We start from the raw sequence: 114447 nt of genomic DNA, 5'->3' as shown, positions 1-114447 counted from the left end.
TGAACCCCGCCGCAGTAGCCGACTCGATGAACTTCGCACGCTGATCACGCAGCGTCGCAATGTACTTGTCCGCAGCATCCTTCGAGGACATCGTGGACGAATCCACCTGGAACTGCGCCTTAGCGGCCTCCTGCGCCTTACCGGCCACATCGGACAGCATCGACGCGTTCGCGGAACCCGACTCTGTGCTCTGATCGAGCGACAGCTTGAAACCGTCGAGAGTCTTGTGTGACTCTTCGTACGCTTCCTTCTGCCGCTCAACCTCATCGGAGATACCGGCAAGGCCAGCCTGGTAGTCGGCGTTCGACGACACCGCGTCCTGGTTCGCGCCGTTGACCTGGTTGAACGACTCAAGCAGCTTGTTCAGCTGATCGGTAAGCGGCTCAACCTTGTCCTGCTCTTCCAGGTACGCATCGCCGGTTTCCCTCGCGACCGTCGCGGAGTCCTCCTGCGCCAGCTTGAGCAGGTTGTGCATGGTGTCCGACTTGCCCAAAGCGGTCGCCTGCTCGGTTAGAGCCTTCTTGTGCGCAGGCATCGCGTTCAGCAGAGTCTCGAGCTGACCCTTGGAACCCTCAGTCTCCGCAGCGAGCAGAGAGAACGCATGCTGCGCAGTGGGGAGGTCCGTGGCCGCCAGCACACCAAGCTGCTCACCGACATCCTTGATCGCGTCCGTGGCTCCGAAGTAGTCGGAGTTGAACCGAGCCAGAACGTTCTTGTTGCGCTCGTCGATGTTGTCGAGCACGGCCGGCAGATCCTTCAGCTGACCGGCGACGTCGGCCGTCCAGTACTTAAAGCCCTTGCCCTGAGCAGCCGTCTCAAAGACATCCGATGCGTCCTTGGCTGTGACGAGGCTGTTGGTGAGCTCGTCCGAGCTGGCCTGCAGCGACTCGATGTACTTGCTCAGCAGGTCCACGCCGACCGTTGCTGCGGCCAGAGCGACACCCCACGGTCCAGTCAGGAACGTCGCTACTGCCTTCATGGCGGCACCCGAACGCGTGACGGCCCCACGGACGGACTCGACACCTTTCGAAACGGCCGGGATCGACGAGCCCTGCAGTGTGTCGAGCGCCAACTTGAACTCGGCGACTTTTGGAATCGCCAGCAGGAAACCACCCGCAGCAAGCGCAGCAGCGCCGGCAATCGCTGTCAAGGTCAGCGCCGTGGACTGGACGATCGGCGGAGCATCAGAGAACGCATCCACCATGCTCGTGACCAGCTGCACCAGAGGGCGCAGTGTTCCATCGGCAGCGGCACCTGACTTGATCGCAGCGGTATCGAACGCACCGCCCAGCTTCTCGAGGTCGCCAGCCAGGTTGTCCTGCATGATCGCAGCAGTCTCAGCGGCGTACCCGGAGTCGTTGACCTTGTCGATCCACCCCTGCACACCCGACTGGCCCTGCTCGAACAGGACCGACGCAGCACGCACAGCATCCGCGCCGAAGATCGTCTTAAGGGCAGCGTTCTGCTGCTCAGCGGACATGCCCTTCAGCGCGTCCTGCAGCACACCCGCGTACTGCGCAAGGCCGATGAAGTTGCCCTGCGAGTCGTACGCGCTGATGCCAAGCTGGTCCATCAGATCAGCGGCCTGCTTCGAGTTCGGGGTCAACGCCTGCAGCATCGACTTGAACGACGTGCCCGCGTCGGAACCAGTCAGACCGGCAGACGCGAACGCCGCCAACCCGCCGGTCGTTTCCTCGAGCGATAGGCCCGTCTGATTCGCGACCAGGCCAGCCTGGTTCAGAGCTTCACCAAGATCGTGGACAGACCCCTGCGCCTTGCCCGCACCAGCCGCGAGCAGGTCGGCCACATGCGGCACCTCGCCGCCCTTGAGGCCGAACTGCGTCATCGCCGTAGCGGCAGTCTCAGCAGCCTCCCCGACGCCCAGAGCGCCGGCAGCAGCAAGATCCAGAGAACCCTTCAGCCCACCATTGAGAACATCAGTAGTCGCGACACCGGCCTTCGCCAGTTCCTCGATCGCCTCGCCAGCCTCAGTCGCAGAGAACGCAGTAGCGCCACCCGCGTCGATAGCCGCATCACGGAGCAGGTTCATGTTCTCGGCGGTCTCATGCGTCGCCGCCTGCACCGCCGACATCTGCTTGTCGAACTCGGTGTACTTCGCGACCGCGATACCCACCGCAGCGACAGCGACCGCACTGAAAGCCGTCAGCCCCGGCCGACCTGCTCCATCGCCTGGTTCTGCTGCTCAAACTTCTGCTTCGCGCCCTCAGCGGACTTCGACACGTTGCGGTTCGCAGATTCCGCTTGCGCGAACCCCTGCACGTAACCCGCGACCTGAGCCGTCAGCGTTACGCTTGTGACCCTTTCGATCATTCCTTCGTCTCCAACCGGAGAATCAAGGCGCACGAAAGAAACCCGCCGGGGACCCGAGCGCGCCGAGACTTCTCATCTCGTTCACGCCCGGGTGGTTTCCGGCGGGCTTACTTACGGGTCAATTCTACCGTGGAATGGCATGAATCAGGGGTGTTTGGAACACACAAAAGCCCCCTCATATCAGCGACCGATATAAGGGGGCTTTTGGTAGATCAGCGAATCAGTGGAGCGGAATCAGGACTCGGGAATGGCGCACCAACGGGGATGCACCCCTGCATGCCCCCGTGATGAGAACCGTCACCTACACGGCAATCGCCCCGCCCTGATGACCGAAGAAATGGGGCTTTGTCGCTCGCTGGACAGGATTTGCTATCCGGCGGTTATTTGTACTCGCACAAGGGAGGCACCCCACCGCCGGCCACAAGGCCTTTGATTATTCCTTCGAGTCGTCGTTGCTCTTGGGCGCTTCGTACCAAATGCTGCCTGGCCGCATCTTCCACCACGCCAGGTCTTCCTCAACCTTTTTCAATGCGGCAAGGCGAGCGGTCTCCGCCCACGAGGCTCGCAGTTTCCTCAGCCTCCGAGGAAGAGCCTGCTCGGAGGCTAGCACCACAGGGACTCTCCGAGCTGACGCACGCGACCACTGTGCCGGTTTGTCAGCAGTTCGACGCCACCAATTCCCCCAAGCGTCCTGAATAAAGGCCGAGGATCGAATGCGCTCGTAGCCGACAAGAGTTGATACCGATTGAGCGACAACTCTATCCCCGGGGCCAATTTCACGAGATGGCAGTAAGGCACCGCTTACGTTACGTACGTAGAAGAACCGTCGCCTCCATCTCACACGGTGACCAATTCGCGCTTCTTTGAGAGGGTAGGCCGAGGCGTTACTTATCTCGTACTCAAACGCCTCGTTTTCTTGCTTCTCCGCCTCGAGCCGCCTGGACCACACGAACACTTTGTCGACGTGATCACGACGATCCCGCTGACGCTGACGGCGCGCAGATCGCCACGTGAAGAATAGTGCGACAAGGCTGATTGCGACTCCCGCGCCCTGAAACACTGGGGCGTAGGCCTTGAGGTCATCCAAGTCGATCACGATGCGAGGCTAGCGGAGGGTGGCCCGACTCCTACGGGCTGCACACCTGGTTCGTGTGGCAGCGCTCGCTGCTGCAGCCGGACGGTGGCTGCTTCGATCACGCGCGCCGCTCCGGCGTCGGCTGAGGCGTACGTCACGGGCTACCTGAACGATGAGAGCGGCCGATAGGTGCCGGTGTGGATGAGCAGGCGTGTGCGACGTTCGCGCAGATCTTTCCGGTGCTGCTCGTAGCAGCCGTTCTTGAAGTCAGCAGGGTGCATCGCAAGCTGAGGCGGCGGCGGTGGTTCATGCCCGTGATCGTGATGATGCCCATGGGCTGGAGCGTGTGGGGCATGGGCATCTGCATGGTCGGCATGCTCGAGGGAGGTGTGCCTGTCTGGCTTGCTCGGCTTGTCCTCTTCCTTGCCCTCGGCGCGATGATCGTGGTGGTCTTGCAGCTTCTGATGATTGGAGTGACCCAGGAAGTGAATGACGAGGAAGACGAAGAAAAGGAGCGAAAGCGGCTCCCCGTACGGTTCACTTTCAAGCAACGGCTGAGGACACTACTCACGGGTCACCCCGGCAGTTGAACGAGGCGTCACTCGACTTCGCGACCTTGCCACGCCGGCAATTTTCGAGTGGGGAGAGAAGCGCGCCCGCCCCGGAGGGGCACTGAATGGGGCACCCGGGGGGTCAGGTGCCAGGGGTCTGCGGGTGAAAATCTTGTCGCGAATATGCGTGATCCCGCCCCGGTGGTCCGGGTGAAGGCAGGCTGAGGCCTAACCTCCACCCGGACGTGGCGTCACTCGGCTGCGTCGGCCATCTGTTTGATGGCGCTGTCCGAGTACGCGCGGATCTCTGCCGGCTTGTCCGCTTCGAACACCCAGTCGTTCATCGCGTTCTGCGCCTGGTCGGGTGCGTCATCGTCACCTCGCATGAGCTGCCAGAGCTCGACACCCTTCTGTCCGAGGGCGTCGTTGTCCGGCTCGTTGAGGTATCGGTTCACGATGTCGGAGTTCGCGCTGCGGTAGGCGTGGCCGAGGATCGCCTTGGTGAGGATGGTGTCGCCGGTGAGTCGTGCGTTGTCGTACAGCTGCTGCATCTCACGGTCGTTCTTGCTGTCTGCTGCTCGGCTTACCCGGTCGAGTGCGTCGCGGTAAGAAACCGTGTCGCTGGTCGGCGCAGTGGTGGGCAGCCCGAACAGCTGCTTCTCGAGGTCAGCCTGCCGGCTCGTGAGCTGGTCGTTGCGCTGCTGCTTGAGCTGTTTGAGCTGCCTCGTGGTTGAGCTGTGCAGCTTGGAGAGCTTGGTCCGCTTTCCTTCCGTGGTGAGTCGGGCGTCGTTCTGGATCGCATCGACCTGGGACAGGTACTGCGTCTTGATCTGGTGAGCCTGCTCGTGCTGCTTGGTCTTGGGCAGTGGCATGGTGTGGGAGAGGCCTCTGCGGTTCAGGCCGGCGACATTGCGTTCCTCCAGAGGAGGCTGCAGGTCCGCCGTCAGGTGCAGCGTGCTGGCGGACAGGAGGTTCGAAGATCGCCGCCGAAATATGGCTCGGAACGAGACGTGTACGTGCCGGACGAACTCACCGCGGCTCTCTCCTGGCACATGTCCGAAGTGGGAGTCCGAGGAGATGAGCGGTGGCTGTTCGTCGGGTCAGGCGGCAATCCTCCGCGCGGGAACACCATCTACTACTGGTGGGCGAAGACCATCGCTGCCGCGGGCGTTGAGCCCTTCAAACTTCACGACTGCCGCCACTTCTTCGCGTCTGGCCTGATCGCCGCCGGCTGCGACGTAGTGACCGTTCAGCGCGCCTTGGGGCATCACTCCGCCACCGTCACGCTGAACACCTACGCGCACTTATGGCCGGACGCGGAGGACCGGACTCGTGCGGCAACCGCAGACCTCATGCGCCAGGTTTCCGCGACGAATGCGGCACTGGTGCGGCACGAAGTGGCCGATACGGTCTAGATCCGCGCGGATCCAGGCAGATCAGTTGTTGAAGCGGAACTCCACCACGTCGCCGTCCTGCATGACGTAGTCCTTGCCCTCGATGCGGGCCTTGCCGGCAGCGCGGGCCTCGGCGATCGAGCCGGTCGCGACCAGGTCGTCGAACGAGATGACCTCGGCCTTGATGAAGCCCTTCTCGAAGTCGGTGTGGATGACGCCGGCAGCCTGGGGAGCCTTCCACCCCTTGCCGATCGTCCACGCACGGGCTTCCTTCGGACCGGCCGTCAGGTAGGTCTGCAGCCCGAGGGTGTCGAACCCGATGCGGGCGAGCTGGTCGAGGCCCGACTCGGTCTGACCGGTCGACTCGAGCAGTTCGGCGGCGTCGGCAGGGTCGAGGTCGATGAGCTCCGACTCGACCTGGGCGTCGAGGAAGACAGCCTGGGCGGGGGCCACCAGCGCGGCCAGCTCGGCCTTGCGGGACTCGTCGGTCAGGATCGCCTCGTCGACGTTGAAGACGAAGATGAAGGGCTTCGCGCTGAGCAGCCCGAGCTCGGCGATCGGGGACAGGTCGATCTTCGTGGCGGAGAGCAGGGTGCCCTGCTCGAGCGCGGCACGGGCCTCGCGAGCGGTCTCGAGCACGACCGGCTCGGCCTGCTTGAGCTTGAGCATCTTCTCGTAGCGCGGGAGCGCCTTGTCGATGGTCTCCATGTCGGCGAGGATCAGCTCGGTGTTGATGACCTCGAGGTCGTCCTTCGGGGAGACCTTGTTCGCGACGTGCACGACGTCGTCGTCGGTGAAGCCACGGACGACCTGCGCGATGGCGTCGGCCTCGCGGATGTTGGCGAGGAACTTGTTGCCCAGGCCTTCGCCCTCGCTCGCGCCCTTGACGATGCCCGCGATGTCGACGAACGACACCGGCGCCGGCACGGTCTTCTCCGAGTGGAAGAGCTCGGCGAGCTGGTCGAGCCGCGAGTCGGGCAGGTTCACCACCCCGACGTTCGGCTCGATCGTCGCGAACGGGTAGTTCGCGGCGAGGACCTGGTTCTTGGTCAGGGCGTTGAACAGGGTCGACTTGCCGACGTTCGGGAGACCGACGATTCCGATGGTGAGAGCCACGGAAGAAGAGCCTACCGGCGGCGGCCTGTCGGAGCCGACCCGGGCCTCCAGTCCGTTCGTCAGGCCAGCAGACGTGACCCAGCCATACGGGGCCGCAGGGCCGTGATGCGGCGCTCGACGACGTCGAAGACGTCGGCCTGCAGCCGCTGCGAGAGCCGCCAGTCGCCAGGCACCTGCAGCGAGTGGTCGGCACGGTCGACGGTCTGGAGGCGCGCAGCAGTCCCGGAGACCCGCTCGGGCCGCCACGCGGTGTCGTCTCCACCCCGGATCGCCTCGAGCGCGTCGGCGGCGGCTTCGTTGCCTGTGCGGCGAGGGGATCCACACGCAACGCCGACGGGAACGGACGGCGATGTCGGAACCCCGTGCGACGATCGGGACCGTGCCGTTGAACTTCACCGCGATCGACTTCGAGACCGCCAACAGCTCGCCCGCCAGCGCCTGCTCCGTCGGGCTGGTGAAGGTCCGCGCCGGCCGGGTCGTCGATCGGGCGTCGTGGTTCATCCGCCCGCCGTTCGGGCACGACGCGTTCCTCGAGTGGAACACCCGCATCCACGGCATCGTCGCCGAGGACGTCGCGCGCGCCAAGACGTGGGAGCAGCAGTACCCCGACCTGGTGGCCTTCGCCGAGGGCGACGTCCTGGTGGCGCACAACGCCCGCTTCGACATGGGCGTCATCGCCGGTGGGTGCTCCGCGACGGGGATCGACCTGGCCGAGCACCACTCGCTGTGCTCCCTGGCGGTCGCCCGCAAGACCTACACGCTCGACTCCTACCGCCTGCCGGTCGCCGCGATGGCCGCCGGGTTCGAGGGGTTCCAGCACCACGACGCCGCTGCCGACGCCGAGGCCTGCGCTGCGATCGTGGTGCACGCCGCCGGGCACCACGGTGTCGAGACGGTCGAGGCACTCGGCGCGGTCACCCGGGTGACGATCGCCCCGGTCCGTGCTCGTGCCGAGAAGCCGAAGGCCGCGAACCAGCCGCGGCTGTCGAACCGACCGATGGTCTTCGCCGACTGACGGGGTTCGCCGACTGGCGCAACGCCCGTTGCGCTCGGCCGGGGTGCCACATCCCCGGTGGTATTGTCACGACAATGCCGTCGGCACCGTCGCCGGCATCTCCGCACGTGTGAAGGACCGCGATGACCAACGAAGGCCAGCTGCCGTCCGACCTGTTCATGGACCTGGACCGGTCGGGTCCCATGCCCCTCTACTTCCAGGTTGCCTCGCGCATCGAGGAGTCGATCCGCTCCGGCGCGATGCCGCCAGGGGCCCGGCTCGAGAACGAGATCGCCCTCGGTGAGCGTCTTGGCCTGTCGCGGCCGACGATCCGTCGCGCGATCCAGGACCTCGTCGACAAGGGTCTGCTGGTGCGCCGCCGCGGCATCGGGACCCAGGTCGTGCACGGCCCGGTCACGCGCAAGGTCGAGCTGACCAGCCTGTACGACGACCTGGCCCAGGGTGCGCAGGCTCCGGCGACGAAGCTGCTGCAGCGCGACGACGTCCCCGCTCCCGACGACGTGGCCGCAGCGCTGAGCGTCGAGCCGGGCACGATCGTCGCGCACATCCGACGGGTGCGGTTCGCCGAGGACGTCCCGATGGCGATCCTCGAGAACTACCTGCCGCCGGAGTTCCTCGACCTGACGGACGATGACCTGCAGGCGCACGGGCTGTACCAGCTGCTCCGCGGCCGGGGCGTCACGATGCGGGTGGCCAAGCAGCGGATCGGCGCCCGGGCGGTCACCGACGAAGAGGCCGGTCTGCTCGAGATCGAGGACGGCGACCCGGTGCTCACGATGAGCCGGACCGCGTACGACGCCTCGGGCCGGGCGGTCGAGTACGGCGTGCACTGCTACCGCCCCGACCGGTACTCGTTCGAGGTCACGCTCGTCGACAAGTAGGTCGCTCGTCGAGCGATCACGACTCGCCGTCGGCAGTGCGCCGAGTGGTCACGAACTGTCGCCCGGACGCCCGGCAACCGACACTTCGTGACCACTCGACGGAACTGAGCGGGGTGTCGTGACCGCGCCGCCCCCGCCCCGCCCCGCACGGCCTCAACCGAGCGCGGGCACCCCGAGCTCGCCCGTCACGTACTGGGCCCGTCCGAAGCCGAACGACCAGTCCTGCGGCCCGTTCTCGACGTAGCCGATGAAGACGTCCTCCGACGCGACACCGATCGCCGCGAGGGCGTCGTGGATCGCCCGGTACAGTGACGCCTTTGCCTCGTCGGTCCGTCCGCGCTGCGTGAACACCTGGATCATCACGACACCCTCGGTGCGCTCGAACCCCAGACCGGCGTCCTCGGCGATGATCTGCTGCGCCGGGTGCTCGGTGATCACCTGGAACCGGTCTCGCACCGGGATCCCGTACACGTCGACGATGGCCTGGTGGATGGCGTCGGCGATGCCACGGACGGCCTCGGGCGTGCGGCCGGTGGTGAGGTCGATTCGGACGAGCGGCATGGTGCCTCCTGGTTGCTCGGACTTTGTCCTTACATACTAACAAAGGAGCGGCACCGCGTGTCTAGATCCTGGGTGTCGGCGCCCCGTACGTCAGCGGCCCGTCGACCAGGGCGACATCGTGCCACGCACCGTCGACCAGCGAGGCCTCCGCCGCCTCGACGATCGACGCGGCAGCGAGCCCGTCCGCGACCGACGGCGCCAGCTGCTCCCCGCGCCGGACACTCGCGATGAACTGCGCCGCCTCGATCGTCTTCAGGTCGTCGTAGCCCATCGCCGTGCCGGCGCCGGGCTGGAACCGACCGAAGTCGCCGTCACCGGGAGCGACGTAGTGGGTGGCGTACCCGTCGACCTCTTGTCCGTCGAGGTACACCTCGAGCTCGTTGAGGCGCTGGAAGTCCCACCGGACCGAACCGCGGGTGCCGTAGATCTCGAGCGTGTACTCGGCGTGCGGCCCGCGCATCACCCGACTCGAGTCCATCGTGCCGACCGCACCGTCCTCGAACCGGAACAGCAGCGCGGCGTAGTCCTCGTTCTCGACGGCGCCCAGTTCACCGGTCGCCGCCGCACTGCGGTCGACGATGCCGGCAGCAGGCCGGGGCCGCGACTCGATGAACGTCTCCGCGAGCGCACTGACCGAAGCGATCCGACCGACCACGTACTGCGCCAGGTCGAGCCCGTGCGACAGCAGGTCGCCGAGCACGCCCGATCCTGCGCGCTCACGCTCGAAGCGCCAGGTCAGCGGGGCCGCCGGGTCGGACGAGTAGTCGGCGAGCAACGATCCGCGCACGTTCGTGATCCGGCCGAGCCGCCCGCTGCGGACGAGTTCACGGGCACGCTCGATCGCCGGGGCGTGCCGGTAGTTGAACCCGACGCTCGTGATGACGCCCGCCTGTTGCACCGCCTGGTGGATGGCGCGGGAGTCGCTGGCGTACCGCCCCATCGGCTTCTCGATCCAGAACGGCTTGCCCGCCTCGGCCGCGGCGACGGCCATCTCGCGGTGCAGGAAGTTCGGCGAACAGATCGACACGACGTCGACGGCCGGGTCGGCGAGGACCTCCTGGTAGTCGGCGACGGCACGTTCGTACCCGAGCCGCGTCACCGCCTGGTCGCGCGCCGCCTCGACCGGGTCGGCCGCGACGACGAGCCGCGGCTGGACGCCGAGCTCTGGGAAGTGGTCCGGCAACGCCCGGTAGGCGCGCGAGTGCAACCGCCCCATCCAGCCGACCGAGATCAGCCCGACGCCGATGCTGTCCATGGAGAACTCCTTCGTTCAAGTGACGCGCGTTGGAGCGCGACAACGAACCTAGCCGATGCTGCGGACTTTGTCAGCACATGCCGCAACTGCCTGGAGGCCCGGTGCCGGTCTCAGGGACCGGCACCGGGCCTCCAGGCTGGTGCGGCAGCGCCCGGGGCGCGACCCCGCGGTTCCGACCGTGGATCGCGCTGCGCAGCTGGTCACGTCTCAGTTCGTGGGGACGATGATGTCGCGGACCAGGGCATCGAGCTTCGCGTCGGCGTCCAGGAACTGCCGGAGCGTCGTCACGGTCGCACCGAAGCGGTCGAACTCGTCGATCGTCATGCCGTCCACGTCGTAGCCGCGGGCGAACTCCGGCGTCGCCGCCCGGAGCGCCTCGATGACGTGCACGGGGACCTCGTCGTCGATGGCGTGCGGACGGAACGGGAACGCGTTGTCGTTGATGTCCTTCGTCCACTGGAACGGTGGCGACACCACCAGATCGCCGCCCTGGAACTCCGACCACTGCAGTGCGTTGCGGAACGCGGCGACCAGCACGCGCGAGCGGAACCCACGCTCCTGGAAGACGCGGTAGGCGTTCTTCACCGCCGCGACTCCGGCCCACTCGAGGATGCCCGGGTCCACCATCACGTGGTCACGCTTGACGACGGTCTTCAGCCAGTCGTCGAAGCGGCCGGCCATCAGGGTGACGACGTGGCCGAACTCCTGCTCCGGCTTGCCCTCGGCAGCACGACGGTCGAGGGCACGCTCGATGGCCTCACCCACGGCGACGACCTGCGGCACGGTGAAGGACACCGTGGCGTTGATCGAGACCCCGCGGTAGGCGGCTTCCTCGATCGCGGCGATGCCGACCTTCGTGGCGGGGATCTTCACGATGATGTTCGGCGCGAGCTGCGAGAACCGCACGGCCTGCTCGACGAGCGCGTCCTGGTCGCGGTGGAACCGGGGATCGGTCTGCATCGACAGTCGACCGTTGCGGCCGCCGGACGCCTCGAACGCGGGCAGCAGCTGCGCCGCGGCGGCGATGGAGAGCTCCTCGACAGCCTTCCAGCCGATCCAGGACTCCCCCGCCGTCGGGTGCTCGGCAGCGATCGCACGGATGCGGGGGACCCAGGTCTCCGGGTCCTGCTGGATGCAGGTGTACGCGATCACCGGGTTGCAGGTCGCCCCGACGGCACCGTACTCGCGGATGGCGGTCGACAGCTCCCGCGGGTCGGCGGAGTCGTTCCACAGGGCGGTCGGGGTCTGTTCCGCGGCCTGCAGGGTGACGGGACGGGAGTCGGCGTCGGTGGACGCCTGCGTCTCGAGGGTGGTGGTCATCGGTGGAGTCCCTTCGTGATCGTGTCGAGCTGGAACCGCGACACCGCGTCGGCGTTCTCGTCCTCGGCGAAGACGCTCGAGACCGCGACGGTGTCCGCGCGCGCCGAGAAACCGACCCGGTCGAGTGCCGCCCAGAAAGCGTCGAAGTCGACGTCCGCCTGGCCGACCGGCAGGTGCTGGTGCACGCGGACCGGGTTGCCGGGCGGGTTCGTGATGTAGCGCAGGCCGTGCGAGCGACGGTGGTCGTACGCGTCGGCGACGTGGACCAGCTGCAGCGAGTCACCGGCGGCGTCGATGATCTCGTCCATGTTGCCGCCGTAGTGGAACGTGTGGCAGGCGACGTACACGAAGCCGACGTGCTTCGAGTTCAGGCCGCGGATCACCCGGAGCGCCTCGAGCCCGTCCTCGACGAAGTCGTCGGGGTGCGGGTCGATGAGCACCCGGATGCCGGCGTCCTCGATGATCGGCAGCAGTTCCTCCATCGACCGGTAGAACTGGTCCTCGGACTCCTCGGCGCGCTCGGGGCGGCCGGAGAACTCCGTGTTGATGGTGTCCACGCCGAGGCGCTTCGTGATCTCGATGACCCGCTTCCACTTCCGCACCGCAGCCTGTCGGGCGTCCTCGTCCGGACCCGACCAGCGCAGCACCGGCAGCACGCTCGCCACCTGGACCCCGGCGTCGCGGCAGGCCGAGGCGAACGCGTCGACCAGGTCGTCGTCGGCCTTGGGGTGCCGGTAGAAGGGGATGAAGTCCTTGTGCGGGGTGAGCTGCAGGTACTCGTACCCGAGCTCCGCGACCTTGCGCGGGAACTCGAGCAGCGACAGGTCGTGGTGGAACGGGGTGGGGTCGAGCGCGATCTTCGGCATCGATCAGGCCCCGGCGAGCGCGGCGGTGTCGCTCGTCGCGTCGCTGGTCTCGTCGTAGAACGCCGGCTTCGTGACCGCGTACTCCACCACTTCGTGCGCGCCGGACTGCTGGGCCCGGACCGCGACCTCGGCGACGACGGAGGCGGTGTAGCCGTCCCAGGCGCTCGGCCCGTCGATGCCGCCGGTCCGGGCCGCGTCGACCCAGCGCTGGACCTCTTCGTCGTAGGCGGCACCGAAGCGCTCCTTGAAGGACGGCGTGACGCCCTGCGAGGTCGCTCCGGCTGCGACGAGCGAGAGCGACGTGTCGCGGCCGATGTACGCGACACCGGACTCGAACACGGCGTCGGTGGTGACCTGGTAGCCGAACTGGGCGTTGACGTTGATCTCGACGATCGCCATCGTGCCGGACTCGGTGGTGAACAGGACGAACTGCGGCTCGGGCAGGTCGGCCGGCGCGAGGGAGTTCTTGCGCGGCTTCTTCACCTCGACGCTCGTGATGGCTTCGCCGGTCAGGAACGGGATGATGTCGATCTCGTGGATCACCGAGTCGTGGATGAGCATCGACTCGCTGAAGTTCGGCGGCGTCGTCGGGTTGCGGTGCGCGTGGTGCAGGGCGAGCAGGGCACCGTTCGCCCCCGACTCGCGCAGGGCCTTGAGCTCCTGGTACCCGGCGTCGAACCGGCGCATGAAGCCGACCTGGATGACGGGCCGGGCGGCGTGCTGCTGCTCGAGCTCGACGATGCGCAGCGAGTCCTCGGCGCTGGTCGTCAGCGGCTTCTCGCACAGGACGGTGAGGCCGCGCTCGAGCGCGGTCACCAGGATCGGCTCGTGCAGGAAACCCGGCGTCGCGATGATGACGGCGTCGATCTCGGTCTGCTCGAGCGCCTCGTCGAAGGACGCGGCGGTGATCGCACCGGGCGCCAGGGCGGCTGCCGCAGCGGCACGGGCCTGGTCGGGCTCGACGACGGCGACGACGTCGGCGTTCGAGATCTTGGCGGTGATGCGGCGGACGTGGTCGGCGCCCATCATGCCGGCGCCGACGACGGCGACGCGGAGGTTCTGCGTGGTGGTCATGGTGGTGTTCTCCTGGTGGTTGTTGACGCTGCGTGGACGGCGCGTCAGGAGGCGCGGGCGGCCGAGGTCGAGCCGAAGATGTGCTGGAAGGTGCGTTCGGCGATCGGGCCGGGGGCGTCGACGGAGCAGCCGTACATGTCCTGCTCGACGATGCCGAAGACGTCCGGGTTGATCGCGGCGACGGCCTCGATGATCGGGGCGAGCTCGGGGGTGCCGTGCGGCGGCTCGGTCATGATGCCCTGCGACACCGCGGTCGCGAACGGCACGTCGTTCTTGAGCACGTCGAACAGCAGGTCGGTGTCGACCTGCTTCAGGTGCAGGTAGCCGATGCGCTCCGGGTGGGCGGCGATGAGCTTGAGGTTGTCGCCGCCGTAGTAGGCGAAGTGGCCGGTGTCGAGGCAGAGGTTCGTGTACTCGGGGTTCGTGACCTCGAGGAACCGGACGGTCTCCTTGTAGGTGCCGACGTGGCTGTCCGCGTGGGTGTGGAACTGCTGGTGGACGCCGTACTCCTCGAGCAGCGCCTTGCCGAGCTGGTCGTGTCCCTTGCCGAGACGCTCCCACTGCTCGTCGGTGAGCGTGCGCGCCTCGAGCACCTCTTCGGTGGCGTCCGAGCGCCACAGGTCGGGGATCGTCACGAGGTGCTCGGCACCGAGCTTCGCGGCCAGGCCGGCGACGGCGACGGCCTGGTCCCACGCACGCTGGAACTGGTCCTCGCCCTTGTGGAACCCGGTGAAGACCGTGCCCGCTGACAGCTTGAGCCCGCGGGACTCGAGCTCGTCGGACAGCTGGGACGGGTCGGTCGGCAGGTACCCGTACGGGCCGAGCTCGATCCACTCGTACCCGGCAGCGGAGGCCTCGTCGAGGAAGCGCTGCCACGGCACCTGCTTCGGGTCGTCCGGGAACCAGACGCCCCACGAGTCAGGTGCGGTGCCGATGCGGATCGAGGCGGGCGCCGCGTCGGTGGCGGGGCTGCCGATGGGGGTGGCGGTGTCGGTCATGACGTCGCTGTCGCTTTCTGTCTCGTGAACGGTTCAGCCGAGCAGCGGACGCTGCGTGGCGACCTGCTGCTCGTACTCGGCGCGGGCGGCCTGGGTGCTGGGGAGGGTGGAGGTCTGCGCGACCGGCACGTCCCACCAGCCGTCGCCCTCGGGGGCGTAGACCAGCGGGTCGGAGTTGATGTGCACCAGGGTGGTGTGGTCGTTCGCCTTCGCCTGACGCAGCGCGGCCTTCAGGTCCTCGATGCTGTCCGGACCGGGCTGCACCTCGATGACGTCGACGCCGTACGAGCGGGCGTTGGCGGCGAGGTCGACGGGCAGGGGCTCGCCGTTCTCGAACGACTCGGTCTCGTCGAGGTAGCGGTACTTCGTGCCGAAGCGCTCGGAGCCGACGGTCTCGGACAGGTGCCCGATCGACGCGTACCCGTGGTTCTGGATGAGCACGACGATGATCTTGATGCCCTCGGCCACGGCGGTGACGAGCTCGGTGTGCAGCATGAGGTAGCTGCCGTCACCGACCATCACGATCGCGTCGCGGTCCGGCGCCCCGCGCCGGACCCCGATGCCGCCGGCGATCTCGTAGCCCATGCACGAGAACGCGTACTCGACGTGGTACCCGAGCTCGTCGCGCACCCGCCAGAGCTTGTGCAGGTCGCCGGGCAGCGAGCCCGCCGCCTGGATCACGACGTCGCGCGGGTCGGAGACCGACTGCACGGCGCCGATGATCTCGGGCTGGCCGGGCAGGTCCGCGCCGGACGGCGCGAACGCGCCGTCGACGGCGGCGTCCCACGCCGCCTTCAGCGAGGCGATCTCGGAGGCGTAGCCGGGCTCGACGACGTACGCCGTGTCCGACGTGAGCGACTCGGTCAGGGCGACCAGGGCCTCCCGGGCGTCCGCGATCAGCGGCAGCTGCGATCCGTGCTTGTAGGCGTCGAACGCGGCCACGTTGACGTTGACGAACGTGACGTCGGGGTTCTGGAACGCCGTGCGCGACGCCGTGGTGAAGTCGCTGTAGCGGGTGCCGATCCCGATGACGACGTCGGCCTGGGCGGCGATCGCGTTGGCGGCGGCGGTGCCGGTCGCGCCGATCCCGCCGAGGTACTGCGGGTGGTCCCAGACCAGGGACCCGCCGCCGGCCTGCGACGTGCCGACCGGGATCCCCGTGGCCTCGACGAAGGCACGGAGCTCGTCGGCGGCGTCGGAGTACAGGACCCCGCCGCCGGCCACGATGACCGGACGCCGGCCGGCACGGATCGCGGCCACGGCACGCTCGAGCGGGCCACGCTCGGGCAGCGGACGGCGGATGTGCCACTCACGCGGCTGCAGGAACGCGACGGGCACGTCGAACTCCTCGGCCTGGACGTCCTCGGGCAGGGCGATCGTCACCGCACCGGTCTCGGCCGGGTCGGTCAGGACCCGCATCGCGGCGAGCGCGATCGAGAACAGCTGCTCCGGACGCTCCACGCGGTCGAAGTAGCGCGACAGCGGACGGAAGGCGTCGGTGACCTGCAACGACGTGTCGTGCGGCAACTCGATCTGCTGGAGCACCGGGTCGGTGGTGCGCGTGGCGAAGGTGTCCGACGGCAGGAGCAGTGCCGGCAACCGGTTCGTCGTGGCGAGTGCTGCGGCGGTCAGCATGTTGGCGGCACCCGGGCCCACAGACGCGGTCGACGCGAACGTCGCACGGCGGCGGTGCATGCGGGCGAAGCCGACGGCCTCGTGCACCATCGCCTGCTCGTTGCGGGCCTGGTGGTACGGCAGCAACCCGGGCTGCTCGACGTGGAGCTGCTTGATCGCCTGACCGACCCCGGCGACGTTGCCGTGCCCGAAGATGCCGAAGATCCCCGGGATGGTGCGTTCGCGGACGTCACCGTCGACGGTCCACTGGTTGGCCAGGAACTCGACGAGTGCCTGTCCGACGGTCATCCGACGCGTCGCGCCGGCCTGGCGCGTGGTGGTGGTCACGCGTCCTCCTTCTGGTAGGGCAGGCGCGGGTCGAGCTGCTCGCTCTCCCACGCCCGGCGGACCCAGCCGTGGGCCGGGTCGTCGGTGATGTTCCAGACGCGCTCCGGGTCGGGCCCGGCCATCACGTTCAGGTAGTACATGTCGTAGCCGGGAGCGGCGACAGCGGGACCGTGCCAGCCGTACGGCACCAGGGCGACGTCACCGGTGCGGACCTGCCGGAACTCGTCGATGGCGCGGTCGTCCGAGGCGTAGGTGCGGTGCAGGGCGAACGGGTCTGCGGCCTCGGGCGCGATCGACTCGAGCCCGCGGGACACCGCTGCCTCGTAGTAGTAGATCTCTTCCAGGTTGGACTCCGACCCGGGCACGTTCGTGTCGTGCTTGTGCGGCGGGTACGACGACCAGTTGCCGGCCGGCGTGATCACTTCACACACGATGAACTTGACGGCGTCGAGCGCGGCCGGGGTGCCGAAGTTGTGCACCTGGCGGCTCGACTGCCCGGCGCCGCGGAGCTCCACCGGCACGTCCGGCCGGGCCACGTACGTGGTCGGCTTGACGATGTCCGTGGGGGCTTCCGCGACGGCGAACCGACCGTCGCCGGTGATGGTGGCCGCGGAACCGGAGCCCAGGTACAGGACGTCGGTGGGACCGTCGAAGACGCTCCCCCGCCCCTGCAGGTCCTGCTCGCCGTCACCGGCGGCGCCCGAGTGGGTCACGTGGAACGACCCGGCGAGCGGCACGATGATGCGCTCCACGGCGTCGGCCGGGAGGCGCAGCTCGCCCCCGTCGGCCACCGCGCCGGTCCGGAGCCCGGTGTGCGCCCACCCCTCGATGCGTCCGTCGACGACGTCGGTCCAGCCCGCTTCGGGCCGGGAGCCCGCCGGGATGAACCACTGGTCGTGCTGGTGCTGTTCGTTCGCCATGCTGCGGCTCAGTCGTTCGACGGGAAGCCGAGGTTGATGCCGCCGTGCGACGGGTCGAGCCACCGGCTCGTGATCGCCTTCTGGCGGGTGAAGAAGCTCACGCCGTCGGCCCCGTACGCCTTGTGGTCACCGAACAGCGAGTTCTTCCAGCCACCGAACGAGTAGTAGGCGACGGGCACCGGGATCGGGACGTTGATGCCAATCATGCCGACCTGCACGTCGCGCTGGAACCGTCGGGCCGCGCCGCCGTCGTTCGTGAAGATGGCGGTGCCGTTGCCGTACGCGCCGGAGTTGATGAGCTCGAGGCCCTCTTCGTAGGTGGCGACGCGCACGACGCTCAGCACCGGACCGAAGATCTCCTCGGTGTAGACGCGGCTGGTGGTGGGCACCTGGTCGATCAGCGTCGGGCCCAGCCAGAAGCCGTTCTCGTCGCCGTCGGGTCGGACGGTGCGGCCGTCCACCACAACCACCGCACCGTCCTGCTCTGCGACCTCGATGTACGAGGCGACCTTGTCACGGTGCTGCTTCGTGACGAGCGGGCCCATGTCGCACCCGCGACGACCGTCGCCGATGCGCACGGTGGCCGCGCGGTCCTTGATCTTCTGGATGAGCTCGTCGGCCACCGGCTCGACGGCGACGACGACCGAGATCGCCATGCAGCGTTCACCGGCCGAACCGAAGCCCGCGTTGATCGCGTTGTCGGCGACCAGGTCGAGGTCGGCGTCGGGCAGGACGAGCATGTGGTTCTTCGCGCCGCCGAGGGCCTGCACGCGCTTGCCGTGCTTCGTGCCGGTCTCGTAGACGTACTGCGCGATGGGCGTGGAGCCGACGAACGAGATCGACTCGACGTCGTCGCTGGTGAGCAGACCGTCGACGGACAGCTTGTCGCCGTTGAGCACGTTGAAGACGCCGTCGGGCAGCCCGGCCTCCTTGAACTTCTCGGCGAGCCAGATGGCGGCCGACGGGTCCTTCTCGCTCGGCTTCAGCACGACGGTGTTGCCAGCGGCGATCGCGATCGGCAGGAACCAGAGCGGCACCATCGCGGGGAAGTTGAAGGGGCTGATGATGCCCACGACGCCGAGCGGCTGGCGGATCGAGTAGACGTCGATGCCGGTCGAGACCTGGTCGGAGAACTCGCCCTTCATCAGGCTCGGGATGTTGGTGGCGAGCTCCACGACCTCTTGCCCACGGGCGATCTCCCCCATGGCGTCGTCGATGACCTTGCCGTGCTCGCTCGTGATGATCTCGGCCAGCTCGGCCTTGTCGCGGTTCAGGATCTCGCGGAACGAGAACAGGATCGCCTGGCGCTTGGCCAGCGACAGGTTGCTCCAGCCGGGGAACGCCGCCTTGGCGCTGTCGATGGCCGCCTGGATCTCGGACTCGTCGGCCAGCGCGACCTGCTTGGTCGCGACGCCCAGCGCCGGGTCGTACACCGGTGCCGTCCGCCCCGACGAGGACGGGACGCGAGCCCCGTCGATCCAGTGCCCGACGGTGGTGGTGGTCGTGTCGGTGAGCGTCATGCGTTGGTTCCTTCCGAGATGGACGAGTCCATGGTGGTGGCGCCCGCGAGCCGAGCGGCTGGGTCGTGGGCATCTGTGGAGAACCCGGCCCGGGCCTCCTGGCTGTGGACGAGACCGGCGGCGACGTCCACGGCGGCGGCGACGTCGCCGTCCGAGGGGTAGAGCAGGGTGCGTCCGACGACCAGGCCACGGACGCCGGGCAGGGCCAGGGCGTCAGCCCACTTGGCGTACGTCTCCAGCGGGCGCGAAGCCGGGTCGCCGCCGAGCAGCAGCGTCGGCAGCGTCGTCGCGGCCATCACGCGCTCCATGTCGTCGACGACGGGGATCTTGAGCCAGCTGTAGGCGCTGGACTCGCCGAGGCCGGCAGCGATCGCCATCGAGGTGATCACGGCATCGGCCGACAGGTCGTTGACGACCCGGCCGTCCCGCCACTCGGACATGAACGGCTCGAGCATGATCGGCAGCTGGAGTGCCGCGGCCTCGCTGACGGCGCGGGCCGTGGCCTCGAGCGTCGGAGCGGTGCCCGAGTCCTCCAGCGCGATGCGCACCAGGAGCTTGGCGAAGTCGAGCCCGGAGTCCTTGATCGCCTGCGCCGAGTACGCCGTGTACCGGTCGTCCATCTCGAACGTCGCGCCGCGGAGTCCGCCGCGGTTCATCGAGCCGACGACGACCTTGCCGTCGAGGGCGCCGAGCAGTGCGAGGTCCTCGAGGATGTCGGGGGTGCCGAGCACGCCGTCGACCCCAGGACGACCGAGGGCCGTGACGAGCCGCTCGAGCAGGTCGTAGCGGTCCGCCATCGCGGACTCGTCGTCGCGCACCGCCAGCGCACCGCGGGCGGGGTGGTCGGCGGCGACGATGAAGAGCTTGCCGTCGTCGGCGAGCAGGGAGCGCTTGCGGCGGGCATCGAGCGTGGCACGCACCAGGTCCGGCTGCCCGGCACGGATGTCGCGGAGGCGCTGGAAGTCAGCGGGGCTGAGCTCAGGCATGGGTCTTCTCCTCGGTGTGCGTCTCACCCGTGTGGTTCGTGCCCTCGGCCGGGTTGTCGGTCAGGAACTGCTCGATCTCGTCGCTCGTCGGCATCGCCGTCGAGCACTCGAACCGCGTCGCGACGATCGCGCCGGCTGCGTTGCAGAACGCCAAGATCCGTTCGAGGCTCCAGCCCTGCAGCAGGCCGTGGGTCAGCGCGCCGCCGAAACCGTCGCCCGAGCCGAGCCCGTTCACGACGTCGATGTGGTGCGGACGGAACTCGACGAACTCGTCGCGGGTCTTCGCGAGCACGCCCTTCGGTCCCTGCTTGACGATCGCGATCTCGACACCGCGGTCGAGCAGGGCGTCGGCGGCACGGACCGGGTCGGTCTCGCCGACCGCGACCTCGCACTCCTCGCGGTTGCCGACGGCGACGGTGGCGTGCTCGAGGGCGATCGCGACCTCGCGCGTCGCGGCCTCGGGGCTCGACCAGAACATCGACCGGTAGTCCAGGTCCAAGACGGTGTGGGTCTTCGTGCTGTTCTGCGCGGCGGACCGGGCTTCGTACGCCACGTGGTGCGCCTGTCGGCTCGGCTCCTCGCTGAGGCCGGTCACCGTGGTCCAGAAGATCTTCGCGCGCTCGATCTCGTGCAGCGGCAGGGACTTCGCCGTGATCATCAGGTCCGGCGCCTTCGGGGCCCGGTAGAAGTAGAGCGGGAAGTCGTCGGGCGGGAAGATCTCGCAGAAGGCGACGGGGGTGTTCAGCCCCTCCACCGTCTCGACGAAGGCGTTCGCGACGCCGAACTCGGGCAACGTGCGGGCGATGTACCGGCCGAAGGGGTCGTTGCCCGTCCGGGTGATGACCGCGGCGTCCGCGCCGTGGCGAGCAGCGGCGATGGCGACGTTCGTGGCGCTGCCGCCGACGGACTTCGAGAAGGTCGAGACGTCCTCGAGCGGGCCGGTCTGCTGCGGGTAGATGTCGACGCTGACGCGTCCCATCGTGATCACGTCGTAGGCGTGGGGAGCTTGGTTCGTCATGCGACGCGGTGGACCTTCCGTGCGGCTTCATCGGCGGACGATCACGACTGTACACCTTGTTTGCCCTAATGTCATGACATGGATTCCACTGTCCGCCACGCTGGTCCCGTGGCGGCAGTCAGGCCGGGTCTGCGAGGCGCGTCGGTGTGCCGGGAGGCGCGGTGTCGGTGGGTTCTGCCAGGGTCGCGACATGCAGATCCTCGCCCTGGTCATCGGTCTCGTGATCGGCATCGCCGTCGGTGCGGTCGTCGCCTGGTCGCTCGCCCGCTCGCGCGCGGGCATCGACGCCGCGTCGGCCCGCGCGACGGCCGAGGCGCTCCGCGGCCAGCTCGAGGCGGCCCGACGCGACGCCGAGGAACGCCTCGATGCCCAGGACACGCAGTACCGCCGCCAGGTCGACTCGCTCGAACGGCGCTCCGCCGAACTCGAGCACCTGGTGCAGCGCATGCACGGCGTCGACGCGGCACGGAACCAGAACGAGTCCAAGGTGCTCTCCGCGCTCAGCCCCGTGGCACAGACGCTCGACGTGATGCGCACGAAGATCGCCGAGCTCGAGCAGTCGCGGAGCGAGCAGTACGGCGCACTGTCGGCGCAGCTCCGGTCGGCCGCCGAGTCGGAAGAGCGCCTGCGCGCCACCGCCGACACCCTGGCCAGCGCCCTGTCGTCGAACAGCACGCGCGGCGTCTGGGGCGAGACGCAGCTGCGCAACGTGGTCGAGGCCGCCGGGCTGCTCGAACGCGTCGACTTCGACGTGCAGTCCTCCGTCACCACCGCCGTCGGCTCCGCCCGCCCGGACATGGTCGTGCACCTGCCCGGCGGCAAGACCATCGCCGTCGACGCCAAGGTGCCGTTCAGCGCCTACCTGCAGGCCGCCGAGATCCCGGCGACCGCCACCGGTGCCGAGGCAGCCCGACGCGACCAGCTCATCGCCCAGCACGTCAAGGCGCTCCGAGCCCACGTCGACGCCCTTGCCGCACGGGAGTACTGGACCGGCTACGACGCCTCCCCCGAGCTCACCGTCGCCTTCATCCCGTCCGAGTCGCTCATCTCGAGCGCCCTCGCCGCCGACCCCGGCCTGCTCGACCACGCCTTCCGCAAGCGCATCGCACTCGCTTCGCCCGTGACCCTGTGGTCCGTGCTCAAGACCGTGGCGTTCTCATGGCAGCAGGACGTCGTCTCGCAAGAGGCGCACGAGCTCTTCAAGGTGTCCCGCGAGCTCTACGGCCGGCTGTCCACGATGGCCGGGCACGTCGACAAGCTCGGCCGCTCGATCCGCGGTTCGGTCGTCGACTACAACCGCTTCGTCGGGTCCCTCGAGCGCCAGGTGCTGCCGAGCGCCCGTCGGCTGTCGCTGCTCGACGAGTCGAAGGTCATCGCGGACCCGTCCTCGATCGAGGACGAGCCGCGGCTGCTCACGGCGCCGGAGCTCGTCGGCGCCGGCGACGAGGACTGAGCTGCTCGCTACGATCGATCGTCATGGGGGGAAGCACTGCAGAACCCTCCCGGCGACCGTGAGTTCCCGGTCCGTCCACGCTGGCGGCACCGGGCGATGGTCGCCAAGGCGCGGAAGCAGACGGGGCGACGACGGGACCGCGCCGCAGCGTGGATCATCATGGCGACCGCGATCGTGGCGTTCTTCGTCGTGCTCCTGATCTCGATCCTCGCCCCGTACGACGTCCGGCAGCACTTCGGGTACGGCATCCAGGCGGTGTGGCGCTGCTTCCTGATCGCCGTCGTCGTGTGGTTCGTGCTGACCTTCATCACCTCGCTCCGTGACGTCGGGCTGCCGGTGCGGGAACAGCGGCGGTACCGGGAGCGCACCGGCGCCCGCGAGCTGCCCGTCCGCCGACTGCAGCAGCTGGCCCTCGCCTCGTTCGGCGACTTCCACGACGGATGGTGGCCGGCGTCGCTCGCCCCGTACGGTTCGCGGGTGGAGCTCGGCGGCGAGTACCTGCAGGACACCACGTCGTCGCCCTTCGTGACCATCCCCCTGCCCCCGCTGACGTTCCTGCGCCGCGAACTCGACGGGACCTACAAGATCGCCAGCGGGCGGGACGCACAGGCCTTCGCCGTCGACCTGCTCGGTCCGAAGAGCGTGTCGTGGCAGTTCCTCGCGCTGAGCCGATCCGCCGAGGGTGAGACCCGGCTCACCCGGCTGTCCTCACTGCTCGGCACCGACCCGTGGGCAGGGTCGAGCCTGCTCGAACGCCGAGCGGACCGCCCGCCGAAGCTGCTCTGGTCGATGGACGTCAAGAACGCGGTCACCGCCGTCAGAGGTGCGTACGCCGCCGGGCTCCTGAACGAGGACGATGCCTGGTCGTCGATCGACCTGGTCTCCGATGTCGCCTTCACCCTGTTCGACTCGTGGGACGACTACTTCGACAACCTGCGGGCCGCGTACGCCCTGGTCTACGACGAGCTCAAGACGGTGCAGGAGTTCGATGCTGGGCGGCGTGAGCTCTTCGCCTCGAACTGGCCGATCACGCGGCTGCCGTGGCCGGCGTCGCCGGGGGTGCTGCTGCCCCGGACCGTCAGCGACCCGCTGTGGGCGGACGAGGACGACGCGTCGGTCTCCTGACCACGACAGGATCACCCTCGGGGCGACGGCTCATGCGTCGGAGTACCCGGGGAGCGCGCGGACGGCCTCGGCGTTGCGGTCCCACTCCGTTGCGATCCGCCTGCGGAGCACTTCGACGTCGATCACCTTGAACCACCTTCGTACGTGTAGCGACCAGGAGCCTTCGCAGCGACAGGGCGCTGCTCGACCGCCAGTTGACCGCCTTCACCGAGAGTCTCGCTGGGAGGAGTGCACGCGATTGCCCCGTCGACACTCGTTCGTCTCGTTGCCTCGCCTGGGCTGCCCGACCAAAGATCTGTCGAACTTCACAAGAGATCCGCCGGGAGGAAGGGCGACACAACGTCATCGAGGTGCGCATCGATGGCACTGGCCACCGCAGGCAGTTCCATCGCCCAGTACCCGATGAAGCCTTGACCGTACGAGTCACCGGGTCTGACCCGTTCCAGGGACCCCATCCAGCTCATCGACTTCATACGCGTTGGCCAGTCCGTTAGATAGGTCTGGATCGTGCGGTCCGCTTCTTCGGGCCGTTGAAGAACCGCCAGCAGAGGCCGCGCAACCCTGGGCGTCGAAGCCGCAGGGGATCCGCTGGGAAGGGCCAGCCGGTGTGCAGAAGCAAGAGCCGAGAACAACGGATCCGCGCCCTGCCTGATCACGGACTCGACTATCGTCCGCGCGCTGTCGTCCCGACCACAGCCCGTCGTGATCCCGAGAAGTTGCAAGATGCTGATGTAGTACTCGTTCCCGTCGCTGAGGCGGGGCGAAGGACCGGCATGGGAGAGCGCGGAAGTGACCCAAGCACGGTACGAGGCCGCGACGGACTCGGCTACATCGCCGATCTCATCGACGCTGACACCTGCGGAGTACTGCACGACCAGATGCTTGAGGCCCATGTGCCATTCGCCGCGCAACGCCCTCAGTCGCTTCTCCGCATCCGTTGCTCGGTGCACCGCTGCCCTGCGCCCCTCCCAGTTGGTTGAGGTGACTTGGATGGCACTCCGCCAGTAGCGACCGTTGAACTCACTCGCTCGTTGGCGCAGCCCAGCATTCCGTCGGAACAGCGGCATCAGGATCGGGAGGTTTCCGCCGAGATGTACTGCGCGGGAACGAACAAGGCCAGGGTCACCCGGTCGTGCCCCTCCGAGAACTCCACGCCCTCCAGGCGGGCGTGAGCTGCATCGATTCGCAACAGGACGGGAGCGGTGGACTTGCGCCGCCCAGCCTGCATAGCCAGCTCGCGATCGGTCGTCAGATGCGCGTACTGGCGCCCCATCGGCAAGAGCCCGTCGCGCAGGATCGACTCAGCCGCAGCGGGGGAAGTTGCATGCCAGAGCACCGGCTGCGGAACGATCGCCGGCTTCACGATGCGCTCGTCCGTCGAGTGCCCGTACTGAGCACGGATCCGGTCGCTTTCGACGACGAAGCGCTGCTTGTCGGACTCGGCGACCACGCGGCGCAGATCTTCCAACGATGCCTGAATGCCCGACCGATCCAAAGCGTCGGCAAGATCTGCGAGCGGGGCGCTCCCGTCAGCGCCGAGTTCCAGCCCGTACGCACCCGGTTCGTGCCGCAACGCGCGCGACATCGCCTTGCTGATCGACGTGTCCCTACGAGGCATGTCTCAGTCCTCTTCCTGCTCCGCGAGCCACGCTGCTCCATGCTCCTCCATCTCCTCCCACCAGACGTCGAAGGACGTCCACTGCCCCCGGTACTCCGTCCCAGGTGAAGCAAACGTATGGATGATCAGCACGGGAGGGTCGCCCGAATGGTCGCCACCGTCAAAGCAGAACACATCGTCTGTGTCCTGGTGCTTTGCGAAGGGTACGAGGGAACGGGTCGGATACTGCTTCGCGACGATTTCAGCCCAAAAGTACAAGTCGTCTTCATACTTAACAAGCCACGACCATGGTTCGACCGCCGGCAGATAATCAGCGGCGACCAGGTGCAGGAAGCGATTCGGGAAGAGGAAGAACTCTGGCTGGATCAGCCGGATAACGACCAGGCGTTCGTCGACGGTGAGGTGACGAAGAGCTCTCATCCTGCACCCCCTTGCGAGACGGAATGTGTCGTCGTAGTTGTAGGGTTCGCCGGTAAGTCGGTCGGTCTTGTTTGCAGGAGACGGACTTCTGCGAGAACCGAACGGCCCCGGGTTCCACGATGGCCGCCCAGTACACCTTCGAATCACTCATGGCCCCTCCCAGAGGTCCCCGTTCGGGCAGCCGGGCGGCTCATCCGTCCTGCTGGCCGTCGACGAGGTCGACTGGATAGTACGGCGACGACCGCAACACGGAGTCGTCGAGCCCGCGAGCCACGACGAGCCCAGCCGCCCCCCAAGCCCAGTACCCGAAGTACGTTTCAAAGCTATCCCCCTGCACTGCCTTCAGCGCTGGGGCCCACCAAATGAACGAGATGTTCTTCTGCCAGGCTTGCACGTACCTGTTCAGCGCAGAAATGGCGCGATCCGGCGTCCCGGTCGCGGCCGTATCGAGGTTCTGGAACGGCCGCTTGTGCCACACGGTGTCCCGCACCGGTTCGACCCCCAACAGCGTCCCGAGCACTGGGTCAGCGCCTCCAGCAGCAGCAACGATCTCGATCAACCGATCCGTCAACGCCGAATTGACGCCGATGCACCGCGCTACCGACGCCAACCACAGTGCGTAGTAGTACGGCGGCTTGTCGTTGAACGTCAGCGCTTCTAGCGGGAAGCCACCGTCGGACACGGCAGCGTAGCGGTTCCAGTTCTCCCAGATAGTGACGACCGACTCGAGATCATCCGCGAGGAGTGACGTCGGAAAGCCCGCCGAGTACCGCGCGCCCAGCAGAAAGAGCGCGTTGTCGAAGTTCGCGGTCGTTCGAATAATCCCAGCTCGCACGTCGTCGGCCCGGAACACATGACTGAACGGGCGGAACCCCTCGACGCCGCGCGTCAAGACTTCTATCGCATCGGTCCAGTAGGCCGCACTCACTCGGCTGTCGCGTGGAGTCATGTCTTTTAGCGTAGACGTGCCGCCGCATCGAGCAGTTGCGGCAGGCACGAGCCGTCCGGACTGATCTTGATGACTGCGCGCTCGAGCGTCTCATCCGCTCGAGCCGGAACTGGCTTCACCGAGACCGACTGATGACCCGCTGGCCCCGTTCCTCTATTTGCGATTCAACCGATGTGTTTGTTTGAAGAGTGAAACAGGCACTGCCGTCTTTTGGTACAACAAAGGGGCCATTTCCAGCTAGGCTAAACAACGGGTTTTGTGTCTCGTAATACTCTCGGCTGTTGTAAAGAACGATCCACCAATCGTCGGTCTCGATCCATCCCCTATCCCAAATAAGGTCTTCGTCAGCGCGCACTTCCTTCGCAAATTCATCCTGAGCATCTTTGAGAGTTCGCATGCACCATCACCGTGTCTTGAGTAGGAAGAGTTGATCGAAGTTCTCCAACTTGGCAAACGTTCCTGACTGTCCGTCGAGGAACACAACACCATTCCGATCGTGAACAACGTTGAACACGTGGCCGACTGGATTGGTACCCGCCCTGGTCCCGAATACAACGCCACGAGCCCCCTCACCAGCGGACTCGAGCCTAGCGACGATCGAATCGTACGACCGCACCGGTTGGAAGTCTCGGATGGACTTGCCGAAGTGCTCAGCGACGTCGGCGACGCTCGCGCCTCGCGTGAAGACGGGCATTGCCGAGACAGCTTTCCCATCGAGCACATGCTCCGTCGCGATGACACACCTCGTGCAGTTCATGCTGAACCCGTCCACACCCCGGGCGAGCCGCTCCGCGTTGACCATCTTCAGTGGTCCGTACTCCCGCTCGAAGACTGAGCGGAGAACTTGCGGGTCTGCGGAGTCAGCATGAATCGCCCGACGGAGACCGCGAGGAACGCTGGTTGCGAGGTCGCGGACCATCGGCACACCGGCATTCAGAGAACGGACTGCCCTGGTGCCGGACGTGACATCCCCGGCCGCGGTCAGCATCCCCGTGAACTTTGCCGTGCGGGCTCCTGCCGACAAGGCACCAGCGGCCGGCACGCAATCAACGAGTGCGAACGCGAGGTCCCACCCGTCGGCTTCGCCCTTGCTCATCTTGTACAACGTGTCCGCCAACACCACGAGCGCGATCGCCGCGATGACCAACGTCCACGGCCCCGGGATGATCATCGCGATGATCCCACCCACCGCCACGACGACCTTCGCCACCGACACGATGGTCTCCCACGCCTCGGACCCGAAGATCTTGTCCCACGTGGACTGCTTCCCGAGGCCCTCGTCAGCAGCTTCACCGATCTTCGTCGCGGTCCGCTGCTCCGCGTCCTGCCAGTCACCCTTCGCATCCGCCACGAGCCGCTTCGCCGCATCGATCCGCGACTGCGCCGCCGAGATGTCCCCCTGCGCCGACGACACCGACCCCTGCGCGACGGAAGCGTTGTCGGACGCTGCCCGCAACTGCGCCGGCGAGGGAACATCCACCCCGTCCGGCACGTCGGAACCGGCCGGGTACTTGTCCGCGACCTTCGACAGGTCCTTCGACGCCGACTGGTAGTGCGACAGGTTCGACTGCGCATCTGCCAACCGGTCCTGCGCCGCGGCGAGGTCCCCGGTGGCGTCCTTCGCGTCCGCCAACGCACCGTCAGCCCGGTACTGGGTGTCATCGACCGTGTCAGCCCACCCCGACAACGCCGTCGCGGCGAGTTCGTACGAATCGACGAGCTTGGTCAGGTCCGACGGGGTGTCCTCGATCGCGTCGACGAACACGTCCGCGGCTTCACCCTCCCAGTCGGTCAGCCACCCGGAGCCCTTCACAGACTTCAGTCGGGTCGAGGCGTCATCGGCTGCGTCGGAGATGCGCTGGTACTCCCGCGCCATCATCCGCAACGTCGACGGATCACCCTTGACCGGATCATCACCCTGATCGACAACGTCCCACCCCGACGGTCGTCCCATCATTCCTCCCCAGGTCCGGTCTCTCGCGCCGTTGTCCACAAGCGCGCGAGTGTGACCATATCAGGGGGCAGCGACGGGGACGAGTGCCACCGACCGGGGTCGAGTGGTCAGAGGGCCGCGCGGACCGACTCGAGATCCGGGAACCCACGGAGCCGGTAGCGCGTCGGCCGGACCTCGAGTTCCTCGATCAACCCGGACGCCAGCTCCCGCAGCCGACCGAACGGCACGGGCTGTGTCTGCCCGTCGAGGGTCACGAGCACGATCGTGTCGACCGCGGCGACGACGGTCTCGACGTCCTCGGTCCACGACGAGTACGAGAAGGCCGGGTCGTCCTCAGCGAGTCGGGCGACCGAGACCGCACCGACGTGGACGTCCTCGCCCCGCCGGTCGAACGACTCCTGCAGGGCGTCCTGCTGCAGGTTCGCGGCGGTCGCCGTCCAGAGCGCGCGGATCGTCCGGAGCTCGCCGTCGAGCGACGGGTGCTCGAACCGGACCCACCCGTCACCGCGCAGCACCATGGGCGGTCCGCTCAGGACCTCGCCCTCGTCGTCGGCCAGGATCTGCTGGGCGACACCGGCCGCGACCTGGAGCCCGTCCTCGTCCTGGTCGCCGGTGACGATGAACGTCGTCGGCGCGACCGGGAAGACCACTGCGCTGCCGCGGAACTCGATGCCCTGGAACGCCTGCGGTGCGAGTACGAGCACCACGGCGAGGTCGGGGTCCTGGATGACGATCGTGCCCGGCTGGATCACCGCCACGTCGCCTCCGGCCTGCTCCTGCGCGGCGGCGACGGCTGCACGCAGGACGTCGTCGTCCGCCCAGCCCATCTCGGCGAGCGCCGGCGCGGTGAGGATCGCACCGTCCTCCTCCGCCAGGATCACGCCGAGGTCGGGCGCCACCGGCACGACGTGCGGCAGCCGGTCGGCCGTGCCGTCCGCCTCCGCGTGCAGCGTGCGGATGCCCGCGGTGTCCAGTCCGACGATCCGTGCCGTTGTCGCAGTCATGCGTCGAGCCTACGCAAGGGCTCGTACAACGGGGCGCCGCCGGAAGACCGGCGACGCCCCGAAGCGGCGGACGATCGTCCGGCCTAGAACCACTTCTCCGCACGGTGGTCCGCCTGGATGCGGCGGATCGTGTTCGAGCGCGAGCGGAGCACGAGCGAGTCGGTGTGGATGACGCCGCGCGAACGACGCACGCCGTCGACCAGGACGCCGTCGGTGACGCCGGTGGCGACGAAGAACGTGTTGTCACCCGTGACCAGGTCGTCCTGGTCGAGGACCTTGTCCAGGTCGTGGCCGGCGGCGATGGCGCGCTCGCGCTCCTCGTCGTCCTTCGGCTGGAGCTTGCCGAGGATCACGCCGCCGAGCGCCTTGATCGCGCACGCCGTGATGATGCCCTCGGGGGTGCCGCCGACACCGACGCACATGTCGATCGTCGAGCCGGGCAGTGCGGCGGCGATGCCGCCGGCGACGTCACCGTCGAGCAGCAGTCGCGTGCCGGCACCGGTCGCACGGATGGCGCGGATCAGTTCGTCGTGGCGCGGGCGGTCGAGCACGGCGACGACCATGTCCTCGAGGTCCTTGCCCTTGGCCTTCGCCAGCGCGCGGATGTTGTCGCCGATCGGCTTCTCGAGGTCCAGGACACCGCGCCCCTCGGGGCCGGCGGCGATCTTGTCCATGTAGAAGACGGCGGAGGGGTCGTACATCGAGCCGCGGTCCGAGACGGCCATCACGGAGATGGCGTTCTGGCGACCGGCGGCGGTGAGCGAGGTGCCGTCGATCGGGTCGACCGCGATGTCGCAGGCCGGGCCGTGACCGTTGCCGACGTGCTCGCCGTTGTAGAGCATCGGGGCGTTGTCCTTCTCGCCCTCGCCGATGACGACGACGCCGTCGAAGTTCACCGTGCCGAGGAACTTGCGCATCGCGTCGACCGCGGCGCCGTCGGCGAGGTTCTTCTCGCCACGCCCCACCCACGGCTGCGCACGGATCGCGGCGGCCTCCGTCGCACGCACGAGCTCGAGCGCGAGGTTGCGGTCGGGCTGGAGGAATAGGGAGCCGGTCTCAGTCGTGGGAGTCACGAGCCGAGCCTACCGACCGGCGGCCGACCCACGGTCCGGACACCGGGTCCGTGCACGCATGTGCACGCCGGACGTGAGCCGACCGCGTAACCCGGACCGCGCCTCCAGTCCGGCTGACTACGATCGGCGGGGACATCACCGAAGTCGAAGGAGATCCACGTGCCCATCGCAACGCCGGAACAGTACGCCGAGATGATCGAACGCGCGAAGGCGGGCAAGTTCGCGTACCCCGCGGTCAACGTCTCCTCCTCGCAGACCATCAACGCGGTCCTCCAGGGCCTGCAGGAAGCCGGTTCCGACGGCATCCTCCAGGTCACGACGGGCGGTGCCGACTACTTCGCCGGCCACACCATCAAGAACCGCGCAGCGGGTGCCCTCGCGATGGCGAAGTTCGCCCACGAGGTCGCGAAGAACTACGACATCACGGTCGCGCTCCACACCGACCACTGCCCGAAGGACGCCCTCGACGGCTTCGTCCTGCCGCTCATCGCCGCGAGCGAGGAAGAGGTCCGGCAGGGACGCAACCCGATCTTCCAGTCGCACATGTGGGACGGTTCGGCCGTGCCGCTCGACGAGAACATCGAGATCGCGAAGACGATGATCGAGAAGACGCGGAACATCAACGCGATCCTCGAGGTCGAGATCGGGGTGGTCGGCGGCGAAGAGGACGGCGTCCAGCACGAGGGCACGAACGACGCGCTCTACACCACACCGAACGACGTCGAGAAGGTCGTCGACGCGCTCGGCCTCGGCGACAAGGGCCGCTGGATCGCGGCGCTCACCTTCGGCAACGTGCACGGCGTCTACAAGCCGGGCAACGTCAAGCTCCGTCCCGAGCTCCTCGGCGAGATCCAGGCGTCCGTCGCGGCGAAGCACGGCACCGGCGAGAACCCCCTCGATCTCGTCTTCCACGGCGGCTCCGGATCGACCGACGACGAGATCCACGAGGCCGTCCGCAACGGTGTCATCAAGATGAACATCGACACGGACACGCAGTACGCGTTCACCCGCTCGATCGCGGACTCGATGTTCCGCAACTACGAGGGCGTGCTGAAGATCGACGGCGAGGTCGGCAACAAGAAGCAGTACGACCCCCGCGCCTGGGGCAAGGTCGCCGAGACCGCCATGGCGGCTCGCGTCGTCGAGGCCGCGAAGGTCCTCGGCTCGGCCGGTCACGCCAAGGGCTGAGCAGGTCCGTCCCGTCCGACCCGTCGCGAGACGCCGTCGTGTCCGCGAAACACCGCGGATTCCGGCGGCGTCTCGCGTTTCCGGGGGCGTCCTGCGATGACGTCGGCGTCTCGACGGACGGCCTGGAGGCACGGCTCGCCTCCGCCACGCTCGTCACGTGCCACGATGGTCGGGTGACCGTCGACGCCATCGCCTCCGAGTTCGCCCAGTTCGTCACCGAGTCGCCGACCGCGTTCCACGCGGCTGCGGCGACCCGTGACCGTCTCGTCGCTGCCGGGTTCACCGAGCTGTCCGAGCTCGACGCCTGGCCGACCGAACCCGGTGCGTACGTGGTGGTCCGCGACGGCGCCGTCATCGCGTGGCGTCTGCCCGACGGTGCCGGACCGACGAACCCGTTCCGGATCCTCGGCGCCCACACCGACTCCCCCGGCTTCCGCATCAAGCCGAACCCCGGCGTCCGCACCGGGGGCTGGGAGCAGCTGGGCGTGGAGGTCTACGGCGGCGCACTCCTGTCCACCTGGTTCGACCGCGACCTCCGGATCGCCGGCCGGGTCGTCGACGCCGACGGCAGCGTGCGGCTCGTCAGCACCGATGCCGTCGCCCGGATCCCCAACCTGGCGATCCACCTGGACCGTGGGGTGAACGACGGCAAGGAGATCGACCGCCAGCGCCACACCCTGCCGATCGTCGGGGTCGACGGCGACGCCGGTGGGACCTCTGTCGTGGAGTGGCTGCTCGCCCGGCTCGGCGAGGGTGCCGTGTCGTGGGACCTGTTCCTCGCGGACACCCAGGCGCCGGCCCGGATCGGCATCGAGCGGGAGTTCCTGGCGTCCGGCCGGATGGACAACCTGACGAGCGTGCACGCCGGACTCCGGGGCATCGTCGACGCTCCCACCGACGGTGACCACATCCCGGTGTTCGCGGCGTTCGACCACGAGGAGATCGGGTCGTCGACGCCGTCCGGTGCCGGGGGTCCGTTCCTCGAGGACGTTCTCGGCCGTGTGCAGGAGGGCCTCGGCGCCACCCGCTCCGAAGCTGCCCGGGCGTTCCGTGCATCGTGGCTGCTGTCGAGCGACGCCGGGCACCTGGTGCACCCGAACCAGCCGGAGAAGCACGACCCGACGAACCGTCCGCGTCCCGGAGCCGGTCCGCTGCTGAAGATCAGCGCGAACCAGCGCTACATGACCGAGGCGAAGGGCGAAGCCGTCTGGGCCGCCGCGTGCGAGACCGCCGGTGTGCCGTGGCAGCCGTTCGTCAACGTGAACACGATCCCCGGCGGCTCGACGATCGGCCCGATCGCGGCGACCCGACTCGGGATCCCGACGATCGACATCGGCGTCGGGCTGCTGTCGATGCACTCGATCCGGGAGCTCGTGCACGTCGACGACCTGGCCGCCCTGCACGGCGCGGTCGCGGCCTTCCTGGCCGGCTGACCTCCGGGCGGCGGCGTCGGCGGGCCGGGGTGGTCGCGGCTTCCCGCGCTCGTGTCGCCGAGGGGTCACGAAGTGTCGGTTGCGCTGATGCCGGACGACACTTTCTGACCACTCGACGGCGGGCCCGCGGCGTGTTGCGACCGCTCGGCAGGGGCGACTGGGTGTGTCGGCGAGGCTGACGACGATCGCCGGAAGGGCACCGGCACCGCGACTGGCCGACGGACCGGCTGCCGAGTGGTCACGACTCCCCACGCGCGCAAGGCCGAGTGGTCACGAAGTGTCGGTCGTGACGGCGCCGGACGACACTTTGCGACCACTCGACGGCGGGAACGCGGCACGTTGCGACCACTCGACGGCCGAGGGCGGGCGCGGCGAGCAGCCCGGCGGTCAGGCGGTCATGCGGTCAGGCGGTCAGGCGGTCAGGCGCCGGACTGTCGCAGCATGAAGTCGACGAAGGCCTGGTCCTGCAGGACCACGACGACGAACGCGATCGTGCTGATGGCCGTGGCGACGACCGCGCCGACCAGCGGCACCCAGAACGTCCGCTTCCGTGCCCGGAGCCGGCGGATGGACCACCAGGCGACCAGGGCGAAGACGACCACGTTGGTGATCGCGGCGATGACGGCAGCCGTGCTCAGGGCACTCGGGTCGTTCAGCCCCGTGTACTGGGTCTCGAGGGTGCGCCGCACGGTGGAGGCGACGTCACCGACCGACAGGGACTGCACCACGGAGACGAGTCCGAATGCCAGGAGCCCGACGGTGAGCACGAAATCGGTCGGCGTGCGGCCGAACCGGCTCCGTGGCATCGTCCGCTGCACCCCGGCAGGGGCCGCACCGGAGCGAGCGTCCGGACGAGCGTGGTCGGTGCGGACGCTGTCGCGCGGAGCAGCGTCGCGCCCGCCGACGGCCTTGGCCTGGTCCTGTCGCTCGCGGTCCTGCCGCTCCTGCCGCTCCTGCTCGACGAGGACCGGGTTCACCCAGCCTTCGGGCGCGTACTCGCCGTAGCCCGGGGCGGGACGGCCATGGGGCCGACCGTTCGCGGGACCGGCAGGCGACGTCGGGGACGTTCCCCGGGCCTCCTGGCCGGAACCGACGCCGGCGTCGCCGTGGTCCGCCGGGTGGCGGCGCGGCACCGAGGACCAGCCGTCCGCGCCGCTCATGCCCGACGCCCGCCGAGCGCGCGCGTCGGGTTGCCCGAGGCGTCGGTGCGGAGTTCCTTGGGGAGCGAGAACATCAGGTCTTCGTGTGCGGTGACGACTTCTTCGACGGCGGCGTAGCCGGCGTCGGCGAGCTGTTCGAGCACCTCGGCCACGAGTTCTTCCGGCACGGACGCACCGCTCGTCACGCCGACCGTCTCGACGCCGTCGAGCCACGCCTGCTGGATCTCTTCCGCGTAGTCGACGCGGTGGGCGGCGCGGGCACCGTGCTCGAGCGCGACCTCGACCAGGCGGACGCTGTTCGACGAGTTCGCCGAGCCGACCACGATCACCAGATCGGCACCGGGCGCGACCTTCTTGATCGCGACCTGGCGGTTCTGCGTGGCGTAGCAGATGTCGTCCGACGGGGGGTCCTGGATGGCCGGGAACTTCTCGCGCAGCAGCCGCACGGTCTCCATCGTCTCGTCGACGCTGAGCGTGGTCTGCGACAGCCAGACGAGGTTGTCCGGGTCCGGCACCGAGAGCGCCGTGACGTCGGCGGGGCCGCTCACCAGGATCGTGCGGTCCGGGGCGTGTCCCATGGTGCCCTCGACCTCTTCGTGGCCGGCGTGCCCGATCAGGATGATGGTGCGCTCGGCCTTGGCGAACCGGGTGGCTTCGCGGTGGACCTTGGTGACCAGGGGGCAGGTGGCGTCGATGGCGTGCAGGTCGCGGTCTGCGGCACCCGCGACGACGGCCGGCGACACACCGTGCGCGCTGAAGACCACGTGCGAGCCGCGGGGGACCTCGGCGACGTCGTCGACGAAGACGGCGCCGCGCTGCTCGAGCGTCGAGACCACGTGCACGTTGTGGACGATCTGCTTGCGGACGTAGACGGGCTCGCCGTACTGCTCCAACGCCTTCTCGACGGCGACGACCGCGCGGTCGACCCCGGCGCAGTAGCCACGGGGCGCGGCGAGCAGCACCTTCTTGGGGCCGGCGACCGGCTCGTCACGCAGTCGGCCCCGTGCCGCGTGCACACGCGGTGGGGCGAGCGGGACCGTGTGGCCGTTGGTGATCGTCACGTCCCCGATGATAGGTGAGCGGCACGCACGCGACCTGGGCGCGTGCGGTGCCTGTGGACAACACGACGTCCGTCCCCTGTCACCGGTCTCGGGCACGATGGACGTCCCAGCAGGACGAGGAGCGACATGGCGATCGAACAGGGCCCGCCGACGGCCGACAACCCGTGGCCGGTGGCGCTCCTCGGCGCGAAGCTCCGCGACTGGATCGACCGGCTCGGCACCGCCTGGGTCGAGGGCGAGATCACGCAGTGGAACGTCGCCGGCGGCAACGTGTACGGCAAGCTCAAGGACGTCGAGGTCGACGCCACCGTGTCGTTCTCCATCTGGTCGAGTGTGCGCTCCCGGGTGCCGGCCGACATCAAGCAGGGCGACCGGGTGGTCGCGGCGCTCAAGCCGAACTACTGGGTCAAGGGCGGCTCGCTGACCATGCAGGTCGTCGAGATGAAGCACGTCGGGCTCGGTGACCTGCTCGAACGCCTCGAGCGCCTCCGTCGCACCCTCGCCGAGGAAGGCCTGTTCGACCCGGCTCGCAAGCAGCGTCTGCCGTTCCTGCCGCACCGCATCGGCCTGGTCACCGGCAAGGACTCCGACGCCGAGAAGGACGTCAAGCGGAACGCGCAGCTGCGGTGGCCCCAGGTGGAGTTCCGCACCGTGCACACCGCGGTGCAGGGCGAACGGACCGTCGCCGAGGTCACCGCGGCGATCCTCGAGCTCGACGCCGACCCCGAGGTCGACGTCATCATCATCGCCCGTGGCGGCGGCGACTTCCAGAACCTGCTCGGCTTCAGCGACGAAGGACTCGTCCGTGCGGCGGCGGCGGCGTCGACCCCGATCGTCTCGGCGATCGGGCACGAGGCCGACCGCCCGATCCTCGACGAGGTCGCCGACCTGCGCGCCTCCACCCCCACGGACGCCGCCAAGCGGGTCGTGCCCGACGTCGCCGAGGAGCTCGCCAACGTGCGGGCAGCCCGCGCCCGGCTCGGGCTGCGGCTCTCGCACACGCTGTCGGTCGAGGCCGACCGGCTCGCCGCGCTGCGGTCGCGGCCGGCCCTGGCGTCGACCGCGTGGCTCGTCGACACCCGTGCGGAAGAGGTCGCGCGCGACCTGTCCCGCGCCCGCGAGCTGCTCGACCGCCGGCTCGAGCGCGGACACTCCGAGGTCGGGCACCTGACCGCTCGCCTCCGGGCGCTCTCGCCGCGCGACACCCTGCGCCGCGGGTACGCCATCGTGCAGCGGGCCGACGGGGGTGTCGTCCGGGGCACCGACGACCTGTCCGGAGCGACGCCGGTGCACGTCACGCTCGGTGCCGGCACGGCCACGGGCACGCTCGAACCGGACGGCCCCGGCCCGGACGGCTCCTGAGCACGACGGGTGTTCTCCACAGCCTGGGTCCGGGCGGCGGATCGTCGGTGGACGCTCGGTAGGATCGTCCCGTGCCATCCCAGCAGGAACCCGAGCAGACCGACGTCCAGTCGCTGAGCTACGAAGCGGCCCGCGACGAACTCGTGCGCGTCGTGAGCGAGCTCGAACAGGGCTCCGCGACCCTCGAACGTTCACTGGCGCTGTGGGAGCGGGGCGAAGCCCTCGCCGCCCGGTGCGAAGAGTGGCTCGTCGGTGCCCGCGCGCGACTCGACGCGGCCCGTGCCGCCAGCGATGCCCAGGACGGCTCCGGCCGATGACCGACCCGAACGGCCGTCCGATCGTCGCCGAGCTCGGTCGCCCCGAGACGGCAGAGGAGACCTGGGCGCGCAAGGACGCCGCCCGGACCGCCCGCCGGCAGCACCAGACCGCGTTCAACCTGGTCATCGCGCTCATCGCCTCGCTCGGCATCGTGCTGTTCCTGGTCGCCGTCGTCGTCCGGCCCGACACCACCGTGGACCGCACCGTCGACTACCAGCAGATCGCGGCCAAGGCCCAGGTCGACGACGTCACCCTGGTGGCGCCCCCGCTGCCCGACGGCTACAGCGCCAACCGAGCGGACTTCGCGAACAAGACCACCGACGGTGTGGACGTCTGGACCGTCGGCTTCGTGACCCCGGACAAGCAGTACCTCGGTCTGCAGCAGGGCATCGACGCCAACGCCTCGTGGGTGTCGAACCAGCTCGACCAGCGTCCGTCCACCGGTGACCGCACCATCGGCGAGACGGAGTGGACCGTCTACGACCGCCGCGCCGAGGGCACCGACGCCGGCAACCACGCGTACTCGCTCGTCTCGACTTTCGGCAAGGACACGATCGTGCTCTCCGGTACGGCCGACGACAAGGCCTTCCGGACCGTGGCCACCGCTGTCTCCCGACAACTGACCGAGTAGCCGACGACCGGCACGACCGCCGCTCGTCACCACCGCACCCGCCCCGCTGCGTCCCATCCGAACCGAGGAGTCCCATGCCCGACCGCGCCGCCTCCACCCCGTCCGACGCCCTGCGCCTGCTCGTCGACGGCAACGCCCGCTTCGCCGCCGACAAGCGTCGGATGGGCCGCGTGGACCCGGACCGCCGCACCGAACTCGAAGGATCGCAGTCGCCGTTCGCGACCGTCCTCGGCTGCTCGGACTCGCGGGTGCCGTTCGAGCACGTCTTCGACGCCGGCATCGGTGACCTGTTCGCCATCCGCAACGCGGGCCAGATCGTCGACGACGTCGTCCTCGGCTCGATCGAGTTCGCGGTCGTCGCGCTGGGCACTCCCCTGGTCGTCGTGCTCCGGCACACCCGGTGCGGTGCCGTCGCGGCCGCGCGCTCCGGTGAGCCCGTCCCCGCCCCGCACCTGCAGGCCCTCGTCGACGCGATCGCCCCGAGCGTCGAGAAGGTCCGGCGCACCGACGCCGAGCTGCCGCAGGAAGCCGTCGGCGCCGCACACCTCGAAGCGACCCTCCGCCAGGTGATCGAGCGCTCCGGCGCGGTCTCCGACGCCGTGGCCGAGGGTAGATTGGCCGTCGTCGGGGCGACCTACGACCTCGCCACCGGAGAGGTCACCATCGACACCGTCGTCGGCCAGGTCTGACCGACGCCGACGCCGACCCCGACCCCGACCCCGACCCCGACCCCGACCCCGACGACGACCGCCCCGGCGACCCCGGGGCGCAGGCACGGGCCGGCGCGACCGCGACCGGCGAGCACCCCAGGAAGGACCACGACGACGTGACCGACACCACCCCGACCGAGTTCCGCATCGAGCACGACACCATGGGCGAGGTACGGGTGCCGAAGTCGGCGCTCTACCGTGCCCAGACCCAGCGCGCCGTCGAGAACTTCCCCATCTCGGGCACCGGGCTCGAGTCGGCGCAGATCGTGGCGCTCGCGCGGATCAAGCGCGCCGCGGCCATCGTGAACGGTGAGCTCGGCATCGTCGAGCCCGCCGTCGCCGACGCCATCGCGGGTGCGGCCGACCTGATCATCGGTGGGCAGCACCACGACCAGTTCCCGGTCGACGTCTACCAGACCGGCAGCGGCACGTCGTCGAACATGAACATGAACGAGGTGCTCGCGACACTGGCGTCCGACATCGCGGGTTCCGCCGTGCACCCGAACGACCACGTCAACGCCTCGCAGTCGTCGAACGACGTCTTCCCCACCTCCGTGCACGTCGCCGTGACCGAGGCGCTCATCCGCACGCTCGTGCCCGCGCTCGAGCACCTCGCCGAGTCGCTCGAGGCGAAGGCCACCCTGTGGGCCGACGCGGTCAAGTCCGGCCGGACGCACCTGATGGACGCCACGCCCGTCACCCTCGGGCAGGAGTTCGGCGGCTACGCCCGCCAGATCCGCCTGGGCATCGAGCGGGTGCAGGCGACGCTCCCCCGCGTCGCCGAGGTGCCGCTCGGCGGCACCGCGGTCGGCACCGGCATCAACACCCCCAAGGGCTTCCCGCAGCGGGTCATCGCCCAGCTCGCGAGCGACACCGACCTGCCGATCACCGAGGCCGTCGACCACTTCGAGGCACAGGGCGCACGTGATGCCCTGGTCGAGGCGTCCGGTGCGCTCAAGGTGCTCGCCGTCAGCCTGACGAAGATCAACAACGACCTGCGCTGGATGGGCTCCGGTCCGAACACCGGGCTGGGCGAGCTGCACATCCCCGACCTGCAGCCCGGTTCCTCGATCATGCCCGGCAAGGTGAACCCGGTGATCCCCGAGGCCACCCTGATGGTCGGCGCCCGGGTCATCGGCAACGACGCCACCATCGCTTGGGCGGGCGCATCGGGTGCGTTCGAGCTGAACGTCGCCATCCCGGTGATGGGCACGGCGCTGCTCGAGTCGATCCGCCTGCTGGCGAACAGCTCGCGGGTGCTCGCGGACAAGACCATCGACGGGCTGCAGGCGAACCTCGAGCGTGCCCGCGCCTTCGCGGAGTCCTCGCCGTCGATCGTCACCCCGCTCAACCGGGTCATCGGCTACGAGGCGGCGGCGAAGGTCGCGAAGTACGCCGTCGCCGAGGGCATCACCGTGCGCGAGGCCGTCGTGGCCCTCGGCCACGTGGAGCGCGGCGAGGTCACCGAGGCGCAGCTCGACGAGGCGCTCGACGTCCTCAGCATGACCCACCCGAACTGACGCGACGCTCCTGACACATCCCCAGGACGGACGGGAGGCCCGGTGCCAGCTGGCACCGGGCCTCCCGTCCGTCACGTGGCGGCCCGACGCGCGCTACACCAGATCGGGCGAGTCCAGCAGGTCCGTGACCAGGGCGGCGATCGCGGAGCGCTCGGACCGCGTCAGCGTCACGTGCGCGAAGAGCGGGTGCCCCTTGAGCCGCTCGATGACCGACGCGATCCCGTCGTGCCGGCCGACCCGCAGGTTGTCGCGTTGCGCGACGTCGTGGGTGAGCACCACCCGCGAGTTCTGGCCGATGCGCGAGAGCATCGTGAGGAGCACGTTCCGTTCGAGCGACTGGGCCTCGTCGACGATCACGAAGGCGTCGTGCAGGGAGCGGCCACGGATGTGCGTCAGGGGCAGCACCTCGATCAGGCCGCGCTCGATCACCTCGTCGAGCACGTTGTCCGAGACCACCGAACCGAGGGTGTCGTAGACGGCCTGCGCCCACGGGTTCATCTTCTCGCCGGCGTCACCCGGCAGGAAGCCGAGGTCCTGCCCGCCCACGGCGTACAGCGGCCGGAACACCATGATCTTCTTGTGCTGCTGCCGTTCGAGCACCGCTTCGAGTCCGGCGCACAGGGCGAGCGCCGACTTGCCGGTGCCGGCACTGCCGCCGAGCGAGACGATGCCGATCTCGGAGTCGAGCAGCGCGTCGATCGCGAGCCGCTGCTCGGCCGAGCGCCCGCGGAGGCCGAAGACCTCACGGTCGCCGCGCACCAGGGCGACTGCTCCGGCGACGTGCACGCGGCCGAGCGCCGATCCACGCTCGGAGTGGATGACGACCCCGGTGTTCACGGGGACGCCGTCGAGCTTCGCGGAGCGGATCTCCTCTTTCTCGTACAGGTCGGACATCTGCTCGCCGGACACCTGCAGGTCGGCGATGCCGGTGTAGCCAGAGTCGACCGCGAGTTCGGCGCGGTACTCCTCGGCCGCCATGCCGATCGACGACGCCTTGACCCGGAGCGGCAGGTCCTTCGACACGACGACGACGTCGAGCCCGTCGTTCTTCAGGTTCGACGCGACGGCGAGGATGCGGGAGTCGTTGTCGCCGAGCTGCAGGCCCGACGGCAGGACGGACTGGTTGGAGTGGTTCAGTTCGACGCGGAACGAGCCGCCGTCGCCGATCGCGATCGGGAAGTCGAGCCGCTCGTGTTCGATGCGCAGTTCGTCGAGCAGCCGGAGGGCCTGCCGGGCGAAGTACCCGATCTCCGGGTCGTTGCGCTTCGCTTCGAGTTCGCTGACGACCACCACGGGCAGGACCACGGCGTGCTCGGCGAAGCGGAACAAGGCCCGCGGATCGCTGAGGAGCACCGATGTGTCGAGCACGTACGTGCGCTGGGCGACCGATGTGGACGAGTCCGCGGTGTGCTGTTCCTGTGTTCCGCGAGAGACGTTCTGAGAGGTCACGACCACTCCATCCCCGGGCCGCGACGGGCCCGGTCCTGTCCTCGAACGCGGCCACAGAGCGGGTCCCGAAGCACCGACTGTGGCCGCTTCGATCGGGCGCGGTGCCCGATGGGGACAACGTACGTCCGGCCCCCGACACCCCGCCAGCGACACGCGGTTTCTGGAGTTACGGTCGCGTGAACAACGCGAGCGCACCTCGTGACGCGGCTGGTCACAAGTTGTCTGTTGCGACCGCTCCAGCCGACAGGTGGTGACCACCCGGCGGACGTGAGCGGGGTGTCGTGACCGCGCGCGAGCGGCGGACGGGAGGCCCGTGGCGGCCTGGCACCGCGCCTCCAGGCCGTCCGTTGGTCGCGACTCGTCGCGCGCGCGACGTCGACTGGTCACGAACTGTCGGCCGCTGCGGCGCCAGCCGACAGGTGGTGACCACCCGGCGGACGTGAGCGGGGTGTCGTGACCGCGCGCGGACCGCGAACCCGCAGCCCGCCGCTGCTACTGCATGGTGGCGTACGAGACGCAGGCGTCGCGGAACATGTCGAGGGTCTCGTCGGTGGTCGACGGGAACACCGACACGCGCGCGACCCCGAGCCGCGTGGTCGCGGTGACGCCGTGGTTGTGCATCGCCGCGGACAGGGCGGTCACTCGCCCCTGCGTCGGCCGGAGCACCACGATGCCGGCGCGCTCTGCCGGGTCGCGGCTGGACTCGACCTCGAGCCCGAACTCGTCGGCGATCGCGAAGACACGCTCGACGCGGTCGGCGACTCGCTCCTGCACGGCGGCGACACCGACGGCGGTGAGGCGCTCGAGCGACACCGCGAGCCGGGCCTGCGCGACCGGGTCGATGCGGGACATCTGGAAGCCGGCGGCTGCCGGACGGACGGCGGGGACCTCGGTCGGCCAGCCGGACGTGCCGTGCGGACCGGACAGCGCCGGACGGATCCGGTTCAGGGCGCGGTCGCTGAAGGCCACGAACCCGGTGCCCCACCCGGCGTGCAGCCACTTCTGCCCGCCGGTGGCGACCACGTCGGCGACCTCGTACGGGGCGTCGACGACACCGAAACCCTGGATGGCGTCGACGATGAGCAGGCGGTCGCCGATGACCTCGCGGATGGCGGCGAGGTCGGTCAGGTAGCCGGTGCGCCAGTCGACCAGCGACACCGCGACGGCGGTCACCTCGTCGGTCAGGCGCTCACGGATCAGCTCCGGCGTCACCCAGCCGGCACCCGACTCGATGACGACGGGCTGCACGCGGCCGCCGGTGGCCGACGCGGCGCTGGCCAGTGCGAGCGGCAGCGACGGGTACTCGTCGGCGGACACGAGCACACCCCCGGTCAGGCCGAAGGCGGTGTGCAGCAGGCCGGGGGTCGTGGCGGCCTGCGAGACGACCTGGTCCTCGCGGCGGCCGACCAGCCGCGCGGCGACGGCGCGGACGCGGGCGTCCTGCTCGTCGAGGGTCTCCATCGCGCCGAATCGCATGTGGGCCTGGATCGTGCCGAGCACGCGCTGCTCCTCGAGCACGGCGGTCTGCACGGGGCCGAACGCAGCGTGGTCGAGGTAACCGGGGTCTTCGGAGAAGCCGGCGGCGTACTCGTCGATGTTCACAGGTGGTGCACCTTTCACAGGGTTGAACCCTGAGAGCCTACTGGGACGTGGCTCCGCCGACGAACCCGGTGCGGCAGGTGGCTGGTGGCTGGGCGACCAGCCGCGCTCCGCCGCCGAAGCGACGCTCAGCCGCCGAAGCGACGCGAGCGGAGCCCGAAGTCGCGGACCGCACGGAGGAAGTCGACCTCGCGCAGGTCCGGGTAGAACGCCTCGACGAAGTAGAACTCGCTGTGCGCGCTCTGCCACAGCATGAAGTCGGACAGCCGCTGCTCGCCCGAGGTCCGGATCACCAGGTCGGGGTCCGGCTGGCCCTGCGTGTACAGGTGGTCGCCGATGAGCTCCGGCGTCAGCACCTCGGCCAGGGTGTCGATGGTGCCGCCACCCGCGCCGTGCGACTGCACGATGCTGCGCATGGCGTCCGCGATCTCGCGACGGCCCCCGTACCCGACGGCCAGGTTGACGTGCAGCCCCGTGCGTCCGGCGGTGCGCTGCTCGGCCCGTTCGAGCGCGGTCACCAGGTTGTCCGGCAGCCCCTCGTTCGAGCCGACGTGCTGCACGCGCCAGTCACGGTTGTCGGCCAGCACCCCGGCGAGGTCGGCGATGATCCCGACGAGTTCCTCGAGCTCTTCGCCGCCACGACCCGTCAGGTTGTCGGCGGACAGCAGGTAGAGCGTCACGACCTCGATGCCGAGGTCGTCGCACCAGGTCAGGAACTCCGGGATCTTCGCGGCGCCGGCGCGGTGGCCGTGTGCGGCGGACTCGAGCCCGAGCTGCTTCGCCCAGCGGCGGTTGCCGTCCACGATCATGGCGACGTGCTTGGGCTTCGCGGCCCCTTCGAGCTGGCGGCGGATCCGGCGCTGGTAGGCGCGGTAGAGGATCCCCCGCCCTGTCCATCCCGCCGTCCCGGTCACGCACCGAGCGTAGTGCACCACCTGGACGAGAGCCCTGGGGGTGCCCGCTCTGCGGACACGTGGCGGTCGTTCGGGATCAGGCCCTATGGTCGGGTCCATGCAGGACGAGCACGAGACCGGCACCCTCCCCCACGTCCCGTTCACGGAAGAGGCGACGGCCCCCACGTTGGAGCCCCGTCCCGCCTGGCGCGGCTGGATCCACCTCGGCGCGTTCCCGTTCGCGATCGCGATGGGGGTCGTCCTGATCACCCTCGCCGACAGCACCGCGGCGAAGGTCGGCAGTGCCGTGTTCATGGCGACGTCGCTGGCGATGTTCGGCGTCTCGGCGACCTACCACCGGTTCCCGTGGGGGCCGAAGGTGAAGGCCGTGCTGAAGCGCATCGACCACACGAACATCCTGCTGCTCATCGCCGGCACCTACACGCCCATCGCGATCTGCGCCCTGCCGCACACGCTGATGGTCGTCGTGCTGTGGGTGATGTGGTCGGGCGCAGCGCTCGGCATCGCGTTCCGCGTGCTCTGGATCAACGCGCCCCGCTGGCTGTACGTGCCGATCTACCTGGTGCTCGGGTGCGCTGCCCTGGCGCTGCTGCCGCAGTTCTTCGCCGCGAGCGTCCCGATGACCGTGCTCATCCTGTCCGGCGGCGTCGCGTACATCATCGGGGCGCTGGTCTACGGCTTCAAGCGGCCGAACCCGGTGCCGACGCAGTTCGGGTTCCACGAGGTGTTCCACGCCCTGACCGTCGTGGCCTTCGGTGCGCAGTGGGTCGGCGTGCTCATCGTGGCGCTGGACCCGGTGCGCTGACCGTCGCACGTTCCTGGTGCGCCCGCGCCCGGTTCCGGTCGGCGCGCGCACAAGGCGGACGGGAGGCCCGTGGCGATGCCGCCACGGGCCTCCAGTCCCTACCCGGCCGCGTCAGCCGCGCTCGGTGTCGTCGCCGACGTCGGCCCGGCCGTCCTCGGCCGCACGCCGCTCCGGCTCGTCCGTCGCGGTGCCGTCACCCGCGGTGCCGTTCGCCTCGGCCTCGAGCCGCTCCCGCACCTCGGCGCGGTAGCGGGTCCGGCGGATGCGCCGGGTCATGTCGACGACGAGCAGGATCGTCACGATGGCGACGAGCGCGATCGCGATGAACCCGACGACACCCGGGGTGACGTCGACGTCGGGGACGACCGAGGGGCTGGGACTGGGGGTGGCGGCGAGTGCCGCCGCGATGGTGCTCACGAGGTCGGTTCCTTGTCGGCTGGGATCCCGGCGAACAGGTCGGTCTCCGGGAGCTCGGTCGGCACGCGTGCCTCCACGAGCTGGTAGTCCTCGGTCGGCCACACCGTCGCGAGGAGGTCGTTCGGCCAGTAGAAGAAGGCGCTGTCCGGGGCGACCTGGCTGGCGTGCGCGCGGAGTGCGGCGTCGCGCTGGTCGAAGTACTCGTGCACGTCCACGTGGGTGGTGGCGAGGTCGGGCCGGTCGGCGAACCGCTCGACCCACTCGCGCAGCTGCTCGACCGCGGGGCTGTCCGGGTCGCGCTCCTGCAGGGCTTCGAAGATCGTGCTGAAGCGGCGGGGGTTCATCGTGCGCTCGTAGTAGAGCTTCGCGATCGACCAGGGTGCACCGGCGGTCGGGTACGCCGACGGGTCTGCGGCGGCGGACCACGCGGCCATCGACACCTCGTGCGTGCGGATGTGGTCGGGGTGCGGGTAGCCGCCGTTCTCGTCGTAGGTGACGAGCACGTGGGGGCGGAACCGGCGGATCACGCGGACCAGCGCCTCGGTGCTGTACTCGAGCGGGACCGTCGAGAACGTGCCCGGCCGCACCGTCTCGCCCTTCTCGGCGTCGGGCAACCCCGAGTCGTGGTACCCGAGCCACAGGTGGTCGATGCCGAGTGCCTGCTGCGCCGCGGCCATCTCGGTGCGGCGGTACCCGGCCATGTCGCGGTGCGCACGGCTCGTCGCCGGCTCGCCGAGCTGGTCGTTCAGGATGTCGCCGGCCTCGCCGCCGGTGCAGGACACGACGAGCACCTGGTGCCCGTCGGCCACGTACTTCGCGGCGGTCGCGGCACCCTTGCTCGACTCGTCGTCGGGGTGGGCGTGGACTGCCAGCAGGCGGTAGGGCACGTGGGGTTCCTCACTGCGGGTGAGCGGCGTCGGACGCGGGCAGCGCACAGCATCGCGTGAACTACCCTGGGATCAGGATATCCACCCCGGGAGCCCCGAACTGTCCGAACAGCACCAGACCGCCACGCTCGACGAGCGCTACGGCCGCACCCCGGCCCGCAAGCGCCGCAGCCGCCTCTTCGCGATCGTCGCGGCCATCGCGGTCGTCGTGGTCTTCGGGGCGTGGGTGATCTGGGCGGGGCTCGACCAGTCCGATCGTGGCCTCGACCAGGACGTCATCGGGTACGAGGTCCTGTCCGAGCACAGCACCGTCGTCCACTCGCAGGTGTCCGTCGATCCGGGCGTCGAGGCGAAGTGCGCCGTCCAGGTGCTCGACAAGAGCTACTCGATCGTGGGCTGGAAGGAGATCACCGTGCCGGCGTCCGAACAGCGCAGTCGGAGCATCTCCACGCAGGTCACCACGACGACGCGGGGCGTGACCGGGTTGATCCACGACTGCTGGATTCCCTAGACTGTCCTGATTCGCCTCTCGAGACCGACCACTCGGCCGGTCTCGTTTTTTCATGGTCGAAGGGACAGAACATGAGCAACGACACGCAGGTCACCTGGCTGACCCAGGAGGCGCACGACCGTCTCAAGGCGGAGCTCGACGAGCTGAGCGGCGAGGGCCGTGCCGAGATCGCGCGCCGCATCGAGGCCGCTCGCGAAGAGGGCGACCTCAAGGAGAACGGCGGCTACCACGCCGCCAAGGACGAGCAGGGCAAGATCGAGGCCCGCATCCGCGTCCTCACCGAGCTCCTCAAGCACGCCACCGTCAGCGAAGCCGAGTTCGACGGCACCGTCGAGCCGGGCACCGTCGTCACGGCGGTCATCGCCGGCGACGAGTCCACCTTCCTGGTCGGCAGCCGCGAGATCGTGGCCGAGGGCTCGGACCTGACGGTCTACAGCCCGGTCAGCCCCGTCGGCGCGGCCATCGTCGGCCTCAAGGCCGGCGACAAGGCCACCTACACGGCGCCGAACGGCAAGGAGATCGCCGTCGAGGTCGTCAAGATCGAGCGCTACGAGCCGTAGACCCGGCCCACTGCAGACAGGAGGCCCGTGGCGACACCGCCACGGGCCTCCTGTCTGTCCGCTGGTCGCGCCCAGGGCGCGGGGCGGACGCGGAACGACATGAACGCTGTCGCACGACAGCGACATCGTCGCGTCAGCCCGTCGCGGACTAGTGCTCCAGGAGCTCGGGGCGGAACCCGACCTCGTGCAGACGCTGGATGACCTCTTGCGCGTGCTCGGGGCCGCGGGCCTCGATTGACAGGTCGAGCGCGACCTCGTTGATGACCAGGCCCTGCCCGTGGCGGGTGTGCAGCACCTCGACCACGTTCGCGCCGGCGTCCGAGATGACCTGGGCGACGCGGGACAGCTGGCCCGGGCGGTCCGGCAGCATGATGCGGATCCCGATGTACCGGGACGCTGCCACGAGACCGCGGGTGATCACGCGCTCCATCATCAGCGGGTCGATGTTGCCGCCGCTCAGCAGCACCACGGTGCGGCCGGTGTCGCGGACGGCGCCGGACATGATCGCGGCGACGCCGACGGCCCCCGCGGCCTCGACCACGAGCTTGGCGCGCTCGAGCAGGACGAGCAGGGCGCGGGCGGTGTCGTCGTCCGAGACGGTGACGATGTCGTCGACCAGGTCGCGGATGATCGGGAAGTTCAGGTCGCCGGGCCGCGCCACCGCGATGCCGTCGGAGATGGTCGGCTTCGTGGTGATCGTGACGGGTTCACCGGCGCGGATCGACGACGGGTAGGCAGCGGCGTTCTCGGCCTGCACGCCGATCACCCGGATCGGCCGACCGAGCCGTTCGGCCATGCCCTTGACCGCGAGTGCGATGCCGGAGATGACACCGCCGCCACCGATCGGCACCACCACGGTGTCGACGTCCGGCACCTGATCGATGATCTCGAGGCCGAGCGTGCCCTGCCCCGCGATGACGGCCGGGTGGTCGAACGGCGGGATGAACACGGCACCGGTGTGGGCGGCGAAGTCCTTCGCGGCGCTCAACGCCTCTTCCACGGAGTGGCCCCGCAGCACGACGTCGGCGCCGTAGTGGCGGGTGGCCTGCAGCTTCGGCAGGGCGACCCCGACCGGCGTGAAGATCGTCGCGGGGATCCCGAGCTCGCGCGCAGCGAGCGCGACGCCCTGCGCGTGGTTGCCGGCACTGGCGGCGACGACGCCCTTGGCGCGCTGTTCGGCGGACAGGGTGGAGAGCCGGTTGTAGGCACCGCGCACCTTGTACGCACCGGTGCGCTGCAGGTTCTCGCACTTCAGGTGCACCGGGGACCCGAGCAGTTCGGCGAGGAACTGCGACGTCTCCATCGGGGTGACTCGCGCGACGCCCTTGATGGTCTCGCGCGCCGCCTCGATGTCCGCGAGGGTCGGGATCGCGGTGAGCGTGTGCGGGGATGCGCTGGTGTCGGTCACTCCCCCATCATCGTCGTTCCGAGCCGCGGCGGCGAACTCGTGTGACGCTCAGTTGGTGCTGGCGGTGCCTTCTTCGGCCGAGGGACCAGCGTCGACACCCGGGGCCGGGACGTCGTCGCCGACCTTGTGCCGGCGCCGCCGGAGCAACTGGATCTGGCCGTGCTGCCCGCGCTTCGGCGTCGCTTCGAGCACGTGGTCGGAGTCGAGCCGGCGCCAGCGGCCGCTCGCGATGGTGGTGACCATGGCGTTCAGCGTCGCGATCAGCGGCACGGCGAAGAACGCTCCGGCGATGCCGGCGAGACCCGACGCCGCGGTGACGCCGAGGACGACCGCGAGCGGGTGGACCTTGACCGCGTTGCCCATGACGAGGGGCTGCAGGATGTGCCCCTCGATCTGCTGCACGAGGAGCACGACGCCGAGGACCAGGACGGCGGCGAGGGGGCCGTTGAAGATCAGTGCGACGAACACCGCCAAGAAGCCCGTGACGATGGCGCCGACGACCGGGATGAAGGCGCCGAGGAAGACGAAGGCCGCGATCGGGATCACGAGCGGCATGCCACCGAAGAAGAGCCCGACGATGAAGGACCCCAGGCCGATGCCGACCGCGTCGACGAAGGCGACGAAGATCTGCACCCGGATGAAGCTCGTCAGGGTGATCCAGCCGGCGACACCGGCGCCGTCGACCGCTGCGCGCGCCTTCTTCGGGAACAGCCGGACGGACCAGCGCCAGACGTTCTTGCCGTCGATCAGCAGGAAGATCGTGGTGAACAGGGTGATGAAGAGCGCTGCGAACGCATGGGTTGCACCCGACCCGGCACTGGCGACACCGGACAGGATCGACGCGGAGTTGTCCTGCAGCCACTTCGTGCCGTCGTCGAGCCAGCCGTTGACGTCGGTCTGGCTGATGCCGAACCCGGAGTTCAGGACGAAGTCCTTGATGTTGGCGTACTGGTCGATCGTCCGGTCACGCAGGGACGGGTACGACGCGATCACCTGGTCGACGACGAGCCAGACCAGGGCACCCAGGGCCGCGACGCCGCCGAGCAGGCTCATGACGACCGCGAGCCACTTCGGCACGTGGTGCCGCTGCAGCCAGTTCGAGATCGGCACCAGGAGCGCCGAGACGACGATCCCGACCAGGAAGGGGATGAGGATCTCGCTGAAGACCGTGACCAGCCAGATGAAGACGGCGATCACACCGACGACGACGAGCGCTCGCCACGACCACGCACCGGCGATGCGGACGCCGATCGGGACCGATTCCTCGACCACGGGGTCGGGATGAGTCTGCTTGCTTCCCCATGCCATGGCCTGATTGTACCGACGTGCTTCCGGTCAGGTGCCAGATGCGGCATACGTGCATGGATCCTCGTGTCGGCGGCCTTCGGTAGCGTCGCCGCATGCCCAGGTCGACGCTCTCCGCCGCCGAGGCCCGTCGGGTCGCACTCGCCGCACAGGGGTTCGGACGACCACCCGCCGACGCGGTGTCGACACGTGCGGTGAACGCCGCGTTCGGGCGGCTCGGCCTGCTGCAGATCGACTCCGTCAACGTGTTCGAACGCAGCCACTACCTGCCGCTCTTCGCCCGGCTCGGCACCTACGACCGCTCGACGCTCGACCGGCTGACGCTCGGGCGGTCCGGCCCGTACACCGAGTACTGGGCGCACGAGGCCGCGTTCATCCCCCGCGACGACCTGCGGCTGTTCCGGTGGCGGATGGACGCCCTGCGGGAGCGCGACGCCGGACCGACCAGGATCGACGGGGTCACCCGGACCGCTGCCGTCCGCCGCGAGCTGCACGCCCTGCTGCGGGGCGAGGGGCCGATGCCCGCCAGCGCGGTGGAGCACGAGTCGAACGTGCGACGTGGCCCCTGGTGGGGGTGGAGCGACGTGAAGCTCGGGCTCGAGCAGATGTTCCGGTGGGGCGAGACGGTCAGCGCCGGACGCGCCGGGTTCGAGCGCGTCTACGCCCTGCCCGAGCAGGTGCTGCCCGACGGCTTCCTCGAGACCGCTCCGGCACGCGCCGACGCCGTGCTCGAACTCGTGCGTCGGGCATCGCGCGCGCTCGGTGTCGGCACCCGAGCGGACATCGCGGACTACTACCGACTGCGCTCCGACGACACCGCCGCCGCGATCGCCGCACTCGCCGCCGCCGGGGAACTCGTCCCGGTGCGGGTCGAGGGCTGGGGCGAGCGGGCCTGGCTCCACGCCGATGCGCGGGTACCCCGGCAGCTGACGGCGGACGCGGTGCTGAGCCCCTTCGACCCGGTCGTCTGGTTCCGACGGCGGGCCGAGCGGATGTACGGCTTCCACTACCGGATCGAGATCTACACGCCGGCGCCGAAGCGGGTGTTCGGCTACTACGTGCTCCCGGTGCTGCAGGACGACCGGCTCGTCGGTCGGATCGACCTGAAGAGCGACCGGCAGCGGGGCGTGCTCCGGGTCCGGACCGCGTGGCAGGAACCCGGCGTGCACCTGGACCCCGAGCGACTCGCCGAGACCCTGCGGCGGACCGCGAGCTGGCAGGGCCTGGGGGCGATCGAGGTGACCGATCGTGGCACCGCAGCACCTGCCGTTGCCGGAGCGCTCGGTCTCCCCCTGGTGCCGCACGTGTCCGCGGACGACACGGATGCGGCCCAGCCGGTCGCGCGTGCCGAGCAGGACGCGGCAGTCGACGACGCTGGTGACGCTCGCTGACCCGTCAGAACCGCTCGGCGTTCGCGCGCAGACGAGCGATGCGGTCGGGCAGCGGCGGGTGCGTCGAGAACAGCCGGTCCATCACCCCGGGGCGCATCGGGTCGGCGATCCACAGGTGCGCCATCGAGGAGTTCTGCGTCTGCACCGGACGGCCGTACGCCCCGAGCTTCTCGAGCGCCCGCGCCAGGCCCTCGGGGTACCGCGTGGTCATCACGCCCGTCGCGTCCGCCAGGTACTCGCGCTGCCGGGACACCGCGGCTTGCACGCCCGCCGCGGCGATCGGGGCCACGACGACGGCGGCGATGCCGGCGATCAACAGGACCGGGTTGGCGCTGCCGCCGTTGTCCGAGTTGCGGTTCCGCCCGCCGGACAGACCGCTGAAGACCGAGATGCGGAGCAGGATGTCGGCGATGAATCCGACGGCCACGACGAGACCGAAGACCATCGTGGACACCCGGATGTCGTAGTTGCGGACGTGCCCGAGCTCGTGCGCCATCACGCCCTGCAGCTCTTGGTCGTCCATGAGCTCGAGCAGCCCGGTCGTCGCCGCGACGACCGCGTGCTCGGGGTCCCGCCCGGTGGCGAAGGCGTTCGGGGCGGGGTCGGGGATGACGAACACCCGGGGCATCGGCATGCCGGTCGAGATGGCCAGGTTCTCGACGGTGCGCCAGAGTCGCGGCTCGGCGGCCCGGTCGATCTCGATCCCACCCGCGATGGCGGTGGCCTGTCGTGCCGCCAGGAAGTACTGCAGCACGGCGTAGCCCAGTGCGACCACCAGGACGATGAACCCGATCGAGACGTTCCCGGCGAGGTACCCGCCGAGGAACCCGAGCGCACCGATGATCAGCAGGAACACCAGGACGATGACGACGGTGTTCCGCTTGTTCCGCGCGATGGCGCTGTACACGTCGGCTCCGACGCTGGGGTCAGAACTGGACGCGCGGCGGCTCGGCGATGGCCGCCGGCTCATTCGTCTCGAAGAACGTGGCCTCGGTGAAGCCGCGGTTCTTCGCGAACGTGGAGTTCGGGAACACCCGGATCTTCGTGTTCAGCTCGCGCACGCCACCGTTGTAGAACCGTCGAGCGGCCTGGATCTTGTCCTCGGTGTCGACGAGCTCGGACTGCAGCTGCAGGAAGTTCTGGCTCGACTGCAACTGCGGGTACCCCTCGGCCACCGCGAAGACGCTCTTCAGTGCCTTCTGCATGTGTCCCTCGGCAGCGGAGGCCGTGTCGGCGTCACCGGCCGACAGGGTCTCGGCGCGGGCCTTCGTCACGTCGTCGAAGACCGCCTTCTCGTGCGTGGCGTACCCCTTGACGGTGTCGACGATCGTGGGGATGAGGTCGGCGCGGCGCTTCAGCTGCACCGAGATGTCGCTCCAGGCTTCATCGACCCGCACCTTGAGCGTGACGAGGGCGTTGTACGTCACCCAGAGGTAGATCCCGATGATCACCAGGATGACCACCACCACTCCGACGACGATGAGCGTCGTGACGAGTCCGGTGTCCATGCGGGCGTACTCCTTTGCGCGTCGGGATCCGCGGTGCTGCGATGGCCTGAACGGCCGTCGTGAAGTCTATCGATGCAGTCTGCATGCTCCGTTCGCTGAGCAGTGTTCACGGCCGATTCCCGAGTCACGCACACCGCGCATTCGGACTGCTGCCCGATCCGCAACCTCATCCGCGAGGTGTATTGACCAGAGGCGCTCGATCCCGTGGGATGGGTCCGGTGAACACGCGCGGGGACAACGTGGACGAAGGGGCCGTCGGGGGCGACGGCCCTCGTCGTCGACCCCGCTTCGCTCTGCTCGCAGCGGCGACGACGGTCCTCGTCGCGGCCCTCCTCGGTGCCGCGGCAGCACCGGCCGTCGCGGTCGCCGTGACTGCGGAGCCCCAGGCCGCCGCGGCTGCGGAACCCCGAGCCGCAGCGGCTCCCACCGACGCGTCCCCGCCCACGGCCGAGCCGACGGCGAGTCCCGATCCGAGCGAGATCGCGCCGCCGAGCACGGGCCGACCGGGCGCTCCGTTGCCGACCCCCACGCGTCCGGCCGTGCGGCCCACGATCGCGGATCCCGGTGACGTCACGACGGGCACCACCCGCTTCCACGGCACCGGCACGCCGGGGCACAGCGTCCGGGTGTCCGGTCCGACCGCGACCGGTTCGTCCGGGTGCACGGCTCGGGTGGGGTCCGACGGATCCTGGGCATGCCTCGGCACCGTCCGGTCCGGCCCGCAGCAGGTCTTCACGGTGCGTGACCTCGTCGCCACCGGACTCCCCGTCGCGAACGCTCCGGCCTCGGACGTCATCGTCCCGCCGACCCTGCAGGCTGCCGGCCCCACCGGCGGCACCGTGTCCGGCACCGGGTTCCCCGGATCGACGGTGACGCTGTCGGTGTCCGGGTCCACGACCGAGCAGACCGCCCCGGTCGGCCCGGACGGTCGGTGGGTCGCAGCACTCGGCACCCGAGCGGACGGCCGGTTCACCGTGACCGCCTCGCAGACGGCCAGTACCGCGCGCGGCTACCGGTCCGACCTGCGGAGCGCGGCCTCGGCGCCCGTGACTGTCACGGTCGACCGCACCGCACCGGCTGCCCCGCGCATCACGACGCCGGACGACGGCCAGCGGATCGGCACCCGGTCGACGACGGTGACCGGCACCGGCGAGCCCGGCGCTCGCGTGACGGTGTACGTCGATCGTGCTCCGGTGTGCGGCGTGTTGGTGGGGACGGACGCCTCGTGGTCGTGCTCCACCGCGGGATCGACCCTGCGCGCCGGCGAGCACCGGCTCACCGCGACGCAGCACGACGCTGCGGGCAACTACTCCCGGTCCTCGGCCGCCGTGCGGGTCACGGCGGGATCCGCGACGACGGCGCCGACCGGCACACCGACCCCGGGCGCGACGGACACCCCGGGGACCCCCGGAGGGCCGACGCCGGGCTCCGACGCGACGGCGGGCACCCCCGGCACGGCGGGCACCGGCGTCGACGGCACGCCCGGCGCTGGCACGCCCGGCACCGGCACCGGAACGGACAGCGGCGACCACGGCAACGGTGGCAACGGCCCCACGGCCGGCGGTGGCTCAGGCAGCGGCAGTGGCTCCGGCACCGGTAGCCCGGCCGGCGTCGGCAGCGCCGGAGGACACACCGACTGGTCCGGCCCCGCCGGCGACTGGACCGCGGCGACCTCCTACGACGGCACCGTCCCGACCATCCAGGCCGCGTTCTCGTGGCGGACCGTCCTGGTCGCCACCGCCGTCGCAGCCGGGTTCCTCCTGTTGATCGCCGCGCCGCTGGCGCTGGTGGCCGCCGTCGCCCGCGGCCGTCTCCGGTCGCCGTTCGCCGGGCTCCTCGGCCGCAACCGCTCCCGGTCCGACCGTGCCCGGGGCGACGACGTCCTGCCGACCTGGGCATCCATCACCATCGCGGTGTCCGTCGCGGCTCTCTGCACCCTGCTCGGCGTCGGTGTCGAGCTCGAGGCCCGGTACGCCCGTCTGGCGATCGCGGTCCTCGCCGGTACCGCGGTCCTGACCGCCGCGGTCGTGTTCGCCACACGGTGGGCAGCGGGCACCGACCACCGGACCATCGGCTTCCGGGTGTCGCCGTGGCTGGTGCTCGCGGCGCTCGTGGCCTGCGGCATCACGCGCGTGGCAGACCTCTCCCCCGCCCTCATCGTCGGCGTCGTCCTCGTCCCGTCGGGCAGGCCCGGTCTGGGCACCGGCCCGCTCCGCCTCGGTACCGGGATCGCCGGGAGCGCCCGGGGAGCGACCTGGCGGGTGCTGGCCCTGCTCGGTCTCGCGGCGGTCGGCTGGGTGCTGCACAGCCTGCTCGCCGGCGGGGGCTTCTGGGTGTCGCTGGGGTCGGAGTTCGCCATCACGCTGTGCGTCGGCGGCCTGGGTGCCGTGGTCGCGACCCTGCTGCCCGTCACCGGGTCCGCCGGCAGCGCGCTGCTCGCCGCTTCGCGCGGTCGGTACGTCGCGCTCGCGGTGGTCGCCGTGGCGCTGACCACGGCCGTCTACTCGGGGACCACCGGGACGCACGCTGCCCCGGTACTGCTCGTCGGGATCGCCGCAGCGTGCGTGGCGGCCGCGATCGCGGCCCTGGTCTGGCTGCGCACCGAGCGGCGCGCGGCGCGCGTCTGAAACGAGCCGGGCCTCCCGACCGGGTCCACTGGTCGCGTCACGACGGTGCTCGGACGGCGCTCGGACGGCGACGGCCTGGAGGCCCGTGGTGACGCCGCCCCGCGCCTGCCGTCCGTCAGCCGGTCGCGTCCACCGCGCGCCGGGGCGCGTTGCGGGCGAAGAGGCCGGGCAGGAGCCCGCCGATCTTCGTCCCGATGCACAGGCTGACGAAGGTCGCGAGCGGAGTGGCGAGCGCCTCGGGGTCGAAGGTGGCCACCGCCACCAGACCGACCGTCCCCGGCACGAGCAGCAGGAACGCCGGGAAGAACGACACCGTCGCCGGGATCGCCGGCACCAGCCGCTCGAGCAACCGTGTCGCGACGAAGAGCAGCGCCGCTGCGGCGCCGGTCGCGACGACACTGCCCCAGAGCGGCGTCGTCCCGCTCACCACGGCGTAGGCGGTGACCATGACCGCCACCGACACGAGCGTCAGGCGCCACCCGGACCGGAACACCAGGCCGAGTCCGACCGCGAGCACCACGACCGCCACCCACGAGACCCAGTAGACCGGCACGGCCTCCCAGCCGGCCAGGTCCGTGCCGACGCCCGCGACCTCGCCCACGAGCGCTGCCGACGACGGGTCCACGTGCAGCCCGGTCAGGGCACTGCCCGACGCGATGCCGGCGGCCATGAAGCCGAGCATGATGAGGCCCTGCACCAGTCGCGACGACCCGGTGACGATGTCCGCGGCGGTGAGTTCGAGCAGGGCATTGGTGATGAGGGCGCCGGGGACGAACACCGCCACCGGAGCGCACACGGCGAAGAGCGGGACCTGCTCGAACCCGGCACCCGCGGCGACGAGGCCGACGATGGCCGTCGACACGAACGCGGCCAGGAACGGGATGATCGCAACGGCCTCGCGGAAGCGCCGGAGGACCAGGCCGATCACCCCGACCAGCCCACCGACGACGAGCGCCAGGACGATCGCCCACCACGGGCAGCGGAACACGACGGCCAGGCCGGCCGAGGTCAGGGCGTTGCCGAGGATCCACGGCAGGGCGGGCGGCGGGACGGTGCCGGCGCGGATGGCCCGGACGCGGGCGGGGATCTCGGCGAGGGCGATGGAGCCGCTCTCGAGCCCGAGCACCACGCGGTTCGCACGAGCCGCCTGGCGGGAGGACAGTTCGATGCCCTCGGCGTTGACGATGGTGGCGGCGCCGGTGGAGACCTCGCTCACCATCACCAGGGCGGGCAGGACGCCGATCGCGAGCGTCGGTCCGACCCCGGCGGCGTCCCGGGCCTTCTCGAGCGCCGACCGGACGTCGGTGACGGAGCTGCCGGCGTCCAGGAGCAGCGCACCGAGGGTGCCGAGGAGCATGCCGACCGGGACGCTCTCGCCGTCGACGACCTCGACGTGGGCCTCCGGTCGGCGGAGGGCGTTCTGCAGGTTGGCGAGTGCGCTTCCGAGTCCGACCACGATCGTCGATGCTACTGGTCGTGCGGGTTCCGCGGGGTGCGCGGTAATTGGTACCCCCGGTGGGACTCGAACCCACAACTCAGCGATTGTAAGTCGTGTGTCGGTTCTCGAAGTCGGTACCCCCGGTGGGACTCGAACCCACAACTCAGCGATTTTAAGTCGCGTGCCTCTACCGATTGGGCCACGGGGGCGGGCCGCAACAGCCTACCGATGCACGAAGGCGGTCACCCCGCACGGGGTGACCGCCTTCGTGGCGAGCGGTGCTACTTGGCGTCGGCCGGGGCCGTCACCGGCTCGGGGGCGTTCGAGACGTCCTTCGCGGGCTCGCCGTAGACGGGGCCGGCGGCACCGGCGACCTTGCCCTCTTCCGGAGCGGGGGCTGCGGCGGGCCCAGCCGGGGCCTCGGCAGCGGGCTTCGGACGGGACGCGAACGCCTCGAACGCGGCACGCGGGGTCTCGCGGTCGTCGAGCGACACGATGTCGCGGCCCAGGAAGAAGCCACCGACCCAGTCGCCGATGACGCGCCACTTGCGCTCCCACGACGGCATGGCCAGGCCGTGGTAGCCGCGGTGTGCGCCCCAGGCCAGGAAGCCCTTCATGGCGAACTTGCCGGACTGGAACACACCGGTTCCCAGGCCGAGGCCCGCGACGGCACCGAGGTTCTCGTGCTTGTAGTCGGTCGTCGCCTCGCCACGGATGGTCGCGACGACGTTCTTCGCGAGCTGCTTGGCCTGGCGCACGGCGTGCTGGGCGTTCGGCACGCAGAACCCGCCGACACCGCCACCGGTCAGGTCCGGCACGGCTGCGACATCGCCGCAGGCCCATGCGTCGGCGATCACGCCGTTGTCGTCGACCACGCGCAGGTCGGGCTGCACGCGGATGCGGCCACGCTGCTCGAGCGGGAAGTCGGTGCCCTTGACCATCGGGTTCGCCATGACGCCGGCGGTCCAGATGATGAGGTCGGACGGGATCGTCTCGATCGCGCCGTCGCTCGTCTTGAGCTCGCAGACGCCGCCGACGGCCGAGGCCAGCTGGGTCTCGAGGTGCACGGTCGCGCCGCGCTCGGCGAGGTTCTTGAGCACCCAGTGCGAGGTCTCGAGCGAGACCTCGGGCATGATGCGGCCCATCGCCTCGACCAGGTGGAAGTGCGTGTCGTCGAAGGACAGCTGCGGGTGGCTCTTCAGCAGGTCGGTGACGAAGGAGCGGAGCTCGGCGAACACCTCGATGCCGGCGAAGCCACCACCGACGACGACGACGGTGAGCAGGCGGTCGCGCTCGGGACCGGCCGGCAGGTTCGCCGCCTTGTGGAAGTTGCTGAGGATGCGGTCACGGATGGACGCGGCTTCCTCGATGGTCTTCAGGCCGATGGCCTCGTCCGCGACGCCCGGGATCGGGAACGTACGGGACACCGCGCCGGCGGTCATGACGATCTGGTCGTAGGACTCCTCCCACGCCTCGCCCTCGGTGGGGGTGATCGTCGCCGTCTTGGTGGCGTGGTCGACCTTGGTGACCTTCGCCGTGACGACGCGCGTCTTCTTGAGGTGACGGCGGTGCGCGACGACCGCGTGACGCGGCTCGATCGAACCGGCGGCGACCTCGGGCAGGAACGGCTGGTACGTCATGTACGGCAGCGGGTCCACCATGACGACCTCGGCTTCGCCCTGGCGAAGGTGCTTTTCGAGCTTCCATGCGGTGTAGAAACCGGCGTAACCGCCGCCGACGACGAGGATCTTGGGCACGGGGGATGATCTCCTTGGATGGGGGTGTGCGGGAGTCGGGTCAGACTTCGCCGCCACCCGCCCCGACTCCAGCGTCTGCACCGTCATCATACGCCCGGCACACACACCGGGAGGGCGACCAGTCCGCGCGCTCCAGCGCGAGGTCGCCGATGGGGTTGACGCCGGGTCCGGCGGCGAGGGCGTGTCCGACGAGGGCGTGCAGGCACTTCACGCGGGTGGGCATGCCACCGGCGCTGATGCCGTCGATCTCGTCGACGTGTTCGATCGACTCGCGGTCGGCCAGGTAGGCCTGGTGGGCCGCGCGGTACTGCGCGGCGACTGCGGGGTCCTCGAGCAGGGCTGCCAGCTCGGGCATGACCTGGTTGGCCTCGAGGGTGCTGACCGCAGCGGTGGCCGCGGGGTGGCACAGGTAGTAGAACGTCGGGAACGGGGTGCCGTTCGACAGCCGGGGCTTCGTGGAGACGACGGTGGGGTTGCCACAGACGCAGCGTGCCGCGATCCCGATGACGTCACGTGCCGGTCGGCCGAGCTGCGCCGACACGACCTGGACGTCGCGGTCGGAGGGCGGGTCGAAGGGAGGGGTCGTCACGGGAACGTGAGCCTACCGGAGAAGCGGAACCCCGCGCACCGTCGGCCCGGACGGCTCCGCGCCTCGGACTACTTGCTGTCGCCCGTACCGGAGACGTCGGGGGCGACGAGGTCGGCAGCACGCTCGTCCGTCAGTCCGGACTGCATCACCGACGAGAGCATCGCCTGCACCCAGTCGACCTTCGGGGTCTGCACCTTAGCGCTCACGGGGGTGCCGGATTCGGTGGTCGGGGTCTTCGCGGCCCGCTTGTCCTCGGTGCCCATCACGAGGTAGCTCTCCTCGCCCGGATACACGTAGAGCAGCCGGTCGCGGGCCTGCGCCTCGATGTACGCCGGGTCGTCCCAGCGCGCGACGTCCTGCTTCTTCTGCGTGACGTCGGCCTTCTGGTTGGCGACCTCCTGCTGCTGCTGGGCGATCTGCTCCTGCTGCTGGATGAGCGTCCGGAGCGACGGCGCGAGCACCACCACGAACAGCACGATGATCGCGAGCATGAGCAGGCTGAACCCGGAGAAGTGGATCGAGCGGTACCAGGGGTGCGCGGGCGTGCTGCCGTCGGGCATCGCCACGGGGACGCGGCGGACGCGGGGCTTCTGGCTGGGCACGGTCCGACGATAACCCGCGCTGGTCGGTCGGGCAGCCCGGCACGCGGCCGTTCGGCGCCCTCTCAGCGTCTCGCGTCCCACGGTGCTACCCAGCAGAAGACGCCGTCGTCTCGTCGAGACGCCTCCGGATTCGACGGCGTCTCACGGACTTCGCGGCGTCAGGCTGACACGACGGCGTGACGCCGGCGGCGGGCGGGTCCGGGTCCGATCGAGGCAGCCGGGAGGCACGGCTCCGGCCCGTCCGTCCGCCCCGCACTCGGAGTGATCACCACACACCGCCCGACGCACGTCCGGTGGTCACGTCCTGTCGTCCGGGCCCGGGCCAGCCGACGACTCGTGACCACTCGGCGCAGCGCGCGCGGCACGTCCTGACCGCACGGCGCGTGCTGACCGCTCGGCACTCCGTGGCCGCACACACGACGAGACGCCGTCCTCGTGGAGGAGGACGGCGTCTCGGTGGTGCGGGTGCTGCTGGCCGGGCTGGTTACAGCGAAGCGGCGCGCGGGAAGGCCGAACGGCCGGCGTACACCGCGGCGTCGCCGAGCTCTTCCTCGATGCGGAGCAGCTGGTTGTACTTCGCGACGCGGTCCGAGCGGGCCGGGGCGCCGGTCTTGATCTGGCCACCGTCGACCGCGACCGCGATGTCCGCGATCGTGGTGTCCTCGGTCTCGCCGGAGCGGTGCGACAAGATCGAGGTCAGGCCGTGACGGTGCGCGAGCGAGACCGCGTCGAGGGTCTCGGTGAGCGTGCCGATCTGGTTGACCTTGACGAGGATCGAGTTCGCGGCCTTCTCGTCGATGCCCCGCTGCAGACGCTTCGGGTTCGTGACGAACAGGTCGTCGCCGACGATCTGGACCTTGTCGCCGAGCTCGGCGGTCAGGTGCGACCAGCCTTCCCAGTCGTCCTCGGCCAGCGGGTCCTCGATGGTGACGAGGGGGTAGTTCGCGACGAGCTCGGCGAAGTAGGAGGTGAACTCCTGGCTCGAGAGCTGCTTGCCCTCGAACTGGTACTTGCCGTCCGAGAAGAACTCGGTGGACGCGACGTCGAGGCCGACGGCGATGTCCTTGCCGGGCGTGTAGCCGGCCTTCTCGATCGCGGTGAGCAGGAAGTCGAGCGCGGCGCGGTTCGACGCGAGCTCCGGCGCGAAGCCACCCTCGTCGCCGAGGCCGGTGGCCAGGCCCTGCTTCTTCAGCTCGCCCTTGAGGGCATGGTAGGTCTCGACGCCCCAGCGGAGTGCCTCGGAGAAGGACTCGGCGCCGTACGGCACCAGGAAGAACTCCTGGATGTCGACGTTGGTGTCCGCGTGGGCACCGCCGTTGACGACGTTCATCAGCGGGACGGGCAGCGTGTGCGCGTTCGGGCCGCCGAGGTAGCGGAACAGCGGCAGGTCGACCGAGTCGGCTGCGGCACGGGCGACGGCGAGCGAGGCACCGAGGATCGCGTTCGCGCCGAGGCGGGACTTGTTCTCGGTGCCGTCGAGCTCGATGAGCGCGGCGTCGACGAGGCGCTGGTCGGTGGCGTCGAAGCCCTCGAGCGCCGGGCCGATCTCGTCGAGGACGGCGTCGACGGCCTTGAGCACGCCCTTGCCGCCGTAGCGCGAGGCGTCGCCGTCGCGGAGCTCGTACGCCTCGAACGCGCCGGTGGATGCACCGGACGGGACGAGCGCGCGGGACACGACGCCGTCGTCGAGGAGGACCTCGACCTCGACCGTCGGGTTGCCTCGGGAATCGAGGACTTCGCGTGCGCCTACGGCATCGATCAGGGCCACGGGGTACTCCCTACACATTGGTTGTGGTGATTGCGGTGTCGATCCTAGCGAGCGGAGGTGAACACGACGTCGGCCGTGACGCCGACCTGTGGACGAGTCCGTGCTGGAACGGGGACTGGGTGCTCAGTCGAGCGGGCGGAACGCGACGCCCTCGAGCGACGCGGTGTCGGCCGAGACGGTCGCGAATACCGTGAAGCCCTGCGCGGCGAGGCCGGCGAGCAGGTTCTTCGTGTTCTTCGTGCGGCGCTCGAGCCGGACGCGCCGGTGGGACGCCAGCGCCTCGGTCTTCAGCGCGGCGAGCCGGACCGGGTCGACGTCCTTGTCGTACACGAGCACGACGGCGTCGGCCTCGGCCGACTCCGGCAGGGTCACCAGGTCGACGAGCCGTTCGAAGCCGAGCGAGAACCCGACGGCGGGGACGTCCTGCCCGAGGAACCGGCCGATCATGCCGTCGTACCGGCCACCGCCACCGAGGCTGTAGCCGAAGTCGGGGTGCGCGACCTCGAAGATCGTGCCCGTGTAGTAGCCCATGCCGCGCACGAGCGTCGGGTCGAACCGCAGGTCCACCCCGGGCAGCGCCTCGCGCAGGCGGAGCAGGTCGGCGAAGGCCTCGGCGTCGAGCCACGGCGCGCCCTCGACCGACGTCCAGTCCGCGGCCTCGAGCGCACGGATGGTGTCCTCGAGCCCGGGCAGGTCGGCGCCCACGGTGCTGCGGAGTTCCGCCGCAACGCCGTCCGCGCCGACCTTGTCGAGCTTGTCGATCGTGATGAGCGCGCGGTCGGCAGCAGCGGGCTCGGTGATCCCCCACGACGCGAGGAGTGCCAGGAGGATCCGGCGGTCGTTGATCCGGATCGTCGTGCCACTGACACCCAGGGCGTCGAGGGCCGCCGTCGTCGCGCGGATGAGCTCGATCTCGGCGAGCTGCCCGGGCTCCCCCAGGATGTCGATGTCGCACTGCACGAACTGGCGGTAGCGGCCCTTCTGCGGACGCTCGGCACGCCAGACCGGGGCGATCTGCACGGAACGGAAGACCGACGGCAGCTCCGCACGGTGCGAGGCGTAGAAGCGTGCGAGGGGAACGGTCAGGTCGAACCGCAGACCGAGGTCGGCGAGGTCCAGCGGGGCCTCGGCGCCCTGCAGGTCCTCGGTGGTCAGCCCGCGCTTCATCACCGCGAACGCCAGCTTCTCGTTGTCGCCACCCAGCCCGGAGTGCAGCCGCGCAGCGTCCTCCACCACCGGGGTCTCGATCTCGTCGAAACCGTGCCGCGAGTAGACGTCCCGCACGACACCGAGCACGTGCTCGCGCCGGGCCTTGTCCGCCGGGAGGAAGTCACGCATGCCACGGGGTGCCGTCACGGTCGTTGCCATGCGGCCAATTCTGGCAGACGGCCGCCCCGGCTTGCGCGCCTTCCGATCCACTGGCATACTGCATGCAGAACCTCGGTCCGGATCGTGCCTGATCCACGTTCCGGATCGTTCGCGGGGCGACGTGCTGCAGTGCGTCCCGCGGTTCGAGCGGGATTCCCTGTCGGCCCCTCTCCCTGGTGGAGCCGACGCCCGCTCACGGGCGCCCTCTCTTTTTCGGGTTGGGAGAGCGCCCGTTCTCTCCAGCCCGGATCCTCCGAGCCCGGAGCGACCTCGCGCACCCGGGATCACTCCAGAGCGCGACCGGCCTCCTCGAGCTCCGTCACCGCGGCGCGCAGACTCGCGACCGGGTCCACCCCGAGCCCCGCCGCAGCCGCGATCTCCCCGAGCACCGCTCGCCCCCACACGGGGTCGGCCGTGCCCACCCCGTCGTCCGCCGCCAGCGCGGCGGACGCACCACGGGCCTCCAGGCCGACGCCGGAACCGGCCCCGACGACGGAGGCGACGACCGCATCGGCGTCCCCACGCTCCTGCAGCCGTTCCAACAGCTTCACCGCACGCTCCAGCGGCGGCATCGCCCGCGGCACCCCGTCGAACGCACTCCGCCGGCTCGCCTTCTCGGACGCCTTGGCCGCACGCCAGACCCGCACGACGTCCTCGACGGTGTCCGCCGTCTCGTCACCGAACACGTGCGGGTGCCGCCTGGTCATCTTGTCCCGCACCCCGGCGGCGACGTCCTCGAGCGTGAAGTCCCCCGCCCGGGCGGCGATCCCCGCGTGCAGGACCACCTGGTAGAGCAGGTCGCCGAGTTCCTCGCGGACGTCGGCCGGGTCGCCGTCGTCGATGGCGTCGACGAGTTCGTACGACTCCTCGACGGCGTACCGGGCGAGTGAGGCGTGGGTCTGCGCCCGGTTCCAGACGCACCCGCCGTCCTCGGCGAGCAGGCGGTCGACGACGGTCACGAGGTCCGGTACGGCGGTCATCCGGCCATGGTCCCACTCCCGTAGACTGGCGGTGGTGTGTCGGGAAGTCTGGTCGACGGACACTCACCCGACCCCTCGAGACGGAGATCCATGTCGTCCCTCGTCCGCTCCCCCCGCTTCAGCGCCATCGCGCTCCTCACCGCCGCCGTCCTCGGCCTGCTGGTGGCGAACTCCCCGGTCGGCCCCGGCCTCGAACGGCTGCTCGACGCGCACCTGCCGCTCGGTGCGCTGGGCCTCGACCTGTCGATCGCGCACTGGATCAGCGACGGCCTGCTCGCGGTCTTCTTCCTGCTCGTCGCGATCGAGCTGAAGCAGGAACTCGTCGACGGTGAGCTGTCGAACCCCAAGACCGCGATCATCCCCGCCATCGCCGCGGTCGGCGGTGTGCTCGTCCCGGCCGGCATCTTCCTGCTCGTCACCGCGGGCACGCAGTACACGCACGGGTGGCCGATCCCGACGGCGACGGACATCGCGTTCGCGCTCGGGGTGCTCGCCATGTTCGGTCGCGGGCTGCCGAGCGGCATCCGGGTGTTCCTGCTCGCGCTGGCCGTCCTCGACGACCTCATCGCGATCATCATCATCGCCGTGGTGTTCGCCCACGACACCGACTTCCTGGCCCTCGCCGGTGCCGTCGTCACGCTCGTGGCGTTCTGGCTGCTCGGCCGGATGCTCCGTCCGGGGCGCTCCGGACAGACGCTGATCATCGTGGCGATGGTCGTCGTCGGGCTCCTGACCTGGTGGCTCGTCTACCACTCCGGTGTGCACGCCACCATCGCCGGCGTCGCGCTCGGGCTCGTGCTGCCCCGCCGTCCGGGCCACACCCTGCACGAGAACGTCGAGCCGTGGTCGAACGCGATCGTGCTGCCGGTGTTCGCGTTCGCGTCGGCCGCCGTCATCATCCCCGCGGTCGGCATCAGCGAGCTCTCGCCCACGTTCTGGGCGGTCGTCCTCGCGCTACCGGTCGGCAAGGTGATCGGCATCACCCTGTTCGGCACGATCGCCACGCGGATCTTCCGCTCCCCCGGCCGCTCGTCGCTGTCGTTCTTCTCGATCATCACCGTCGGCGTGCTCGGCGGCATCGGGTTCACGGTGTCGCTGCTCATGAACGAGCTGGCGTTCGCCCGCAACGAGGAGATCCTCGACGAGGGCGTCCTCGCCGTGCTCGTCGGATCGGGCATCGCCATCGTCGCGTCGGCGGTCGTCGTCACCCTGCGTGCGCGGGCGTACCGCGCGCGCCGCGAACTGTCCGAGGCCGAGGACACCGAGTAGCGGCTTCGCACCCGTTCCGCGACACAGCACGCGTCGTGCGACGCGTGGATCGTCGCGGGCGGCGTGCGCGCCGTGGACGTGGCCGCGACGGGCCGCGTCTACGCGGCCGGCGCCTCCGCCGGGGTCGTCGCCCCGTACACGGCGGTGAGGATGCTCTCCACCCACTGGATGAGGGCGTCGTCCGGCAGCGCCTGGTCGTGCGGGCGCGGCACGGGGATGCTCGACGCGTTCTGCTGCGGGAACCAGCGGGCCCCCGGGAACATGCGCTTCAGGCGCACCTGCGACGAGTCGGCGAGCTCCTTGCCGGCGACCCGCAGGTTGGAACCCATCACGACGACGTCGGACAAGCCGACCTGCTGCGCCATCCGACGCAGGCGGGAGACCTCGACCAGGGTCTGCACGGCCTGCGGCGGTTGCCCGTAGCGGTCGGTGAGCTCGTCGAGCACCATGTCGATCGCGTTCGGCTGCGCCGTCGGAGCCGAGGCCGCCGACAGCTTCTGGTACGCCTCGAGCCGGAGCCGCTCGGACTCGACGTAGTCCTCGGGGATGTGCGCGTCGACGGGGATCTCGAGCCGGAGCTCGGTCTGCCCCTCGGCGACGTCGCCACGGAACTGCGACACCGCCTCGCCGATCATCCGGAGGTACAGGTCGAACCCGACACCCGCGATGTGGCCGGACTGCTCACCACCGAGCAGGTTGCCCGCCCCGCGGATCTCGAGGTCCTTCATGGCGACCTGCATGCCCGCACCGAGCTCGTTGTTCGCCGCGATGGTCTCGAGGCGGTCCTGCGCGGTCTCGGACAGCGGCTTGTCGGAGTCGTAGAGGAAGTACGCGTACCCGCGCTCGCGACCACGGCCGACACGACCGCGCAGCTGGTGCAGCTGCGACAGCCCGTACTTGTCGGCCTTGTCGATGATGAGCGTGTTGGCGTTCGCGATGTCGAGACCGGTCTCGATGATCGTCGTCGAGACGAGGACGTCGAAGCGACGCTCCCAGAAGTCGACCATGACCTGCTCGAGGGTGGTCTCCGACATCTGCCCGTGCGCCACGGCGATGCGGGCGTCCGGCACGATCTCGGCCAGGTGCGCGGCGACGCCCTGGATGTCCTTCACCCGGTTGTGCACGTAGAACACCTGGCCCTCACGCAGGAGCTCGCGACGGATCGCCGCCGCCACCTGCAAGTCGGACTGCGGCCCGACGAAGGTCAGGATCGGGTGGCGGTCCTCTGGTGGGGTGGCGAGGGTCGACATCTCGCGGATGCCCGTGACCGCCATCTCGAGCGAGCGCGGGATCGGGGTCGCCGACATCGCCAGCACGTCGACGTTCGTCTTGAACTTCTTGAGCTGGTCCTTGTGCTCGACGCCGAACCGCTGTTCCTCGTCGATGATGACGAGACCGACGTCCTTGAAGGTGATGCCCTGCGACAGGATCCGGTGGGTCGCGATGACGATGTCAACCGTGCCGTCGGCGAGCCCGGCGATGGTCTCCTTCGACTCCTTCTCGGTCTGGAACCGGCTCAGGGCGCGCAGGTGCACCGGGAACCCGGCGAAGCGCTCCTGGAAGGTCTCCATGTGCTGGCGGACGAGCAGGGTCGTCGGGACGAGCATGACGACCTGCTTGCCGTCCTGCACGGCCTTGAACGCGGCACGGATCGCGACCTCGGTCTTGCCGTAGCCGACGTCGCCGGAGAGCAGGCGGTCCATCGGGATCGGCCGTTCCATGTCGCGCTTGATCTCGTCGATCGTGGTGAGCTGGTCGGCGGTCTCGGCGAACGGGAACGCCTCTTCCAGCTCGCGCTGCCAAGGGGTGTCCGGACCGAACGCGTGCCCCTTCGACGCCATCCGCGCCGAGTACAGCTTGACCAGGTCGACGGCGATGTCGCGGACGGCCTTGCGCGCCTTCGACTTGGCGGCGGACCAGTCCGAGCCGCCCATCTTCGACAGGGTCGGGGACTCACCACCGACGTAGCGGGACAGCTGGTCGAGCTGGTCGGTCGGCACGAAGAGCTTGTCGCCCGGGTAGTTGCGCTTCGACGGCGCGTACTCGAGCACGAGGTACTCGCGCTGCGTCTTCACCGCGTTGCGTCCACCCGAGCTCACTTCGCGGCTGACGAGCTCGACGAACTTGCCGATGCCGTGGGTCGCGTGCACGACGACGTCGCCCGGCTTGAGCTGCAGCGGGTCGACGACGTTCTTGCGCCGGCTCGCGAGCTTCTTGACGGTGCGGGCCCCCTGCTGGACGCTGCGCCCGTAGAACTCGGCCTCGCTCAGGACCGCGATGCGGGGGTCGGGGATGGCGAAGCCGTGCTCGACGGTCGCGGTCGTCACGACGGCGAACCCCGGCTCGGGCGGCGCGTCGACCGCTGCGGCACGGGCAGCGACCCCGGCGTCGGCCAGCACCTGCACCGCACGTTCGACGAGGCCCTGCCCCTGCGCGGTCACCACGACCGCCCACCCGTCGTCGGTCAGCGACTTGACGTGCGCGATCGCCCCGTCGGCGCTGCCCGCGAAGCTCGGCACCGCCTCCGCCCGGACGCGGATGTACTCGCCGGCTTCGGCAGCGGCCTCGGCGTCGGTGAGGACGCGCTCGGTGTCCCCTTCGTCGAGGCCGGAGTCGAACGGCGACACCGTCCACCAGGTGCGCTGCCCGCGGGTGTTCTTGAGCTGCTGCACGGTCAGGAAGTTGCCCGCGTCGAGGTCGATCGGGGCCTGTGCCCCGGCGACCGCTGCGCTCCAGGCCGCCTGCAGGAACTCGGTGTTCGTCTCGGCCAGGCTGTTCGCGCGGCCGTTCACCCGCTCGGGCGAGAACACCGCGATGGTGGCGTCGTCCGGCAGGTAGGAGGTCATCGGAACGAGGTCCTGCACGAGCGCCGGAGCGAGCGACTCCATGCCCTCGACCGGGATGCCCTCGGCGATCTTCGCGAGCATCTGCGACAGGTTGGGGAACTCGTGCAGCATCTCGCGGGCCCGCTGCCGGACTTCGTCGCTGAGCAGGAGCTCGCGCGAGGCGGTCAGCTCGACCGAACCGAGGTCGTCCTCGGTGGTGCGCTGGTCGGCGACGGAGAACGCCTTGATCGCCTCGATCTCGTCGCCGAAGAAGTCGACACGCGCCGGGTGGTCGGCCGCCGGCGGGAAGACGTCGAGGATGCCACCGCGCACCGCGAACTCACCACGGCGGGTGACGAGGTCGACGCGCGAGTAGGCGAGGTCCACCAGCTGCGCCGAGATCGCCGCCAGGTCGTTGCCACGCGAGTCGGTCCGCAGCACCACCGGCGCCAGGGACGTCAGGTTGCTCGCGATCGGCTGCAGCGCGGCTCGAACGCTCGCGACGACGACGGTCTGGCGCCGCTCGGTCGGGTCCGTCGCCTGCCACGCAGCGAGCTTGCGGAGCGTCGCGATGCGTGTGCCGACGGTCTGGGGGCTCGGGCTGAGACGCTCGTGCGGCAGGGTCTCCCACGCGGGGAACTCGAGCACCTCGGCGTCGGGGACGTAGCTGCCGAACGCTTCGCGGACCGCTTCGGCTTCACGCCCAGTCGCCGTGATGACGAGGACGCACTGCGGACCGTTGCGCTCGGCGAGCAGCGCACCGAGCAGCGGCACGCGCAGGCCGTCCACGACGGAGAAGTCGGCGTCGCGCGGTGCGGCGCGCAGCACGCGATCGAAGGCGGAGGCGCGCGAGAGCGCAGGGATGATGCCCGAGATCGTCACTCAGGAGATGGTACCGGCCACCACCGACGCCGACCGCGCCGTGCGCGACGGGCGAACAGCGCGGAACACTCAGGACGGAGCGTGCACGCGCTGCTGTGCGGCGAGCAGGCCGACCTCGGCGATCGCCTCGACCGCGTCGGCGGCGTCGGCCAGCAGGATCGGGAGCGTCTTCTTCTCGGCTGCGGAGAAGTCACGCAGCACGTAGTCGGCCGGGTCCTGCCGACCGGGCGGACGCCCGATGCCGACCCGGACGCGCATGAACTCGTTCGTCCCGGTGGCCTTGATGATGTCGCGCAGCCCGTTGTGCCCGCCGTGCCCGCCACTACCCTTCAGGCGGACGGTGTCGAACGGCAGGTCGAGCTCATCGTGCACGACGACGAGGTCGGCCGGGGTAGCGCTGTAGAACCCGAGCACCGAGGAGACCGGTCCGCCCGAGGTGTTCATGAACGACCCGGGCTTCGCCAGCACGAGTCGTGTGCCGCCGGGCACCAGGCGCCCCTCGGCGACCTGGTTCGGCGTCTTGTGCTTCTTGAACGTCGCACCCATGCGGGACGCGAGTTCGTCGAGGACCATCTGGCCGACGTTGTGGCGGTTGCCCGCGTAGTCGGGCCCGGGGTTACCGAGCCCGACCACCACGAGGATGTTGTCCGTCACAGCGTCGACCAGATGTCTTCGAAGGGGGTGTTACTCGGAGTCCGCGGCGCCCTCGGCACCCGACTCGGCGCCGGCCTCGGCCGAGGCTTCGTCCGCAGCGTCGTCGTCAGCGGTGCCACGCGGGGTGACGATCGCGACGACGAGCGCCTCGGGGTCGGTCTCGAGCTCGGCGCCCTCGGGGAGCTCGAGCTGCGAGGCGTGGATCTGCACGCCGTCCTCGAGGCCCTCGACGTTCACGGAGACGTGCTCCGGGATGTCGGTGGCGAGCACGAGCAGCGAGATCGTGTTGAGGTCCTGCACGTGGATGGTGCCGGAGAAGGACTCGCCCTCGATGACGACGGGCACGTCGACCGTGACCTTCTCGCCACGGCGGAGGACCACGAGGTCGATGTGCTCGATGATCTGACGCACCGGGTCACGCTGGACGTCCTTGACGAGGGCGAGCTGGGCAGCACCCTCGATGTCGAGGTCGACGACCGCGTTGGCGGTACGGACGAGCAGCATGGTCTCGTGACCGGGCAGCGAGATGTGCTTCGGCTCGGTCCCGTGGCCGTAGACGACGGCGGGGATCTTGTCGGCCGCGCGGAGCTTGCGAGCAGCGCCCTTGCCGAACTTGGTGCGGACTTCCGCTGCGAGCTTGGTGTAGTCGGCCATGGTGCCTCCTGGTGTCGGGGACGACGCCGGGGTGCCGGCATCGTGGGGGTCTGTGGTGTTGCAACTCGAACGCGTGCACGCGTGAGGAACGATCCCAGGGTCTTGCCGGGTATCCCACCGCGTCGATCACGGCCGCGCGTACGCAGCCCTCGCCGAAGTCAGGGACTGAGTCTAGCAGGGCCGTCCGGGCGTGTCGTCCCGTGATCTGCCCGCTCCGGCTGCGACGACGCTCAACGGCCGACCTGCCGACGGTGCTCCTGCGCGGCGTGGAGGACGTCCCGCGCGCGGTCGCTCGCCGCCTCGGCCTCGTCGCGGGCTGCCTCGCGCCGGGTGATCTCGGCCTCGGCCTGCTCGAGGGCACGCTGGAGCTCCGCGCGCCGCTCCTCCGCCTGTTCGAGATCGGCCTCGGCGGTGTCGAGTGCTGCGTCGGCGTCGCGGGACTCCGTGCGCGCTGCGGTCTCGGCCTGGCGCGCGGCCTTCCGGTCGGCGGCCGGGTCGCGCTTCGGTTCGGGTTCGGCGTCCGGTTCCGCGGCGTCGCGCTGCGCGGGCCTGGAGGCACGGCTCGCCTTCCGCGCACCCCTCGCCTGGGAGATGGGGATGGGTGGGGCATCGCTGCCGGACCAGGCATCGGGCACCGCGTCCGGATCCGCGAGCGCCCCGTCGAGGTCGACCGCGTCGAACCCCACGCTCTCGAGCGCCGTCACGAGCAGCCCCGACCGGACGGCCGCGCCGGCGTGCGGATCCGCCATCGCCGCCCCGATCGTGGACCGGACCTGCTCGAGCACCGCCGGGGTGACGGGATGTCCGGCGTCGGACGCCAGGTCCGCTCCCGCCTGTGCGAGGGCGTCGACGACCTCGGCGCGCTGCTTGCGGAGGGTCCGGATCGCGTCGGGGTCGGCGTCGGCCTGGGCCCTGCGGAGCGCCGGTCCGAGCTCCACGGCGTCGTCGAGCGCGCCGTCGTGGGCGAGCAGGTCGATCACCCACGCCGCCGGGGCGGGCTTCCGGAGCTTCCCGATCGCCGTCGCGAGGGCACGGTCGTCCGGCCGCACCGCGCGCTGCCGTGCGGTGCGCTCGGCGACGAAGTCCGGCGGCGCGACGAGCAGCAGCTCCCTGGCGACGTCGGCGAACTCCATGCGACCACTGTGCCCGTTCACCACCGTGCCCGCGCAGCACCCTGCCCGCCGCGGCGTCGGGGACTACCAGTCGTGGACGGTGCCGTCGGCCAGGCGGTTGAACGGCAGGTACGCCTGCTCGTACGGGTACTTGCCGGCCTCGTCGACATCGAGGCTGACCCCGAGACCCGGCTCGTCACCCGGGTGCAGGTAACCGTCGCTGAACGTGAACGTCTGGTGGAACACCTGGTTGGTCTGCGGCCCGTGCTGCATGTACTCCTGGATGCCGAAGTTGTGGATCGCGAGCCCGAGGTGCATCTGCGCGGCGAGGCCCACCGGGGAGATGTCGGTCGGCCCGTGGAACCCGGACTTGACCTGGTAGAGCGCGGCGTACTCCATCGTCTTCTTGAGCGGGGTGACGCCGCCCATGTGCGTGACGGCACCGCGGACGTAGTCGATGAGCTGGTCGCGGATGATGTCCTTGAAGTCCCAGATGGTGTTGAAGACCTCCCCGATCGCCAGCGGCGTCGTGGTGTGCTGCCGGACGAGCTTCAGGGCCTCCTGGTTCTCTGCGGGGGTGCAGTCCTCGAGCCAGAACAGGTCGTACGGCTCGAGCGACTTGCCGAGCTTCGCGGCCTGCAGCGGGGTCATCCGGTGGTGACCGTCGTGCAGCAGGGGCAGCTCCGGGCCGAACTCGTTGCGGACGGCCTCGAACACGGTGGGCACGTGGCGCAGGTAGGCACGGGTGTCCCAGTCCTCCATCGCCGGGTACGCACCGCGCTGGGCGGGTTCGAAGTCGTAGCGGACGCCGGCGTTGCCCTCGGTGGTCGTGTTCGACGCGATGCCGTAGATGGACTCGAGGCCGGGGACACCGGTCTGCACACGGATGGAGCGGTAGCCCTCTTCCTGGTGCTCTCGGATGGAGTCGAACAGCTCGGGCAGTTCCTTGCCCGAGGCGTGGCCGTACGCCATCAGCCCGGTGCGCGACGCCCCGCCGAGCAGCTGGAAGAGCGGCATCCCGGCGACCTTCGCCTTGATGTCCCAGAGGGCCATGTCGACGGCGGCGATCGCGGCCATCGTGACCGGTCCGCGGCGCCAGTACGACGACCGGTACAGGAACTGCCAGGCGTCCTCGATGCGGCTGGCATCACGGCCGACGAGCAGCGGGACGACGTGCTCGGACAGGTACGCGGAGACGGCGAGTTCCCGGCCGTTCAGGGTGGCGTCGCCGAGTCCGGTGACGCCGTCGGCGGTCGTGAGCTTGAGCGTCACGAAGTTCCGGTTCGGGCTCGTCACGATGACCTCGGCCCGCTCGATCAGCTGCCCGCGGTCCGCCGAGGCCCAGGTGTCCGGACGGCCGGCGGTGGTCTCGGCCGGCCCGCTGTCGGTGGTGCCGGGGACCGGGGCCGCGGGGTTCGTGGTGTTCGTGTCGGTCATGCGTGGACTCCTCCGTTGGAGCTCTGGCGGGCTGCTGCCGCGGCGGTGCGGATGCCCTCGGCCGCCGCCGTCACGGCAGCGACCACGGGGGTGGTGTCGAGTTCGGGGGCGACGACGGCCAGGACGTCGTGCACGTCCGAGTCTGGCCCGGGGGCGCCGGGGTCGTCCACCAGGTCGGGCCGCCCCGTGACGTGCAGCCACCACGCGGCGAGGGCGGTGGCCGCCCCGGCACCGATGCCGGCCGAGGGGTCGCGGCTGAGCCGGTGCCGCACGACGTCGACGATGCGCACGGGCAGCTTCTGCGAGCCGCCGGACGCGATCTGCCGCAGGGTGTGCCGGATGCGCGGGTTGGCGAACCGCTCGACCAGGGCCGCGCGGGCGTCGGTGACCTCGGCCTCGGGCAGGGGCAGCTCGAGCGCGGCTTCGTCCCAGAGCTGCTCGACGGCGGTGCGGCAGACGGGGTCGTCCATCGCCTCGGCCACGGTGTCGTGGCCGAGTTGCAGCCCCAGGTAGGCCAGGAGCGAGTGCGAGCCGTTCAGCAGCCAGAGCTTCCGCTGTTCGTAAGGGGTGACGTCGTCGACGATCCGGACGCCCGCCGTCTGCCACGCCGGGCGGTCGATCCCGTCGAAGGCGTCCTCGAGCACCCACTCCGCGAACGGCTCGGTGACGACGGGGACCCGGTCGCCGGCGAGCGCACCCGGCAGTTCCGGCAGGTGCGCGACGTCGTCGTCGGTGGTGGCCGGGGTGATCCGGTCCACCATCGAACTCGGGAACGTGACGTTCGCCTCGATCCAGTCGCGCAGGGCGTCGTCGGTGACGGCGTCGAGCACGGCGTCGCGCAGGACCGCCCCGTTGTGCGTCAGGTTGTCGAGGCTGACCAGCGCGATGCGCCCGGAGCCGGCGGTGCGGCGGGCATCGAGCCCTGCGACCAGCCGGGTCGGCACGTCGGAACCGGGCCGGTAGCCCTGCTCGGTGACCGTCAGCGTGACGATGGTCGTCTCCGGGGACGCGACCACGTGCCTCCAGGCGGTGTCGTCGCTGCCCGGGTGGGCGGCCGTGATCGTGTCGACCACCTCGGCGCTGTCGCCGGACGCGGCGCGGGTGACCAGCGTGTACCGGCAGCCCTGGGCAGTCAGGGCGTCGGCGACGTCGGGCGAGCGCCCGGTGAAGGCGGTGATCCCCCACGGTTCGCCGTCGGTGTGGGCGGTGTACCAGGCGAGGTGGGCGCGCGCGAACGCGCCCACCCCCACGTGGACGATGCCCGGTCGGCGATCGGTCATGCGGTCACCGGGACGAGCGAGCGGAGGTAGGCGAGGTTGTCGGCGGTGCGGGCCTCGAGCGGCAGGTCGGTGGAGAAGTCCTCGATGGTGACCCAGCCGTCGTAGCCCACCTGGCGGAGCGCGTCGAGGTACTCGGACACCGACGCCTGGCCGGTGCGCAGGGGTGCCCACTCGTGCTGCCAGATCGAGCTGCCGTCGGCACGGGTGTCGCCGGTGTCGACCCAGCGGGCGTTCTTCACGTGGGCGTGTGCCAGGTACGGCCCGAGCAGTTCGAAGGCGGCGAGGTGGTCTTCGTACCCCTCGATCACGAGGTTGCCGAGGTCGTGGATGACGCCGACGTGCGCGGGGTCGAGACCGTCGATCAGCCGCAGTGCTGCGGATGCCGACGGCGTGATCGTCATGTGGTGCAGCTCGACGAGTGCCTTCACGCCGAGCTCCGACGCACGCGCCGCGACCCACTCGAGGTCGGCGCGGGTGCGGTCGAAGAGCTGCGGGTAGGTCTCGCCGGTGCGTTCCTTCTCGGCCCGGTAGTGCGGCATCGTGACGCGGACCTGCCGGGCACCGAGTTCGCTCGTCACGCGGAGCATCGTCTCGACACCGTCGTGGTCGGCGGCCGGCTGGTAGCCGCCGATGCCCGAGTACTCGAGCCCCGCGGCGTCGGTGACCCGGGCGATCTCGCCGACCCGGTCGCGGATGCCGGTGTACTGCCAGGTCGAGTTGTTGCCCGCCCAGAACGACCGCTCGGCGGGGATGGCTTCGCCGGCGGCCGGGCGGTCGTCGACCACGCGCCACTCGATGCCGTCCCAGCCCTGCGCCGCCAGGGTCTCGGCGGCTTCGGCGGGGGTCCAGTCGGGAGTGGAGGCGGTGAACACGGAGAACTTCATCGGGTGGCTCCTTCGGTCGCGGCGGCGGTTGCGGGGGTGCCGACGACCGGCACCACGTCGGCTGGGCTGGCGCTGCCTTGCCCTCGGTCAGCCCCGCCGACGACCGGCACCACGTCGTCGTACGTCCCCTCGATCACGTCGTCGATGCGCACGGGGTGTCCGAGCGTCGCACTGACGTAGAGCCCGCGGACGGTGGCGAGCGAGACCAGGGCTGCGTCGACGGTGACGCCCGGTTCGCGGCCCTGCCGGATCGCGTCGACGATGTCGGTGTACTGCCGAGCGTGCCCGGCGGCGAAGTGGTCGGGTTCGGCCGGGCCGCCGACGACGTGCTCGGGCGGGACGACGTCGTCCTTCTGGTCGACGGCTCCGGCGACCGCGCTGGCGTTCGACGTGGTCGCGGCGGACTCGAGCGTCGCGGTGTCCGGGGCGATGTGGAAGTAGGCGAGCCGGTCGTCGTCGACGATCGCGGACCCGTGCGTGCCGTACACGGCGTACCGGGCGGAGAGCCCCGGGTACGCGGCGGTCGTGCAGTGGACGACGCCGAGCGCCCCGCCGGCGAACCGGACGGTGGCGACCGCGGTGTCCTCGACCTCGATGCGGTCGTGGGCGAGGAGCCCGGTCTGGGCCGAGATCTCGACCGGACGGCCGAGCGCCCAGACGAGCAGGTCGACGGTGTGCACGCCCTGGTTCATCACCGCGCCGCCGCCGTCGAGCGCCCAGGTGCCGCGCCAGTCACCGGAGTCGTAGTACCCCTGCGACCGGTACCAGGCCACGCTCGCCAGGCCCGAGGTCACGGTGCCGAACCCGCCGTCGTGCGCCGCCCGGGCGACGGCCGCCGACGCCGGGTCGAAGCGGTGCTGGCTGATGACGCTCGTGACGAGCCCGCGGTCGCGAGCGGCTGCGGCGAGCGCCGCGATCTGCCGGGCCCGGGGCATCGTGGTGTCGAGCGGCTTCTCGATGACGACGTGCTTGCCGGCGGCCAGGGCGGCCTCGGCGAGCTGCACGTGCATGCCGGACGGCGAGCAGATCGCGACGACGTCGATGTCGGTCTGGTCGATCGCCTCTTCGATGGTGGACGTCGTGATCGGACGTGCGACGCCCATCGCCTCGACCGCGTCGGCCGCGCTCGTGGCGGCTTCGGGCACGGCGTCGACGAGGGCGACGACCTGCAGGTCGGGGTGGTGCACGGCGACGGTGGCGTGGTGGCGACCGATGACGCCGGCGCCGACGACTGCCAACTTCAGTGGGGTGGTCATCGCAGGGTGACTCCGATCTGGTCGGTGAGGGTGCGGAAGGCCCGGCCGGCACGACCGAAGGCCGCGGGGCCGGAGAACCCGCCGAGGGAGGTGAAGTCGCTGAGGTGCGGCTCGAGCGAGGCGTACCCGGAGTAGCCGGCGTCGCGGAGCGCGGTGAGGGTCTGGAGCAGTTCGCCGTCGCCCTCGCCCGCCGGCACCACCGACGAGTCGGCGGCGAGGGCGTCCTTGACCTGCAGGTAGTCGACGTACGGGGCGAGCTGCTCCCAGCCGTCGGTGAAGGGCCGGACGCCGCACTGCACGTAGTTCGCGTTGTCCCAGGCCAGTCGGAGCGCGGACGAACCGACGCTCTCGACGATGTCGAGCACGCGCGCGGGGACGTCGCCGTAGATGTCCTTCTCGTTCTCGTGCAGCAGGGTCACCCCTTCGCGCTCGGCGAGGTCGGCGAGCGCCCGCATCCGGACGAGGACGTCGTCACGGACGTCGTCCGGCTGCCGACCTTCGAAGTAGAACGAGAAGATCCGGATGTTCGTGGTGCCGAGGGCGTGCGCGGCACGGATCGCGCGGGCGAGGCGTGCGACCTCGTGCTCGACGGGTTCGTCGACGGGCACCTTGCCGATCGGCGAGGCGATCGCGGACACGGTCTGCCCACGCTCGTCGAGCAGCCGGTGGAGTCCGGCGAGCTGGTCGTCGTCGAGGTCGACGACGTTGACGCCCCAGGCGCTGCGGACCTCGATGGCGCTCGCGCCGAGCGCCTGCAGGACCGCGACCTGGACGACCGGGTCGGCGTCGATCTCGTCGCCGAAACCGGAGAGTTCCCACGTGGGCTGGTCGGTCATGGTGTCCTTTCGTTCGGACGGGAGGCGCGTGGCGGGGCCGCCACGGGCCTCCAGTCCGGTTCTGGGTTGCGGCCTACTTGACGGAGCCGGCGGTCAGACCGCCGACCAGGTAGCGCTGGAAGATCAGGTACAGGGCGACGACGGGGACGGCGCACACGATCGAGGCGGCCATCATCTGGCCGTAGATCGGGACGGCACCGCCCTCTTGCGTGGTGCCGAGCACCTGCAGGACCACGGCGACCGTCCGGGTGTTCGGGGTCGTCATGATCGTGGAGAACAGGACGTCGTTCCACCCGAGCAGGAACGCGAAGATCGCGGACACGACGATGCCCGGCCACGACAGTGGGAGCACGATCTTGGTCAGGATCTTCGTCGAGCTGGCGCCGTCGATGCGCGCCGCTTCCTCGAGTTCCTTCGGCAGGCCGCGCAGGTACGTGACCATGACCCACGTCGAGAACGGCAGCGCGAACGTCAGGTAGGTGACGAACAGGCCCCACCGGGTGCCGATGATCTGCACGCCGGTGGCACTGGCGATGTTCGAGAACACCACGAAGACCGGCAGCAGCAGGAGCGTGCCGGGGATCGACTGCAGGGCGAGGAGTCCGCGGAGGATCGTCAGGCGGCCGAGGAACCGGAACCGCACCAGCACGTAGGCCGTGGACACGGCGAGCGCGGCACTCGCGACGGCGACGGCTCCGGCGGTGAGCATCGAGTTCACCAGTCCCTCGCCGAGGGCGACGGTGGACCAGATCTCGACGTAGTTCGACAGGGTGAACTCGGACGGGAAGTACTCGCCGCGGGCGACCGCGACGTCGGAGTTGACCGAGCCGAAGAGGATGTAGAGCACCGGGACGGCGATGAACGCGATGATCACCGCGATGACGGTGACGAGCAGCCAGCGCGGCAGCAGCCGGGTGACGTCGGTGTCGTAGGGACGTTTGGTCCGTCGTCCGCCGCTGCCGGTCGTGATGCTCTCGGTGAGCGTCGCGGTGGGGCGGGTGCGGGTGCTGAAGGACGTGCTCGGGGTGGTCATGCGCGTGCTCCGTCGATGTCGGCGGCGGTCGGGGCGGCGGCGAGCGTGGCGCGGTCGGCGCGACGCTGCTTCCGGTTGGGGCCGGCGTCGTCGCCGGTGTCGAGCTTGACCGCCCGCAGGTAGACGAACAGCGGGATCGCGACGATCACGAGTGAGCAGATCGCCATCGCCGCGGACAGGCCGAAGCGGAACGACTGGAAGCTCGCGATGTACGTCAGGACGGGCATCACCTCGACGCTGGACGGCAGCGGGATGCCGAACAGCACGAACGGCAGCGTGAAGTTGTTGATGTTGTGCAGGATCGAGATGATCACCGCGAGGCTCAGCGGGCCGCGCAGGTACGGGAAGATGATGTACCGCAGCTTCGCCCACCAGGTCACCCCGTCGAGTGCGGCGGCCTCGTGCACCTCGTTGTCCACGGCCTGCAGCCCGGCCAGGGACAGCAGGTAGACGAAGGGCCAGCTCGTCCAGATCATCACGCCGGCGAGCGCCCAGTACGACGCCGAGCCGTTCAGCCACAGCACGTCGGTGTGCAGGATCGAGTTCACGACCCCCTGCGGCTGGAGCATCGTGCGGAAGAACGTGCCGACGACGAATGCCGGGAGCACGTACGGGATCAGGTAGATCGAGCGGACGAGCCCGCGACCGGGGAACCGGTTCTGCGTCGAGATCGCGGCGGCGACGCCGATCGGCACGGTCACCGCGGTGACGAGCACCGACAGCGACACCGAGATCCAGATCGAGTGCAGCAGCGGCGAGTTCGTGAACGCCTCGGTGAAGTTGGCGAACCCGACGAACGGGGCGCTGAACCACTGGCGGAGCGTGTACTGGTCGAGGTCGAGCATCGCGATCCAGAAGCCCACCACCAGCGGCACCACGATGACGGCGAGCATGAGGAGCCCGCCGGGCAGGAGCATCCACAGCGGGCGCTCGCGTTTGTACAGGGGCGTCTTGCCGGCCGGACGGACCGGGCGGGGCGGCGCCGAATCGGTGCGGGGCCTGGTCTGCGTGCTGGTCATCACAGACCTCCGTTCTTCTGACGGTCGAGGGTGGCCTGGGCGTCCTTCTGGGCGTCCTGCAGGCGCTTGCGGAGCTGGTCGTCGGTGACCTCGCCGGACTTCAGCGACGGGATCGACTGCACGACCACGTCGACCAGGGCGAGCTGGATGTCGGACCAGGCGCCGGTGAACGCGGTCGGCTTGGACAGGCGGCCGGCGTCGATGATCGGCTTGAGCTGCGGGTTGTCGGCGGCCAGGTCGGCGGCGGCCGATGCGTTGGTCGGCAGGTTGCCGAACAGGTCGTAGTACTCGAGCTGCGCCTTCGGGGCGCTGAGCTGCTTGACGAACGCGAACGACAGCTTCTGCTTGGTGCCGTAGTCGGCGACGACCCAGTTGTCGCCGGACAGGATGCTGGCGGCCTCGATGCCGTCGGACGGCCGCTCGGTCGCACCCGGGGGGACGGTGGGCAGCAGGGCGAACTCGTAGTCGCCGTCGACCTTGGTGCCCTTGAACGAGTTGATCGCGGTGGTGGTGGTCATCGGGAAGAACGCCGCCTTGCCCTCGGTGAACTGCGCCAGGGCCTGGGCGTTGTTCCAGCCGATCGCGGCCGGGTCGACGACACCGTCCTTGGTGACCCAGTCGAAGTAGGTGCGGTAGGCGTTCTCGACGGCCTTGCTGTCGATCTCGGCCTTCGAGCCGTCGACGATCGTGTTGCCGGCGTTCTGGGCCATCCCCCACACGAACTTCCACGGGTCGAAGCCGTCGGCGTAGGCGATCGCCATGCCGTACCGTCCGTCACCCGTGGTGGCCTTCGCGTCGGCGGTCAGCTCGTCCCAGGTGGTGGGCATGTCGGTGATCCCGGCCTTCGCGAGCAGGTCCTTGTTCACGGCCATCACGAACGGCCGGCTGGCGAACGGGATCCCGATCTGCTTCGACGCACTCGGACCGGAGATGCCGAACGACGCGGGGTCGAACTGGTCCTTACCGCCGATCGCGTCCCACTCCTTCGTGCCCATCTCGACGAAGGCGCCGGTGGCGTAGGCGGTCGGGGTGAACGTGGTGCCGATCGCGTAGACGTCGGGGCCCTGGCCGGAGATGACGCTCGTCTGGATCGCGGTCAGTTCCTCCTGCGCGGACGAGTAGGTCTCCCACTGGATGTCCGCACCGGTGGTGCGCTTGAACTCGGCGGCGGTGTCCCGCTGCCACTGCTTGCGTTCCTTGGGGTAGGTGGTGTCCGCGCCCATCATCACGCGGAGGGTGTTCGGGTCGTCGCCGCTGCCGTTCACCACGGCGCATCCTTGCAGGGACAGTGCGGCGAGGGCGACCACGGCGACGGCACCGACGAGGGTGCGGACTTGCAGTCTTCGCGTCTTCACGGGGGTTTCCTCCTCGAGACCTCCTCCGAGCGGCGCTGCTCGGTGGCACCACTGTTCCGCCGTTGGCAACATGCGGCAACCGGTTGCCACTTGTTGCCAGACGCGAATACGTTCGGCCTCGTGAAGGACCTCTCGACGGACGGCGGCGGGCGCACGGGCGGTGCCGCGGGCGCTGCTGGTGCCGCTGGCGCCGCTGGCGCGGGCGACGCTGGTGCTCGCGTTGCCGGTACTCGCGCCGCTGGTGCTCGCGCTGCCGGTGCTCGCGCTGCCGGTGCCGCTGCCGGCGCCGCCGCTGGTGCCGCGCGTCGCGTCACCATCCGCGACATCGCCGACGCGACCGGGGTCGCCGCCTCCACCGTCTCCCGCGCCCTGTCCCTGCCCGACCGGGTCAACCCCGTCACCCAGGAGCGCATCCAGCAGGCGGCCCGCGAACTCGGGTACGTCGCCAACTCGCAGGCCCGGGCACTGACCTCGGGCCGCACCCGCGCCGTCGCCGTGCTCGTGTCCGACATCACGAACCCGTTCTACTTCGACGTCATCCGCGGCACGCAGCACCAGCTCGCCGGGGCCGGCTGGACCCAGTTGCTCGTCGACACCGAGGAGTCCGCCGACGCCGAGATGGCCGCGCTCACCGCCGTCGGGGCGAAGGCCGACGGGGTCGTGCTCACCGCGTCACGACTGTCCGACGCGCAGATCGCCCGGTTCGCCGAGCGGATCCCCCTGGTCGTCGTGAACCGCAGGCCCGCGGGCGTGCCCTCGGTGCTCATCGACACCCCCGGTGGCGTCGAGCAGGCGGTCCAGCACCTGGTGTCGCTGGGACACCGGGAGATCCTGTACGTCGCCGGGCCGGACAGCTCGTGGTCGAACGAGCGACGGTGGCGAGCACTCGTGCAGGTCGCCAAGCGCCTGGGCGTCCGCGTCGCCCGGGTCGGCCCGCACGCGCCCTTCGTGGACTCCGGTGCCGCCGCTGCCGACGCCGCCGTGCACGCCGGGGCGACCGCGTGCATCGCCTTCAACGACCTGATCGCCATCGGGATGCTCGCCCGACTGCGGGAGCGCGGGGTCCGCGTCCCCCGGGACATGAGCATCGTCGGCTGCGACGACATCTTCGGCGCCGACTTCTGCAACCCGCCGCTCACCACGATGACCTCGCCGATCGAACGGGCCGGCCGGGTCGCGATCCGGATGCTGCTCGGCCGCCTCGGCGCCCTGCCCGCCGACGAGCTGCCGGGGGAGCACATGTCCGGCGCCGTCGCCCTGCCCACCCACCTGACCGTGCGCGAGTCGACCGGGCCGGCGCCCCGGGCCGGCACCGCCTGATCCCGCACGCCCCCAGAACTCACCGCCCCGAACTCGCCGCCCCGAAGGAGTCGATGATGACCCGCACCAGCACCCCCACCCGGCTCGCGCCGCACCCCGACCGGCTGTTCCCCGCCGACCCCGGGGCCCGAGCCGTGGCACGCACCGTGTACGAGGCGGTCAAGGACGCCCCGATCATCTCGCCGCACGGGCACGTCGATGCAGCACTGATCGCCGCGGACCAGCCGTTCAGCGACCCCGCGTCGCTGCTCATCACGCCCGACCACTACGTGCTCCGCCTGCTGCACGCGAACGGGGTGGACCTGGCCGCGCTGGGACGCGCGGACCTGTCGGGGCCCCGCCCGGGCTCGCAGGCTCGCCCGGCGGCGTCGGCGCATCGCTGGCGCGATGCCGCTGAGCCGACGCCGCCAGGCCGTGCCGTCTGGCGGCAGCTGGCGGAGCACTGGGACGACTTCCTCGGGACCCCCGTGCGCTACTGGTTCGAGACGGAGCTCCACGACGTGTTCGGGCTCGACCAGGCACCGTCCGCCGCGAACGCGGACGACCAGTACGACCACATCGCCGGCCTGCTGGCATCCCCCGCCTTCCGGCCACGCGCGCTCTTCGACACCTTCGGGATCGAGGTCCTCGCCACCACGGACGGCCCGGCGGACGACCTCGCTGCGCACGCGCAGCTCGCCGCCGACCCCGGCTTCACCGGCCGGGTCCTCCCGACGTTCCGCGCGGACGCCGTGTTCGACCCGACGCGGTCGGACTGGAGGCCCGTGGTCGCGTCGATCGGCGAGGCCGCCGGCATCGACACGGGTACCCACGCAGGGTTGTTGGCGGCGCTCCGCGCACGTCGCCACCACTTCATCGAGCACGGCGCGACCGCCACGGACACCGGGGTGCTCGACGCGGGCTCCGCCCCACTGTCGTCGAGCGAGCGGGAACGCATCCACGCGGCGGCGCTGCGGGATGCGTCCTCGGTCACCGATGCCGAGGCGACGGCGTACCGCCACGACATGCTCTACCGCTGGGCCGAGATGAGCGTCGAGGACGGCCTCGTCATGCAGCTGCACCCCGGGGTGATCCGGAACCACCACACCCCGACGCTCGAGCGCTTCGGGCCGGACACCGGCCACGACCTGCCGGCCGTCGGGTCGTTCACCGAGCCGCTCCGGCCGCTGCTCGAGTCCTTCGGCACCGCTCCCGGGTTCCACCTCGTGCTCTTCACCGTCGACGAGACCGTCTTCTCGCGCGAGATCGGGCCGCTCGCGGGCTTCTACCCCGCCGTGTACGCGGGCGCGCCGTGGTGGTTCATCGACACCCCGGCGGCCATCGGGCGCTACCGCTCGGCCGTCACCGACTCGGCGTCGTTCACCAAGACCTCCGGGTTCATCGACGACACCCGCGCGTACTGCTCGATCCCGGCGCGGCACGACATGGCTCGGCGGGCGGACGCGGCGTACCTGGCGTCACTCGTGGTCACGCACCAGATCTCGGAGGAGGACGCCGTGCACACGGCCCGGCGCATCGTGTCCGACATCCCGAAGGCGACGTTCAAGCTCTGAGCGGGGGGGCGCGTGGTGCGGGGTGCGGCGCGCTGGTGGCCGCGTGGTGCGAGGTTCCGTGCCTGGTGCGAGGTTGCCGGGTCGCACGGAACACGGAACCTCGCACGGTTCAGTGATGCGCCGGTACCGTCGGGCACATGACGGAGCGGGTGACGGCGGCGTACGGCGCTCGGGCCGATGAGTACGCGGCACTGCTCGGGTCGATGAGCGCCGTCCACCCGGACGACCGCGGACTCGTCGACGCCTGGGCAGCCGGTCGCAGCGGTCCCCTGGTCGACGCCGGGTGCGGTCCCGGTCACTGGACGGCGCACCTCGCACGGCAGGGGCACCGCGTCACCGGCATCGACGCGGTGCCGCAGTTCGTCGAGCACGCACGACGGACGCACGGCGCTGTGGACGCGGACCTCGACTTCCGGGTCGGGTCGCTCGACGCGCTGCCGCTGGCGGACGGCAGCGTCGACGGGGTCCTCGCGTGGTACTCGGTGATCCACCACGACCCATCGCAGATCGGTGGGGCACTCGCCGAGTTCTGTCGGGTGCTCGCCCCCGGCGGTGGGCTGTTGCTCGGGTTCTTCGAGGGCGCCGCGGTCGAGGCCTTCGACCACGCGGTCGTCACCGCGTACCGCTGGCCGGTCGCGTCCCTGGCGGCGCTGCTGGACGAAGCGGGGTTCGACGTCGCGGACGTCCACACCCGCACGGCTCCGGAGCACCGGCCGCACGGGGCGATCAGTGCGGTGCGCCGCTGATCGCTGATCGCTGACCGCCGTCCGTCCGAGCGGCCGGTCAGGCGTCCGAGACCATCGCGCTCAGAGCAGCGGCGATCTCCGTCACGGCATCGAGTTCCCCTTCCGCGATCGCGACGATGAAGTCGTACGCCTGATCGTTCGAGGCGTGGAGCCGGACACCGTTCACGCCGAGGAAGACCACGAGCAGCATCAGCCCGAGGCGCTTGTTGCCGTCGACCAAGGCGTGGTTCCGGATGGCGGAGTGGACGAGCGCCGCCGCTTTCTCGACCAGTGCCGGGTAGGCGTCGTTCCCGCCCACCGACGCGGCGGGTCGCGCGACCGCCGCCTCGAGCAGTCCGACGTCGCGGATCACGGAGTCAGCCCCCAGGGTCCGACGAGCGATGTGCAACGCCTCGTCGGTCGTGAGGTGGATCACTTGCCGAGTCGTTCGAGCGCCTCGGCGTAGCGCGGGAGTTCTCGGTCGAGGATGCCGTCGATCAGGTCGCTGCGGCTGTGCTGCTCGACGTACTCGCGGATGGCGGCGCGGGCGACGTCCTGCATCGAGCGCTCCTCGAGGTCAGCACGCTTGCGCAACGCCGCTGCCTCGGCATCGTCGAGTCGGAGGGTCATGGCCATGGAGTCGATGGTATCAACGGTGGTACCTGAACGGGCCCCAGTGATCGTGGTCATGGAACGACGGTACGAGCGTCCCCGTCGACGCAGACGAGACCAGGGGTCGGATGGGGATGACGACGGCCGCGCTGCGCCCTGTGGAGGAACTGCCAGGATCCGTCGCAGGTCGTCGACGTTCGTCAGTCGGTGGTGACCGCGAGCGCGGCGAGGATCTCCCGCACGGTGTCGTCGACCGATCCGTCGATCGACACCGCGACCGCCGCCTCGTCGGGCTGCGGCCGCTCGAGGGTCGCGAACTGCGAGTCGAGCAGGGTCGTCGGCATGTACTCGTGGTGACGGTGGGACTGCCGCTCGGCGATGAGGTCGCGGGACCCGTCGAGGAAGGCGATGACGAGCCCCGGTGCGGATGCGCGCAGACGGTCCCGGTAGACGCGCTTGAGCGCTGAGTTCGCCATCACGCACCGGGACCCGTCGGCCTCGACCGCGGCGATCCGCTCGGCGCAGGCGTCGAGCCACGGCCAGCGGTCCTCGTCGGTGAGCGGCGTGCCCTGCCGCATCTTCTCCTTGTTGGCGGCCGGGTGCAGGTCGTCGGCATCGACGAAGACACAGGGTTCGCCCTGCGCGACCAGTGCGTCGGTGAGGGTCTGGCCGATGGTGGACTTGCCGGAGCCCGAGACTCCCATGACGAGGACGGGCGGGTGGACAGCGAACTCGCTCATCCCTCCACAGTATTGATCCGGTGAACTCTGGTCCCCAGTTCCCGGAACTCCTGTGCGGTCCCAGACCACCGGTCGTAGGTTGGGCGCCAACGTCAGGACAAAGGAGACCCTCGTGGCAGACAACAACGGTCAGGCGAACATCGGAGTCGTCGGACTCGCAGTGATGGGCTCGAACCTTGCCCGCAACCTCGCATCGCGCGAAGGCAACACGGTGGCGGTCTACAACCGCACGTACGCCCGCACCGAGGAACTGCTCCAGGAGCACGGCGACGCAGGGTTCATCGCGTCCGAGGACATCGACGGGTTCGTCGCGTCGCTGTCGAAGCCCCGCACCGCGATCATCATGGTGCAGGCCGGCAAGGGCACCGACGCCGTGATCGGGCAGCTCGCCGAACGATTCGAGCCGGGCGACATCATCGTCGACGGGGGCAACGCGAACTTCCACGACACCATCCGCCGTGAGCACGATCTGCGCGAGCAAGGGCTGAACTTCGTCGGCACCGGCATCTCCGGTGGTGAAGAGGGCGCGCTGAAGGGCCCGTCGATCATGCCCGGTGGCTCGAAGGAGGCCTGGGAGACGCTCGGGCCGATCCTCAAGTCGATCGCCGCGGTGGCCGAAGGTGAACCGTGCGTGACCCACATCGGCACCGACGGCGCCGGGCACTTCGTCAAGATGGTGCACAACGGCATCGAGTACGCCGACATGCAGCTCATCGCCGAGTCGTACGACCTGCTCCGTCGCGTCGGCGGGCTCTCGGTGGAGGACCTGGTGCAGGTCTTCGACGAGTGGAACAAGGGCGACCTCGAGTCCTACCTGATCGAGATCACCGGCGAGGTCCTCAAGCAGCGCGACGCCGCCACCGGCAAGCCGCTCGTCGACGTCATCCGTGACGCGGCCGGCTCGAAGGGCACCGGCGTCTGGACCGTGCAGAACGCGGTGGGTCTGGGCATCCCGGTGTCGGGCATCGGCGAAGCCGTGTTCGCCCGTGCGGTGTCGTCGAAGCCGACGCAGCGTGCCGCCGTGCAGCAGTCGGTCAAGAGCCGTCCGCAGATCGCCGAGGTGCCGGACACCTTCGCCGACGACGTCCGTGCGGCGCTCTACGCCTCGAAGGTCGTCGCGTACGCGCAGGGGTTCGACCTCATCATCGCCGGGGCGAAGGAGTACGGCTGGGACATCGACCTCGGCAACGTCGCGAAGATCTGGCGAGGCGGTTGCATCATCCGGGCGCAGTTCCTGAACCGCATCGTCGAGGCGTACGACGAGAACCCGAAGCTCGAGTCGCTGCTGGTCGACCCGTACTTCGCGAACGCCGTCGCCGAGGGCGAAGCAGCCTGGCGGCGCATCGTCGGGATCGCCGCCGCATCCGGTGTCCCCGCGCCGGGCTTCTCGTCCGCGCTGTCGTACTTCGACTCGCTCGCGTCCGACCGGCTGCCCGCAGCGCTGATCCAGGGCCAGCGCGACTTCTTCGGAGCGCACACCTACCAGCGCATCGACAAGGACGGCACCTTCCACACGCTGTGGTCCGACGACGACCGCCGCGAGGTCGAGCAGGAGCCGTCGACGCACTGACGAACCGCACCCGCCGCCGACCGACGTCGGTGCGTGCGCAGCACGGAGGGCCTCGCCGAACGCGGGGCCCTTCGTCGCATCAGGCGACGATGCGCTCCCGTGCCAGGTCGGCGACGAGCCGGTCCAGCCGCGGACCACGCCCGAGCAGCCGCCGCGAACCCGGTGCAGTCCGGACGAAGAAGGTCGCGACGGCCGGGGTGTCGTCCGGCCGCACGTGGTGGATCGCCACCGCACAGGCTCGGCGAGCACCGTCCGAGCCGCCAGCGCGACCCGAGCCACCCGAGCGGCGCGAGGCACCCGAGCCGTCCGTCCGTTCCGGCACGTCCTCGAGCCCGACGTGCACGACCCGACTCCACCGGATCACGAGCAGCCGGGTCGCCCGCCGTTCGTCGAGTTCCCACAGGGAGGCCTCGGTGGCGCCGAAGGCCCACGTCACGCGCGAACCGAGGTGGGTGTCCGGACGGACTTCGTCGATGACGCCGCGGAGTTCGGGCGTCGGCGCCGCCGGCACCAGCCACACCGTCGGGTCGATCCGACGGATGGCGAGCGCGAGCGCCTCGTCCGCCTGCCGCCGCCGTGCCGTCGCGGTCCGCACCACTGCGATCACGATGACCACGACACCGAGTCCGATCGCACCGAACTCGACGATGCCGTACCAGGACAGGTCCACGCTGGGTGCCGTCGAGACGACGACGATCCGGGTGATCAGGAGTGCCAGCCAGACGGCGACGATGACCCAGCGCAGGGTGGCGAGTCGACGTGCCGGCGACATCGGTGTCCGCCCGGCGCCGCGGGCACGACCGGACCGCGGGACACCATCCGGACGCTGCAGCACGGTCTGATCCTCCCACGAGGCGCGCGCCACCTGCTGGCCGGACCCGGTGGACGCGCGGGGAAGCCCGCACACAGCCCACGAGCGGCCTGACGACCTACGCTCGGGCGGTGACCACCGAGACGACGGACGAACCGATCGGCCGACCGACGGCGGATCCGTCCTCCGGGACGCGCGGGCCCGATGCACCTCCGACCCGACGTTGGACGCTGATCGCCGCGATCGTCGGCATCGTGGCCGCCGCCGCGTTCCTCGGTGTCGCCGAGTTCGGCGCACTGCTGCTCGGCGGGGCGGGCAGCCCCCTGGTCGCCGTCGGTTCAGCGGTCATCGACCTCGCTCCCCCGGGTGCGAAGGACTTCATGGTCGCCGTGTTCGGCACCGGGGACAAGGTCGCCCTGTTCGTGCTCATGACGGTGATCGTCATCGCGATCAGTGCCGGTGCCGGAGTCCTCGAGCGCGCACGCCCGCCCTTCGGTGCGCTCGTGTTCGCCGCCGGTGGTGTGCTGGCGCTGTTGGCCGTCAGCACCCGCTCGGGCAGCGGGAGCCTGGACGGCGCCCCGACGGTCCTCGGGATCGCCGCGGCCGTGGTCGTCCTGCGCCTGCTGCTCCAGCGGCTGCGACCGTGGGAAGCAGCGGCTGCCGTGCCGTCAGCGGCCCCGCGACCCGCCTCGGCGGAGCGCCGGACGTTCTTGATCTGGGGTGTCGCGACGGCGACCCTCGCGGTCGTGGTGGGCACCGCCTCCCGGCTCGGGTCGTCCGCGATGCAGGCGGCCGCTGCTGCCCGGCGGGCCATCCGGCTGCCCGCGGCGGCGACCGCTGCACCGGCGGTCCCCGCCGGTGCGTCGCTCGACGTCGACGGCATCACCCCGTACATCACGCCGAACGCTGACTTCTACCGGATCGACACGGCGCTGCGCGTGCCCATGGTCGACCCCGCCGACTGGTCGCTCCGGATCCACGGCGCGGTGGAGAACGAGATCACGCTGACGTGGGACGAGCTGCTCGCCCTGCCGCTCGAGGAGCACGTCGCCACGCTGAGCTGCGTGTCGAACGAGGTCGGCGGTGACCTCATCGGGACGGCCCGCTGGCTGGGCTACCCGATCCGCGAACTCCTCGCCCGGGCGCGTCCGACGGGCGACGCCGACATGGTGCTCTCACGGAGCATCGACGGGTTCTCCGCCGGCACCCCGCTCGACGTACTGCAGGACGACGGCACCGCGGCGCTCCTCGCGGTCGGGATGAACGGCGAACCCCTGCCGACCGAGCACGGGTTCCCCGTGCGGATGGTCGTGCCGGGGCTGTTCGGGTACGTCTCGGCGACGAAGTGGGTCACCGAGCTCGAGGTCACCCGCTTCGCCGACGCGCAGGGCTACTGGACCCCGCGCGGCTGGTCGGAGCGTGGCCCGGTCAAGCTCGAGTCGCGCATCGACACACCGCGGAACGGGTCGACCGTGACCGCGGGCAAGCCGGTGGCGATCGCCGGGGTCGCATGGCAGCCGCACAAGGGCGTGAAGGCCGTCGAGGTCCGCGTCGGAGGCGGCGACTGGCAGCGCGCCGAACTCGCCGACTCGGTCTCCGCGGACACCTGGCGGCAGTGGGTGGTGCGGTGGACGCCGACCTCCGGCTCGCACCGCATCGAGGTGCGCGCGACCAGTGCGGACGGCGAGGTGCAGACGAGCGTGGACCGGCCGCCGGCGCCGAACGGGGCGACGGGCTGGCACACGGTGACGGTCGACGCGCGCTGACGCTCCGGCAGCGGAGTCTCGGAGTCGCAGGGTCGCGGGACACGCCCGCTGAGGTCCGCCGAGGGAGCAGGAAAGGTCGGTTCGCGGACGCGCAGGCGACACTTCGTGCCGCCCCGGCGAACCTGAGCGGCATGTCGTGACCACTGGCCGCAGGCGTGCTCCGGTCACCCGACGGCCTGGAGGACCGGTGCCGGCCCGCTCCGCCCCTCACCCCGGTCGCGTGACACGCCACATGCGTCGCGCCGAGGGTGCAGGAAGCGTCCGTTCGCGGACGCGCAGGCGACACTTCGTGCCGCCCCAGCGAACCTGAGCGGCATGTCGTGACCACTCGGCGGCGGGGGCCGGGCGCCGGGGGCCGGGCACCGGGCACCGGCGGGCAGCGTGCGGTCAGGCGGGCAGGGTCGCGACGATGCAGGTGCCGTCGACCTCGGCGTCCCGCTCGACGGCGGTGGTGAAGCCGGCGGCCGCGAACGCAGCGGCGGACGCCTCGGCCTGGGCTTCGGACACCTCGATGACGACCGCGCCACCGGGCCGGAGCCACTCCCCCGCGCTCGCGGCGATCCGACGGTGCAGGTCGAGACCGTCCGCACCACCGTCGAGGGCGATTCGGTGCTCGTGTTCCCGGGCCTCGGTCGGCATCAACGCGATCGAGGCCGTCGGCACGTACGGGGCGTTCACCGCGATGACCGTCACGGCCCCGCGGAACCGCTCGGGCAACGGCGCGAACAGATCGCCTGCGACGACGATGCCGCGGTCGCCGATGTTCTCGGCCGCGACGTCGACGGCGTCCGGGTCGATGTCGGTGGCCACGAGGTCGAGCGCGCCGACGCGTCCGAACAGGGCGACCGAAATCGCACCCGCGCCGCAGCACAGGTCGACCACGCGGTCGTAACGCTGCAGCCGACGCGCAGCCTGCTCGACGACGAGGGTGGTGCGGGCGCGCGGCACGAAGACCCCGGGGGTCACCCGGATGCGGTGCCCATCGAAGGCGGCCCAGCCGAGCACGTACTCGAGCGGCTCACCGGCCAGCCGACGCTGCACGAGGGTGCGGAGTCGCACCGGCTCACCGTCACCGGCCTCGAGCAGCAGGTCGGCTTCGTCCTCGGCGAAGACGCTCCCGGCGGCCCGGAGCCGGGCCGCGAGGGCGTCACGCGCGGGATGGGTCACCACGGGCAACGGGACACGTCACGTCGCGGAGATGGTCCTGCGCCGTCGGCTGTGCCCATGGGTCGACGGCTCCGCTACGCTGCGCCGTCGAACATCGACGTCACGGAACCGTCGTCGAAGACCTCGTGGATGGCACGGGCGATGAGCGGCGCGATCGGCAGCACCTCGAGGCGGTCCCAGCGCTTGTCCATCGGCAGGGGCAGGGTGTCCGTCACGACCACGCGGTCGATGAACTCGCTCTGCAGCAACTCGGTGGCGGGGTCGGAGAACACGGCGTGGGTCGCGGCGACGACGACACCCGTGGCGCCGGCGTCCTTGAGCGCCTCGGCAGCCTTCGCGATCGTGCGGCCGGTGTCGATCAGGTCGTCGACGAGCAGGCAGACGCGACCGCTGACGTCACCGACGATCTCGTGCACCGAGACCTGGTTCGGCACGAGCGGGTCGCGACGCTTGTGGATGATGGCGAGCGGCGCACCGAGCTTCTCGGACCAGATGTCGGCGACACGGACGCGGCCCATGTCCGGCGACACGACGGTGAGCGTCTTCGGGTCGAGGATCTGGCGGAAGCGCTCGAGCAGCACCGGCATCGCGAACAGGTGGTCGACGGGGCCGTCGAAGAAGCCCTGGATCTGCGCAGCGTGCAGGTCGACGCTCATGATGCGGTGCGCGCCGGCAGCCTTGAACAGGTCGGCGACGAGGCGGGCCGAGATCGGCTCGCGGCCGCGGCCCTTCTTGTCCTGGCGGGCGTAGGGGTAGAACGGCGCCACGACGGTGATGCGCTTCGCCGAGGCACGCTTCAGGGCATCGACCATGATGAGCTGCTCCATGAGCCACTCGTTGATCGGCGCGGTGTGCGACTGGATGACGAAGGCGTCGCAGCCACGGACCGACTCGTCGAAGCGGGCGTAGAGCTCACCGTTCGCGAACGTCCGTGCATCGGTCGGCACGAGGTCGACCCCGAGCTCCTCCGCGATCTCGGCAGAGAGCGCCGGGTGTGCTCGCCCCGAGACGAGGACGAGTCGTTTCTGGCCGGTTGTCTTGATTCCGGACAAGTGCGGTGCTCACTCCCTGACCCACGAGGGGTCGATGTCGGCGACGGGTGGTCGCCAGGATCTATTCGCCGTTCGCGAGCCGAGCAGCCTCGGCCGCCGGTGTGCCGGGTCGGTGTTCCTCGACCCATCCGTCGGTGTTGCGCTGTGGGGCGTAGCTGATCGCGAGCGATCCTGCCGGAACGTCCTTGCGGACGGTGGTCCCGGCGCCGGTGTACGCACCGTCACCAATCCTAACGGGGGCGACGAACACGTTGTGCGAGCCTGTACGGACGTTCGAGCCGACCTCGGTTCGGTGCTTGTGCACGCCGTCGTAGTTCGCGGTGATGGTGTTCGCGCCGATGTTCGAGTCCTCGCCCACCTCGGCGTCGCCGATGTAGGACAGGTGCGGGACCTTGCTGCCGCGACCGATCCGGGCGTTCTTCGTCTCGACGAAGGTGCCGATCTTGCCGTCGTCGCCGAGGATCGTGCCGGGCCGCAGGTAGGCGAACGGGCCGACCGAGGCGCCGTCCCCGATCACCGCGAGGGTGGCGTCGACGCGGTTGACCGTGGCGCGGGCACCGACCTCGGTGTCGCGCAGCGTGGTGTCCGGACCGACGACGGCACCGGCGGCGATCGCGGTGGCACCGATGAGCTGGGTGCCGGGCAGGACTTCGGCGTCGGGCTCGATGGTGACGTCGAGGTCGATCCAGGTGGTCGCCGGGTCCTGCACGGTGACACCGGCGAGCTGGTGGCCGCGGACGATGCGGGCGTTGAGCTCGCGCGCAGCGTCGGAGAGCTGCGCACGGTCGTTGATGCCGGCGACGAGCCACGGGTCGGTCAGGGTGACGACGTCGATGCGCCCGCCGCGCTCACTGATCAGCGCGGGGGCGTCGGTGATGTACTTCTCGCCCTGCGCGTTCGCCGTGGTGAGCGACGGCAGGACCGCCCGCAACCGCGCGACGTCGAACGCGTAGATGCCCGCGTTCGCCTCGGTGATGGCCAGCTGCTCGGCCGTCGCGTCCTTGTGCTCGACGACGCTGACGAAGGCGCCAGCGCCATCACGCACGATCCGTCCGAGGCCCGTCGGGTCGGGGGCGATCGCGCTGACGAAGGTCGCCCCGTTGGCGGCACCGACGTGGGCGTCGACGAGCAGGCGGAGCGACGCCGCGTCGAGCAGCGGCACGTCGCCGGAGAGCACGACGACGGCACCGTCGAAGTCGGCGGGCAGGGCGTCGACCGCCACCTCGACCGCACGGCCGGTGCCGGGGATGGCGTCCTGGTCGACGATGATCGCGTCAGGGGCGCGCTCGACGACCTCGGCCGCGACACGATCACGCTCGTGCCGCACGACCACGGCGACGTGCTCGGGGCTGAGCGACGACGCCGTGCGCAGCACGTGCCCGATGAGCGGCAGCCCGGCGAGCCGGTGCAGCACCTTGGGCGTGGACGACTTCATGCGCGTGCCCTGCCCGGCGGCGAGGACGACGACGGCGATGCGCTGGTCGGTCATGGACCCATCCTGGCGCACCCGAGCCCGTGGCGTCCGACGCGAGCACGGTCCTGTGCCCAACCGTGCGCACAACCGCAGCCTGTGGACGGACCGGCACCGTGCCTCCAGGCCCGGGCCGACGGCACGCCGTGCCTCAGCCCCGCACGCCGCGGACGAGGCCCAGGCCGGCTGTCAGCCCTGCACCACCTGCGGCTCCCGCTTGACGAAGGCCATAAGCACCAGCCCGGCGATGAGCACGACGACCACGCCGAGGATCCCGAACCGGGTGGACCCACCGACGGTCACCGCGACGCCGAACAGCGCCGGCGCGAGGAACGACGCGGCGCGGCCGGTGGTGGCGTAGAGGCCGAAGAGCTCGCCTTCGCGGCCGGGGGTCGTCAACCGCGCCAGGTGGGCACGCGACGACGACTGCACCGGGCCGACGAACACCGCGAGGGTCAGCCCGAGCACCCAGAACCACTGCGTCTCGTTGCCGGCGGCAAAGACCCCGACCCCGCAGACGGCGAGTCCGACGAGCGAGACCATGATGAGCGCACGCGACCCGAACCGGTCGTCGAGGCGTCCGGAGACGAACGTCGCGATGCCGGCCACGACGTTTGCGGCGATGGCGAACAGGATGACCTGGGACGGCGTGAACCCGAACACCTGGGCGGCGACGATCCCGCCGAACGTGAAGACGGCACCGACGCCGTCGCGGAACACCGCGCTGGCGAGCAGGAACGCCAGGACGTTGCGCCGCTCGCGCCAGAGCCGGGCGATGTCGCGACCGAGGTCCGCGTAGGCGCCGAACACGCCACCGCCGCGGGTGCGGTCCGGCACTGCCTCGGGCACGGTGAGGAACAGCGGGATCGAGCTGACGGCCAGCCAGACGGCGGCGATGCCGATCGCGACGCGGACGTCCCACTGCCCGGTGGCGACGGTCGCCGGCAGCTGCAGGAGCCCGCCGACGACCCCGTCGCCCCGGAAGTCCTGGATGCAGAGCACGAGCAGCAGCACGAGCAGCACGATCCCGCCGAAGTACCCAGCCGCCCACCCGATGGCGGACACCCGGCCGGTGCGTTCCCCGGAGGCGACCTGCCCGAGCATGGCGTTGTACCCGACGGTCGCGATCTCGTAGGCCACGGTGCCGATGCCGAGCAGGGCTGCGCCGAGGAACAGGTACGGCTGGCTCGGCGCGACGAAGACCATGCCGCCGATCGACAGCGCGACACCGATCGTGGCGATGAGGACGGAGCGACGGCGGTGTCCGGACGAGTCCGCGAGCCGCCCCATGGCCGGGGCCACGAGCGCGACGACGATGCCCGCGATGGTCAGTGCGGTGGACACGACGGCGGCGTTGTGCGCGAGCTCCCGCTCCACGATCGCCTTGCCCGCCACCGACGTGTCGCCGACGAGCGCCGGGTCCACGAACGCCCGGCTCGCCAGGTACGTGCTGAACACGAAGGTGGTGACGACCGCGTTGAACGCGGCCGACCCCCAGTCCCAGAGCGCCCAGGAGACGAGCGCGCGCCGGTCGGTGCGCTGCGGCACGACGGCGGCCGGTGAAGCGGTCATGCGCGAACCGTAGCGCGTCCCGGTGACGCGGCGGTGGCCCCGTTCCGGGTCACGTGCGGGACGGGAGGCACGGGGCGGCCTGGCGCCGCGCCTCCCGTCCGCACCGTGCCCGCGTCGTCACCCGGTGCGAGCTTCCACGCACCGTGCCCGGCCGCAACACCGCACCAAGCACGCAACGCGGCCCGAGCCGGCGAAGCCTGCACCGTGCCGGACGGGAGGCACGTCGCGGCCCGGCCCTGCGCCTCCCGTCCGCACCGTGCCCACGTCGTCACCCGGTGCGAGCTTCCACGCACCGTGCCCGGCCGCAACACCGCACCAAGCACGCAACGCGGCCCGAGCCAGCGAAGCCCGCACCGTGCCGGACGGGAGGCACGTCGCGGCCCGGCCCCGCGCCTCCCGCCCGCACCGTGCCCACGTCGTCACCCGGTGCGCGCTTCCACGCACCGTGCCCCGCCGCAACGCCGCACCAGGCACGCAACGCGGCCCGAGCCAGCGAAGCCCGCACCGTGCCGGACGGGAGGCACGGGGCGGCCCGGCGCCGCGCCTCCCGTCCGCACCGTGCCCGCGTCGTCACCCGGTGCGGGCTTCCACGCACCGTGCCCGGCTGCAACGCCGCACCGGGCACGCAACGCGGCCCGGGCTGGCGAAGCCTGCGCCGTGCCCGGCCGCAACACCGCACCAGGCACGCAACGCGGCCCGAGCCAGCGAAGCCCGCACCGTGCCGGACGGGAGGCACGTCGCGGCCCGGCCCCGCGCCTCCCGTCCGCACCGTGCGCGCGTCGTCACCCGGTGCGCGCTTCCACGCACCGTGCCCCGCCGCAACGCCGCACCAGGCACGCAACGCGGCCCGAGCCAGCGAAGCCCGCACCGTGCCGGACGGGAGGCACGTCGCGGCCCGGCCCCGCGCCTCCCGTCCGCACCGTGCGCGCGTCGGCACCCGGTGCGCGCTTCCACGCGCCGTGCCCCGCCGCAACGCCGCACCAGGCACGCAACGCGGCCCGGGCCGGCGAAGCCTGCACCGTGCCGGCTCAGGCCGGGATGCCGCCGGGGTAGACGACGGACTTGAGCGACTCCGGGTCGGTGTCGCTCTCGAGAGCCTCGCGGACGTCGTCGAGCCCGAACCGGCCGGTGACGAGCGAGTCGAGGTCGACCTGCCCGGACGCGACCAGCTGGATCGCCACCGGCCACGTGTTCGTGTACCGGAAGATCCCGGTGACGGTGACCTCGAGGTTCTGAATGTGCTCGACCGGCAGGGTCATCTCGGAGTTGCCGAGCCCGACCAGCACCGCGGCACCCGCCGGACCGACCGCCTTGATGCCGTCCGAGACCGCACGGGGCGCACCGCTGGCGTCGATGAACGCGTCGACGGGGACGATGTCGGACGCGACGGACACGACGGTGGGGTCGACGACCTCGGTGGCGCCGAACTCCAGGGCCCGCGCACGGCGCTCCGGGACCAGGTCGCTGACGACGATGCGCGATGCACCGAATGCCTTCGCGACCTGCGCGCAGATGATGCCGATCGGACCGGCACCGGCGATGAGCACCGACGAACCGGGCACGATGCCGGCCTTGCGGACGGCGGCGATGCCGACCGACAGGGGCTCGAGGAGCGCACCGGCCTCGAACGACACCGAGTCGGGCAGGACGTGCGCGAACTCGGACTCGATCGTGACCAACTCGGTGAAGGCGCCGTCGACCGGCGGCGTCGCGTAGAAGCGCATGTGCGGGCAGAGGTTGTAGCGACCGGCCAGGCACTGCGCGCAGCGGTGGCAGGGGCGCTGCGGCTCGATGGCCACGCGCTCCCCCACACGGGACGGGTCGACGCCCTCGCCGACCGCCTCGATCGTGCCGGAGAGTTCGTGGCCGAGGACGAGGGGTTCCTCGACGACGAAGTCGCCGATGCGGCCGTGGCGGTAGTAGTGCACGTCGGAGCCGCAGACGCCCACGGCCGCGACCCGGACGAGCACGTCGCCGGCGTCGACGCCAGGGACCGGGCGGTCCTCGACGGTGAGGTCCTGGGTGCCGAGCAGGACACTGGTGCGCTGGGTGGAGGTCATGCGGTTCTCGCTTCCTCGGCCGCGTCGTCGCGGCCGGACGTGAGGGTGGTGGAGGGGGCGGCGGCGGATGCCGCGGGCGCGGTCGCCGCGGGCGCCGCGGTGGCCGGTCTGAGCCGCGCTGCCGTCGGGTCGCGCAGCAGATCACGGAACCCGAGTTCAGCAGCGCCTCGGAGCAGGACATCGGCACCGAGCGCCGCCGGTGCGATGCGCAGCCGCTCGGTCACGGCAGCCATCGACTGGGCCCGGACCTCGGCCTCGATGCGGTTCCCGACGTGGCCGAGGAGCACTCCGAGGAACCCACCGAGGACGACCACCTCGGGGTTGACGGTGTGGATGGCATTGCGGAGTGCGGTCGCGAGGGCCGTGACCTGGCGGTCGACCACCCGCTCGACCTCGGGACGGCGCTGCGCGAGCGCCGCGCCGAGCGCTGACGGGTCGTCCGAGGCGACGCCGGCGGCAGCGACCAGGGCATCACGCGACGCCTCGGTCTCGAGACACCCGACAGCACCGCAGTGACAACGGACACCGTTCGCTGCGACGAAGGTGTGACCGAGCTCGCCGGCGTACCCGTCCGCACCGCTGAGGGGCCGAGCGGCACTGATGACGCCGCCGCCGATACCGCTCGCGCCACCGTTGAGGTAGATCAGGTCGTCGACTCCGCGGCCACTGCCGTACAGCCGCTCCGCCCAGGCGCCGGAGTTCGCGTCGTTCGCGGCTCGGACCGGCAGACCGGTGCGCTCGGCGAGGGGACGGGCGATCGGTTCGTCGTGCCAGCCGAGGTGCGGCGCGTAGCGGACCACGCCGTCCTCGACCCGCACGGTCCCGGGGACCGCGACACCGATTCCGGCGATCCGCGTGGGCGGGCCTTCCCCGGCGATCAACTCGTCCAGGAGTCCGGCGATGGTCTCGACCGCCTCGGCAGCGGTCGGGGCGCTCTCGCTCGCCGCCACCGCGCGGGTGCGCACGCTGCCGTCGAGTCCGACGAGTGCGACGGTCACGGCGTCCACCTCGACCGTGACGGCGACCGCGACCACCTCCGCCGAGGCACGGACCACCGGGCTCGGGCGGCCGACGCCAGCACTCGTGCTGCCGGTCCCGGGCACGTCCTCGTGCACCAGCCCGAGTTCGACCAGTTCGCCGACGAGCGTGAGCGTGGTTGAGCGGTTGAGTCCGGTGCGGCGGGTGAGCTCGGCGCGGGTGATCGGACCGTCCTCGTGCGCCAGGCGGAGGACACGTGCGGCGTTGCGCAGCGCCGGGGTCTGCGCGACACCGGGTGCTGCAGCTGTGCGTGCCATCGGGTCCTCTCGGTCGGTCCTTGCTTGCTTGCTTGCTTGCCCATCTTCGCGTGCTCGGTCCTTCCCAGAACGCCGGCGATGGAGAGCGGGATCGGGCGTACCTGGTCGAAACGAACGACCAGGTGTGCCCGGATTCAGCAGGTACGCCCGGAAGCGGTGGGGGCGTTCGAACGCAGGCGGCCCGGTCAGCGCGACTGCGAGAACGCGGCGTCGAACGACGCCTCCGGCGGCGCGATGGTGCCGAGCCGCCGTACGAACGCCAGCGCCTCGGGCCCGCCGACGAGGCGGTCCATGCCGGCGTCCTCCCACTCGACGCTGGTCGGGCCGGCGTACCCGATGTGGTTCAGCACGCGGAACACCCGCTCCCACGGCACGTCCCCGTGGCCGGCGGTGACGAAGTCCCACCCGCGCCGGGGGTCGCCCCACGGCAGGTGCGACCCGAGCCGGCCGTTGCGACCGTCGAGCTGCTTCACCGACTCCTTGCAGTGCACGTGGTACACCCGGTCGGCGAAGTCGAGCAGGAACGCGGCGGGGTCCAGGTCCTGCCAGACGAAGTGGGACGGGTCGAAGTTGAACCCGAACGCCGGGCGGTCCTGGAACACCTGGAGCGTGCGCTTCGCGGTCCAGTAGTCGTAGGCGATCTCGGACGGGTGCACCTCGAGCGCGAACCGGACCCCGACCTCCTCGAAGACGTCGAGGATCGGTGACCAGCGGTCGTGGAAGTCCTGGTACCCGGCGTCGATCATCGCCGGCGGCACGGGCGGGAACCCGGCGACGGTCTTCCAGATCGACGAGCCGGAGAACCCGGTGACGGTGTCCACCCCGAGCGCGGCGGCGGCACGGGCGGTCCACTGCAGTTCCTCGGCCGCACGCTGCCGCACGCCCTCGGGATCGCCGTCGCCCCACACGTGCGGCGGCACGATGTCCTCGTGCCGCTGGTCGATCGGGTCGTCGCACACGGCCTGGCCGACCAGGTGGTTGGCGATCGTCCAGACCTGCAGCCCGTTGCGTTCCAGGATCGCCTTGCGCCCGGCGACGTACTCCGGGTCCGTCGCGGCGCGCCGGACGTCCAGGTGGTCGCCCCAGCAGGCGATCTCCAGCCCGTCGTAGCCCCACTCGCCGGCGAGTCGGGCCACCTCTTCGAAGGGCAGGTCGGCCCACTGTCCGGTGAACAGGGTGACCGGCCGGGAGGCCCGGGTCGTGTCCGTCGTGTCGCTCGCGTCCGTCGTCGTCATCGTCGTCGTCCTTCTTCGCGGTGGTCGGGTTCCGTCACCAGGATCCGGGCGCGGACCCGGCCGGGACGGTGGCGGGTCGCTCGACGCGCGAGTGCACATCGACGACCGAGTGGTCTCGGGCGGCGGCGGAGACCGCCTCCATGACCTCGAGCACGTGGAACGCGAGGTCGCCGGAGGCCCGGTGCGGCCGGTCCGTCGCGATCGCGTGGGCCATGTCGGCGAGGCCGTAGCCGCGACCGGCGTCGGCGTACCCGGCGGCGACCGGCAGGTCGCGCCACGAGCGGTCGTCGGCGGTGGCGATCGACACGGTGTCCGAGAACCGGTTCGGGTCGGGGACGCCCAGGGTGCCCGCGGTGCCGTACACCTCGAACAGCGGGGCGCGGGTGGCCCAGACCTCGAACGAGACGGTCACGGTGGAGACCACGCCGCCCTCGTGCTCGAGGATCGCGACGACGTGCGTGTCGATGTCGACCGGGATCGGGGTGCCGGCGTTCGGCCCCGTGGCGACGGTGCGCTCGCGGGTGGAGCGGGTCGCGCTGCCGCTGACCCGGACGACGGGGCCGAAGAACGTGACGAGGCTGGTCAGGTAGTACGGCCCCATGTCGAGCAGCGGTCCGCCGCCGGGCTGGTAGTAGAAGGCCGGCGCGGGGTGCCAGCGTTCGTGCCCGGGGGCGCTCCAGGCGACGGCTGCGCCGACCGGGGTGCCGATCGCGCCGTCGTCGAGCGCGGCGCGCGCGGTCTGGATGCCGGTGCCGAGGACGGTGTCCGGGGCGCTGCCGACGCGCAGGCCGGCGGTGCGGGCGGCCTCGAGCACCGGTGCGGCCTCGGCGGTGGACATCGCGAGCGGCTTCTCGCCGTAGACGTGCTTGCCGGCGGCGAGTGCCCGGGTGGCGATGTCGGCGTGTGCGGCCGGGATCGTCAGGTTGAGCACCACGTCGACGTCGTCGGCGGCGAGCAGGTCGTCCACGGTGGTGCCGCGCACGCCCTGTGCCGCACCGACCTGCTGGGCACGGGCGACGTCGAGGTCGGCGACCGCGGCGAGTTCGAGTCCGGGCAGGGCCGGGAAGTGCTCGAAGTACTGCTGGCTGATGACCCCGACGCCGACCACGCCGACCCGGAGCACCCCCTCGTTCACCGTGCTGCCCACAGGAGTCCCCGTTCGATGATGGTGCGGAGTGGCTGCGACTCGACGACCTCGAGGCGGTGCCCTGGTGCGGAGACGAACACGCGGCCCTCGCCCCACTGCCGCGTCCAGATCGCCGGTGCGGTGACCGGTCGGTTCCAGGCGTCGAAGTCGCGCGCGTCCTGGGTGGTGGTCGCGAGGACGTCGTTGTACTCGTCGGACAGCACCCAGTACTGCTCGGTGACGAGGTCGAAGTCCTCGATGCCCTGCGTGATCGGGTGCTCGTGCCCGAGGTCGGTGATGTGCACCGTGTACGGGATGTAGTTGTCCGACTGTTCCCCGACGCGCTCGTCGGGGTGCTTGCCCGCGTGGTGGGCGAACTGGCCGCCGACCATGTGCAGGTAGTCGGCGGTGTTCCGGAACGCGTCCGCGATGCCGCCGTGCCAGCCGGCCAGTCCGGCGCCGCCCAGGACCGCGCGCTGCAGCCCGGCGAACTCGTCGTCGGCGATGGTCGACATCGTGACGACCTGTACGATCAGGTCGACCTCGTCCATGACGGCGGCGTCGGCGTAGACGGCCGTCGAGTCCGACACCCGGACCTCGAACCCGTTCTCCTGCAGGAACGGGATGAACAGGTCGGTGGTCTCGACGGGCTGGTGGCCGTCCCACCCGCCGCGGACGACGAGCGCCCGGCGGGTCTGCTCGGCGGCGCTCACGAGGTCGCCGTCCAGGTGCTGCCGGCGGCGGCGCTGCGTTCGACGGCGTCGAGGACCCGCTGCACGTGCAGGCCGTCGGCGAACGACGGTGACGGGTCGGTGCCGGTGGCGACGGCGTCGATGAAGTCCTTCACCTGGTGGCTGAAGGTGTGCTCGTACCCGATGAGGTGTCCGGTCGGCCACCACGCGGCCATGTAGGGGTGCTCGGGCTCGGTGACCAGGATGCGCCGGAAGCCCTGCTCCCCAGCCGGGGCGTTCGACTCGTACAACCGCAGCTCGTTCATCGCCTCGAGGTCGAACTGGATCGCGCCGTCGGAACCGCTGATCTCGAGCGTCAGGCCGTTCTTCCGCCCGGTCGCGTAGCGCGTCGCCTCGAAGGTGCCGATCGCACGGTCGGCCGCGCCGCCACTGAGCCGTGCGGTGAAGAACGCGGCGTCGTCGACGGTGACCTGCCCGCGTTCGCTCGACGCGGTGCCGGAGAGCCCGACCCCCTCGGCCATCAACGGACGCTCGGTCACGAATGTCTCGAGCGTGCCCGACACGGTGGCGAGCGACGAACCGGTGACGTGCTCGACCAGGTCGATGGCGTGCGCGCCGATGTCGCCGAGCGCACCGGACCCCGCGAGCGACTTGTCGAGCCGCCAGGTCATCGGGCCGTCCTCGTCCGACAACCAGTCCTGCAGGTAGAGCGCGCGGACCTGGCGCACGGTGCCGATCCGGCCGTCCTGCACCAGCTGCCGGGCGAACGCGATCGCGGGCACGCGGCGGTAGCTGAACCCGACCATCGCCCGGACGCCGCGTTCGCGGGCGGCGTCGGCAGCGGCGGTCATCGCCTCGGCCTCGGCAACGGTGTTGGCGAGCGGCTTCTCGCACAGGACGTGCTTGCCGGCCTGGAGCGCGGCGATCGCGACCTCGACGTGCGAGGACCCCGGGGACACGACGTCGACCACGTCGATGTCCGGATCGGCGACGACGGCACGCCAGTCGGTGGACGCCGCCTGCCAGCCGTACTGCTGCCGGGCTGCCTCGGTGCGTTCGGGATCACGCCCGACGATCACCGCCATCTCCGGGTCGGCCCCGAGGTCGAAGAACCGGGGAGCGGTCCGCCACGCCTGTGAGTGTGCGGCTCCCATGAAGCCGTGCCCCACCATCGCGACCCGCAGTCGTTCCTGTGCCATCCGCTCGCTCCTTTGCGATCACGTGCTTGCCACAGCCAACACTACCGCTTATGTTGGGCGCGGCAACATTTTGTTTCGACGACGAACGGTGACCACCATGGCAACGACGCCCACCCGTGCAGACAAGTTCTCCTTCGGTCTCTGGACCATCGGCTACAACGGCTCGGACCCCTTCGGCGGGCCGACCCGCCCCGCGCTCGACGTGGTCGAGGCGGTCGAGAAGCTCGACGAGCTCGGGGCCTACGGCCTGACCTTCCACGACGACGACCTGTTCGCGTTCGGTTCCACCGACGCCGAGCGCCAGACCCAGATCGACCGCCTCAAGGGCGCCCTCGAGTCGACGGGGATCGTCGTGCCGATGGTCACGACGAATCTGTTCTCCGCCCCGGTCTTCAAGGACGGCGGCTTCACCTCGAACGACCGGCAGGTCCGCCGCTTCGCGCTCCGCAAGGTCCTGCGCAACATCGACCTCGCCGCCGAGCTCGGCGCCTCGACGTTCGTGATGTGGGGTGGCCGCGAAGGCTCCGAGTACGACAGCGCCAAGGACGTGCAGGCCGCGCTCGAGCGGTACCGCGAGGCCGTCAACCTGCTCGCCCAGTACGTCACCGACAAGGGCTACGGCATCCGGTTCGCCATCGAGCCGAAGCCGAACGAGCCCCGCGGCGACATCCTCCTGCCGACCCTCGGCCACGCGATCGCCTTCACCGAGACGCTCGAGCGCCCGGAGCTGTTCGGCATCAACCCCGAGGTCGGCCACGAGCAGATGGCGGGCCTGAACTTCACCGCCGGCATCGCCCAGGCGCTCTACCAGGGCAAGCTCTTCCACATCGACCTCAACGGTCAGCGCGGCATCAAGTACGACCAGGACCTGGTGTTCGGCCACGGCGACCTGCAGAACGCGTTCTCGCTCGTCGACCTGCTCGAGCACGGTGCCCCGCAGGGCGGCCCGGCGTACGACGGCCCGCGCCACTTCGACTACAAGCCGAGCCGCACCGAGGACATCAGCGGTGTCTGGGACTCCGCGTCGGCCAACATGCGCATGTACCTGCTCCTCAAGGAGCGTGCGCAGGCGTTCCGCGCCGACCCCGAGGTGCAGGCGGCACTCGAGGCGTCGAAGGTCGGCGAGCTGTCGACGCCGACGCTGAACGACGGCGAGTCGTACGACACGTTCCTCGCCGACCGCTCCGCCTACGAGGACTTCGACACCGACGCCTACTTCGGCGGCAAGGGCTTCGGCTTCGTCCGCCTGCAGCAGCTCGCGATGGAGCACCTCATGGGCGCGCGGAATTGAACGCGGACGCGCCAGCGGCCGCATTCCGCGCGCCGAGGCGGCCTGCCGCCGAGGAGAACTGATGGCACTCGTCGCCGGGGTCGACTCCTCGACCCAGTCCTGCAAGGTCACCATCCGTGACGCCGCGACCGGTGCGGTCGTCCGCGAGGGCCGCGCGTCCCACCCGGACGGCACCTCCGTCGACCCCCGTCACTGGTGGGACGCCCTCGGTGCCGCCGTCGCGGACGCCGGTGGCCTCGACGACGTCGGTGCCGTCGCCGTCGCCGGGCAGCAGCACGGCATGGTCGCGCTCGACTCCGAGGGCCGCGTCGTCCGCGACGCCCTGCTCTGGAACGACGTCCGCAGTGCGGACGCGGCCGCGCAGATGGTCGACGAGCTCGGCCAGGAGGCGTGGGTCGCCCGGACGGGGCTGGTGCCGGTCGCGTCGTTCACCGGGACCAAGCTGCGGTGGCTCCGCGACGCCGAGCCCGAGAACGCGGCCCGCGTCGCGGCCGTGGCGCTCCCCCACGACTGGCTGTCATGGCGGCTCCGCGGGTACGGTCCGGCGGACGAGAGTCCGCTCGGCCCCGACCTGGAGGCCCTGGCGACGGACGCGTCCGACGCCAGCGGCACGGCGTACTGGGACCCGGTGCGCCGCGAGTACGACCCGGAACTGTTCGAGCTCGCACTCGGGCGGCCGATGCGGCCGGCGTCGATGGGTGACGACGACGCCGTGGTCGTGCCCCGCGTGGTTGCTCCCGACGAGGCGATGGGCACCCTGTCCACCGACGTCGAGCTGCCCGGCGGCGCGGTCGCGCCCTCCGGCCTCGTCGTCGGCGCCGGACTCGGTGACAACGCCGGGGCAGCGCTCGGCCTGGGTCTCGGCCCGGGCGACGTCGCGGTGTCCCTCGGCACGAGCGGCACGGTCTTCGGGGTCAGCGACGCCGAGGTGCGTGACCCGAGCGGGACCGTGGCGGGCTTCGCCGACGGGACCGGGTCGCGCCTCCCGATCGTCACGACGCTCAACGCGGCCCGCGTGCTCGAGGTGATCGGCGGCCTGCTCGGCGTCGACCACGACGCGCTCGGCGAGCTGGCACTGCAGGCGCCGGCCGGGGCCGACGGCCTCGTCCTGGTGCCGTACTTCGTCGGCGAGCGCACGCCGAACCGGCCGGACGCGACCGCCTCGCTGCTCGGCATGACGCCGGCGACCACCGACCGGGCGCACCTGGCCCGGGCGGCCGTCGAGGGGATGCTCTGCGCCCTCGCCGACGGACTGACCGCGGTGCAGGACACCGGCGTGACCGTCGAGCGGCTGCTGCTCATCGGGGGCGCTGCGCGGAACCCGGCGGTCCGCGCCGTCGCCGCGCAGGTGTTCGGCCGTGACGTCCTGGTGCCGGAGCCCGGCGAGTACGTCGCCGCGGGGGCTGCGAAGCAGGCCGCGTGGGCGCTCACCGGAGCCCTGCCGACGTGGGACACCGCGACGACCACCGTGCCGTCCGACCCGCACCCGGAGGTGCTCGAGCAGTACCGCGCGGCGGCGCGCTGAACCGACACTCCGTGCCCCCGGCGCCGTCCTCGACGGTGCCGGGGGCACGATCGTCCCGGAGGACACACCATGCCACTGACCGACCTGCCCCTCGACGCGCTCCGCGCCCACCGCTCCGACGTCCGGCGCCCAGATGACTTCGACGCCTTCTGGGCGGACACGATCGCCGCCGCCCGGACCGCGGGCGAGGGGGTCGAGCCGGTCCTCGTGCCCGCCGAGACCCCGGTCACCGGTCTCGTCGTCGAAGACCTGACGTTCCCCGGGTTCGCCGGTGACCCGGTGCGGGCGTGGGTCAACCGTCCCGTGACCGACGACCCGGGCGCACTGCCGGTCGTCGTCGAGTTCCTCGGCTACGGCGGTGGCCGCGGTCGCCCGGGTGAGCGCGTGCACTGGGCCCTCGCCGGGTACGTGCACGTGGTGATGGACACCCGCGGCCAGGGCTCCGGGTGGGCCGGCGGCGACACCCCGGACCCGCACGGCTCCGCACCGCACGCCAGCGGGTGGATGACGAACGGCATCGGCTCCCCTGCCGACCACTACTACCGCCGCGTGTACACCGACGCGGTCCGCCTGGTCGACGCCGTGCGCACGCTGCCCGGGGTCGACCCCGAGCGCATCGCCCTGACCGGCGGCAGCCAGGGCGGCGGCATCACGATCGCCGCAGCGGCCCTGGTCGAGGCACACGTCGGACCGATCACCGCGGTGCTGCCCGACGTGGCGTTCCTGGCCGACTGGCGGAACGGCACCGACGTCGCGGTGGGCGGTCCGTACCTGGAGCTCGCGCAGTACCTCGCCGTGCACCGCGACGCGGCCGAGGGCGTGTGGGAGACCGCGGCGTACTTCGACGGGGTGAACCACGCCGCCGGCATCACCGCACCGGCGCTGTTCTCGGTCGCGCTGATGGACGACGTCGTCCCGCCGCGCACGACCTTCGCCGCGTTCAACGCCCTGGGCTCCACCGACCGCGAGATCGCCGTGTACCCGTACAACGGGCACGAAGGCGGCGGCTTCCGGCACTGGGAGCGTCAGGCGGCGTTCCTGGCGGACCGCCTGCGCTGACGGACGTCGCGCGTCAGCGGTCGCTGCTCACGGGTTCGGTCCACGCTGCGCGCGGAGGTCCCCGAAGGTGAAGCGCTCGCGGTCGACGTCGTCCTCGGACTGCACGATCCAGCCGCGTCTGGCAGCCCGTGCCCGCGCCCGGTAGGAGGTGATGTGGACCGGGGCGACCCCCGGTGCGCGCTCGTAACCACTCATCAGATCCTCCGATCTGTCCCCGAGCCTCCGACCCTGTTCGGAGGAGGACAGTTTGAGTACCTCTTGGACGGTGAACGCCTCGCGCGGCGTCCACGATGCCCCCCGAACGGGTGCGGGTCACATCCGCGCACCTCGGATACCGACGGCGTCGTGGCGTCGGAGGCCGATCCACACGAGCGCCTCGTACGCTCCCACGTATGGACCAGGCACCGACCACGGCGAGTGGTCCCGAGCACGGCGGAGCACGGCTGTCCCGCACCGTGCACGAGGCGCTGCGGTTCGTGCACGCACACGCCCGCGAAGCGATCTCGGTACCGGACATCGCCGCCGCCGCGAACCTGTCGACCCGAGGCCTGCAGAGCGCGTTCCGGCGGGAGCTGCAGACCTCGCCAGCGTCGTACCTGCGCGGGGTCCGGCTCGAGGGCGTCCACCGCGACCTGCTCTCCATGACACCGGCGGACCGTCGCACCATCGCGGACGTCGCGAAGCACTGGCACTTCAGCAACGCCGGGCGGATGGCGGCCGAGTACCGCGCCGCGTTCGGCACCGCACCGTCGGCGGCGCTCCGGTCGTTCGACCCGGCGGACCCGGACCCCCGCGCCACGACGGACCTCGGTGTCCCCCCGGGCGAGGGCTCGCGCTTCCGCGTCGTGCTCGACTGCGAGGTGGAGATCGAGGACGCCGACGCGACGTTCGCCAGCGCCCTGCGCCGCGCCCAGGGCGACGACCACCCCTGGCACGGCTACGACCCGGACGGCAGCACCGCTGACGTCGTCGCGTTCCTGCTGGCGAGCGCCGTCCGCGGGGTCGCCGGTGACACCTCCGGCATCCGGTTGCGTGCCGTCAACCCGATGCTGCGGGCGCCCGACCAGCACGGCGGGTACCCGTCGGCCGAGCTCCCGCCGTGGTCGGCACCCGGCCACCCCGGACGACCGGACGGACCCACCGCATGACCGGCACCCCGCGTCGACGCCGCTCCGCACTGCTCGCCGCCGCGCTCACCGCAGGACTCGCACTCGCCGGCTGCACGGCCCCGACCGCCGCCCACGCTGATGGGTTCGACGTGACCGGCTTCCAGCCCGAGAACGCCGACACCGTCCTGGTGGACGCGAACGCCGCCGCGATGGACGTGGTCGGCGTCGACGGGTTGCTGCTGAACCGCACGGGGTCGAAGGTCACGGCACCGTCGCGCGCCGCCAAGGCCCAGCGCAACCGGGCACACGCCAACGGGCTCACCGCGCAGCTGCTCGTCAGCAACTACTCCGAGGCCGACGGGGACTTCAGCGAGCCGATCGCCCGCAGGCTGCTCACCTCGCCCGCGAACCGCGCCCGGGTCGTCCGATCACTCGCCGCCGACGTGGCCACGGGCGGTTGGGACTCGGTCATGATCGACCTCGAGGCGCTGACCAAGGCCGAGAAGCCCGGTCTCACCGCCTTCGCCCGCGAGCTCCGGGCCGCCGTCGGCGACGACGTCCGGCTCGACATCGCCCTGTCCGCGTCGACCACCGCGGCCGGGTACGCCCGCCTCGGCTACGACGTGCGCGCCCTCCGTGCCCCGCTCGACCACCTGACGCTCATGGCCTACGACCAGCACGGCCCCTGGGAGCCGGACGCACCCGGTCCGGTCGGTTCGCTCGCGTGGTCGTCGAAGGCCGCCCGTGCACTCGTGAGCCTCGCTCCCGCCGACCAGATCGTGCTCGGTGTCGCCGGGTACGGCTACCACTGGAAGGGGAAGCGTCCGGCCGGTCAGCTCTCCGACGCCCAGGCCCGGCTCCGGGTCCGGAAGGCGGGCGCGACCGCCCGCTGGGACGCGACGGTCGGCGAGTGGACCGCGACCCTGCCGAGCGGCGAGGTGCTCTGGTGGTCCGACGCACGCTCACTGCGTGCGCGGGTCGCGCTGGCGGAGCGGCTCGGCCTGACGGGCGTCGCCGTCTGGTCACTGGACCTGTCCGACCGGCTCGAGCCGGTCGGGTGATCAGGACCCGCTGACGGACAGGAGGCGCGGTGCGAGCCCGCACCGCGCCTCCTGTCCGTCACCCGGTCACGCCCAGGGCACGTGGTCCGTCACCGGGTCAGACGAGCGACCACGCCACCAGGCGGGGGTCGCCCGGGGTGACCTCGTGCACCGCGCCCGTGACCGCGACGGTGGCGCGCTGGGTGGCGGTGCCGGGGACGGGGTGTCGGACCGGACCGTCGCCCGAGGCGACGATCCCACCCGCTGCCACCGAGCCTGACGGCCGCGACGCCGCCGCGTGCGACGCCACCCAGACCTGCACGTCGCCGGGCTCGACCACCCTGCGCATCCGACGGTCGGTGAACGCGAAGCGCTGCACCGGGACGCGGAAGCGGACCCGCACGGACTCCCCCGCTGCGACCGCGACGCGCGCGTAGCCGAGGAGCTGCACCTCGGGCCGGGTGACGCTGCCGTGCACGTCGTGCCCGTAGAGCTGCACGACGTCCTCGCCGTCGCGCACCCCGGTGTTCCGGACCGTCACCGACACGGTGAAGACGCCGTCGGACCGGACGTCCGGGTCGACGACGAGCTCGTCGTACGCGAAGTCGGTGTAGCCGAGGCCGAAACCGAACGGTCGCACCGGCGTCGAGTCCGCGGCGGTGACGTCGGACGGACCGCCGAGCCGCGGGTGCAGGTACGTGAACGGCTGCGCGCCGGCGGACCGGGGCAGGGACAGCGGCAGCCGGCCCGAGGGCGAGGCCACGCCGGTCAGCAGGTCGGCGATCGCCAGCCCGCCGCCCTCGCCCGGGAAGAACGCCTGCACGACCGCGGACGGGCGCGGCTGGTCGCCGTCGAGCGCCCAGCCGATCGCGTACGGCCGGCCGGTGAGCAGCACCATCACGGTGGGGGTGCCGGTCGCGACGACGGCCTCGACCAGCTCGCGCTGCACGCCGGGCAGGTCGAGCGACTCGGTGTCGTTGCCCTCGCCGACCGTGCCCCGGCCGAACAGGCCCGCCTGGTCGCCGACGACGACCACCGCGACGTCCGAGGCGGATGCGACCGCAACGGCTTCGGCGAAGCCGGCCCGGTCGTTCCCCGTCACGGCGCAGCCCGTGGCGAAGCGGACCGCTGCCGGACCGAGCGCCTGGGCGACGGCTTCGCGGACGGTCGGGATCGCGAAGCCGAGCGGCAGGTCGGGGTGCGAGGCGAGCACGTGGTTGGCGAACGAGTAGCAGCCCTGCAGCGCCTCGGCGCGGTCGGCGTTCGGGCCGATGACGGCGACCGAGGCCCCCGGTGCGAGCGGGAGGACGGGGGTGGTGCCGTCGGCGGTGCCGCTGTCGACGCTGACGCGGCCGCCCTCGTTCGACAGCAGCACGAGCGACTCGGCTGCCAGCCGCTTCGCGAGCGCCTGGTGCAGCGGGGTGTCGAGGTCGATCCCGGTGGGGGCGTCCTCGGCGAAGGCGTCCGGTTCGAGCAAGCCGAGCCGCTCCTTCTGCCGGAGCACCCGGAGCACGGCACGGTCGACGAGAGCCTCGTCCACCTGCCCGCTGCGGACCCGCTCGACGAGCGGTGCGAGGTACGCGTCACCGGTCGGGAGCTCGACGTCGATGCCGGCCTCGAGCGCCAGCGCCGCGGCCTCGCCACGGTCGGCGGCGATGCCGTGCATGACCTCGAGGAACGCCACCGAGAAGTAGTCCGCGACGACCGTGCCGTCGAAACCGAGCCGGTCGCGGAGCAGGCCGGTCAGCAGCTCGCCGTTCGCTGCGACGGGCACGCCGTCGATCTCGGCGTACGAGTTCATGACGCTCCGGGCGCCCCCGTCGCGCAGCGCCATCTCGAACGGCGGCAGGTACACGTCCGCGACCTCACGGGCCCCGGCGTGCACGGGGGCGTGGTTCCGCCCCGCCTGCGACGCCGAGTACCCGAGGAAGTGCTTCAGGGTCGCGTCGACCCCCGCCGACTGCAACCCGCGCACGTACGCGGTGCCGACCGTGCCGACCAGGTAGGGGTCCTCGGCGATGCACTCGTCGACCCGCCCCCAACGCGGGTCGCGGATGACGTCGAGGACCGGCGCGAGGCCCTGGTGGACGCCGAGCTGCCGCATCGACGCACCGATCGCGGCGCCGACCTGCTCGACGAGCTCCGGGTCGAACGACGCGCCCCACGCCAGCGGCGTCGGGAACGTCGCGGCCTTCCACGCGGCGAGGCCGGTCAGGCACTCCTCGTGGACGAGCGCCGGGATCCCGAGCCGGGTCTCGCACTGCAGGCGGCGCTGTTCCGCCCAGAGCCAGGCGGCACGCTCGTCGGGTTCGACGGGGCGGGTGCCGTAGACGCGGGTGAACTGCCCGATGCCGTCGCGGGTGATGTCCGCCAGGGTGCCGCCCTGCTGCACGGCCGCCATCTCGCCCTGCATGGGGGCGACGACGCCGTTCTGGTCGAGCCAGTAGCCGACGAGCTGGGCGACCTTCTCGTCGAGGGTCATCTCGGCGAGCAGGGCGTCGGCGCGGGGGCCGGAGGGGGTCGCGGTCGCGTCCGTCGCGGTCGCGGTCGCGGTCGCGGTCGCGGTCGTCGCGGTCGCGTCCGTCGCGCTGTCGGCCTGGAGGCGCGGGTCGCGTCCGGCGGTCCGCGTCGCGTCGGTCGCGGTCACCCCTTCACCGCCCCGGTCAGGCCGCCGACGATGCGGCGCTGGAAGATCGTGAAGAACACGAGCGCCGGGATCATCGACATCGAGGTGAACGCGAGCACCTTGGCGGTGTCGACGGAGTACTGCGACGAGAACGACTGGACCCCGAGCGGCAGCGTGTAGGCGGCCTCGTTGTTCAGGATGAACAGCGGCAGGATGTAGCTGTTCCAGCTGGCGATGAACGCCAGGATGCCGACCGTGACGACGCCGGGCAGCGACAGCGGCACGACCATCCGGAAGAAGAACCCGAGACGGCTCGCCCCGTCGATCGACGCGGCCTCCTCGAGCTCGTCGGGGATGGCGCGCAGGAACGGCACCAGGATGATCACGGTGGTCGGCAGCGCGAACGCGATCTGCGGCAGGATCACGCCGGCCAGGCTGTTCGTCAGACCGAGGTCCTTGACGAGCAGGTACAGCGGGGTGATCGCGACGGTGATCGGGAACATCAGCCCCGCGGCGAACAGGGCGTAGAGCGCCCCGCGGCCGGCGAACCGGTAGCGGGCGAGCACGAAGCTCACCATCAGCCCGAGCACGACGACCCCGAGGGTGGTCGTGACGGCGCTGATCGTCGAGTTGCCGAGCTGCTGCCAGAAGATGCCGCTCGACAGCACGGAGCCGTAGTTGCCGAACTCGAACGGTGCCGGCAGCCCGGCGGGGCTCGTGGTGATCTGTGAGTTGGTCCGGAAGCCGCCCAGCACGATGTAGAGCACGGGTGCCAGGTTGGCGGCGACGAACAGGATCGCGACGACGTAGGTCAGCGGGTTGGCGCGTCCGATCGCGGCACTGGACCGGCGCTCCCGCACGGCCCGGCGCCCGGGGGCGACGATGCTCGTGGTGGCCATCAGTTCTTCCTCTCGGTGAGTGCACCCGCGGTGTCACGGCGGAGCACGAAGCGCTGGTAGATCAGGGCGACCACGAGCGAGATCACGAACATCACGACCGCGACGGCGCTGCCGAAGCCGAAGTTGCCCGAGGTCCGGCCGTTGGCGACCATGTACGTCGCCATCGTCGAGGTACCCGCGGTCGAGGCGATGTACTGGCCCCAGATGATGTAGACGAGGTCGAACAGCTGCAGCGAGCCGATGATCGACAGGAACGCCCAGATGCGGATGGTCGGTCCGAGGAGCGGCAGGGTGATGCGCCGCTGGATCTGCCAGTAGCCGGCACCGTCGATGGCGGCGGCCTCGAACAGTTCCTCGGGGATGCTCTGCAGGCCGGCGAGGAACAGGATCACCGCGAAGCCGATGTACTTCCACGAGATGATCACGAGCAGCGTCCAGATGGCGATGTCGGGGTTCGACAGCCAGTCCGCACGGAGTCCGCCCAGGCCGATGCTCTGGAACAGGTCGTTCACGGCGCCGTTCGACTGGAGCATGAGGCTCCACCCGGTGCCGACGATCACCTCGGAGATGACGTACGGCACGAAGACGAGCACGCGGACGAGCCCGCGGCCGTGCATCTTCTGGTTGAGCAGCAGGGCGAGCACGATCGCGATCGGCCCCTGCAGCACCAGCGAGAGCACGACGATGAAGCCGTTGTGCATCAGGACCGCGTGGAACGCCTTGTCCTGGAAGATGATCAGGTAGTTCTGCAGCCCGACGAAGTCGGTGGGCGGGCCGTAGCCCTGCCACTTGAAGAACCCGTAGTAGGCGGCGAGGCCCACGGGCAGGATCACGAACGTGACGAAGACGATGACCGCGGGTCCGGCGAGGACCGCGATCTCGACGCGCTTCCGCCAGTCCGCGATGCGGCGCGTGGTCCGCCGACCGGCGGGGAGCGGCGAACCGCTCCCCGCCGGGGACGTCCCCGCGGCCGTGTCCGACCCGGTGGCCGGAGTCGTACCGAGCGAGGTGTCGAGGGCCATGCTCAGCCCTTGGCCGCAGCCTGGTTGGTGGTCTCGACGATGTCCTTCGCGTCACCCTTGCCGGCCAGCAGGTCGACGACGCTGGTATTCAGCGCGTTGCCGACGTTCTGGCCGTACAGGGTGTCCAGGTACTGCGAGACGAACGGGGCGTCCTGGTAGGCGGCCAGGGCCGACTTCAGGTAGTCCGAGTCGACGACCGACTGGGCGTCCTTGTTCACCGGGATGGCGTTGAAGGCCTTGTAGTACGCCTCCTGGTTGTCCTTCTGCACGATGAAGTTCAGGAAGTCGGTGCACGCCTTCTTCGGGGCCTGTGCGGAGCAGGAGTTGCCGTCGACACCACCCATCATCGACTTCGGGTCACCCTTGCCACCGTCGGTCGCGGGGAACGGGAACCAGCCGAGGTCGGGCAGCGGCTTGGCGTCCGGCGTCAGCGATGCGATCACGCCCGGGTCCCACGCACCCATGAGCTCCATGGCCGCCTTGTGGTTGGCGAGGAGACCGGCGGAGCTGCCGGCACCCTGCTGTGCCGCGGTGGTCAGGAAGCCGTTGTTGAAGGGCTTGGTGGCGTTGAAGTCCTCGAGCTGCTCGCCGGCCTTCGTCCAGCAGGCGTTGTCGAACTTCAGGGACTTCGCCGCGTCCTCGAGCGTCTTCTGGCTGCACTCGCGGAGTGCGAAGTTGTAGTACCAGTGGGCGGCCGGCCAGGCGTCCTTCGCGCCGACGGCGACCGGGTCGATGTCCTTGGCCTTGAGCTTCGTGATCGCGTCGTTCAGCTCGTCCATGGTCGTGGGCGTGCCCTCGATGCCGGCTTCCTTGAACAGGTCCTTCGAGTACCAGATGCCCTCGGGGAGCACCGCGCCGGGCATGGCGTAGGTCTTGCCGTCCTTCTCGTAGCCGGCGAACGTGCCCGCGCTGATGGACTTCTTGGCGTCGGCGCTGATGGAGTCGGAGATGTCCATGAGCTGCCCGGCGGCGATCATGGCGTCCATCTTGCCGCCGCCACGCTGCAGGAACACGTCGGGGGCGTCGCCGGAGTTGAGGGCGGTCTGGAGCTTGCCGTCCAGGTCCTCGTTCTGGATCGCCTGGGTCTTGATGGTGACGTTCGGGTACTTCTCCTCGAACGCCTTGACCGTCGAGGCCCAGTAGGCCTTGCCCGGTCCGGTCGTCGAGTTGTGCCAGAAGGTCATCGTGACCTTCCCGCCGTCCTCGGAGGCATCGCTGCCCGCCGAGCACCCGCTGGCCACCAGTGCGGTCGCCCCGATCAGCGCGATGGCTGCCGCGGCACGGATCTTCCTCGTCATCGTGGAACTCCTGAAGTGTCGTCGTTGACATGGCGCGACATCGACTGCCGCTGCGGAGAGCATGCCTGCTGCTCGGGGGCGGTGTCAATCGATATCGATAACGTTTTCTTAACCGATCGCAGGGTGTCGCAGCGGTACGGTGTGCACATGGACTCGGCACTCGGCGCGCGTCCCGGTGCCGGCCGGGTGACGATCGGCGACGTGGCACGAGCGGCCGGGGTCTCGATCCCGACGGTCTCCAAGGTGATCAACCAGCGCGACGGTGTCGCCGCCGCCACCATGCTCCGCGTGCAGCAGGTGGTCGAGGACCTGGGGTACGAGACCTCGCTGGTCGCCCGGAGCCTGCGCAGTTCGCGGACCGGGGTCGTCGGCATCCTGGTGCCCGAGTTCGAGCCGTTCTCGACCGAGCTG

General features: G+C 70.6%; 102 protein-coding genes and 1 tRNA gene (2 of these 103 only partly in view). 30 read left to right on the top strand and 73 right to left on the bottom strand.

Features of this window, described 5'->3' with window-relative positions; all coding sequences use genetic code 11:
* Together ACL00U_RS04050 and ACL00U_RS04045 are read right to left on the bottom strand one after the other, a co-directional pair.
* Positions 1-2167 carry the 5' portion of a phage tail tape measure protein gene (locus tag ACL00U_RS04050; protein WP_412874078.1) on the bottom strand. It extends 587 nt beyond the left edge of the window, so only the first 2167 of its 2754 coding nucleotides appear in the window; the start codon lies at positions 2165-2167; the stop codon falls past the left edge of the window.
* Positions 2164-2331 (bottom strand): hypothetical protein, encoded by a 168-nt coding sequence (locus ACL00U_RS04045; RefSeq protein WP_214563343.1) that lies wholly within the window; start codon positions 2329-2331, stop codon positions 2164-2166. The genes ACL00U_RS04050 and ACL00U_RS04045 overlap by 4 nt, the downstream gene beginning before the upstream one ends.
* 1272 nt (positions 2332-3603) lie before the next feature.
* Between ACL00U_RS04045 and ACL00U_RS04040 the strand changes: the two genes are divergently transcribed.
* Entirely contained in the window at positions 3604-3996 is a 393-nt protein-coding gene (locus ACL00U_RS04040) for a hypothetical protein (RefSeq protein ID WP_214563344.1), read from the top strand.
* A 212-nt stretch (positions 3997-4208) separates the two neighbouring features.
* Here the strand turns inward: ACL00U_RS04040 and ACL00U_RS04035 are convergent, their stop codons facing one another.
* Positions 4209-4829: a hypothetical protein gene (locus ACL00U_RS04035; protein WP_412873854.1), complete on the bottom strand. Its 621-nt coding sequence runs from the start codon at positions 4827-4829 to the stop codon at positions 4209-4211.
* Between ACL00U_RS04035 and ACL00U_RS04030 the strand changes: the two genes are divergently transcribed.
* Positions 4791-5372 (top strand): site-specific integrase, encoded by a 582-nt coding sequence (locus tag ACL00U_RS04030; protein WP_412873853.1) that lies wholly within the window; start codon positions 4791-4793, stop codon positions 5370-5372. The two genes, ACL00U_RS04035 and ACL00U_RS04030, sit on opposite strands and share 39 nt — an antisense overlap.
* 21 nt (positions 5373-5393) lie before the next feature.
* Here ACL00U_RS04030 and ychF read toward each other — a convergent pair whose 3' ends face one another.
* Positions 5394-6467, bottom strand: a complete 1074-nt coding sequence (ychF, locus tag ACL00U_RS04025; RefSeq protein WP_017887094.1) for a redox-regulated ATPase YchF — start codon at positions 6465-6467, stop codon at positions 5394-5396.
* A 349-nt stretch (positions 6468-6816) separates the two neighbouring features.
* Between ychF and ACL00U_RS04020 the strand changes: the two genes are divergently transcribed.
* Together ACL00U_RS04020 and ACL00U_RS04015 are read left to right on the top strand one after the other, a co-directional pair.
* Complete coding sequence (locus tag ACL00U_RS04020) at positions 6817-7482, top strand: exonuclease domain-containing protein (protein ID WP_017887096.1); 666 nt, start codon at positions 6817-6819, stop codon at positions 7480-7482.
* 122 nt (positions 7483-7604) lie between these two features.
* On the top strand, positions 7605-8363 hold the full coding sequence (locus tag ACL00U_RS04015; protein WP_017887097.1) for a GntR family transcriptional regulator: 759 nt from the start codon (positions 7605-7607) through the stop codon (positions 8361-8363).
* 153 nt (positions 8364-8516) lie between these two features.
* Here ACL00U_RS04015 and ACL00U_RS04010 read toward each other — a convergent pair whose 3' ends face one another.
* The 11 genes from ACL00U_RS04010 to iolC all read right to left on the bottom strand — a co-directional run bounded on the left by ACL00U_RS04010 (position 8517) and on the right by iolC (position 20843).
* Positions 8517-8924: a tautomerase family protein gene (locus ACL00U_RS04010; RefSeq protein ID WP_017887098.1), complete on the bottom strand. Its 408-nt coding sequence runs from the start codon at positions 8922-8924 to the stop codon at positions 8517-8519.
* Positions 8925-8985: 61 nt separating this feature from the next.
* Positions 8986-10179 (bottom strand): Gfo/Idh/MocA family protein, encoded by a 1194-nt coding sequence (locus ACL00U_RS04005; RefSeq protein WP_159557537.1) that lies wholly within the window; start codon positions 10177-10179, stop codon positions 8986-8988.
* A gap of 207 nt (positions 10180-10386) precedes the next feature.
* A complete protein-coding gene (locus ACL00U_RS04000) occupies positions 10387-11499 on the bottom strand; it encodes a transaldolase family protein (protein WP_412873852.1) in 1113 nt (370 codons plus the stop codon).
* Positions 11496-12365, bottom strand: a complete 870-nt coding sequence (locus tag ACL00U_RS03995) for a sugar phosphate isomerase/epimerase family protein (RefSeq protein ID WP_056072885.1) — start codon at positions 12363-12365, stop codon at positions 11496-11498. The genes ACL00U_RS04000 and ACL00U_RS03995 overlap by 4 nt, the downstream gene beginning before the upstream one ends.
* Positions 12366-12368: 3 nt before the next feature.
* Positions 12369-13439 carry a Gfo/Idh/MocA family protein gene (locus tag ACL00U_RS03990; protein ID WP_042539397.1) on the bottom strand — a complete coding sequence of 357 codons (1071 nt, stop codon included), beginning with the start codon at positions 13437-13439 and terminating at the stop codon, positions 12369-12371.
* Positions 13440-13483: 44 nt separating this feature from the next.
* A complete protein-coding gene (locus tag ACL00U_RS03985; protein WP_017887103.1) occupies positions 13484-14437 on the bottom strand; it encodes a sugar phosphate isomerase/epimerase family protein in 954 nt (317 codons plus the stop codon).
* A gap of 33 nt (positions 14438-14470) precedes the next feature.
* On the bottom strand, positions 14471-16360 hold the full coding sequence (gene iolD / locus ACL00U_RS03980) for a 3D-(3,5/4)-trihydroxycyclohexane-1,2-dione acylhydrolase (decyclizing) (protein ID WP_071251930.1): 1890 nt from the start codon (positions 16358-16360) through the stop codon (positions 14471-14473).
* A gap of 35 nt (positions 16361-16395) precedes the next feature.
* Positions 16396-17319 (bottom strand): 5-deoxy-glucuronate isomerase, encoded by a 924-nt coding sequence (gene iolB / locus ACL00U_RS03975; protein WP_214518699.1) that lies wholly within the window; start codon positions 17317-17319, stop codon positions 16396-16398.
* An 8-nt stretch (positions 17320-17327) separates the two neighbouring features.
* A complete protein-coding gene (locus tag ACL00U_RS03970) occupies positions 17328-18839 on the bottom strand; it encodes a CoA-acylating methylmalonate-semialdehyde dehydrogenase (protein WP_412873851.1) in 1512 nt (503 codons plus the stop codon).
* Complete coding sequence (locus ACL00U_RS03965) at positions 18836-19825, bottom strand: class I fructose-bisphosphate aldolase (RefSeq protein WP_017887107.1); 990 nt, start codon at positions 19823-19825, stop codon at positions 18836-18838. The genes ACL00U_RS03970 and ACL00U_RS03965 overlap by 4 nt, the downstream gene beginning before the upstream one ends.
* The gene (gene iolC / locus ACL00U_RS03960) at positions 19818-20843 is read right to left on the bottom strand and encodes a 5-dehydro-2-deoxygluconokinase (protein WP_017887108.1); all 1026 of its coding nucleotides are present in this window, start codon (positions 20841-20843) and stop codon (positions 19818-19820) included. Before iolC ends, ACL00U_RS03965 begins: the two co-directional genes overlap by 8 nt.
* Before the next feature lie 190 nt (positions 20844-21033).
* Here iolC and ACL00U_RS03955 point away from each other — a divergent pair, with 190 nt between their 5' ends.
* Both ACL00U_RS03955 and ACL00U_RS03950 read left to right on the top strand, forming a co-directional pair.
* Positions 21034-22296, top strand: a complete 1263-nt coding sequence (locus ACL00U_RS03955; RefSeq protein ID WP_262118451.1) for a DNA recombination protein RmuC — start codon at positions 21034-21036, stop codon at positions 22294-22296.
* 159 nt (positions 22297-22455) lie between these two features.
* Complete coding sequence (locus ACL00U_RS03950; RefSeq protein ID WP_159557527.1) at positions 22456-23421, top strand: DUF1266 domain-containing protein; 966 nt, start codon at positions 22456-22458, stop codon at positions 23419-23421.
* Positions 23422-23726: 305 nt separating this feature from the next.
* Here ACL00U_RS03950 and ACL00U_RS03945 read toward each other — a convergent pair whose 3' ends face one another.
* The 8 genes from ACL00U_RS03945 to glpX form a co-directional block, all read right to left on the bottom strand.
* Positions 23727-24293, bottom strand: coding sequence for a PoNe immunity protein domain-containing protein (locus ACL00U_RS03945; RefSeq protein WP_236559549.1), 567 nt, complete (start codon positions 24291-24293; stop codon positions 23727-23729).
* A 194-nt stretch (positions 24294-24487) separates the two neighbouring features.
* Positions 24488-25039 (bottom strand): RNA 2'-phosphotransferase, encoded by a 552-nt coding sequence (locus tag ACL00U_RS03940; RefSeq protein WP_159557523.1) that lies wholly within the window; start codon positions 25037-25039, stop codon positions 24488-24490.
* Positions 25040-25042: 3 nt separating this feature from the next.
* Positions 25043-25459 carry a hypothetical protein gene (locus tag ACL00U_RS03935; protein WP_412873850.1) on the bottom strand — a complete coding sequence of 139 codons (417 nt, stop codon included), beginning with the start codon at positions 25457-25459 and terminating at the stop codon, positions 25043-25045.
* 190 nt (positions 25460-25649) lie between these two features.
* Positions 25650-26408 carry a PoNi-like cognate immunity protein gene (locus ACL00U_RS03930; protein ID WP_262118450.1) on the bottom strand — a complete coding sequence of 253 codons (759 nt, stop codon included), beginning with the start codon at positions 26406-26408 and terminating at the stop codon, positions 25650-25652.
* 115 nt (positions 26409-26523) lie between these two features.
* Complete coding sequence (locus ACL00U_RS03925) at positions 26524-26805, bottom strand: YrhB domain-containing protein (protein WP_081612280.1); 282 nt, start codon at positions 26803-26805, stop codon at positions 26524-26526.
* A gap of 6 nt (positions 26806-26811) precedes the next feature.
* A complete protein-coding gene (locus ACL00U_RS03920) occupies positions 26812-28401 on the bottom strand; it encodes a toxin glutamine deamidase domain-containing protein (RefSeq protein ID WP_412873849.1) in 1590 nt (529 codons plus the stop codon).
* A 68-nt stretch (positions 28402-28469) separates the two neighbouring features.
* On the bottom strand, positions 28470-29366 hold the full coding sequence (locus tag ACL00U_RS03915; RefSeq protein ID WP_412873848.1) for a hypothetical protein: 897 nt from the start codon (positions 29364-29366) through the stop codon (positions 28470-28472).
* 83 nt (positions 29367-29449) lie between these two features.
* Positions 29450-30439: a class II fructose-bisphosphatase gene (gene glpX / locus ACL00U_RS03910; protein ID WP_017886722.1), complete on the bottom strand. Its 990-nt coding sequence runs from the start codon at positions 30437-30439 to the stop codon at positions 29450-29452.
* 159 nt (positions 30440-30598) lie between these two features.
* On the opposite strand from glpX, the gene fbaA reads away from it, so the two are divergent.
* Together fbaA and ACL00U_RS03900 are read left to right on the top strand one after the other, a co-directional pair.
* Positions 30599-31627, top strand: coding sequence for a class II fructose-bisphosphate aldolase (gene fbaA, locus ACL00U_RS03905; RefSeq protein WP_017886723.1), 1029 nt, complete (start codon positions 30599-30601; stop codon positions 31625-31627).
* A gap of 173 nt (positions 31628-31800) precedes the next feature.
* Positions 31801-33060, top strand: coding sequence for a M18 family aminopeptidase (locus tag ACL00U_RS03900; protein ID WP_412873847.1), 1260 nt, complete (start codon positions 31801-31803; stop codon positions 33058-33060).
* A gap of 419 nt (positions 33061-33479) precedes the next feature.
* Here ACL00U_RS03900 and ACL00U_RS03895 read toward each other — a convergent pair whose 3' ends face one another.
* Together ACL00U_RS03895 and ACL00U_RS03890 are read right to left on the bottom strand one after the other, a co-directional pair.
* Positions 33480-34220, bottom strand: a complete 741-nt coding sequence (locus ACL00U_RS03895; RefSeq protein ID WP_412873846.1) for a DUF6264 family protein — start codon at positions 34218-34220, stop codon at positions 33480-33482.
* The gene (locus tag ACL00U_RS03890; protein ID WP_412873845.1) at positions 34217-35281 is read right to left on the bottom strand and encodes a 4-hydroxy-3-methylbut-2-enyl diphosphate reductase; all 1065 of its coding nucleotides are present in this window, start codon (positions 35279-35281) and stop codon (positions 34217-34219) included. Before ACL00U_RS03890 ends, ACL00U_RS03895 begins: the two co-directional genes overlap by 4 nt.
* A 126-nt stretch (positions 35282-35407) precedes the next feature.
* On the opposite strand from ACL00U_RS03890, the gene xseA reads away from it, so the two are divergent.
* The 5 genes from xseA to ACL00U_RS03865 all read left to right on the top strand — a co-directional run bounded on the left by xseA (position 35408) and on the right by ACL00U_RS03865 (position 39822).
* Positions 35408-36643, top strand: a complete 1236-nt coding sequence (gene xseA / locus ACL00U_RS03885; protein ID WP_159557513.1) for an exodeoxyribonuclease VII large subunit — start codon at positions 35408-35410, stop codon at positions 36641-36643.
* Positions 36644-36714: 71 nt separating this feature from the next.
* Positions 36715-36960 carry an exodeoxyribonuclease VII small subunit gene (locus ACL00U_RS03880; protein WP_017886728.1) on the top strand — a complete coding sequence of 82 codons (246 nt, stop codon included), beginning with the start codon at positions 36715-36717 and terminating at the stop codon, positions 36958-36960.
* The gene (locus ACL00U_RS03875; RefSeq protein WP_017886729.1) at positions 36957-37592 is read left to right on the top strand and encodes a DUF4245 domain-containing protein; all 636 of its coding nucleotides are present in this window, start codon (positions 36957-36959) and stop codon (positions 37590-37592) included. Before ACL00U_RS03880 ends, ACL00U_RS03875 begins: the two co-directional genes overlap by 4 nt.
* A 74-nt stretch (positions 37593-37666) precedes the next feature.
* Positions 37667-38281: a carbonic anhydrase gene (locus tag ACL00U_RS03870; protein ID WP_017886730.1), complete on the top strand. Its 615-nt coding sequence runs from the start codon at positions 37667-37669 to the stop codon at positions 38279-38281.
* A gap of 137 nt (positions 38282-38418) precedes the next feature.
* Positions 38419-39822: a class II fumarate hydratase gene (locus ACL00U_RS03865; protein WP_017886731.1), complete on the top strand. Its 1404-nt coding sequence runs from the start codon at positions 38419-38421 to the stop codon at positions 39820-39822.
* Positions 39823-39915: 93 nt separating this feature from the next.
* Here the strand turns inward: ACL00U_RS03865 and ACL00U_RS03860 are convergent, their stop codons facing one another.
* The 3 genes from ACL00U_RS03860 to ACL00U_RS03850 form a co-directional block, all read right to left on the bottom strand.
* The gene (locus ACL00U_RS03860) at positions 39916-41277 is read right to left on the bottom strand and encodes a PhoH family protein (protein ID WP_175470777.1); all 1362 of its coding nucleotides are present in this window, start codon (positions 41275-41277) and stop codon (positions 39916-39918) included.
* A 486-nt stretch (positions 41278-41763) separates the two neighbouring features.
* Positions 41764-42873: an aminotransferase class V-fold PLP-dependent enzyme gene (locus ACL00U_RS03855; RefSeq protein WP_042537708.1), complete on the bottom strand. Its 1110-nt coding sequence runs from the start codon at positions 42871-42873 to the stop codon at positions 41764-41766.
* 125 nt (positions 42874-42998) lie between these two features.
* On the bottom strand, positions 42999-43784 hold the full coding sequence (locus ACL00U_RS03850) for an isoprenyl transferase (protein ID WP_031259495.1): 786 nt from the start codon (positions 43782-43784) through the stop codon (positions 42999-43001).
* Between the two features lie 97 nt (positions 43785-43881).
* Here ACL00U_RS03850 and trhA point away from each other — a divergent pair, with 97 nt between their 5' ends.
* Positions 43882-44589 carry a PAQR family membrane homeostasis protein TrhA gene (trhA, locus tag ACL00U_RS03845; protein ID WP_284760703.1) on the top strand — a complete coding sequence of 236 codons (708 nt, stop codon included), beginning with the start codon at positions 43882-43884 and terminating at the stop codon, positions 44587-44589.
* Positions 44590-44700: 111 nt separating this feature from the next.
* Here trhA and ACL00U_RS03840 read toward each other — a convergent pair whose 3' ends face one another.
* Positions 44701-45006 (bottom strand): hypothetical protein, encoded by a 306-nt coding sequence (locus tag ACL00U_RS03840; protein WP_017886736.1) that lies wholly within the window; start codon positions 45004-45006, stop codon positions 44701-44703.
* Positions 45003-45893, bottom strand: coding sequence for a mycothiol conjugate amidase Mca (mca, locus tag ACL00U_RS03835; RefSeq protein ID WP_139179747.1), 891 nt, complete (start codon positions 45891-45893; stop codon positions 45003-45005). The genes ACL00U_RS03840 and mca overlap by 4 nt, the downstream gene beginning before the upstream one ends.
* 19 nt (positions 45894-45912) lie before the next feature.
* Between mca and ACL00U_RS03830 the strand changes: the two genes are divergently transcribed.
* Complete coding sequence (locus ACL00U_RS03830) at positions 45913-46404, top strand: DUF4307 domain-containing protein (RefSeq protein WP_017886738.1); 492 nt, start codon at positions 45913-45915, stop codon at positions 46402-46404.
* Positions 46405-46475: 71 nt separating this feature from the next.
* Positions 46476-46964: a transcription elongation factor GreA gene (gene greA, locus ACL00U_RS03825; RefSeq protein ID WP_017886739.1), complete on the top strand. Its 489-nt coding sequence runs from the start codon at positions 46476-46478 to the stop codon at positions 46962-46964.
* Positions 46965-47112: 148 nt separating this feature from the next.
* Here the strand turns inward: greA and ilvA are convergent, their stop codons facing one another.
* Positions 47113-48372, bottom strand: coding sequence for a threonine ammonia-lyase (gene ilvA / locus ACL00U_RS03820; RefSeq protein ID WP_017886740.1), 1260 nt, complete (start codon positions 48370-48372; stop codon positions 47113-47115).
* 48 nt (positions 48373-48420) lie between these two features.
* Positions 48421-49680 carry an AI-2E family transporter gene (locus ACL00U_RS03815; protein ID WP_042537710.1) on the bottom strand — a complete coding sequence of 420 codons (1260 nt, stop codon included), beginning with the start codon at positions 49678-49680 and terminating at the stop codon, positions 48421-48423.
* Between the two features lie 92 nt (positions 49681-49772).
* Here ACL00U_RS03815 and ACL00U_RS03810 point away from each other — a divergent pair, with 92 nt between their 5' ends.
* Positions 49773-51068 carry a winged helix-turn-helix domain-containing protein gene (locus ACL00U_RS03810; protein WP_412873844.1) on the top strand — a complete coding sequence of 432 codons (1296 nt, stop codon included), beginning with the start codon at positions 49773-49775 and terminating at the stop codon, positions 51066-51068.
* Between the two features lie 4 nt (positions 51069-51072).
* On the opposite strand, the gene ACL00U_RS03805 is transcribed toward ACL00U_RS03810, so the two are convergent.
* Together ACL00U_RS03805 and ACL00U_RS03800 are read right to left on the bottom strand one after the other, a co-directional pair.
* A complete protein-coding gene (locus ACL00U_RS03805; protein ID WP_017886743.1) occupies positions 51073-51975 on the bottom strand; it encodes a M48 family metalloprotease in 903 nt (300 codons plus the stop codon).
* A 19-nt stretch (positions 51976-51994) separates the two neighbouring features.
* Positions 51995-52576 (bottom strand): LemA family protein, encoded by a 582-nt coding sequence (locus tag ACL00U_RS03800; RefSeq protein ID WP_017886744.1) that lies wholly within the window; start codon positions 52574-52576, stop codon positions 51995-51997.
* Between the two features lie 218 nt (positions 52577-52794).
* On the opposite strand from ACL00U_RS03800, the gene ACL00U_RS03795 reads away from it, so the two are divergent.
* Positions 52795-55203 carry an Ig-like domain-containing protein gene (locus ACL00U_RS03795; RefSeq protein WP_194590263.1) on the top strand — a complete coding sequence of 803 codons (2409 nt, stop codon included), beginning with the start codon at positions 52795-52797 and terminating at the stop codon, positions 55201-55203.
* A 115-nt stretch (positions 55204-55318) separates the two neighbouring features.
* Here the strand turns inward: ACL00U_RS03795 and ACL00U_RS03790 are convergent, their stop codons facing one another.
* The 8 genes from ACL00U_RS03790 to ACL00U_RS03755 form a co-directional block, all read right to left on the bottom strand.
* Complete coding sequence (locus ACL00U_RS03790; protein WP_017886745.1) at positions 55319-56659, bottom strand: threonine/serine exporter family protein; 1341 nt, start codon at positions 56657-56659, stop codon at positions 55319-55321.
* Positions 56660-56776: 117 nt separating this feature from the next.
* Positions 56777-56850 (bottom strand) — tRNA-Leu (locus ACL00U_RS03785).
* Positions 56851-56922: 72 nt separating this feature from the next.
* Positions 56923-58398 carry an NAD(P)/FAD-dependent oxidoreductase gene (locus tag ACL00U_RS03780; protein ID WP_194590264.1) on the bottom strand — a complete coding sequence of 492 codons (1476 nt, stop codon included), beginning with the start codon at positions 58396-58398 and terminating at the stop codon, positions 56923-56925.
* A 40-nt stretch (positions 58399-58438) separates the two neighbouring features.
* A complete protein-coding gene (locus tag ACL00U_RS03775; RefSeq protein WP_042537715.1) occupies positions 58439-58987 on the bottom strand; it encodes a DUF501 domain-containing protein in 549 nt (182 codons plus the stop codon).
* 68 nt (positions 58988-59055) lie between these two features.
* A complete protein-coding gene (locus ACL00U_RS03770; RefSeq protein WP_052481662.1) occupies positions 59056-59589 on the bottom strand; it encodes an FtsB family cell division protein in 534 nt (177 codons plus the stop codon).
* 484 nt (positions 59590-60073) lie between these two features.
* Positions 60074-61357 carry a phosphopyruvate hydratase gene (gene eno / locus ACL00U_RS03765; protein WP_027464494.1) on the bottom strand — a complete coding sequence of 428 codons (1284 nt, stop codon included), beginning with the start codon at positions 61355-61357 and terminating at the stop codon, positions 60074-60076.
* Positions 61358-61480: 123 nt separating this feature from the next.
* Positions 61481-62725, bottom strand: coding sequence for a histidine--tRNA ligase (gene hisS, locus ACL00U_RS03760; protein WP_412873843.1), 1245 nt, complete (start codon positions 62723-62725; stop codon positions 61481-61483).
* A 284-nt stretch (positions 62726-63009) separates the two neighbouring features.
* Entirely contained in the window at positions 63010-63705 is a 696-nt protein-coding gene (locus ACL00U_RS03755) for a MazG family protein (RefSeq protein ID WP_412873842.1), read from the bottom strand.
* A gap of 90 nt (positions 63706-63795) precedes the next feature.
* On the opposite strand from ACL00U_RS03755, the gene nhaA reads away from it, so the two are divergent.
* Positions 63796-64974 carry a Na+/H+ antiporter NhaA gene (nhaA, locus tag ACL00U_RS03750; RefSeq protein WP_412873841.1) on the top strand — a complete coding sequence of 393 codons (1179 nt, stop codon included), beginning with the start codon at positions 63796-63798 and terminating at the stop codon, positions 64972-64974.
* A 98-nt stretch (positions 64975-65072) separates the two neighbouring features.
* On the opposite strand, the gene mfd is transcribed toward nhaA, so the two are convergent.
* The 12 genes from mfd to ACL00U_RS03690 all read right to left on the bottom strand — a co-directional run bounded on the left by mfd (position 65073) and on the right by ACL00U_RS03690 (position 80201).
* Complete coding sequence (gene mfd, locus ACL00U_RS03745) at positions 65073-68681, bottom strand: transcription-repair coupling factor (RefSeq protein ID WP_214532967.1); 3609 nt, start codon at positions 68679-68681, stop codon at positions 65073-65075.
* A 69-nt stretch (positions 68682-68750) separates the two neighbouring features.
* On the bottom strand, positions 68751-69335 hold the full coding sequence (gene pth, locus ACL00U_RS03740) for an aminoacyl-tRNA hydrolase (RefSeq protein ID WP_017886754.1): 585 nt from the start codon (positions 69333-69335) through the stop codon (positions 68751-68753).
* 30 nt (positions 69336-69365) lie between these two features.
* Positions 69366-69989 (bottom strand): 50S ribosomal protein L25/general stress protein Ctc, encoded by a 624-nt coding sequence (locus tag ACL00U_RS03735; protein WP_042537722.1) that lies wholly within the window; start codon positions 69987-69989, stop codon positions 69366-69368.
* Positions 69990-70219: 230 nt separating this feature from the next.
* On the bottom strand, positions 70220-71122 hold the full coding sequence (locus tag ACL00U_RS03730) for a hypothetical protein (protein WP_412873840.1): 903 nt from the start codon (positions 71120-71122) through the stop codon (positions 70220-70222).
* 63 nt (positions 71123-71185) lie between these two features.
* A complete protein-coding gene (gene manD, locus ACL00U_RS03725; RefSeq protein ID WP_250891499.1) occupies positions 71186-72538 on the bottom strand; it encodes a D-mannonate dehydratase ManD in 1353 nt (450 codons plus the stop codon).
* Positions 72535-73818 carry a mannitol dehydrogenase family protein gene (locus tag ACL00U_RS03720; protein ID WP_042537726.1) on the bottom strand — a complete coding sequence of 428 codons (1284 nt, stop codon included), beginning with the start codon at positions 73816-73818 and terminating at the stop codon, positions 72535-72537. The genes manD and ACL00U_RS03720 overlap by 4 nt, the downstream gene beginning before the upstream one ends.
* Positions 73815-74702, bottom strand: coding sequence for a sugar phosphate isomerase/epimerase family protein (locus ACL00U_RS03715; RefSeq protein WP_412873839.1), 888 nt, complete (start codon positions 74700-74702; stop codon positions 73815-73817). The genes ACL00U_RS03720 and ACL00U_RS03715 overlap by 4 nt, the downstream gene beginning before the upstream one ends.
* The gene (locus ACL00U_RS03710; protein ID WP_412873838.1) at positions 74699-75958 is read right to left on the bottom strand and encodes a Gfo/Idh/MocA family oxidoreductase; all 1260 of its coding nucleotides are present in this window, start codon (positions 75956-75958) and stop codon (positions 74699-74701) included. Before ACL00U_RS03710 ends, ACL00U_RS03715 begins: the two co-directional genes overlap by 4 nt.
* Positions 75955-76794, bottom strand: a complete 840-nt coding sequence (locus ACL00U_RS03705) for a sugar phosphate isomerase/epimerase family protein (RefSeq protein WP_214532976.1) — start codon at positions 76792-76794, stop codon at positions 75955-75957. Before ACL00U_RS03705 ends, ACL00U_RS03710 begins: the two co-directional genes overlap by 4 nt.
* Positions 76795-76867: 73 nt before the next feature.
* Positions 76868-77827 (bottom strand): carbohydrate ABC transporter permease, encoded by a 960-nt coding sequence (locus ACL00U_RS03700; RefSeq protein ID WP_175470752.1) that lies wholly within the window; start codon positions 77825-77827, stop codon positions 76868-76870.
* A complete protein-coding gene (locus ACL00U_RS03695) occupies positions 77824-78846 on the bottom strand; it encodes a carbohydrate ABC transporter permease (protein WP_056072810.1) in 1023 nt (340 codons plus the stop codon). Before ACL00U_RS03695 ends, ACL00U_RS03700 begins: the two co-directional genes overlap by 4 nt.
* Positions 78846-80201, bottom strand: a complete 1356-nt coding sequence (locus ACL00U_RS03690) for an ABC transporter substrate-binding protein (RefSeq protein WP_175470753.1) — start codon at positions 80199-80201, stop codon at positions 78846-78848. The genes ACL00U_RS03695 and ACL00U_RS03690 overlap by 1 nt, the downstream gene beginning before the upstream one ends.
* Positions 80202-80321: 120 nt before the next feature.
* On the opposite strand from ACL00U_RS03690, the gene ACL00U_RS03685 reads away from it, so the two are divergent.
* The 3 genes from ACL00U_RS03685 to ACL00U_RS03675 all read left to right on the top strand — a co-directional run bounded on the left by ACL00U_RS03685 (position 80322) and on the right by ACL00U_RS03675 (position 83820).
* Entirely contained in the window at positions 80322-81521 is a 1200-nt protein-coding gene (locus tag ACL00U_RS03685) for a LacI family DNA-binding transcriptional regulator (protein ID WP_412873837.1), read from the top strand.
* A 56-nt stretch (positions 81522-81577) separates the two neighbouring features.
* Complete coding sequence (gene uxaC / locus ACL00U_RS03680; RefSeq protein ID WP_194590274.1) at positions 81578-83074, top strand: glucuronate isomerase; 1497 nt, start codon at positions 81578-81580, stop codon at positions 83072-83074.
* Positions 83075-83211: 137 nt separating this feature from the next.
* Positions 83212-83820, top strand: a complete 609-nt coding sequence (locus ACL00U_RS03675; protein ID WP_194590275.1) for a class I SAM-dependent methyltransferase — start codon at positions 83212-83214, stop codon at positions 83818-83820.
* A 37-nt stretch (positions 83821-83857) separates the two neighbouring features.
* Here the strand turns inward: ACL00U_RS03675 and ACL00U_RS03670 are convergent, their stop codons facing one another.
* The 3 genes from ACL00U_RS03670 to ACL00U_RS03660 all read right to left on the bottom strand — a co-directional run bounded on the left by ACL00U_RS03670 (position 83858) and on the right by ACL00U_RS03660 (position 85151).
* Positions 83858-84235 carry a type II toxin-antitoxin system death-on-curing family toxin gene (locus ACL00U_RS03670; RefSeq protein ID WP_159557481.1) on the bottom strand — a complete coding sequence of 126 codons (378 nt, stop codon included), beginning with the start codon at positions 84233-84235 and terminating at the stop codon, positions 83858-83860.
* On the bottom strand, positions 84232-84435 hold the full coding sequence (locus tag ACL00U_RS03665; protein ID WP_017886769.1) for a ribbon-helix-helix protein, CopG family: 204 nt from the start codon (positions 84433-84435) through the stop codon (positions 84232-84234). The genes ACL00U_RS03670 and ACL00U_RS03665 overlap by 4 nt, the downstream gene beginning before the upstream one ends.
* Positions 84436-84611: 176 nt before the next feature.
* On the bottom strand, positions 84612-85151 hold the full coding sequence (locus tag ACL00U_RS03660; protein ID WP_159557479.1) for a gluconokinase: 540 nt from the start codon (positions 85149-85151) through the stop codon (positions 84612-84614).
* Between the two features lie 112 nt (positions 85152-85263).
* Here ACL00U_RS03660 and gndA point away from each other — a divergent pair, with 112 nt between their 5' ends.
* Complete coding sequence (gndA, locus tag ACL00U_RS03655) at positions 85264-86721, top strand: NADP-dependent phosphogluconate dehydrogenase (RefSeq protein WP_017886771.1); 1458 nt, start codon at positions 85264-85266, stop codon at positions 86719-86721.
* Positions 86722-86800: 79 nt separating this feature from the next.
* Here the strand turns inward: gndA and ACL00U_RS03650 are convergent, their stop codons facing one another.
* Positions 86801-87556, bottom strand: a complete 756-nt coding sequence (locus ACL00U_RS03650) for a hypothetical protein (RefSeq protein WP_042537736.1) — start codon at positions 87554-87556, stop codon at positions 86801-86803.
* Positions 87557-87663: 107 nt separating this feature from the next.
* Between ACL00U_RS03650 and ACL00U_RS03645 the strand changes: the two genes are divergently transcribed.
* Positions 87664-89298 (top strand): molybdopterin-dependent oxidoreductase, encoded by a 1635-nt coding sequence (locus ACL00U_RS03645; protein WP_412873836.1) that lies wholly within the window; start codon positions 87664-87666, stop codon positions 89296-89298.
* A gap of 387 nt (positions 89299-89685) precedes the next feature.
* Here ACL00U_RS03645 and ACL00U_RS03640 read toward each other — a convergent pair whose 3' ends face one another.
* The 10 genes from ACL00U_RS03640 to ACL00U_RS03595 all read right to left on the bottom strand — a co-directional run bounded on the left by ACL00U_RS03640 (position 89686) and on the right by ACL00U_RS03595 (position 102167).
* Positions 89686-90468 (bottom strand): putative protein N(5)-glutamine methyltransferase, encoded by a 783-nt coding sequence (locus ACL00U_RS03640; RefSeq protein ID WP_259575735.1) that lies wholly within the window; start codon positions 90466-90468, stop codon positions 89686-89688.
* A gap of 71 nt (positions 90469-90539) precedes the next feature.
* Positions 90540-91517, bottom strand: coding sequence for a ribose-phosphate diphosphokinase (locus tag ACL00U_RS03635; RefSeq protein WP_017886775.1), 978 nt, complete (start codon positions 91515-91517; stop codon positions 90540-90542).
* A 61-nt stretch (positions 91518-91578) separates the two neighbouring features.
* Entirely contained in the window at positions 91579-93006 is a 1428-nt protein-coding gene (glmU, locus tag ACL00U_RS03630) for a bifunctional UDP-N-acetylglucosamine diphosphorylase/glucosamine-1-phosphate N-acetyltransferase GlmU (RefSeq protein WP_056072793.1), read from the bottom strand.
* Between the two features lie 171 nt (positions 93007-93177).
* Positions 93178-94560: an MFS transporter gene (locus ACL00U_RS03625; RefSeq protein ID WP_017886778.1), complete on the bottom strand. Its 1383-nt coding sequence runs from the start codon at positions 94558-94560 to the stop codon at positions 93178-93180.
* A gap of 1028 nt (positions 94561-95588) precedes the next feature.
* The gene (locus ACL00U_RS03620) at positions 95589-96620 is read right to left on the bottom strand and encodes an NAD(P)-dependent alcohol dehydrogenase (RefSeq protein WP_262118434.1); all 1032 of its coding nucleotides are present in this window, start codon (positions 96618-96620) and stop codon (positions 95589-95591) included.
* A complete protein-coding gene (locus ACL00U_RS03615; RefSeq protein ID WP_214585036.1) occupies positions 96617-97915 on the bottom strand; it encodes an ROK family transcriptional regulator in 1299 nt (432 codons plus the stop codon). The genes ACL00U_RS03620 and ACL00U_RS03615 overlap by 4 nt, the downstream gene beginning before the upstream one ends.
* Before the next feature lie 185 nt (positions 97916-98100).
* Positions 98101-99150, bottom strand: coding sequence for a sugar phosphate isomerase/epimerase family protein (locus ACL00U_RS03610; protein ID WP_214532988.1), 1050 nt, complete (start codon positions 99148-99150; stop codon positions 98101-98103).
* Positions 99151-99184: 34 nt separating this feature from the next.
* Positions 99185-100297: a Gfo/Idh/MocA family protein gene (locus ACL00U_RS03605; RefSeq protein WP_159557467.1), complete on the bottom strand. Its 1113-nt coding sequence runs from the start codon at positions 100295-100297 to the stop codon at positions 99185-99187.
* Positions 100282-100989: a ThuA domain-containing protein gene (locus ACL00U_RS03600; RefSeq protein ID WP_017886783.1), complete on the bottom strand. Its 708-nt coding sequence runs from the start codon at positions 100987-100989 to the stop codon at positions 100282-100284. Before ACL00U_RS03600 ends, ACL00U_RS03605 begins: the two co-directional genes overlap by 16 nt.
* A complete protein-coding gene (locus ACL00U_RS03595; protein WP_412873835.1) occupies positions 100986-102167 on the bottom strand; it encodes a Gfo/Idh/MocA family protein in 1182 nt (393 codons plus the stop codon). Before ACL00U_RS03595 ends, ACL00U_RS03600 begins: the two co-directional genes overlap by 4 nt.
* Before the next feature lie 97 nt (positions 102168-102264).
* Here ACL00U_RS03595 and xylA point away from each other — a divergent pair, with 97 nt between their 5' ends.
* The 3 genes from xylA to ACL00U_RS03580 all read left to right on the top strand — a co-directional run bounded on the left by xylA (position 102265) and on the right by ACL00U_RS03580 (position 106042).
* Positions 102265-103458 carry a xylose isomerase gene (gene xylA, locus ACL00U_RS03590; protein ID WP_031259514.1) on the top strand — a complete coding sequence of 398 codons (1194 nt, stop codon included), beginning with the start codon at positions 102265-102267 and terminating at the stop codon, positions 103456-103458.
* A gap of 61 nt (positions 103459-103519) precedes the next feature.
* The gene (gene xylB / locus ACL00U_RS03585; protein WP_412873834.1) at positions 103520-104983 is read left to right on the top strand and encodes a xylulokinase; all 1464 of its coding nucleotides are present in this window, start codon (positions 103520-103522) and stop codon (positions 104981-104983) included.
* Positions 104984-105052: 69 nt separating this feature from the next.
* Positions 105053-106042: an acetylxylan esterase gene (locus tag ACL00U_RS03580; RefSeq protein ID WP_412873833.1), complete on the top strand. Its 990-nt coding sequence runs from the start codon at positions 105053-105055 to the stop codon at positions 106040-106042.
* 27 nt (positions 106043-106069) lie between these two features.
* Here ACL00U_RS03580 and ACL00U_RS03575 read toward each other — a convergent pair whose 3' ends face one another.
* The gene (locus ACL00U_RS03575) at positions 106070-106237 is read right to left on the bottom strand and encodes a hypothetical protein (RefSeq protein WP_214519833.1); all 168 of its coding nucleotides are present in this window, start codon (positions 106235-106237) and stop codon (positions 106070-106072) included.
* 197 nt (positions 106238-106434) lie between these two features.
* Here ACL00U_RS03575 and ACL00U_RS03570 point away from each other — a divergent pair, with 197 nt between their 5' ends.
* Together ACL00U_RS03570 and ACL00U_RS03565 are read left to right on the top strand one after the other, a co-directional pair.
* On the top strand, positions 106435-107190 hold the full coding sequence (locus ACL00U_RS03570) for a helix-turn-helix transcriptional regulator (protein WP_412873832.1): 756 nt from the start codon (positions 106435-106437) through the stop codon (positions 107188-107190).
* On the top strand, positions 107187-108212 hold the full coding sequence (locus ACL00U_RS03565; protein ID WP_140448393.1) for a glycosyl hydrolase family 18 protein: 1026 nt from the start codon (positions 107187-107189) through the stop codon (positions 108210-108212). Before ACL00U_RS03570 ends, ACL00U_RS03565 begins: the two co-directional genes overlap by 4 nt.
* 97 nt (positions 108213-108309) lie before the next feature.
* Here ACL00U_RS03565 and ACL00U_RS03560 read toward each other — a convergent pair whose 3' ends face one another.
* The 4 genes from ACL00U_RS03560 to ACL00U_RS03545 form a co-directional block, all read right to left on the bottom strand.
* A complete protein-coding gene (locus tag ACL00U_RS03560) occupies positions 108310-110673 on the bottom strand; it encodes a beta-glucosidase (protein WP_412874077.1) in 2364 nt (787 codons plus the stop codon).
* Between the two features lie 161 nt (positions 110674-110834).
* Entirely contained in the window at positions 110835-111716 is an 882-nt protein-coding gene (locus tag ACL00U_RS03555; RefSeq protein ID WP_017886791.1) for a carbohydrate ABC transporter permease, read from the bottom strand.
* Positions 111716-112738: a carbohydrate ABC transporter permease gene (locus ACL00U_RS03550; RefSeq protein WP_017886792.1), complete on the bottom strand. Its 1023-nt coding sequence runs from the start codon at positions 112736-112738 to the stop codon at positions 111716-111718. The genes ACL00U_RS03555 and ACL00U_RS03550 overlap by 1 nt, the downstream gene beginning before the upstream one ends.
* Positions 112739-112740: 2 nt before the next feature.
* Positions 112741-114036, bottom strand: a complete 1296-nt coding sequence (locus ACL00U_RS03545; RefSeq protein WP_017886793.1) for an ABC transporter substrate-binding protein — start codon at positions 114034-114036, stop codon at positions 112741-112743.
* 147 nt (positions 114037-114183) lie between these two features.
* Between ACL00U_RS03545 and ACL00U_RS03540 the strand changes: the two genes are divergently transcribed.
* Positions 114184-114447: the start of a LacI family DNA-binding transcriptional regulator gene (locus ACL00U_RS03540; protein WP_042537884.1), read on the top strand. 780 nt of this gene lie beyond the right edge of the window; 264 of the gene's 1044 nt are visible here — the first part of the coding sequence; its start codon is at positions 114184-114186; its stop codon lies off the right edge, out of view.

The organism is Curtobacterium poinsettiae (assembly GCF_047226435.1).
Classification (GTDB): domain Bacteria; phylum Actinomycetota; class Actinomycetes; order Actinomycetales; family Microbacteriaceae; genus Curtobacterium; species Curtobacterium poinsettiae.
The sequence above is the reverse complement of the archived record's forward strand: the minus strand, read 5'-3'. Positions and strand labels throughout refer to the sequence as shown.

What these genes read in the sequence shown, in the direction of transcription:
- ACL00U_RS04020 (WP_017887096.1), top strand. Translation starts at nt 6,817, where the DNA reads ATGTCGGAACCCCGTGCGACGATCGGGACCGTGCCGTTGAACTTCACC.
- ACL00U_RS03595 (WP_412873835.1), bottom strand. Translation starts at nt 102,167, where the DNA reads ATGGCACAGGAACGACTGCGGGTCGCGATGGTGGGGCACGGCTTCATG.
- ACL00U_RS03570 (WP_412873832.1), top strand. Translation starts at nt 106,435, where the DNA reads ATGGACCAGGCACCGACCACGGCGAGTGGTCCCGAGCACGGCGGAGCA.
- greA (WP_017886739.1), top strand. Translation starts at nt 46,476, where the DNA reads ATGAGCAACGACACGCAGGTCACCTGGCTGACCCAGGAGGCGCACGAC.
- ACL00U_RS03875 (WP_017886729.1), top strand. Translation starts at nt 36,957, where the DNA reads ATGACCGACCCGAACGGCCGTCCGATCGTCGCCGAGCTCGGTCGCCCC.
- ACL00U_RS03615 (WP_214585036.1), bottom strand. Translation starts at nt 97,915, where the DNA reads ATGGCACGCACAGCTGCAGCACCCGGTGTCGCGCAGACCCCGGCGCTG.
- xseA (WP_159557513.1), top strand. Translation starts at nt 35,408, where the DNA reads ATGGCGATCGAACAGGGCCCGCCGACGGCCGACAACCCGTGGCCGGTG.
- ACL00U_RS04045 (WP_214563343.1), bottom strand. Translation starts at nt 2,331, where the DNA reads ATGATCGAAAGGGTCACAAGCGTAACGCTGACGGCTCAGGTCGCGGGT.
- ACL00U_RS03755 (WP_412873842.1), bottom strand. Translation starts at nt 63,705, where the DNA reads ATGACCGCCGTACCGGACCTCGTGACCGTCGTCGACCGCCTGCTCGCC.
- ACL00U_RS03550 (WP_017886792.1), bottom strand. Translation starts at nt 112,738, where the DNA reads ATGGCCCTCGACACCTCGCTCGGTACGACTCCGGCCACCGGGTCGGAC.
- ACL00U_RS04000 (WP_412873852.1), bottom strand. Translation starts at nt 11,499, where the DNA reads ATGACCACCACCCTCGAGACGCAGGCGTCCACCGACGCCGACTCCCGT.
- ACL00U_RS03815 (WP_042537710.1), bottom strand. Translation starts at nt 49,680, where the DNA reads ATGGCATGGGGAAGCAAGCAGACTCATCCCGACCCCGTGGTCGAGGAA.
- ACL00U_RS03870 (WP_017886730.1), top strand. Translation starts at nt 37,667, where the DNA reads ATGCCCGACCGCGCCGCCTCCACCCCGTCCGACGCCCTGCGCCTGCTC.
- ACL00U_RS03560 (WP_412874077.1), bottom strand. Translation starts at nt 110,673, where the DNA reads ATGACCCTCGACGAGAAGGTCGCCCAGCTCGTCGGCTACTGGCTCGAC.
- ACL00U_RS03705 (WP_214532976.1), bottom strand. Translation starts at nt 76,794, where the DNA reads ATGACCGACCAGCCCACGTGGGAACTCTCCGGTTTCGGCGACGAGATC.
- ACL00U_RS03925 (WP_081612280.1), bottom strand. Translation starts at nt 26,805, where the DNA reads ATGCGAACTCTCAAAGATGCTCAGGATGAATTTGCGAAGGAAGTGCGC.
- ACL00U_RS04035 (WP_412873854.1), bottom strand. Translation starts at nt 4,829, where the DNA reads ATGCCACTGCCCAAGACCAAGCAGCACGAGCAGGCTCACCAGATCAAG.
- ACL00U_RS03580 (WP_412873833.1), top strand. Translation starts at nt 105,053, where the DNA reads ATGCCACTGACCGACCTGCCCCTCGACGCGCTCCGCGCCCACCGCTCC.
- ACL00U_RS03695 (WP_056072810.1), bottom strand. Translation starts at nt 78,846, where the DNA reads ATGACCAGCACGCAGACCAGGCCCCGCACCGATTCGGCGCCGCCCCGC.
- ACL00U_RS03965 (WP_017887107.1), bottom strand. Translation starts at nt 19,825, where the DNA reads ATGCCTGAGCTCAGCCCCGCTGACTTCCAGCGCCTCCGCGACATCCGT.
- ACL00U_RS03990 (WP_042539397.1), bottom strand. Translation starts at nt 13,439, where the DNA reads ATGACCACCACGCAGAACCTCCGCGTCGCCGTCGTCGGCGCCGGCATG.
- ACL00U_RS03800 (WP_017886744.1), bottom strand. Translation starts at nt 52,576, where the DNA reads ATGGACACCGGACTCGTCACGACGCTCATCGTCGTCGGAGTGGTGGTG.
- ACL00U_RS03735 (WP_042537722.1), bottom strand. Translation starts at nt 69,989, where the DNA reads ATGGCCGACTACACCAAGCTCGCAGCGGAAGTCCGCACCAAGTTCGGC.
- trhA (WP_284760703.1), top strand. Translation starts at nt 43,882, where the DNA reads ATGCAGGACGAGCACGAGACCGGCACCCTCCCCCACGTCCCGTTCACG.
- ACL00U_RS03810 (WP_412873844.1), top strand. Translation starts at nt 49,773, where the DNA reads ATGCCCAGGTCGACGCTCTCCGCCGCCGAGGCCCGTCGGGTCGCACTC.
- ACL00U_RS03895 (WP_412873846.1), bottom strand. Translation starts at nt 34,220, where the DNA reads ATGAGCGGCGCGGACGGCTGGTCCTCGGTGCCGCGCCGCCACCCGGCG.
- iolC (WP_017887108.1), bottom strand. Translation starts at nt 20,843, where the DNA reads ATGACGAACCAAGCTCCCCACGCCTACGACGTGATCACGATGGGACGC.
- ACL00U_RS03665 (WP_017886769.1), bottom strand. Translation starts at nt 84,435, where the DNA reads ATGGCCATGACCCTCCGACTCGACGATGCCGAGGCAGCGGCGTTGCGC.
- ACL00U_RS03935 (WP_412873850.1), bottom strand. Translation starts at nt 25,459, where the DNA reads ATGAGAGCTCTTCGTCACCTCACCGTCGACGAACGCCTGGTCGTTATC.
- ACL00U_RS03575 (WP_214519833.1), bottom strand. Translation starts at nt 106,237, where the DNA reads ATGAGTGGTTACGAGCGCGCACCGGGGGTCGCCCCGGTCCACATCACC.
- ACL00U_RS03955 (WP_262118451.1), top strand. Translation starts at nt 21,034, where the DNA reads ATGCAGATCCTCGCCCTGGTCATCGGTCTCGTGATCGGCATCGCCGTC.
- xylA (WP_031259514.1), top strand. Translation starts at nt 102,265, where the DNA reads ATGGCAACGACGCCCACCCGTGCAGACAAGTTCTCCTTCGGTCTCTGG.
- ACL00U_RS03930 (WP_262118450.1), bottom strand. Translation starts at nt 26,408, where the DNA reads ATGACTCCACGCGACAGCCGAGTGAGTGCGGCCTACTGGACCGATGCG.
- manD (WP_250891499.1), bottom strand. Translation starts at nt 72,538, where the DNA reads ATGACCGACACGAACACCACGAACCCCGCGGCCCCGGTCCCCGGCACC.
- ACL00U_RS03620 (WP_262118434.1), bottom strand. Translation starts at nt 96,620, where the DNA reads ATGACCTCCACCCAGCGCACCAGTGTCCTGCTCGGCACCCAGGACCTC.
- ACL00U_RS03915 (WP_412873848.1), bottom strand. Translation starts at nt 29,366, where the DNA reads ATGACTGCGACAACGGCACGGATCGTCGGACTGGACACCGCGGGCATC.
- ACL00U_RS04010 (WP_017887098.1), bottom strand. Translation starts at nt 8,924, where the DNA reads ATGCCGCTCGTCCGAATCGACCTCACCACCGGCCGCACGCCCGAGGCC.
- glmU (WP_056072793.1), bottom strand. Translation starts at nt 93,006, where the DNA reads ATGACCGACCAGCGCATCGCCGTCGTCGTCCTCGCCGCCGGGCAGGGC.
- ACL00U_RS03970 (WP_412873851.1), bottom strand. Translation starts at nt 18,839, where the DNA reads ATGACGCTCACCGACACGACCACCACCACCGTCGGGCACTGGATCGAC.
- iolB (WP_214518699.1), bottom strand. Translation starts at nt 17,319, where the DNA reads ATGGCGAACGAACAGCACCAGCACGACCAGTGGTTCATCCCGGCGGGC.
- ACL00U_RS03940 (WP_159557523.1), bottom strand. Translation starts at nt 25,039, where the DNA reads ATGCCTCGTAGGGACACGTCGATCAGCAAGGCGATGTCGCGCGCGTTG.
- ACL00U_RS03610 (WP_214532988.1), bottom strand. Translation starts at nt 99,150, where the DNA reads ATGACGACGACGGACGCGAGCGACACGACGGACACGACCCGGGCCTCC.
- ACL00U_RS03565 (WP_140448393.1), top strand. Translation starts at nt 107,187, where the DNA reads ATGACCGGCACCCCGCGTCGACGCCGCTCCGCACTGCTCGCCGCCGCG.
- ACL00U_RS04005 (WP_159557537.1), bottom strand. Translation starts at nt 10,179, where the DNA reads ATGGACAGCATCGGCGTCGGGCTGATCTCGGTCGGCTGGATGGGGCGG.
- ACL00U_RS03675 (WP_194590275.1), top strand. Translation starts at nt 83,212, where the DNA reads ATGACGGAGCGGGTGACGGCGGCGTACGGCGCTCGGGCCGATGAGTAC.
- xylB (WP_412873834.1), top strand. Translation starts at nt 103,520, where the DNA reads ATGGCACTCGTCGCCGGGGTCGACTCCTCGACCCAGTCCTGCAAGGTC.
- iolD (WP_071251930.1), bottom strand. Translation starts at nt 16,360, where the DNA reads ATGACCGTCGGACAGGCACTCGTCGAGTTCCTGGCCAACCAGTGGACC.
- ACL00U_RS03950 (WP_159557527.1), top strand. Translation starts at nt 22,456, where the DNA reads ATGGCGACCGCGATCGTGGCGTTCTTCGTCGTGCTCCTGATCTCGATC.
- ACL00U_RS03625 (WP_017886778.1), bottom strand. Translation starts at nt 94,560, where the DNA reads ATGACCGCTTCACCGGCCGCCGTCGTGCCGCAGCGCACCGACCGGCGC.
- ACL00U_RS03710 (WP_412873838.1), bottom strand. Translation starts at nt 75,958, where the DNA reads ATGACCACCCCACTGAAGTTGGCAGTCGTCGGCGCCGGCGTCATCGGT.
- nhaA (WP_412873841.1), top strand. Translation starts at nt 63,796, where the DNA reads ATGTCGTCCCTCGTCCGCTCCCCCCGCTTCAGCGCCATCGCGCTCCTC.
- ACL00U_RS03995 (WP_056072885.1), bottom strand. Translation starts at nt 12,365, where the DNA reads ATGCCGAAGATCGCGCTCGACCCCACCCCGTTCCACCACGACCTGTCG.
- ACL00U_RS03555 (WP_017886791.1), bottom strand. Translation starts at nt 111,716, where the DNA reads ATGGCCACCACGAGCATCGTCGCCCCCGGGCGCCGGGCCGTGCGGGAG.
- ACL00U_RS03720 (WP_042537726.1), bottom strand. Translation starts at nt 73,818, where the DNA reads ATGACCGATCGCCGACCGGGCATCGTCCACGTGGGGGTGGGCGCGTTC.
- ACL00U_RS04015 (WP_017887097.1), top strand. Translation starts at nt 7,605, where the DNA reads ATGACCAACGAAGGCCAGCTGCCGTCCGACCTGTTCATGGACCTGGAC.
- ACL00U_RS03700 (WP_175470752.1), bottom strand. Translation starts at nt 77,827, where the DNA reads ATGACCACCCCGAGCACGTCCTTCAGCACCCGCACCCGCCCCACCGCG.
- ACL00U_RS03715 (WP_412873839.1), bottom strand. Translation starts at nt 74,702, where the DNA reads ATGAAGTTCTCCGTGTTCACCGCCTCCACTCCCGACTGGACCCCCGCC.
- ACL00U_RS03730 (WP_412873840.1), bottom strand. Translation starts at nt 71,122, where the DNA reads ATGGAGTTCGCCGACGTCGCCAGGGAGCTGCTGCTCGTCGCGCCGCCG.
- hisS (WP_412873843.1), bottom strand. Translation starts at nt 62,725, where the DNA reads ATGGCAACGACCGTGACGGCACCCCGTGGCATGCGTGACTTCCTCCCG.
- uxaC (WP_194590274.1), top strand. Translation starts at nt 81,578, where the DNA reads ATGACCCGCACCAGCACCCCCACCCGGCTCGCGCCGCACCCCGACCGG.
- ACL00U_RS03985 (WP_017887103.1), bottom strand. Translation starts at nt 14,437, where the DNA reads ATGACCGACACCGCCACCCCCATCGGCAGCCCCGCCACCGACGCGGCG.
- ACL00U_RS03660 (WP_159557479.1), bottom strand. Translation starts at nt 85,151, where the DNA reads ATGAGCGAGTTCGCTGTCCACCCGCCCGTCCTCGTCATGGGAGTCTCG.
- ACL00U_RS03545 (WP_017886793.1), bottom strand. Translation starts at nt 114,036, where the DNA reads ATGACGAGGAAGATCCGTGCCGCGGCAGCCATCGCGCTGATCGGGGCG.